This is a genomic window from Halorubrum tropicale, from assembly GCF_001280455.1.
Taxonomy (GTDB): Archaea; Halobacteriota; Halobacteria; order Halobacteriales; family Haloferacaceae; genus Halorubrum; species Halorubrum tropicale.
Window position 1 is genome coordinate 1 of sequence record NZ_LIST01000006.1, and the last position, 109,845, is coordinate 109,845.

At 71.0% G+C, this 109,845-nt stretch carries 114 protein-coding genes, 4 tRNA genes and 2 pseudogenes (1 of these 120 only partly in view); 57 read left to right on the top strand and 63 right to left on the bottom strand.

The window, feature by feature from the left end; translation table 11 throughout:
- Positions 1–653 precede the first annotated feature (653 nt).
- Positions 654–1,214, top strand: coding sequence for a TATA-box-binding protein (locus tag AMR74_RS13410; RefSeq protein WP_049932645.1), 561 nt, complete (start codon positions 654–656; stop codon positions 1,212–1,214).
- 103 nt (positions 1,215–1,317) lie between these two features.
- Here AMR74_RS13410 and AMR74_RS13415 read toward each other — a convergent pair whose 3' ends face one another.
- From AMR74_RS13415 to AMR74_RS13425, 3 genes are all read right to left on the bottom strand, one after another.
- On the bottom strand, positions 1,318–2,523 hold the full coding sequence (locus AMR74_RS13415; protein WP_053772570.1) for a Cdc6/Cdc18 family protein: 1,206 nt from the start codon (positions 2,521–2,523) through the stop codon (positions 1,318–1,320).
- A gap of 721 nt (positions 2,524–3,244) precedes the next feature.
- The gene (locus tag AMR74_RS13420; RefSeq protein ID WP_053772571.1) at positions 3,245–5,497 is read right to left on the bottom strand and encodes an NADP-dependent malic enzyme; all 2,253 of its coding nucleotides are present in this window, start codon (positions 5,495–5,497) and stop codon (positions 3,245–3,247) included.
- A gap of 170 nt (positions 5,498–5,667) precedes the next feature.
- On the bottom strand, positions 5,668–6,801 hold the full coding sequence (locus tag AMR74_RS13425) for a DUF7544 domain-containing protein (protein WP_053772572.1): 1,134 nt from the start codon (positions 6,799–6,801) through the stop codon (positions 5,668–5,670).
- A 143-nt stretch (positions 6,802–6,944) separates the two neighbouring features.
- Here AMR74_RS13425 and AMR74_RS13430 point away from each other — a divergent pair, with 143 nt between their 5' ends.
- Positions 6,945–7,793, top strand: coding sequence for a DUF7117 family protein (locus AMR74_RS13430; RefSeq protein WP_053772573.1), 849 nt, complete (start codon positions 6,945–6,947; stop codon positions 7,791–7,793).
- Positions 7,794–7,833: 40 nt separating this feature from the next.
- On the opposite strand, the gene AMR74_RS13435 is transcribed toward AMR74_RS13430, so the two are convergent.
- From AMR74_RS13435 to AMR74_RS13485, 11 genes are all read right to left on the bottom strand, one after another.
- Positions 7,834–8,559 carry a fumarylacetoacetate hydrolase family protein gene (locus AMR74_RS13435; RefSeq protein ID WP_053772574.1) on the bottom strand — a complete coding sequence of 242 codons (726 nt, stop codon included), beginning with the start codon at positions 8,557–8,559 and terminating at the stop codon, positions 7,834–7,836.
- 54 nt (positions 8,560–8,613) lie between these two features.
- On the bottom strand, positions 8,614–9,162 hold the full coding sequence (locus tag AMR74_RS13440) for a hypothetical protein (protein ID WP_394324740.1): 549 nt from the start codon (positions 9,160–9,162) through the stop codon (positions 8,614–8,616).
- Complete coding sequence (locus tag AMR74_RS13445; RefSeq protein ID WP_053772575.1) at positions 9,162–9,521, bottom strand: hypothetical protein; 360 nt, start codon at positions 9,519–9,521, stop codon at positions 9,162–9,164. Before AMR74_RS13445 ends, AMR74_RS13440 begins: the two co-directional genes overlap by 1 nt.
- A complete protein-coding gene (locus AMR74_RS13450) occupies positions 9,518–9,799 on the bottom strand; it encodes a ubiquitin-like small modifier protein 1 (RefSeq protein ID WP_053772576.1) in 282 nt (93 codons plus the stop codon). Before AMR74_RS13450 ends, AMR74_RS13445 begins: the two co-directional genes overlap by 4 nt.
- A 122-nt stretch (positions 9,800–9,921) precedes the next feature.
- Entirely contained in the window at positions 9,922–10,305 is a 384-nt protein-coding gene (locus tag AMR74_RS13455) for a hypothetical protein (RefSeq protein WP_053772577.1), read from the bottom strand.
- A gap of 36 nt (positions 10,306–10,341) precedes the next feature.
- Positions 10,342–11,211 (bottom strand): alpha/beta hydrolase, encoded by an 870-nt coding sequence (locus AMR74_RS13460; protein WP_053772578.1) that lies wholly within the window; start codon positions 11,209–11,211, stop codon positions 10,342–10,344.
- Entirely contained in the window at positions 11,208–12,206 is a 999-nt protein-coding gene (locus tag AMR74_RS13465; RefSeq protein ID WP_053772579.1) for a phosphate signaling complex PhoU family protein, read from the bottom strand. Before AMR74_RS13465 ends, AMR74_RS13460 begins: the two co-directional genes overlap by 4 nt.
- A 184-nt stretch (positions 12,207–12,390) precedes the next feature.
- On the bottom strand, positions 12,391–13,338 hold the full coding sequence (locus tag AMR74_RS13470; protein WP_053772580.1) for a D-2-hydroxyacid dehydrogenase: 948 nt from the start codon (positions 13,336–13,338) through the stop codon (positions 12,391–12,393).
- A gap of 95 nt (positions 13,339–13,433) precedes the next feature.
- Complete coding sequence (locus AMR74_RS13475; protein WP_053772581.1) at positions 13,434–14,618, bottom strand: cystathionine gamma-synthase; 1,185 nt, start codon at positions 14,616–14,618, stop codon at positions 13,434–13,436.
- Positions 14,619–14,705: 87 nt separating this feature from the next.
- Positions 14,706–14,814, bottom strand: a tRNA-Glu gene (locus AMR74_RS13480).
- 82 nt (positions 14,815–14,896) lie between these two features.
- On the bottom strand, positions 14,897–15,463 hold the full coding sequence (locus tag AMR74_RS13485; protein WP_053772582.1) for a peptidylprolyl isomerase: 567 nt from the start codon (positions 15,461–15,463) through the stop codon (positions 14,897–14,899).
- Positions 15,464–15,636: 173 nt separating this feature from the next.
- Between AMR74_RS13485 and AMR74_RS13490 the strand changes: the two genes are divergently transcribed.
- Complete coding sequence (locus tag AMR74_RS13490) at positions 15,637–16,131, top strand: universal stress protein (RefSeq protein WP_053772583.1); 495 nt, start codon at positions 15,637–15,639, stop codon at positions 16,129–16,131.
- A complete protein-coding gene (truA, locus tag AMR74_RS13495) occupies positions 16,128–17,045 on the top strand; it encodes a tRNA pseudouridine(38-40) synthase TruA (RefSeq protein WP_053772584.1) in 918 nt (305 codons plus the stop codon). The genes AMR74_RS13490 and truA overlap by 4 nt, the downstream gene beginning before the upstream one ends.
- Before the next feature lie 22 nt (positions 17,046–17,067).
- Here truA and AMR74_RS13500 read toward each other — a convergent pair whose 3' ends face one another.
- A complete protein-coding gene (locus tag AMR74_RS13500) occupies positions 17,068–17,601 on the bottom strand; it encodes an HTH domain-containing protein (RefSeq protein ID WP_053772585.1) in 534 nt (177 codons plus the stop codon).
- A gap of 424 nt (positions 17,602–18,025) precedes the next feature.
- Between AMR74_RS13500 and nadE the strand changes: the two genes are divergently transcribed.
- Positions 18,026–18,997 carry an NAD(+) synthase gene (gene nadE, locus AMR74_RS13505; protein WP_053772586.1) on the top strand — a complete coding sequence of 324 codons (972 nt, stop codon included), beginning with the start codon at positions 18,026–18,028 and terminating at the stop codon, positions 18,995–18,997.
- Positions 18,998–19,026: 29 nt separating this feature from the next.
- Here the strand turns inward: nadE and AMR74_RS13510 are convergent, their stop codons facing one another.
- Positions 19,027–20,469: a M28 family metallopeptidase gene (locus AMR74_RS13510; RefSeq protein ID WP_053772587.1), complete on the bottom strand. Its 1,443-nt coding sequence runs from the start codon at positions 20,467–20,469 to the stop codon at positions 19,027–19,029.
- A 117-nt stretch (positions 20,470–20,586) separates the two neighbouring features.
- Between AMR74_RS13510 and AMR74_RS13515 the strand changes: the two genes are divergently transcribed.
- Positions 20,587–20,657, top strand: a tRNA-Gly gene (locus AMR74_RS13515).
- A 318-nt stretch (positions 20,658–20,975) separates the two neighbouring features.
- Here the strand turns inward: AMR74_RS13515 and AMR74_RS13520 are convergent.
- Positions 20,976–22,451 carry a KaiC domain-containing protein gene (locus AMR74_RS13520; RefSeq protein WP_053772588.1) on the bottom strand — a complete coding sequence of 492 codons (1,476 nt, stop codon included), beginning with the start codon at positions 22,449–22,451 and terminating at the stop codon, positions 20,976–20,978.
- A 147-nt stretch (positions 22,452–22,598) separates the two neighbouring features.
- On the opposite strand from AMR74_RS13520, the gene AMR74_RS13525 reads away from it, so the two are divergent.
- Complete coding sequence (locus AMR74_RS13525; protein ID WP_053772589.1) at positions 22,599–23,426, top strand: NAD(+)/NADH kinase; 828 nt, start codon at positions 22,599–22,601, stop codon at positions 23,424–23,426.
- Between the two features lie 76 nt (positions 23,427–23,502).
- Positions 23,503–24,195 (top strand): VTT domain-containing protein, encoded by a 693-nt coding sequence (locus tag AMR74_RS13530; RefSeq protein WP_053772590.1) that lies wholly within the window; start codon positions 23,503–23,505, stop codon positions 24,193–24,195.
- A gap of 295 nt (positions 24,196–24,490) precedes the next feature.
- Here the strand turns inward: AMR74_RS13530 and AMR74_RS13535 are convergent, their stop codons facing one another.
- From AMR74_RS13535 to aspS, 3 genes are all read right to left on the bottom strand, one after another.
- Complete coding sequence (locus tag AMR74_RS13535) at positions 24,491–25,207, bottom strand: DUF4382 domain-containing protein (RefSeq protein WP_053772591.1); 717 nt, start codon at positions 25,205–25,207, stop codon at positions 24,491–24,493.
- 1 nt (position 25,208) lies between these two features.
- Positions 25,209–25,508, bottom strand: a complete 300-nt coding sequence (locus AMR74_RS13540; RefSeq protein WP_053772592.1) for a hypothetical protein — start codon at positions 25,506–25,508, stop codon at positions 25,209–25,211.
- 294 nt (positions 25,509–25,802) lie between these two features.
- Complete coding sequence (aspS, locus tag AMR74_RS13545) at positions 25,803–27,107, bottom strand: aspartate--tRNA(Asn) ligase (protein ID WP_053772593.1); 1,305 nt, start codon at positions 27,105–27,107, stop codon at positions 25,803–25,805.
- Between the two features lie 533 nt (positions 27,108–27,640).
- On the opposite strand from aspS, the gene AMR74_RS13550 reads away from it, so the two are divergent.
- Positions 27,641–27,973 (top strand): hypothetical protein, encoded by a 333-nt coding sequence (locus tag AMR74_RS13550; RefSeq protein ID WP_053772594.1) that lies wholly within the window; start codon positions 27,641–27,643, stop codon positions 27,971–27,973.
- Between the two features lie 29 nt (positions 27,974–28,002).
- On the opposite strand, the gene larC is transcribed toward AMR74_RS13550, so the two are convergent.
- Positions 28,003–29,388: a nickel pincer cofactor biosynthesis protein LarC gene (gene larC, locus AMR74_RS13555; RefSeq protein ID WP_053772595.1), complete on the bottom strand. Its 1,386-nt coding sequence runs from the start codon at positions 29,386–29,388 to the stop codon at positions 28,003–28,005.
- 192 nt (positions 29,389–29,580) lie between these two features.
- Here larC and AMR74_RS13560 point away from each other — a divergent pair, with 192 nt between their 5' ends.
- From AMR74_RS13560 to AMR74_RS13575, 4 genes are all read left to right on the top strand, one after another.
- A complete protein-coding gene (locus AMR74_RS13560) occupies positions 29,581–29,883 on the top strand; it encodes a hypothetical protein (RefSeq protein ID WP_053772596.1) in 303 nt (100 codons plus the stop codon).
- Positions 29,884–30,124: 241 nt separating this feature from the next.
- Positions 30,125–32,347, top strand: coding sequence for a CDC48 family AAA ATPase (locus tag AMR74_RS13565; protein WP_053772597.1), 2,223 nt, complete (start codon positions 30,125–30,127; stop codon positions 32,345–32,347).
- Between the two features lie 177 nt (positions 32,348–32,524).
- Positions 32,525–33,058 carry a DUF5815 family protein gene (locus AMR74_RS13570; protein ID WP_053772598.1) on the top strand — a complete coding sequence of 178 codons (534 nt, stop codon included), beginning with the start codon at positions 32,525–32,527 and terminating at the stop codon, positions 33,056–33,058.
- Between the two features lie 162 nt (positions 33,059–33,220).
- Positions 33,221–33,436 carry a hypothetical protein gene (locus AMR74_RS13575; RefSeq protein WP_053772599.1) on the top strand — a complete coding sequence of 72 codons (216 nt, stop codon included), beginning with the start codon at positions 33,221–33,223 and terminating at the stop codon, positions 33,434–33,436.
- A 30-nt stretch (positions 33,437–33,466) separates the two neighbouring features.
- Here the strand turns inward: AMR74_RS13575 and AMR74_RS13580 are convergent, their stop codons facing one another.
- Positions 33,467–34,504 carry a S66 family peptidase gene (locus AMR74_RS13580; RefSeq protein WP_053772600.1) on the bottom strand — a complete coding sequence of 346 codons (1,038 nt, stop codon included), beginning with the start codon at positions 34,502–34,504 and terminating at the stop codon, positions 33,467–33,469.
- A gap of 158 nt (positions 34,505–34,662) precedes the next feature.
- On the opposite strand from AMR74_RS13580, the gene carB reads away from it, so the two are divergent.
- Complete coding sequence (carB, locus tag AMR74_RS13585; protein WP_053772601.1) at positions 34,663–37,893, top strand: carbamoyl-phosphate synthase large subunit; 3,231 nt, start codon at positions 34,663–34,665, stop codon at positions 37,891–37,893.
- Positions 37,894–38,098: 205 nt separating this feature from the next.
- The gene (locus tag AMR74_RS19205) at positions 38,099–38,266 is read left to right on the top strand and encodes a hypothetical protein (RefSeq protein WP_158295140.1); all 168 of its coding nucleotides are present in this window, start codon (positions 38,099–38,101) and stop codon (positions 38,264–38,266) included.
- 4 nt (positions 38,267–38,270) lie between these two features.
- On the opposite strand, the gene AMR74_RS13590 is transcribed toward AMR74_RS19205, so the two are convergent.
- Positions 38,271–38,864 (bottom strand): nitrous oxide reductase accessory protein NosL, encoded by a 594-nt coding sequence (locus AMR74_RS13590; protein WP_053772602.1) that lies wholly within the window; start codon positions 38,862–38,864, stop codon positions 38,271–38,273.
- Between the two features lie 104 nt (positions 38,865–38,968).
- Here AMR74_RS13590 and AMR74_RS13595 point away from each other — a divergent pair, with 104 nt between their 5' ends.
- The 3 genes from AMR74_RS13595 to AMR74_RS13605 are packed head-to-tail and all read left to right on the top strand — an operon-like array spanning position 38,969 to position 42,641.
- Positions 38,969–40,987 (top strand): NosD domain-containing protein, encoded by a 2,019-nt coding sequence (locus AMR74_RS13595; RefSeq protein ID WP_053772603.1) that lies wholly within the window; start codon positions 38,969–38,971, stop codon positions 40,985–40,987.
- Positions 40,984–41,781: an ABC transporter ATP-binding protein gene (locus AMR74_RS13600; RefSeq protein WP_053772787.1), complete on the top strand. Its 798-nt coding sequence runs from the start codon at positions 40,984–40,986 to the stop codon at positions 41,779–41,781. Before AMR74_RS13595 ends, AMR74_RS13600 begins: the two co-directional genes overlap by 4 nt.
- Positions 41,778–42,641: a hypothetical protein gene (locus AMR74_RS13605; RefSeq protein WP_053772604.1), complete on the top strand. Its 864-nt coding sequence runs from the start codon at positions 41,778–41,780 to the stop codon at positions 42,639–42,641. Before AMR74_RS13600 ends, AMR74_RS13605 begins: the two co-directional genes overlap by 4 nt.
- Positions 42,642–42,655: 14 nt before the next feature.
- On the opposite strand, the gene AMR74_RS13610 is transcribed toward AMR74_RS13605, so the two are convergent.
- Positions 42,656–43,009 carry a DUF7471 family protein gene (locus AMR74_RS13610; RefSeq protein WP_053772605.1) on the bottom strand — a complete coding sequence of 118 codons (354 nt, stop codon included), beginning with the start codon at positions 43,007–43,009 and terminating at the stop codon, positions 42,656–42,658.
- A gap of 111 nt (positions 43,010–43,120) precedes the next feature.
- Between AMR74_RS13610 and AMR74_RS13615 the strand changes: the two genes are divergently transcribed.
- The 4 genes from AMR74_RS13615 (at position 43,121) to AMR74_RS13630 (ending at position 46,102) form a co-directional block, all read left to right on the top strand.
- Entirely contained in the window at positions 43,121–43,633 is a 513-nt protein-coding gene (locus tag AMR74_RS13615; RefSeq protein ID WP_053772606.1) for a winged helix-turn-helix transcriptional regulator, read from the top strand.
- Between the two features lie 98 nt (positions 43,634–43,731).
- Positions 43,732–44,589 carry a sulfite exporter TauE/SafE family protein gene (locus tag AMR74_RS13620; protein ID WP_053772607.1) on the top strand — a complete coding sequence of 286 codons (858 nt, stop codon included), beginning with the start codon at positions 43,732–43,734 and terminating at the stop codon, positions 44,587–44,589.
- Between the two features lie 105 nt (positions 44,590–44,694).
- Positions 44,695–45,384 carry an SCO family protein gene (locus tag AMR74_RS13625; protein WP_053772608.1) on the top strand — a complete coding sequence of 230 codons (690 nt, stop codon included), beginning with the start codon at positions 44,695–44,697 and terminating at the stop codon, positions 45,382–45,384.
- Between the two features lie 91 nt (positions 45,385–45,475).
- The gene (locus AMR74_RS13630; RefSeq protein WP_053772609.1) at positions 45,476–46,102 is read left to right on the top strand and encodes a DJ-1/PfpI family protein; all 627 of its coding nucleotides are present in this window, start codon (positions 45,476–45,478) and stop codon (positions 46,100–46,102) included.
- Between the two features lie 18 nt (positions 46,103–46,120).
- Here the strand turns inward: AMR74_RS13630 and AMR74_RS13635 are convergent, their stop codons facing one another.
- Positions 46,121–46,585, bottom strand: a complete 465-nt coding sequence (locus tag AMR74_RS13635; RefSeq protein ID WP_053772610.1) for a universal stress protein — start codon at positions 46,583–46,585, stop codon at positions 46,121–46,123.
- Between the two features lie 60 nt (positions 46,586–46,645).
- Complete coding sequence (locus AMR74_RS18220; protein WP_082356888.1) at positions 46,646–47,032, bottom strand: aldo/keto reductase; 387 nt, start codon at positions 47,030–47,032, stop codon at positions 46,646–46,648.
- Between the two features lie 36 nt (positions 47,033–47,068).
- Here AMR74_RS18220 and AMR74_RS13640 point away from each other — a divergent pair, with 36 nt between their 5' ends.
- Positions 47,069–47,710, top strand: coding sequence for an RNase H family protein (locus AMR74_RS13640; protein WP_053772611.1), 642 nt, complete (start codon positions 47,069–47,071; stop codon positions 47,708–47,710).
- A 21-nt stretch (positions 47,711–47,731) separates the two neighbouring features.
- Here AMR74_RS13640 and AMR74_RS13645 read toward each other — a convergent pair whose 3' ends face one another.
- From AMR74_RS13645 to AMR74_RS18625, 3 genes and pseudogenes are all read right to left on the bottom strand, one after another.
- Positions 47,732–48,085: a hypothetical protein gene (locus tag AMR74_RS13645; protein ID WP_053772612.1), complete on the bottom strand. Its 354-nt coding sequence runs from the start codon at positions 48,083–48,085 to the stop codon at positions 47,732–47,734.
- A gap of 58 nt (positions 48,086–48,143) precedes the next feature.
- Positions 48,144–49,196 (bottom strand): HTH-type sugar sensing transcriptional regulator TrmB, encoded by a 1,053-nt coding sequence (gene trmB / locus AMR74_RS13650; RefSeq protein ID WP_053772613.1) that lies wholly within the window; start codon positions 49,194–49,196, stop codon positions 48,144–48,146.
- 98 nt (positions 49,197–49,294) lie between these two features.
- A pseudogene (locus tag AMR74_RS18625) lies at positions 49,295–49,468 on the bottom strand (proteasome assembly chaperone family protein); the annotation flags it as partial.
- An 89-nt stretch (positions 49,469–49,557) separates the two neighbouring features.
- On the opposite strand from AMR74_RS18625, the gene AMR74_RS13655 reads away from it, so the two are divergent.
- Together AMR74_RS13655 and AMR74_RS13660 are read left to right on the top strand one after the other, a co-directional pair.
- Positions 49,558–50,628 carry a mechanosensitive ion channel family protein gene (locus AMR74_RS13655; protein ID WP_053772614.1) on the top strand — a complete coding sequence of 357 codons (1,071 nt, stop codon included), beginning with the start codon at positions 49,558–49,560 and terminating at the stop codon, positions 50,626–50,628.
- A 43-nt stretch (positions 50,629–50,671) separates the two neighbouring features.
- Entirely contained in the window at positions 50,672–52,297 is a 1,626-nt protein-coding gene (locus AMR74_RS13660) for an MATE family efflux transporter (RefSeq protein WP_053772615.1), read from the top strand.
- Between the two features lie 28 nt (positions 52,298–52,325).
- Here AMR74_RS13660 and AMR74_RS13665 read toward each other — a convergent pair whose 3' ends face one another.
- The 5 genes from AMR74_RS13665 to AMR74_RS13685 all read right to left on the bottom strand — a co-directional run bounded on the left by AMR74_RS13665 (position 52,326) and on the right by AMR74_RS13685 (position 57,456).
- Positions 52,326–52,553 (bottom strand): DUF7385 family protein, encoded by a 228-nt coding sequence (locus AMR74_RS13665; RefSeq protein WP_053772616.1) that lies wholly within the window; start codon positions 52,551–52,553, stop codon positions 52,326–52,328.
- Between the two features lie 98 nt (positions 52,554–52,651).
- Positions 52,652–53,854, bottom strand: a complete 1,203-nt coding sequence (locus AMR74_RS13670) for a DUF418 domain-containing protein (protein WP_053772617.1) — start codon at positions 53,852–53,854, stop codon at positions 52,652–52,654.
- Positions 53,855–53,944: 90 nt separating this feature from the next.
- On the bottom strand, positions 53,945–55,009 hold the full coding sequence (locus AMR74_RS13675) for a Gfo/Idh/MocA family protein (protein ID WP_053772618.1): 1,065 nt from the start codon (positions 55,007–55,009) through the stop codon (positions 53,945–53,947).
- 110 nt (positions 55,010–55,119) lie between these two features.
- Complete coding sequence (locus AMR74_RS13680; protein WP_053772619.1) at positions 55,120–55,653, bottom strand: hypothetical protein; 534 nt, start codon at positions 55,651–55,653, stop codon at positions 55,120–55,122.
- Between the two features lie 72 nt (positions 55,654–55,725).
- Positions 55,726–57,456, bottom strand: a complete 1,731-nt coding sequence (locus tag AMR74_RS13685; RefSeq protein WP_053772620.1) for a thiamine pyrophosphate-binding protein — start codon at positions 57,454–57,456, stop codon at positions 55,726–55,728.
- Positions 57,457–57,616: 160 nt separating this feature from the next.
- Here AMR74_RS13685 and AMR74_RS13690 point away from each other — a divergent pair, with 160 nt between their 5' ends.
- Both AMR74_RS13690 and AMR74_RS13695 read left to right on the top strand, forming a co-directional pair.
- A complete protein-coding gene (locus tag AMR74_RS13690; protein ID WP_053772621.1) occupies positions 57,617–57,901 on the top strand; it encodes a DUF5789 family protein in 285 nt (94 codons plus the stop codon).
- Positions 57,901–58,455: an adenylate kinase gene (locus AMR74_RS13695; RefSeq protein ID WP_053772622.1), complete on the top strand. Its 555-nt coding sequence runs from the start codon at positions 57,901–57,903 to the stop codon at positions 58,453–58,455. The genes AMR74_RS13690 and AMR74_RS13695 overlap by 1 nt, the downstream gene beginning before the upstream one ends.
- Positions 58,456–58,507: 52 nt before the next feature.
- Here the strand turns inward: AMR74_RS13695 and AMR74_RS13700 are convergent, their stop codons facing one another.
- A complete protein-coding gene (locus tag AMR74_RS13700; protein WP_053772623.1) occupies positions 58,508–60,394 on the bottom strand; it encodes a DEAD/DEAH box helicase in 1,887 nt (628 codons plus the stop codon).
- A gap of 114 nt (positions 60,395–60,508) precedes the next feature.
- Between AMR74_RS13700 and AMR74_RS19210 the strand changes: the two genes are divergently transcribed.
- Positions 60,509–60,652, top strand: a complete 144-nt coding sequence (locus tag AMR74_RS19210; protein ID WP_167551923.1) for a hypothetical protein — start codon at positions 60,509–60,511, stop codon at positions 60,650–60,652.
- A gap of 294 nt (positions 60,653–60,946) precedes the next feature.
- Here AMR74_RS19210 and AMR74_RS13705 read toward each other — a convergent pair whose 3' ends face one another.
- The 5 genes from AMR74_RS13705 to AMR74_RS13725 all read right to left on the bottom strand — a co-directional run bounded on the left by AMR74_RS13705 (position 60,947) and on the right by AMR74_RS13725 (position 64,379).
- Entirely contained in the window at positions 60,947–61,696 is a 750-nt protein-coding gene (locus AMR74_RS13705; protein WP_053772624.1) for a hypothetical protein, read from the bottom strand.
- Positions 61,697–61,729: 33 nt separating this feature from the next.
- Positions 61,730–62,434: a thermonuclease family protein gene (locus tag AMR74_RS13710; protein ID WP_082356883.1), complete on the bottom strand. Its 705-nt coding sequence runs from the start codon at positions 62,432–62,434 to the stop codon at positions 61,730–61,732.
- A gap of 312 nt (positions 62,435–62,746) precedes the next feature.
- Entirely contained in the window at positions 62,747–63,769 is a 1,023-nt protein-coding gene (locus AMR74_RS18630) for a hypothetical protein (protein WP_139043011.1), read from the bottom strand.
- Positions 63,770–63,879: 110 nt separating this feature from the next.
- Positions 63,880–64,071, bottom strand: a complete 192-nt coding sequence (locus AMR74_RS13720) for a hypothetical protein (RefSeq protein ID WP_053772626.1) — start codon at positions 64,069–64,071, stop codon at positions 63,880–63,882.
- A 234-nt stretch (positions 64,072–64,305) separates the two neighbouring features.
- A tRNA-Tyr gene (locus AMR74_RS13725) sits at positions 64,306–64,379 on the bottom strand.
- Between the two features lie 162 nt (positions 64,380–64,541).
- Between AMR74_RS13725 and AMR74_RS13730 the strand changes: the two genes are divergently transcribed.
- Together AMR74_RS13730 and AMR74_RS13735 are read left to right on the top strand one after the other, a co-directional pair.
- Positions 64,542–65,432, top strand: coding sequence for a hypothetical protein (locus AMR74_RS13730; RefSeq protein WP_053772627.1), 891 nt, complete (start codon positions 64,542–64,544; stop codon positions 65,430–65,432).
- Positions 65,433–65,543: 111 nt separating this feature from the next.
- On the top strand, positions 65,544–66,134 hold the full coding sequence (locus AMR74_RS13735; protein ID WP_053772628.1) for an NAD(P)/FAD-dependent oxidoreductase: 591 nt from the start codon (positions 65,544–65,546) through the stop codon (positions 66,132–66,134).
- A 48-nt stretch (positions 66,135–66,182) separates the two neighbouring features.
- On the opposite strand, the gene AMR74_RS13740 is transcribed toward AMR74_RS13735, so the two are convergent.
- The gene (locus AMR74_RS13740; protein ID WP_053772629.1) at positions 66,183–67,808 is read right to left on the bottom strand and encodes a succinic semialdehyde dehydrogenase; all 1,626 of its coding nucleotides are present in this window, start codon (positions 67,806–67,808) and stop codon (positions 66,183–66,185) included.
- Between the two features lie 74 nt (positions 67,809–67,882).
- A complete protein-coding gene (locus tag AMR74_RS13745) occupies positions 67,883–68,941 on the bottom strand; it encodes an AI-2E family transporter (RefSeq protein WP_053772788.1) in 1,059 nt (352 codons plus the stop codon).
- A 114-nt stretch (positions 68,942–69,055) separates the two neighbouring features.
- On the opposite strand from AMR74_RS13745, the gene AMR74_RS13750 reads away from it, so the two are divergent.
- A complete protein-coding gene (locus AMR74_RS13750; protein WP_053772630.1) occupies positions 69,056–70,210 on the top strand; it encodes an aminotransferase class I/II-fold pyridoxal phosphate-dependent enzyme in 1,155 nt (384 codons plus the stop codon).
- Positions 70,210–70,494 carry a hypothetical protein gene (locus AMR74_RS13755; RefSeq protein ID WP_053772631.1) on the top strand — a complete coding sequence of 95 codons (285 nt, stop codon included), beginning with the start codon at positions 70,210–70,212 and terminating at the stop codon, positions 70,492–70,494. The genes AMR74_RS13750 and AMR74_RS13755 overlap by 1 nt, the downstream gene beginning before the upstream one ends.
- Positions 70,495–70,521: 27 nt before the next feature.
- Here the strand turns inward: AMR74_RS13755 and AMR74_RS13760 are convergent, their stop codons facing one another.
- On the bottom strand, positions 70,522–71,247 hold the full coding sequence (locus tag AMR74_RS13760; protein WP_240471176.1) for a hypothetical protein: 726 nt from the start codon (positions 71,245–71,247) through the stop codon (positions 70,522–70,524).
- Positions 71,248–71,405: 158 nt separating this feature from the next.
- Between AMR74_RS13760 and AMR74_RS13765 the strand changes: the two genes are divergently transcribed.
- The gene (locus tag AMR74_RS13765; protein WP_017344606.1) at positions 71,406–71,783 is read left to right on the top strand and encodes a translation initiation factor IF-5A; all 378 of its coding nucleotides are present in this window, start codon (positions 71,406–71,408) and stop codon (positions 71,781–71,783) included.
- Between the two features lie 5 nt (positions 71,784–71,788).
- Positions 71,789–72,631 carry an agmatinase gene (gene speB / locus AMR74_RS13770; RefSeq protein WP_053772632.1) on the top strand — a complete coding sequence of 281 codons (843 nt, stop codon included), beginning with the start codon at positions 71,789–71,791 and terminating at the stop codon, positions 72,629–72,631.
- Between the two features lie 12 nt (positions 72,632–72,643).
- On the opposite strand, the gene AMR74_RS13775 is transcribed toward speB, so the two are convergent.
- The gene (locus AMR74_RS13775) at positions 72,644–72,895 is read right to left on the bottom strand and encodes a hypothetical protein (RefSeq protein WP_053772633.1); all 252 of its coding nucleotides are present in this window, start codon (positions 72,893–72,895) and stop codon (positions 72,644–72,646) included.
- A 97-nt stretch (positions 72,896–72,992) separates the two neighbouring features.
- Complete coding sequence (locus AMR74_RS13780; protein WP_053772634.1) at positions 72,993–74,618, bottom strand: amidohydrolase; 1,626 nt, start codon at positions 74,616–74,618, stop codon at positions 72,993–72,995.
- Positions 74,619–74,749: 131 nt separating this feature from the next.
- Between AMR74_RS13780 and AMR74_RS13785 the strand changes: the two genes are divergently transcribed.
- Positions 74,750–75,199 (top strand): universal stress protein, encoded by a 450-nt coding sequence (locus tag AMR74_RS13785; RefSeq protein WP_053772635.1) that lies wholly within the window; start codon positions 74,750–74,752, stop codon positions 75,197–75,199.
- Positions 75,200–75,250: 51 nt separating this feature from the next.
- On the opposite strand, the gene AMR74_RS13790 is transcribed toward AMR74_RS13785, so the two are convergent.
- Complete coding sequence (locus tag AMR74_RS13790) at positions 75,251–76,204, bottom strand: alpha/beta hydrolase (RefSeq protein WP_053772636.1); 954 nt, start codon at positions 76,202–76,204, stop codon at positions 75,251–75,253.
- Between the two features lie 49 nt (positions 76,205–76,253).
- Here AMR74_RS13790 and AMR74_RS13795 point away from each other — a divergent pair, with 49 nt between their 5' ends.
- Positions 76,254–77,636, top strand: coding sequence for a DEAD/DEAH box helicase family protein (locus AMR74_RS13795; protein WP_053772637.1), 1,383 nt, complete (start codon positions 76,254–76,256; stop codon positions 77,634–77,636).
- A 359-nt stretch (positions 77,637–77,995) separates the two neighbouring features.
- Here the strand turns inward: AMR74_RS13795 and udk are convergent, their stop codons facing one another.
- Positions 77,996–78,694, bottom strand: a complete 699-nt coding sequence (udk, locus tag AMR74_RS13800) for a uridine kinase (protein ID WP_053772638.1) — start codon at positions 78,692–78,694, stop codon at positions 77,996–77,998.
- Between the two features lie 200 nt (positions 78,695–78,894).
- Here udk and AMR74_RS13805 point away from each other — a divergent pair, with 200 nt between their 5' ends.
- From AMR74_RS13805 to AMR74_RS13820, 4 genes are all read left to right on the top strand, one after another.
- Positions 78,895–79,617: a CBS domain-containing protein gene (locus tag AMR74_RS13805; RefSeq protein WP_053772639.1), complete on the top strand. Its 723-nt coding sequence runs from the start codon at positions 78,895–78,897 to the stop codon at positions 79,615–79,617.
- Positions 79,618–79,683: 66 nt separating this feature from the next.
- Positions 79,684–80,271 (top strand): GNAT family N-acetyltransferase, encoded by a 588-nt coding sequence (locus tag AMR74_RS13810; protein WP_053772640.1) that lies wholly within the window; start codon positions 79,684–79,686, stop codon positions 80,269–80,271.
- Positions 80,272–80,332: 61 nt separating this feature from the next.
- A tRNA-Thr gene (locus AMR74_RS13815) sits at positions 80,333–80,406 on the top strand.
- Between the two features lie 60 nt (positions 80,407–80,466).
- A complete protein-coding gene (locus tag AMR74_RS13820) occupies positions 80,467–80,670 on the top strand; it encodes a hypothetical protein (RefSeq protein ID WP_053772641.1) in 204 nt (67 codons plus the stop codon).
- 40 nt (positions 80,671–80,710) lie between these two features.
- Here AMR74_RS13820 and AMR74_RS13825 read toward each other — a convergent pair whose 3' ends face one another.
- Complete coding sequence (locus AMR74_RS13825) at positions 80,711–81,130, bottom strand: universal stress protein (RefSeq protein ID WP_053772642.1); 420 nt, start codon at positions 81,128–81,130, stop codon at positions 80,711–80,713.
- 72 nt (positions 81,131–81,202) lie between these two features.
- Entirely contained in the window at positions 81,203–81,715 is a 513-nt protein-coding gene (locus AMR74_RS13830; RefSeq protein WP_053772643.1) for a CinA family protein, read from the bottom strand.
- A 60-nt stretch (positions 81,716–81,775) separates the two neighbouring features.
- On the opposite strand from AMR74_RS13830, the gene AMR74_RS13835 reads away from it, so the two are divergent.
- The 4 genes from AMR74_RS13835 to AMR74_RS13850 all read left to right on the top strand — a co-directional run bounded on the left by AMR74_RS13835 (position 81,776) and on the right by AMR74_RS13850 (position 84,712).
- A complete protein-coding gene (locus tag AMR74_RS13835; RefSeq protein ID WP_053772644.1) occupies positions 81,776–82,477 on the top strand; it encodes a class I SAM-dependent methyltransferase in 702 nt (233 codons plus the stop codon).
- Positions 82,474–83,109 carry a transcriptional regulator FilR1 domain-containing protein gene (locus tag AMR74_RS13840; protein ID WP_053772645.1) on the top strand — a complete coding sequence of 212 codons (636 nt, stop codon included), beginning with the start codon at positions 82,474–82,476 and terminating at the stop codon, positions 83,107–83,109. The genes AMR74_RS13835 and AMR74_RS13840 overlap by 4 nt, the downstream gene beginning before the upstream one ends.
- Positions 83,110–83,177: 68 nt before the next feature.
- Positions 83,178–83,459: a hypothetical protein gene (locus AMR74_RS13845; RefSeq protein WP_053772646.1), complete on the top strand. Its 282-nt coding sequence runs from the start codon at positions 83,178–83,180 to the stop codon at positions 83,457–83,459.
- Between the two features lie 71 nt (positions 83,460–83,530).
- Positions 83,531–84,712 carry a PAS domain-containing response regulator gene (locus AMR74_RS13850; protein WP_053772647.1) on the top strand — a complete coding sequence of 394 codons (1,182 nt, stop codon included), beginning with the start codon at positions 83,531–83,533 and terminating at the stop codon, positions 84,710–84,712.
- 42 nt (positions 84,713–84,754) lie between these two features.
- Here AMR74_RS13850 and AMR74_RS13855 read toward each other — a convergent pair whose 3' ends face one another.
- From AMR74_RS13855 to AMR74_RS13870, 4 genes are all read right to left on the bottom strand, one after another.
- Positions 84,755–85,396 carry a thymidine kinase gene (locus tag AMR74_RS13855; RefSeq protein ID WP_053772648.1) on the bottom strand — a complete coding sequence of 214 codons (642 nt, stop codon included), beginning with the start codon at positions 85,394–85,396 and terminating at the stop codon, positions 84,755–84,757.
- A 90-nt stretch (positions 85,397–85,486) separates the two neighbouring features.
- Entirely contained in the window at positions 85,487–85,942 is a 456-nt protein-coding gene (locus AMR74_RS13860; protein ID WP_053772649.1) for a hypothetical protein, read from the bottom strand.
- A 116-nt stretch (positions 85,943–86,058) separates the two neighbouring features.
- Entirely contained in the window at positions 86,059–87,123 is a 1,065-nt protein-coding gene (locus tag AMR74_RS13865; protein WP_053772650.1) for an amidohydrolase family protein, read from the bottom strand.
- Between the two features lie 175 nt (positions 87,124–87,298).
- Positions 87,299–88,561, bottom strand: coding sequence for an HD domain-containing protein (locus AMR74_RS13870; RefSeq protein WP_053772651.1), 1,263 nt, complete (start codon positions 88,559–88,561; stop codon positions 87,299–87,301).
- 131 nt (positions 88,562–88,692) lie between these two features.
- On the opposite strand from AMR74_RS13870, the gene AMR74_RS13875 reads away from it, so the two are divergent.
- Entirely contained in the window at positions 88,693–89,097 is a 405-nt protein-coding gene (locus tag AMR74_RS13875; protein WP_053772652.1) for a universal stress protein, read from the top strand.
- A 52-nt stretch (positions 89,098–89,149) separates the two neighbouring features.
- Here AMR74_RS13875 and AMR74_RS13880 read toward each other — a convergent pair whose 3' ends face one another.
- The 3 genes and pseudogenes from AMR74_RS13880 to AMR74_RS19620 form a co-directional block, all read right to left on the bottom strand.
- Positions 89,150–90,352: an HD domain-containing protein gene (locus tag AMR74_RS13880; protein ID WP_053772653.1), complete on the bottom strand. Its 1,203-nt coding sequence runs from the start codon at positions 90,350–90,352 to the stop codon at positions 89,150–89,152.
- 64 nt (positions 90,353–90,416) lie between these two features.
- Positions 90,417–90,971 carry a helix-turn-helix domain-containing protein gene (locus tag AMR74_RS13885; protein WP_053772654.1) on the bottom strand — a complete coding sequence of 185 codons (555 nt, stop codon included), beginning with the start codon at positions 90,969–90,971 and terminating at the stop codon, positions 90,417–90,419.
- Between the two features lie 135 nt (positions 90,972–91,106).
- A pseudogene (locus AMR74_RS19620) lies at positions 91,107–91,220 on the bottom strand (phosphoribosylamine-glycine ligase); the annotation flags it as partial.
- 159 nt (positions 91,221–91,379) lie between these two features.
- Between AMR74_RS19620 and AMR74_RS13890 the strand changes: the two are divergent.
- The 9 genes from AMR74_RS13890 to AMR74_RS13930 all read left to right on the top strand — a co-directional run bounded on the left by AMR74_RS13890 (position 91,380) and on the right by AMR74_RS13930 (position 101,426).
- Positions 91,380–92,186 (top strand): alpha/beta fold hydrolase, encoded by an 807-nt coding sequence (locus AMR74_RS13890; protein WP_053772655.1) that lies wholly within the window; start codon positions 91,380–91,382, stop codon positions 92,184–92,186.
- 1 nt (position 92,187) lies between these two features.
- A complete protein-coding gene (locus tag AMR74_RS13895) occupies positions 92,188–93,786 on the top strand; it encodes an AMP-binding protein (RefSeq protein WP_082356884.1) in 1,599 nt (532 codons plus the stop codon).
- 108 nt (positions 93,787–93,894) lie between these two features.
- Positions 93,895–94,596 (top strand): helix-turn-helix domain-containing protein, encoded by a 702-nt coding sequence (locus tag AMR74_RS13900; RefSeq protein ID WP_053772656.1) that lies wholly within the window; start codon positions 93,895–93,897, stop codon positions 94,594–94,596.
- A gap of 166 nt (positions 94,597–94,762) precedes the next feature.
- The gene (locus AMR74_RS13905) at positions 94,763–96,196 is read left to right on the top strand and encodes an ABC transporter substrate-binding protein (protein ID WP_053772657.1); all 1,434 of its coding nucleotides are present in this window, start codon (positions 94,763–94,765) and stop codon (positions 96,194–96,196) included.
- On the top strand, positions 96,196–97,116 hold the full coding sequence (locus AMR74_RS13910; protein ID WP_053772658.1) for an ABC transporter ATP-binding protein: 921 nt from the start codon (positions 96,196–96,198) through the stop codon (positions 97,114–97,116). Before AMR74_RS13905 ends, AMR74_RS13910 begins: the two co-directional genes overlap by 1 nt.
- Positions 97,113–97,811 carry an ABC transporter ATP-binding protein gene (locus AMR74_RS13915; RefSeq protein ID WP_053772659.1) on the top strand — a complete coding sequence of 233 codons (699 nt, stop codon included), beginning with the start codon at positions 97,113–97,115 and terminating at the stop codon, positions 97,809–97,811. Before AMR74_RS13910 ends, AMR74_RS13915 begins: the two co-directional genes overlap by 4 nt.
- Positions 97,808–98,860 (top strand): branched-chain amino acid ABC transporter permease, encoded by a 1,053-nt coding sequence (locus AMR74_RS13920; protein ID WP_053772660.1) that lies wholly within the window; start codon positions 97,808–97,810, stop codon positions 98,858–98,860. Before AMR74_RS13915 ends, AMR74_RS13920 begins: the two co-directional genes overlap by 4 nt.
- Before the next feature lie 154 nt (positions 98,861–99,014).
- Positions 99,015–100,199, top strand: coding sequence for a branched-chain amino acid ABC transporter permease (locus tag AMR74_RS13925; RefSeq protein WP_082356885.1), 1,185 nt, complete (start codon positions 99,015–99,017; stop codon positions 100,197–100,199).
- A 165-nt stretch (positions 100,200–100,364) separates the two neighbouring features.
- A complete protein-coding gene (locus AMR74_RS13930; protein ID WP_053772662.1) occupies positions 100,365–101,426 on the top strand; it encodes a 3-oxoacyl-ACP synthase in 1,062 nt (353 codons plus the stop codon).
- A 24-nt stretch (positions 101,427–101,450) separates the two neighbouring features.
- Here AMR74_RS13930 and AMR74_RS13935 read toward each other — a convergent pair whose 3' ends face one another.
- The 5 genes from AMR74_RS13935 to AMR74_RS19625 all read right to left on the bottom strand — a co-directional run bounded on the left by AMR74_RS13935 (position 101,451) and on the right by AMR74_RS19625 (position 105,536).
- Positions 101,451–101,858, bottom strand: a complete 408-nt coding sequence (locus AMR74_RS13935; protein WP_053772663.1) for a MaoC family dehydratase — start codon at positions 101,856–101,858, stop codon at positions 101,451–101,453.
- Positions 101,859–101,962: 104 nt separating this feature from the next.
- Positions 101,963–103,195, bottom strand: coding sequence for an FAD-dependent oxidoreductase (locus AMR74_RS13940; protein WP_053772664.1), 1,233 nt, complete (start codon positions 103,193–103,195; stop codon positions 101,963–101,965).
- A 179-nt stretch (positions 103,196–103,374) separates the two neighbouring features.
- Positions 103,375–103,608 (bottom strand): YgaP family membrane protein, encoded by a 234-nt coding sequence (locus AMR74_RS13945; protein WP_053772665.1) that lies wholly within the window; start codon positions 103,606–103,608, stop codon positions 103,375–103,377.
- A gap of 75 nt (positions 103,609–103,683) precedes the next feature.
- Positions 103,684–105,291, bottom strand: coding sequence for an FAD-binding domain-containing protein (locus tag AMR74_RS13950; RefSeq protein ID WP_053772666.1), 1,608 nt, complete (start codon positions 105,289–105,291; stop codon positions 103,684–103,686).
- Between the two features lie 83 nt (positions 105,292–105,374).
- Positions 105,375–105,536, bottom strand: a complete 162-nt coding sequence (locus tag AMR74_RS19625) for a hypothetical protein (protein WP_240471177.1) — start codon at positions 105,534–105,536, stop codon at positions 105,375–105,377.
- Between the two features lie 63 nt (positions 105,537–105,599).
- On the opposite strand from AMR74_RS19625, the gene AMR74_RS19630 reads away from it, so the two are divergent.
- The 3 genes from AMR74_RS19630 (at position 105,600) to AMR74_RS13965 (ending at position 109,029) form a co-directional block, all read left to right on the top strand.
- Positions 105,600–105,746, top strand: a complete 147-nt coding sequence (locus AMR74_RS19630; RefSeq protein WP_233561732.1) for a hypothetical protein — start codon at positions 105,600–105,602, stop codon at positions 105,744–105,746.
- An 83-nt stretch (positions 105,747–105,829) separates the two neighbouring features.
- Entirely contained in the window at positions 105,830–107,728 is a 1,899-nt protein-coding gene (locus AMR74_RS13960) for a S9 family peptidase (RefSeq protein WP_053772791.1), read from the top strand.
- Between the two features lie 95 nt (positions 107,729–107,823).
- Entirely contained in the window at positions 107,824–109,029 is a 1,206-nt protein-coding gene (locus AMR74_RS13965) for an inorganic phosphate transporter (protein WP_053772792.1), read from the top strand.
- Between the two features lie 6 nt (positions 109,030–109,035).
- Here AMR74_RS13965 and AMR74_RS13970 read toward each other — a convergent pair whose 3' ends face one another.
- Together AMR74_RS13970 and AMR74_RS13975 are read right to left on the bottom strand one after the other, a co-directional pair.
- Positions 109,036–109,467: a universal stress protein gene (locus tag AMR74_RS13970; protein WP_053772668.1), complete on the bottom strand. Its 432-nt coding sequence runs from the start codon at positions 109,465–109,467 to the stop codon at positions 109,036–109,038.
- Positions 109,468–109,543: 76 nt separating this feature from the next.
- Positions 109,544–109,845, bottom strand: partial view of a sulfurtransferase gene (locus AMR74_RS13975; protein WP_053772669.1) — the end only. It continues 571 nt past the right edge of the window; only the last 302 of its 873 coding nucleotides appear in the window; its start codon lies beyond the right edge, outside the window — the gene reads right to left on this strand; its stop codon occupies positions 109,544–109,546.

Sequence of the window (109,845 nt, forward strand, 5' to 3'; positions counted from 1 at the left end):
CTTCAGGCCTGATTCCCGGCCCGAAGGGGGTGTTGGCGGGTGTCAACGTAGTGTTGACACACCATTGCATTGGTTTGTGTGGTGTCCGGGCCAGCCAACGGCTTGGATGGCACCGAACGACCACGGCTCACATCAGATCACCGCTTACGCCGGAGCGCAGGGGGTGTGATCCTCATCGGATGAGTCGGATGAACCGACTCTGCGAAACCGGGCCGAGTTGAACGGCCCGAGTCCGCGGTGCGTTCTTCGCGTCTTGACCGAACGGGCTTATACACTTAAGCACGTCGGAACGCTTCGACCGGCCGCGTCGACGGCCGGTCGGTGCCCCCTCGGCGGGGGCGCCTCGCATCTCATCGAATGCCCGGGTTGTACTTAACCTCGTCGAACTATCGGCACCACGTCATGCGGTTTCATGGAGCAACTCACAACCGAGTGACTCGTCGACGCGGCGCGACGGGTAGAGCTCGCCCACGAGAGCGAGCGACTGGAGAGGAGCGCGTGACCGGCAGACATATCAGAACTATATCATAGTGCTGCCGACGACTCGGAGGCACACGCGCGTGCGCAACATCGACAAAAGAAGAACTCGGGGGCAGCCGGTCATTTATACCACGGGCGTTTATAAGGGAGGGGGACACATATAAAAGCGAACGATGACGAACCCTGCAGACTCGATCGAGATTCAGAACGTTGTTGCATCGACGGGTATCGGTCAGGAGCTCGATTTGGAGGCGCTGGCGGAGGACCTCCCGGGTGCGGACTTCAACCCGGACAACTTCCCCGGCCTCGTGTACCGGACCCAGGAGCCGAAGGCGGCCGCACTCATCTTCCGCTCGGGGAAGATCGTGTGTACGGGCGCGAAGAGCATCGACGACGTCCACGACGCGCTCGGGATCATCTTCGAGAAGCTCCGCGGACTCCAGATCCCCGTTGAGGACGACCCGGAGATCACCGTCCAGAACATCGTGTCGAGCGCGGACCTCGGACACAACCTCAACCTCAACGCTCTGGCTATCGGTCTCGGACTCGAGGACGTGGAGTACGAGCCGGAGCAGTTCCCCGGCCTCGTCTACCGGATGGACGAACCCGAGGTCGTCATCCTGCTGTTCGGGAGCGGGAAGATCGTCATCACCGGCGGCAAGCGCACCGACGACGCCGAGGAAGCGGTCGAGGAGATCGTCGAGCGCATCGAAGGGCTCGGCCTGCTCGGCTGAGGGTCGAATCGATCGGTCTGTTCGGTTCCCGCCGTCTCGGAGACGGGCGGCGACCGGTGTCGAGCGGCCGTGGGTCGCTGTCGAGCGGCTGAGTGCGGTCCGGTTACGTTTCGGCGTCGTCTTCGGTGAGCACCTCCTTGACGACGCTCGGGTCCTCGAGGAGTTGGTGTTTCGTGTAACTCCCCTCGGCGCTGCCGCCGCTGTGTTTCGACTGTTCGATGATGTCGAGGAACGCGTGTTCCTTCAGGAGGTCGCGGACGCGGCGCAGCGAGAGGCTGTCGGATCCCTCCTGGCGGCAGATGTTCTCGTATATCTCGTACACGCGGCTCGTGCGGAACCCGTCCTGACGACCGTTCGACAGCGACAGCAGCGCGAGCGCCTGGAGCACGTACCGCGAGTGCGGCGTGGAGCCACGAATGAGCTCGCGGAAGCGGTCGGTCTCGGCTCGCTCGCGCGCCTGCGTGACGAACTCCTCGCGAACCGTAGGCTCGCCGTTCGCCTGCGCGATCTCGCCCGCGTACCGGAGGATGTCGATGGCCTTCCGGGCGTCGCCGTGCTCGCGCGCGGCGAGCGCCGCGGCCCGGGGTATCGTCGAGGGTTCGAGCACGTCGTCGTGAAAGGCGTCCGCGCGCGCCTGCATGATCTCCCGAAGCTGGTTCGCGTCGTACGGCGGGAAGACGAACTCGCGCTCACAGAGGCTCGACTTGACGCGCTCGTCCATCCGGTCTTTGTACTGGATCTTGTTGCTGATCCCGACGACACCCAGCTTACAGTCGGTGATCTTCCCCGCCTCTCCCGCGCGGGACAGCTGCATCAGGATCGCGTCGTCGTCGAGCTTGTCGATCTCGTCGAGCAGGATCAGCACCACGTCGTACCGCTGGTCGAGGATGCGCCAGAGCCGCTTGTAGTAGGTGGAAGTCGAGAGTCCCTTGTCAGGGACGTTGATTCCGGTCTGCTCGGGGTCGTTCACGCCCTCGGCGATGGTCTGGACCGCCTGGGTCTCCGTGGTGTCCTGCGCGCAGTCGACGTAGGCGAACGTGGCGGTGACGCCCTCCTCGCTGGCGGTCGAGACGAGCCGTTTGGAGACGTACTTCGCGCACAGCGACTTCCCGGTGCCCGTCTTTCCGTATATCAGGACGTTGCTCGGGCTCTGTCCGAAGATGGCCGGGTTGACGGCCGTCGCCAAGTCGGATATCTCGTCATCTCGGCCGACGATCCGTCCCTCGCCGGGTAGGTGACTGATCTCGAGGAGCTCCTTGTTCGCGAAGATAGGATCCTCTCTCGTGAAGAGGTCGTCCGCTGCGTCCATGAGAGAGACACCGGGTTTCCGGTGAAATGCGTTCTGTTTCGCGACCGGGCGGGAGGCGAGGTCCGCACGTAATTCGACCGGTCGAGACACACACCGCGTTTCCGGTGAAACGGGGTGAGCGGTCGGTGGTGCGATCTTGGAGTGAGTCCTGTGACCGAGGGAAACAGGACATCGGAGAGCGACACCGGGCGACAACGTCCGTCAGTTCGGAAAATCCGAGCGAGGCACGGCGGTGACACGTCTCAGCATTTCACCGGAAACACGGTGTACGGTGTCGTGTCGAAGCTCCCCTCACGGCGGAGACCGCGTTTCCGGTGAACGACATAGTTCGCTCGGCGAGCATTCGCTTCTATCGCTTGGCGAGCTATACTCACATTTAACTAATAAACCCGTTGTTTCAAAACAGACAGAATAGTGGAGGGTCCGCGATTCTACTTCGGCGGGTCTCGCACGCCTCCCCCAGCCGGCAGTACACCCCCAGGCGACGACACCCGATTTCACCGGAAACACGGTGTGTCACTCACACCGCGACTCACGTTGGTCGGGGAGAACGACGCGGTGCCAGCCGCGAAGAAATTACGAGAAATTACGGGGAGTCGGTCGCGGGAAACGGAGGCCCCGCGAAAGAAGTACGCCACGTCGGCCCCGAGTGCTGCTAGAAAACGGCGAAGAGTGGCGGAAGGCAGTCGACGAGGGCCTTCGCCGCACTCCGCTGGACGAGTTACTCCTGGGCGTCGACGACGGCGACGCTGGCGAGGTTGACGATGTCTTTCACCTCGTCGCCTCGCTGGAGCACGTGGACCGGTTCGTCCATTCCGACGAGCATCGGCCCGATGGCCTCGGCGCCGCCGAGGCGCTGGAGCAGCTTGTACCCGATGTTCCCGGCTTCCAGGTTGGGGAACACGAGGACGTTAGCCGCCTCGTCGAGCTGAGAGAACTCGTAGGTCCCGTTGAGGATGTCGTCGACGACGGCGGTGTCGGCCTGCATCTCCCCGTCGACGGGGAAGTCGACCGTTTCGTCGGACTGGAGGATGTCGACCGCCTCGCGCGGCTTCCGGGTCCCCTCGTTGTCGACGCTCCCGAAGTTGGAGTACGACAGCATCGCCGCGCGCGGCTCGACGTTGAACCGGCGCGCGAGGTCCGCCGTGTGTCGCGTGACCTCCGCGAGCGTCTCCGCGTCGGGGTCCTGATTGACCGTCGTGTCCGCACAGAAGATGACGCGGTTCTTGAACGTGAGCATGTACACGCCGGCGACGGTGTCGGTGTCGACCGCGGACCCGACGACCTGGAGCGGCGGCCGGAGCGCGGACGGGTAGTGGTGGGTGAGCCCGGTGAGCATCGCGTCGACGTCGCCCGTCTCCACCATCACGCTCGCGAGGTAGTTCGTGTCGCGCCGGACGAGGTCGGCCGCCTCGCGCTTCGTGATCCCCTTCCGCTTCCGGAGTTCGTACAACCGGTCGCCGTAGCTCGAGACGTCGCGGTTGTCGGGGTCGACGACCTCGGGTCGGAACGAGAGCCCGAGCTCGGCCGCGGTCTGCGAGATGGTGTCCGCGTCGCCGAGCAGCACCGGGTCGGCGATCCCCTGCTCCGAGAGCTGGTACGCCGCCCGGATCATCTTCTCGTCGGTCCCCTCGGCGAGCGCGATCCGCTTCGGGTCGCTCTTCGCTTTGTTCAAGACGACGCGCATCATCTCGCGGGACTTCCCGAGACGTGCTTCGAGCCGCTCACGATACTTCGCTAGGTCGATCTCGGTTCGGGCCGACCCGGACTCCATCGCCGCCTCCGCGACGCGCGGGGCCACCTCGAACAGCACGCGGGGGTCGAGCGGCTTCGGGATCACGTACTCGGGGCCGAACTGGAGCGGGTCGTCGCCGTACGCCTTTACGACCGCGTCCGGAACGTCCTTGCGGGCGAGGTCGGCCAGCGCCTCCGCGGCGGCCGCCTTCATCTCCTCGTTGATCTCGGTCGCGCGCACGTCGAGCGCCCCACGGAAGAGGAACGGGAACCCGAGCACGTTGTTCACCATGTTCGGGTAGTCCGATCGGCCGGTCGCCATGATCACCGTGTCGTCGCGCGCGCCCTTCGCGTCCTCGTAGGTGATCTCCGGGTCGGGGTTCGCCATCGCGAAGATGATCGGATCGGCGGCCATCGAGCGGACCATCTCCTGTGAAACGATCCCGCCGACGGAGAGTCCGACGAACACGTCGGCGCCCTCCATCGCGTCCGCGAGGTCACCGCCCTCGACCGGGCTGGCGAACTGGCTCTTGTACTCGTTGACCTCGCCGTCCTCGACGCGCGACTCGGTGATGATCCCCGAGGAGTCGCACATCGTGATGTTCTCTTTGCGCGCGCCCAGCGATACGTAGAACCGGGCCGTCGCGATGGCGGACGCGCCCGCGCCAGAGAAGACGATGTCGAGCTCCGAGAGGTCCTTATCCGAGATGTCGACCGCGTTCATCAGCGCCGCGCCCGAGATGATCGCGGTGCCGTGCTGGTCGTCGTGGAACACCGGGACGTCCATCTCCTCGCGGAGCCGCTCCTCGATTTTGAAGCACTCGGGCGCCTTGATGTCCTCGAGGTTGACCCCGCCGAACGTCGGTCCCATCGCCTTCACCGCCTCGCAGAACGGGTCGACGGCGTCGATGTCGAGCTCGATGTCGAACACGTCGATGTCGGCGAACCGCTTGAACAGCACTCCCTTCCCCTCCATGACGGGCTTGGAGGCGGCGGCGCCGATGTCGCCGAGCCCGAGGACGGCCGAGCCGTTCGAGACGACGGCGACGAGGTTCCCCTTCGCCGTGTACTCGAAGACGGACTCGGGGTCGGCCGCGATGTCGCGACACGGCGCCGCGACTCCCGGCGAGTACGCCAGCGAGAGGTCCCGCTGCGTGTTCGTGGGCTTCGTCGTCTCTATCTCGATCTTCCCGGGCGGCTCCTGTCGGTGGTACTCCCGCGCGTCGTCGTCTAGTCCCATGTCTCTCTCCATTCGTGAACGGAGTAAAAAGCTATCCGATGGTGTCGAGTACGCAATTCGACGTTCGACGATCACTCGGCGACTCGTACGCGGTGCCGAGAACCTCGGCCACCGCGATCATCACGACCGAGCCCGCCAACGACACGCGATCGCTATCGACCGCCGCCGACTCACTCGCCGGTCGGTTCCCGGTCGTCGCTCGCGGCGAGCGTCGGCGCCAGCGGCGCGAGGGTCGGATCGATGCCGGCCAGCGTCGAGACTTCGAACGCGGTCAGGTACGTCCGCACGACCAGCGTGGCCGGGAGCGTCAGGACCACGACGGCGACGACCGCGCAGACGAGCACCGCCGCGAGGGCGATCGCCCCAGCGGTCGTCCCGATCAACGCCCCGACGCCGCCGAGCGCCACCGCCGCGAGGAGGAGCGCGACGAGCGCCGAAACCCCGACGACGCCGGCGACGAACGCGGCGGCGACGGCCTGAACGATCCCGACGCCGGCCGCGAGGACGAGGTGAACCGCAAAGTAGAAGACGACGTCGGCCCACGACCCGCGGAACGACGCCCAGACCGCTCGCCACCCGTCGATCACGCCAACGTCTCTGGCGACCATCGCCGGAGCGACGAACTCGAACGTGATCCTGGAGACGACGGTCCCGACGACCGCGACCGTGGCCCCGATCACGGCCAGCACGCCGAACGCCGGACCGATCACCGACGACCGCGCAGCTAATCCCCCAGCCGAAACGCCGAGGAACCGCAACAGGTCGGGATCGATCGCAATCGCGACCGCGACCGCGGGAAGCCCGACGGCGACAGCACTCAGCACCGCGACGCCGAGGAGACCGAGCGCCTGTCGGAAGCGGTCGCGGAACGGCCGCCAGAGCGCGACCTCCGTCGTCGAGAGCGCCTCGTAGAAGACGAGCCGAAACGCGATCGAACACGCGAACAGAGCCATCCCCGCGAGGAGGACCCCGAGAGCGAGTCCGGTCAGCAGCGCGGCGTCGAGCCCGGCCAGTAGCGCGGTGTCGAACCCGGCGAGACGCTCGACCCCCGCGTTCGCGGCGCGTTCGACGCCCGCGGGCACCGACACGGGCTCTGTGACCCCGGCGTCGCTCCAATCGCCGGCACCGCCGCCGGCGGGACCGCCGAGAGACGACGTCGTCGCGCCCGACGCCCCGGCGCCGCCGCTCACCATCACGAGCGCCAGGAACCCGAGCTTCGCCCACCGAACCGCTTCGAAGGGAAAGAGGAACCCGCGCGTGACCCGGACGGCGCGGTCGACGGCCTCGACGGCGTGCCGGCTCATACTGACCGTTCGCCCGAGGGCGTGAAATAGGCTGGCCACTGGTCCCGGACGGTTCAGGGGGAGAGCGGCTGACCCCGGGCACCGTGTCACGGGCCACCAGGCGACCCGCAGCCGTTTAGGGCGGACGCGACGAACCGGTCGCCATGAAGGTCCGCGGCGAACGCGAGTGCCAGTCCTGCGGCGCGCGGTGGTCGTACTACGACACGGGCTCCGTCGCGTGTCCGAGCTGCGGGGACCTGCGCAGCGTCGGCGTCGACGACCGCACGGCCCACACGGACGCCCCCGTTTCGCTCGACCTCGCCCCTCACCGCGAGCGGTTCGGAGAGGCACAGGAGACCCTCCCCCGATCCGGCGTCGACGAGCTCCAGTCCGACCTCCGGGAGTACTGCCGGAAGCGCGGGTTCATCGACGGGGGGAAGCTCGCCCCGCTCGGCGGGACGTACCTCGCTGCCCGCGAGCTGCTTGAGGCCGTCGACTGCTACGAGCGGCTGCGCGACCCGACTGACGCCGACGGCGAGTACCTCCTCGCGCTGCTCGCCGGCGCGGACGACGGCGCCCGACCCGCGGCCGAGGAGGTCCCGACAGCGCTCCGGGAGGCGCGGGGAATGGCCGCCGTGCGCGCCGTCGAGGCTTACCGGAGCGACGTGCTCGACTTCCTCGACGAACTCGAATCAGGCGCTGGGGGGAACCGGGCCGAAACGAACGGCGACGACGGGACCGACGCTGACGACGCGCCGACTGTCACCGTCGACGGCCCCGACCCAGAAGACAGGATCGCCCCCGCCCGCGACGCCTTCGAGCGCCTCCGCGACCGCGTCACGCGTGTCGACGCCCTCGGCGGTGACGTGTCGCCCGCGACCGCGGACGCCCTCGTCGACGCCGCCGCCGCGCTCGGGGCCTACGTCCGAACCGGCGACGAGGGAAGCCTGCGGACCGCAACCGACCTGATCGACGACGCGAGCGTCGACGGCGTCGACCCGACAGATCGCTGAGCCGCCCGCCGCTCGCCCGCCGCCCGCCGCACGCGGCGCGTCAGTCTTCGCCGGGCGCGACCACCGCGTTCGAGAGCGTCCCGACCCCTTCGTACGTGATCTCGACGCGCTCGCCCGGCTCGACGAGGCCGGGGTTCGCGGGGCTGCCGAACGCGATACAGTCGCCGGGCTCGAAGGTGAATCGCTTCGAGAGGTACGAGACGATCTCGCGGGGACCGAACAGCATCAGCTCCGTGTTGGCGTCCTGGCGCGTCTCGCCGCCCACGGTCGTCTCGATATCGAGGGCCGTCGGGTCGACGTCGGTCTCGATCCACGGCCCCAGCGGCGCGGAGCCGTCGAACGCCTTGCGGGCGGTCCGCCCCTGCTGGTCGAGCGCGTCGACGTCGTTCATGACCGTGTAGCCGCGCACGACGTCCGGCACCTCATCGGGCGCGAGGTCGCGGCACCGCTCGTCGATCACCGCGACCAGTTCGCCGGCGTAAGTCAGCTCGTCGGTCCACTCCGGGTACCGGACCGGCTCGCCGTGCGCCAGCAGGCTGGCCGGCGGTTTGACGAAGAAGTCCGGCTCGGCAGGCCGCTCGTAGTCCATCTGGTCGAGCGTTTCGGCGTAGTTCCGGCCGACGCAGTACAGCGCACTGGGGTCACAGGGCGGGAGCAACCGACCGTCGCGGCCGACCTCGTAGCGGCCGTCGTCCGCGACGACCGCGCCGTCGTCGTAGCGGCCGGCCACGGGGCCGTCCGGCGTGAGCAGTCGAGCGAGTCGCATGCCAGAACGTCTGCGCTGGCCTTCGAAAAAGCGTCGGTGACGGCAGCGCCCGGGTCAGTCTCGGTCCGACCTCGACTCGCCGCCGTCCGACCTCGACTCGCCACCGTCCGACCTCGACTCGCCGCCGTCCGACCCCGACTCGCCGCCGTTCGTTCTCGCCGCTGCGTCGTCGGTTTCTTCACTTTCTACCTCGACGCCGATGACGACGCCCGACCGGATCTCAAGCGCGGTGTCGAACTCTTCCCGGCGACCGCTCCCGGACCCGATCCGCTCGACCGCTGCCTCGTGGGCTCGCACGACCGCGTCGCGCTCGCGCTCGGAGAGCCCGACGCGGTCGGCCACCGCCTCCCAGTGGTCCGGTTCGACGAGGAACGTCTCGCGGTCCGGCTCGGTCGCGACCCGCTCGTAGCGCCGGCGGTACTCGTCGATCCTTGTCCCCAAATCGGCCTGGACGCGCGTGAGCAGCGCCGGGACGCGGGCGGCCGGCACGCTCGCGAGCGCCGCCGTCTTCACCAGCGCGGTCCCCTCGATCGGGTACGGACCCGGGTCCTCCTCGGCGCCGTCCCGCCCTCCCGATTCCCCGCCGTCGGCGTCGTCGGACATCACCCGCCGGCGCGCATCGCCTTCTGCCGGTACCTCGGCAGGAGCTCGGCGAGGACCTCGGGGTCGCCCGCGAACTCGGCGGTCACCTCGGTGAGCTTGATGGCGGCCGCGGCGGTCACCGTCTCGGCGCTGAGGGTCACTCGCCAGCCGTCGCCGTCCACCCGGGTCGCGGCCGCGGGGTCGTCCGTCCCCACTAGCTCCCCGCCGAGGTTGCGGAGGTAGTGAGCCGCGAGCCGTCGAGAGATACCGCGGTACGCCACCGTCTTTCGCTCCCACCCCTCCTCGGCGGGCGGGAGGTCGGCCCCCGCCGCCTCGTCGTCGACGCCCCCCTCGGTCGCCGCCGACGCGTCGTCGGTCATGCGCCCCCCGCGACCGGCGGGAAGACGGAGAGCCGGTCGCCGTCCGCCATCGGCGTGTCGAGCCCGTCGAGGTGGAGCACCTCGCGGCCGTTCTTCAGGACGTTGATCTGGGGAGCGAGGTCGCCGTCGACGATCAGCCGGCCCTCCATCCCCTCGTACTCGGCCTCCAGTTCGCGCAACACGTCGCCGACGGAGGAGCCGTCGGCGAACTCCGCGTTCACCGTCTTCCCGCCGGCGGCCTCGCGAAACGTCGCGAAGAACCGCAGTTCCAATTCCATACCCGTACGTCGTGTCGCGGCGGCTTAAAAGCGGTCGGCCGCGGAACCGAACCGACGGCGGACGCGCGGCGACGACGGCGATCCGTGGCCCACAGTTCGCGGCCCGCGCGAGGTCGCACCCGCTACAGGTCCGACAGCCGGATCCCGTCTTCGACCAGCCGGAAGTTCCGCTCGCGGTCAAGGTCGTCGGCGAGCCACTCGTGGTCGTACAGCTGGCCGATCAGTTCGAGGTAGAGGTTCCGCCACGCGATGGCGTATATCGGCGACTGCCCCCACGCGCGGAGTTCGGGGACGAACTCGTGGTACGTGCTCGCCTGCGACTCCATGCGCTCGACCGCGTCGGCGACGACCTCGGCCGCCTCGTCCGGGTCCGCCTCGTCGAGCGCCTCGTTCAGCCGCGACTGGATCCCCGCGATGGCGCGTCGCATGTCGCGTTCGGCGGTCCCCTCGTCCTCCGGAAGCGACTCGACGACGCCCTTCGGCACGCCGAGTTCGATCTCTGGCATGGGAACACCTCGGGGGAGCGCGCTGAAAAAACCCGTTCACCCGGCGACGGGAGCGGCGGTAAGGACGCCCGCGGAGCCACGGTGCGAAACCGATCGCGACCGGCGCTCACGGGTCACCGCTCCCCGTTCGGAGAGCCACGTTCCCGTCACGTTCCCGACCGCTCGCCGGCTGGCCGCCGGCGACAGCGATGCGGGACCGTCGCCGGGCTGCGGGCCGTAAGCTCCGAAGCCGGCGTGGTTGACGCCGTCGAGTTCGACGACCCGAGCGTCCGCCGGGAGGTTCTCCCGAGAGGCGCGCTCGCGCTCGGCGTCGATCACTCCGTCGGCGCCGCCGAGGACCACGAGCGCGTCGAGGCCGCTCTGTGAGAGGTCCCGGTCGCAGTACGCGGCGTGGAGGACGAGCGCGTCGTACGCCCCGGCATTACCGGCGGCGTGTCGGCAGGCCATAGCGCCGCCGAGCGAGTGGCCGCCGACCGCCCACGCGTCCACATCGGGGTAGCGTTCCCGGACGCGGTCGGCGCGGTCCGGCGCGAGAACGGCAAGGTTGAGCGGAGCGTCCACCACGACGACGAGCGCCGCGCGGTCGGAAGCGGCAACGATCTCGGCGGCGGTGGGAACGTAGCTCTCGTGTGACACTCGCCCGCCGGGGTAGTAGACGAACCCGACGGTCGACGCGGTCACCGGCCCGTCGCGGACCGCGGTCCCGACCGGCGTCCGATCGACGGCGACGTCCGGGTCGGCCTCGGCGGCCGCGACCGCGTCGGCGTTCGGCCCGAGTCCGGCGGCGAAGTACGCGGCACCGGCGGCGACGACGATGGCAGAAAGGAGGACTACCGCGCCCGCGGCGAGCGCGAGCGTCCGGCGCGTGGGCAGTCGGCGCGCGATCGAGTCGAGGGAATTCCTCACGGCGTCGGCGCCGCCTTCTGGAGCGCGGTCTCGGCGATGTTCCCGCCGTAGTCGGCGGACCGAAGCACGGAGTCGACGACGAGCCCGAGCAGCTGGGCCCGCGTCGGGTCGAGGTCGCGGAGCAGTTCGTCGATGGAGCGCACGCGCTCGTCGATGGCTCGAACGCCGGTCCGCGCCTCGTTGGCCCGGCGGGTCGCGGCCTCGGTGTCGTCGTCGAACAGCGCGTCCATCGCCGCGTCGATCACGTCGACGGCGTCGCCGTGGAGGTCGCTCACCGCCTCGACCACGTCCGCGGGGAGGGCCTCGTCGATGTTCAGCGTGAGGTGCGCGATCTTCGTCGCGTGGTCGCCGATCCGCTCCAGCTGCCGGGCGCTGGAGTGATAATCGAAACACTCCTCGCGGGGGAGGCCCAGCTCCTCGGCGGCCTTCGGCGTCCGCAGGGTGGCGCGGAAGATCCGCGAGACGACGAGCCACAGGCGGTCGAGGTCGTCGTCGCGGCCGATCACGTCGCGCGCGAGGTCGTGGTCGCGCTCCGAGAGCGCGGTGATCGCGTCTTCGAGCATCGACAGCGAGATCAGTCGCATCCGCGTGACCGCGTTGTGGATCGAAAGCTCCGAGGAGTCGAGCAGGTCATGGACGACGACGCGGTCGCGCGTCTCCTCTAACACCTCCAGCCCGACGAGGCTCTGGACTCCGTCGCGGATCGTCGAGCGCTGCTCGGTGGTGATCTCCGCGGCCTCCAGTTCGATGACGTCGAATCCGCTGACGTACATCGTCGTGACCGCTCGGCGGAGCGCCTGACCGCTCAGACCGGATATGTCCAGCGACCCCCGCGTCCGTTCGGACTCGGACCGCGGGGTGAGGAACAGCGAGTCGCCGTCGGGGTGGAACTCGATCTCCGTCCCGGCCTCGACGTCGTTGTCGGTCGCCCACGTCTTCGGAATCGAAACGGTGTACGTCGAGCCGCCGGTGACCTGGACCTTCCGCGTTTCCATATCAGGCCCTCGGGAGCGGACCGCCTTAATTTTGATCAAAATATATACCTCCGTCAGAGAGTACGGGACAACCCCGCCGACTCAGCTCGCTCTGTCCCGTTCAGCGTTTTCTAAATCGGTATTAAGAAACAATTATGAATATATAGTATTGTATATTTTCAGACAGTCCATCCTCGGTGCCGCTTCAAACCACGCGGTTGCGCGGGTCGTCGCCGGCGTCCAGCCGCGCGACGTTGTCCGCGAGGATGTCGGCGACGCGCTCGTAGTACTCGGGCGTGTGGCCGGCGTTGTGCGGCGTGATCGTCGCGTTCGACAGCCCCCACAGCGGGTGGTCCTCCGGGAGCGGTTCCGGGTCCGTGACGTCCAGCGCCGCGCCGCGGATCCGGTTGTTCCGAAGCTCCGTCACCAGCGCGTCGGTGTCGACGATCGGCCCCCGCGCGATGTTGACGAGGACGGCGTCGGACCGCATCGTCCGGAGCGCGTCCGCGTCGACCAGCCCCCGCGTCGTCTCCGTGAGCGGACACGCCAACACGACGTACTCGGCGTCGGTGACGGCGTCGTGGAACTCGTCGAAGCCGTACACCTCGTCGGTCGGGCCCCCCTTCTCCGGGGTGTAGCGCACCCCGACCGTGTCGACGTCGAACGACTCCAGGCGGTCGACGACGGACCGGCCGATGGCGCCGAGTCCGACGACGGCGACCGTCGAGCCGTACACCTCCGTCGTCTCGTAGGTGCGCCACTCGCGGCGGGACTGCTGGCGGTACGCGCGGTGGAACTGTCGCGCGTGCGCGATGATCGACCCCACGACGTGTTCGGCGATGTTCGGTCCGTGGACGCCCGAGGCGTTCGTCACGGCGACGCCGTGGTCCGCGAGCAGGTCCCGCGGCAGGTGGCCCGTCCCCGCGAACACGCAGGCGAACAGCTCCAGGTCGTCGGCGACCGAGAGCAGGTGTTCGTCGATGCTGAGTCCGACGGCGACCCTGGCGGTCCGGATCAGCTCCCGCTCCTCCGCCGGCGTCCGCGCCCGCGCCACCTCGGCGTCGGGGAGCCGCTCGCGGATCGCCGCCGCCAGTTCGTCGGGGCCGAGCCCGTGGATCGTCTGTCGAAGCACCAAGACGTCTGGATCGCTCATGGAGGCAGTCTCGGCGGCGGCGACAAAAATGGTACCAGTCGTCCGGCCGCGAACCTGGCGTGCCGACGGAGCGGCCCGGAGCCCGGGCGGGCGGGCTACGACAGCGCCGCGTCGAACGCCGCCTGGAGGTCCGCCTTCATGTCGTCGACGTGCTCGATCCCCACGGACACGCGGACGAGGCCGTCGGTCAGCCCGGCGGCGAGCCGCTCCTCGCGCGGGATGGCCGCGTGGGTCATCGCCGCCGGCTGCTCGATCAGGCTCTCGACGCCGCCCAGCGACTCCGCCAGCGTGAACACCTCGGTCTCGCTCACGACCGTCGACGCCTCTTCGAGGGTGCCGTCGAGCTCGAACGAGAGCATGCCGCCGAAGTCGTCCATCTGTTCGGCCGCCAGCTCGTGGTCAGGGTGCGACTCCAGCCCAGGGTAGTAGACGCGGTCGACCGCGTCGTGACCCTCCAGCCACTCCGCGAGCGCCATCGCGTTCTCGCAGTGGCGGTCCATCCGCACCGGGAGCGTCTTCGTCCCGCGGAGCACGAGGAAGGCGTCGAAGGGGCCGGGCGTCGCGCCGACGGAGTTCTGGTAGAAGCCGAGCCGTTCGTCAAGCTCCTCGTCGTCGACGATCAGGGCGCCGCCGATCGTGTCCGAGTGGCCGCCGAGGTACTTGGTCAGCGACTGCGAGACGATGTCGGCGCCGTGTTCGAGCGGCCGCTGGAGGTACGGGGTCGCGAACGTGTTGTCGACCGCGCAGAGCGCGTCGCCCTCGTGGGCGATGTCGGCGAGCGCGCCGATGTCGTTGACGTTCATCAGGGGGTTCGTCGGCGTCTCGACCCACACCAGCTCGGTCTCGTCACGCATCGCGTCCCGGACCGCGTCGTGGTCGGTGGTGTCGACGAACGTCGTGTCGAGATCGTACTCGTCGTACACCTGCGTCAAGATTCGGTGGGTTCCGCCGTACACGTCGTCGCCCGCGACGACGTGGTCGCCCGCCGAGAGCAGGTTGAGCACGGTGTTGATCGCGCCCATCCCCGAGGAGAAACAGCGGGCGTGGCTGCCCGACTCGAGCGAGGCGAGGTTCGCTTCGAGGTCGGTCCGGGTGGGGTTCCCGGTCCGGCTGTACTCGTAGCCGCGGTGGTCGCCGGGCGCGTCCTGCTCGTAGGTGGAGTTCGCGTGGATCGGCGTCATCAGCGCGCCGGTCTCCGGGTCCGGCTCCTGGCCGGCGTGGATCGCGCGGGTCTCGAACCGCCTGTCGTCGCCCTCGGCGTCGTCGGATCGGTCGATCATATCCGCCTCTCCGTCACCGACGGTGGTGATTCTTCCCCTTCGGAGTGCGGGCGGATCCGGACGCGCCGCTCGCGAGGTGAGAATGGATGCTCGGTCAGGGATTTGAACCCTGGTCGTCGGCTGACTTCCGAACCGGCGCCGAGGCGCCGCGTCCGCCGAAAGGCCAACATGATTGGCCGGACTACACCAACCGAGCGCAACCGGTGATTACGCCGGGGGCAATTTAAGTCTTCTCAACTCCACGCGCCGGGGAGGGGTCCGACGCCCGACCGCGAGGGCTACTCGTCGACGTCGACGCGCTCGATCTCGACGGCCTCGCGGGGGTCGTCGTTGCGGCCGGTCGGCACCGCGCCGATCTCTTCGACGACGTCCATCCCGTCGACGACCTGCCCGAAGACGGCGTGCTTGCCGTCGAGGTGCGGGGTCGCGTCCAGCGTGATGAAGAACTGCGAGCCGTTCGTGTTCGGACCGGAGTTCGCCATCGAGAGGACCCCGGGCCCGTCGTGGGTGAGTTCGTCGTGGAACTCGTCGTCGAACTGGTAGCCGGGGCCGCCGCGACCGTTCTCCATCGGGTCGCCGCCCTGGATCATGAAGTCGTCGATGACGCGGTGGAAGACGTTGCCCTCGTACAGCGAGTCGCCGCGGACCTCGCCGGTCTTGGGGTCTTCCCACGTGTTCGTCTCCGGCGCGGGCTCGGCGTCCGCGGCGGGGTCGTGTCGCGCCAGGCCGAGGAAGTTCTCGACCGTCCGGGGCGCGCGGTCAGCGAACAGCTCGACGACGATGTCGCCGTGGTTGGTCTGAAGCGTTACCTGCGGGTTGTCGGGGTCGGACACGTCGCGTCCCATACCCACGGGGAGGGCCGCCCGCCGGAAAACCCTACCCATCCGGCGCCCGACTGCCGCCCGGCGACACCCTCGATCGACCGTCGCTGACCGCCTTCCCGACCGGTCAGCCGACAGGTCCGCCGACCGGTTCCCCGGCCGACAGGACTTTGCGGGTGGGCGTTCCGTACCCACGCATGTACGACGACATCCTCCTGCCCGTCGCCCCCGGCGGCGAGGCGAACGACGCCATCCCGCACGCGGCCAGCCTCGCCGAGCGGTACGACGCGACGGTCCACGTCCTCTCGGCCGCCGATACCGCCGCCGACACGCTCGCCGGCCCTCGGGCGGGCGTGTTCTCCGACCGACTGGCGGACGCGGCCGAGGAACGGGTCGAGGCGGTGACCGCCGAGTTGGAGGCGAGGGGCGTCGAGACGGTCGGCAGCGTCGTCCGCGGCGACCCCTTGGAAGTCATCGAGAACGCCATCGACGACGGCGCCGACATCGTCGTCATGCCGAGCCACACCCGTCGGGGGATCCGCCGGTTCCTCCTCGGCAGCGTCACTGAGAAGGTCGTCCGCGTCGCGTCGGTGCCGGTGGTGACCGTCCCGATGGCCGACCCCGACGAGGCCGAGGCGGACCCGCCGGACACCGGCGAGGCGGGCGACCCCGAGCCGTCCGGCGCCCAGTGACGGGCGCGTCGAACGGACGCGACACGGTCACGCGCGCCTTCCGCGTCGCGTACGACGGGCGGGCGTACGCCGGCTTCCAGCGCCAGCCCCACGCCCGCACCGTCGCGGACGCGCTCCTCGAAGCGCTCGCGGACCACGGCCTCGTCGAGCGCGGCGACGGGTCGACGCACGCCACGCCCACGGGCTACGCCGCGGCCGGGCGGACCGACGCCGGCGTCTCGGCTGTGGCCCAGACCGTCGCCTTCGAGGCGCCGACCTGGCTCACGCCCCGCGCGTTCAACGGCCACTTGCCGGGGTCGGTCCGCACGTGGGCGGCTGCCGACGTCGGCGACGGCTTTCACGCGACCCACGACGCGGCCCGGCGGACGTACCGGTACCACCTCTACGCCCCCGAGTCCGGGGCCGAATCCGCCTCGGACCGCGCGCGGCAGGACCCCGAGCACGCGGTCGACGACGACCGATTCCGGGAGGCGCTCGCGCGGTTCGACGGCGAACGCGACTTCCACAACCTGACGACCGACGAGACGGGGACGGTCCGCGACCTCGACGCGGGCGCGACCCGCGGGGGCGACACGCTCGTCGTCGAACTCTCGGCGGACGGCTTTCCGCGGGCGCTCGTGCGGCGGGTCGTCGCCGCGGCCCGCGCGGTCGGCCGCGGGACCGCCGACCTCGCGTGGATCGACCGACTGCTCGCCGCCGAGCCGATACCGGGCGACCGCGGGATCGGTCCCGCGCCGCCGGAGCCGCTCGTGCTGTGGGACGTGACCTACCCCGACGCCTCGTTCGCCGTCGACCGCGAGGCCGCGGAGAGCGCGCGCGTCGCCTTCGGCGAGCGACACAGGGACGCGCGACACGCCGCGTCCGCCACCGGCGCGGTCCGCGACAGGCTGTTCTCGGCGGTCGAGGGAGACTGACCGCGGGCGCCGACCGAGCCGCTCAGGCGGCCGAGCCGCCCGTCGGGGTCTCCATGCCGTCGACGCGGACCAAGAGGCTGTTGCCGTCGACGTTCGTCGCGTCGACGACGCCGGAGAGCCGCAGCCCGGTGGCCGGCGTCGGCCCGACCGTCACGTGGTCGCCCGCGTCGAAGGGGCCGACCGGACCGCGGATCACGAGCTCCGCGCGGCACAGTTCCGGGTTCGCGACGCTCGACAGGTCTATCTCCGCGACGGTGACGTCCTCGACCAAGGTGCCCTCGCGCTCGACCGGCGTCGTCGCGGCGTCCTCCAAGCGCTCGATGCCGAGCGCGTCGTAGGCCCCGTCGGTCGGGATGTAGCCGCCGTCCGGCCCGGCGACGCCCTCGACGAGGCCGAGGGTGCTGAGGCTCCCCATCCGGTTCCGCACCGTCCCCGCGTTGCGGTCGATTGCGTCCGCGATCTCGCGGCCCTGTACCGGCGCCTCTCGACCCTCCGAGAGGTTCACGAGCGCTGTGAGCACGCGTTCCTGACTCGAACTTAACTGGATCTTCGACATGGTAAGATAGAACTAGATGCGGATAATAAATGTTTGCGTATAACGACATTATATGATTAGATATGTGGTTATCTGCGCTGTTCCTACAAAAACAAGCAATGATTTTGGATACAAGACTTCATATACAAGTCACGGCACCGATCGAGATTCCCCATATACAATTATTTGAAAATATTTGTCTATAATTGCATGTGTATGTGGTTTTTCTTCTCTATTCCCACGAGACACTAGTAAATATACTATATCCTTATATTATCTACACCGCAAGTATTTATCACCGCGACCGGAAGCGGCGGACGACGAATGACGATCCAACGCGACGCCCGCGATCGCTCGCAGAGACGCGCCCGCGCTCCGCGCCGAACCGTCGGACGCTCCCGCGGGCGCACGAAGCGGACGGGGCGGACGGCCCGCGGAGGCGAGGATGGCTGACCGCGAGTCGGCGTTCGACCCGGACGATGCGGCCACCGAGCGCTCGGGGAGAGCGACGGGCTCAGGCGACGGCGGAGCGGCCGCCGGCCGGGTCCTCCCCGCCTCGCTGCTCCCGGACCGGGACCCCGCGCTCGAACGCGATCGAATCAGGTCGTTCGTGGCCGACCGGGTCGACGCCGCGGGCGCCGACGGCGTGGTCGTGAACATGAGCGGCGGGCTCGACTCGACGGCGACGGCCGCGCTCGCGGTCGAGGCGCTCGGGACAGACCGCGTGTACGGGCTGATCCTGCCGTGTAACAAGATCGGCGCGCCGCACGCCCGCGACGCCGAGGCGCTCGCGGAAGCGCTGGGTATCGACCACGACACGGTCCACCTCCAGCCGCTGTTCGCGCAGTTCGGCGCCGCGGTCCCGGACCGCTTCGACCTCCACGACGAGCCGGTGCGGTCCGGCAACGCCGTCGCGCGGCTCCGGATGGCGGTCGCCTACCTCGCCGCGAGCGCGACGGACCGCCTCGTCTGCGGCACCGCGAACCGGAGCGAGCTCCTGCTCGGCTACCTGACGAAACACGGCGACGGCGCGGCCGACCTGTTCCCGCTGGGCCACCTCTACAAGTCCGACGTGCGGGCGCTCGCGAGCGAGCTCGACGTGCCGGAGTTCGTCGTCGAGAAGGCGCCGACGGCGGGCTTCCTCCCGGGACAGCGCGACGCGGAGGACCTGGGCGCGCCGTACGAGGTCATCGACCCGGTCCTCCACCTCGGCGTCGACCGCGGGCTCAATCCCGAGTCCGTCGTCGAGCGGATCGCGGCGGCGCTCACGGAGGGCAAATCCCCCGCGGCCGACGCCGGGGCCGGCACCGACCTCGGCGCGGTCGACCGCGAGCTCGTCGCGGACCTGCTCGGGCGTCACCGCGCGTCGGCGCATAAGCGGCTTCCCGCGCCGACGCCGGACGCTGACCTGGAGTGAACGACCGGCGGGCCCGTCCCCCCGCTCGATCAGTCCCAGTCGGCCGGCCAGAGATCGGCGGCGCGCATCCCGGTCTCGAAGTCGGCCTCGCGGAACGCGGCCGCGAGCTCGTCGCGGTCGAGCCGCGGGAGGTCGCGTTCGGGCGCCGCGAACTCGGCGACGAGCAGCGCGACCAGCATCGCGTGTTCGCGGACGTTCCTGTCGTCCACCTTGTCCCGCGTGTCCGCGTGCGTGTGCCCCCAGCCGCGCCCGCGGTCGCCCGAGTCGCTGTGGAGCTGGAGCGCCGGCACGCCGCGGCGCACGAACGGCCACTGGTCGGAGAACGGGTGCGGCTGCGCGTCGACCTCGATCGGCTGCCGGGTCGCGGTCGACACCGCCTCCACGACCGACGCGGCCGCCGTGGAGGCGTGCGCGAGCGCGACGAGGTCCCGGAACCGCCCGGCTCCGTCGACGTTGACCACGCCCTTCACCCGGTCGAGGTCCAGCCGGTCGGCGAGGTGCTCCGCCCCGAGCAGCCCCACCTCCTCGGCGCCCACCGCGACGACGTCGACGCCGATCGGGAGGTCGGCGTCCGCCAGGATGTCGGCCGCGGTCGCGACCGTCGCGATCCCGCAGCCGTTGTCGAGCGCGCCCTCCGCGATGTCGTGGGCGTCGTAGTGTGCGAGCAGCAGGACCCGCTCGTCGGTGCCCGGCCCGGTGCTCCCGAGGACGTTGCGGCTCTCGCCGGGCGTCGTCGACGCCTCGACCGACAGCTCCGCCCGTGCGACGTCGTCTTTCGCGGCCCCGACGGCGCCGGCCTCGACGCCCACAGCGTACTCGCGCAGCCACGCGCCGGTCTCCTTCGAGACGCCGACCGCCACGGCCTCGGCCTCCTCGCCGAACGTGAGCGACCCGGTGGGGGGCAGCTGGCCGTCGAGGTGGTTGACGAACACGAACCCGACGGCGCCCGCGTCGATCGCGTAGCCGAACTTCTCCATGCGGTGGACGAACCGGCCGCCGGAGGGCGTGGTCGTCGACGCGACCGCGATCCGGCCCTCGACGTCGCGCTCATCGATCTCCGCGGGGGTGCCGTAGCCCACGTCGACGAGTTCGCCCGAGACGCTCCCCGACGGCGAGTACGGCAGCGCCAGGGCCCCGAACGAGCGCGTCGACGGCTGGCCGTCACGGCCCGAGACGGTCGCGTCGAGCGACGCCGACCCGCGCTCCCAGACCGGGAGGTCGAACGGCTCCGTGCGCACGTCCGCGAGCCCGACGCGCTCGAATACATCGGCGACGAGGCCCGCCGCCCGGCGCTCGCCCTCGCTCCCGGCCATCCGGCTCCCGATCGCGGTGAGGTCGGTGAGGAAGCGCCACGGATCGTCGTCGGTCCAGGTCGCGCCGAGGGCGGGGGCGAGTTCGTCCGCGCGCTCGCGGACGCGGTCGACCGCCGCGGCCGCCTCGGGTCGCGCCGCGTCTGCTGCGTCGTCGGTCATGGGCGTGCGTCCGTCGGTGAGGGCTTAAGCGTGTGGCTCGCGGCACCGCGGCTCGGAGCCGGCCGGCGTCCGCCGAAACGCTACGTTCAAGTGGGACGGTCAGGTATCTCGACTTGAGCACCGTTGGTCCAGTGGTAGGACATTAGCTTCCCAAGCTAATAGCCCGGGTTCAATTCCCGGACGGTGCATTCCTGCGGCGAACAATCCGTGAGCCGCAGGAATCAGCAGGGGAATTGAACCCTATCGGACGCGCGCAGCGAGTGAAACGAGCGAGCACGTCTGATTCCGGTTCAATTCCCGGACGGTGCACTTCTGACGGACTTTGTCAGTCAGCGTTTGCCTCGCTTCGCTCGGTAAACACTCTTCGGTCGTGCTCCGTCCGTTGTCCCGTTCACTCCGCTCACGGGACTCCCGGACGGTGCATTCCTGCGGCGAACAATCCGTGAGCCGCAGGAACCGTAGCCGAATCCGCTCCGGAAACTCGGTGCCGACACGGCCGCTCGCGGTCAGAAGATGTTCGCCTGATCGTACACGGAGATTCCGGTGTCCGTGATGTCGTACGGCTTCGTCTCGCGGGAGTGGTTCGCGTCGCGGATCTTCTGGATCTCGACGGCCAGCCGGGTCTCGCGGAAGTCGGAGCCGCGGACGTACTGGAGGACGAAGACGGCGTCCGTGAGGTACTCCACGATCCCGTGCCGCGAGGCGTACGGCGTGTCCTCGCTCGCCTCGGAGGTGAGCAGCGTGGTGACGCCCGATTCCTTCAGCGAGCGCGTGAACCCGAACACCTCCGACCGGCGCTTCGCCGGGTGGTCGTACATCATCTCCAGGAGGGAGACGGAGTCGAGCACCAGCCGGTCGGCGCCGAACTCGGAGATGAGCCGGACGAGGTCGTTGCGGATCGACGACAGTGAGTTGGCCATCTCGATCGGGTCGATGGCGACGACCGCGAGGCGGTCCTCGTCGGCGTGTTCGCGGAACGACCACCCCTTCTCGGTCGCGGTGTCGAGGATCGACTCGCGCGTCTGTTCCAGCGTGATGTAGATCCCTCTGTTCCCGGACTTGAGCGCGCGGTTGAGGAACTGGAGCGCGAACGTCGTCTTCCCCGTCCCGGCGCCGCCGATGACAGACAGCAGCGACCGCTTGGGGACCCCGCCGAGGATCATGTCGTCGAGCCCCTCGATCCCGATGTCGGTCCGCGTGATCTCCGACTCGAACTCGTCCGGGTCGGCGTCGAAGTCGGGCGGGCCGCCGGCGTCCGCGTCGCCCCCGAGGTCGCCGAACCCGAAGTCGTCGTCGCCGGCGGTCGCGGCGCCGCGGTAGCCGCCGAAGGGGTCGCCACCGCCCTCGGTCCCGCCGCCGCCCGCGCCGCTCGGTCCGCCGCCTCCTCCCCGACTCCCGCCGAAGGGGTCGTCCGCGCCGAACGGGCCCCCACCGCCCGAACCGGTGTCCGTCCCCGCGCCGGAGCCGCTCTCGGGGACGCCGTCAGCGTCTGTCCCGCCACCCCCGCCGAAGGGGTCGTCCCCGCCGAGGGAGTCGAACCCCTCGTCCGCGTCGAGGTCGCCGAACGCGTCGGCCGGCACGCCGTCGTCCGCCGATGGGGGGGTCTGCCCTTCGCCTCCGGACTCGTCGTCGCCTCCGACATTGCCGTCGAACGAGCCGCCGTCGTCGGCCGCGGCCCCCGCCTCGTCCGTTTCCGTGCCTACCTCCTCGCCCGCATCTTCGGACTTAGATTCGGAGTCGGCACCGCCGCCCAAGTCGCCGAGCTCGGCCGCCGGATCGTCGTAGTCGGTCGACACGGGATCAGGCTCGCCGTCCTCCGAATCGCCGTTCGCGGGATCGATTTCTGCCGCTCCGTCGGCCGGGCCGTCCGCCGCTCCCTCGTCGTCGCCGGATCCGCCCGCCGCGTCGCCCACCGGCCGCTCGTCGGACTCCTCGTCGGTCTCGCGCAGCGCGCGCTCGAACCAGTCGTCCTCCTCGCTCATCGTTTTCGCCGCCCGTGGGGGGTCGACATGGCCCGAGCAACGCGGCCGAGCGGCTTGAAACTTTCCGGCGGGGCGCCGAGACCCGGGAACCCGGCGGAGCCGCCCGATGTCCGCACGCTTTTATCCGGGGATCGGGATGGGTCTGCCATGGAAGTGGGCATCGTGGCGCGAAAGGGCAGCGAGCGGGCGGCGTCGCTCGCGGCGACGCTCAGAGACGTCGTCGTCGACGCGGACGAGAGCGTCTGGCTCGACGAGGAGACCGCCGCAGCCCTCGACGCCGGCGACGAGGCCCGGCCGGTCGGCGCGTTCGACGACTGCGACCTGGTCGTCGCGGTCGGCGGCGACGGGACGTTCCTGTTCGTCGCGCGCAACGCCGGCGACACCCCGATCGTGGGCGTGAACCTCGGCGAGGTCGGCTTTCTTAACGCCGTCCAGCCGGCGGACGCGGCGACGGCGCTCCGCGCCGAGATCCGGGCGTTTCGCGACGGCGGCTTGGACGTCCGCGAGGCTCCGCGGCTCGCGGCCAGCGCCGGCGACTGGACCTCGACGCCGGCGGCGAACGAGGTGGTCGTCCAAGGCGGGCGCCGCGGGCCGGGCGGCGGCATCGACTACGAGGTGCGCGTCGACGGCTCGCGGTACGCCGGCGGCCACGCCGACGGGGTCCTCGTGGCGACGCCGACCGGGTCGACGGCGTACAATCTCTCCGAGCGCGGCCCGCTGGTCCACCCCGATGTCGGTGGACTGGTCGTCAACGAGATGGTCGCGGACGAGGGGATGCCGCCGCTCGTAGTGGACGCCGACGCGACCGTCACCGTCGCCGTCGAGAGCGACGCGGGAGCGACGGTCGTCAGCGACGGCCGCGACACCGAGACCCTCGACGGGCCGGTCGAGGTGACAGTCGAGCGCGCCGCGCCGCCGATACGGATCGCGGGGCCGCCCTCCGACTTCTTCGAGGCGCTCGGGAAGCTGTCGTGACCGTGGCGGTCGCGCCGGCGACCCCCGCTCGAACGCACCCACAAAGCGTTTACCGGACGCCCGCGGACGCGGGAGCGTGAATCGCCGGACCACGGTCGGTCGGTACGCGCTCGGCGGGACCGCCGTCGCCGCGATCGCGGCGGTCGCGCTCGCGGTCTCCCCGGAGGCGGCGCTCTCGCGGCTCCGCTGGCTCGCGACCGATCCGCTCCGCTTCGGCGCCGCCGTGGTCGTGCTGGCGGCCGTCAGACCGCTCCTCGCGTGGCCGACGACGCTGCTCGCCGTCGTCGTCGGGTTCGGATACGGCTGGGTCGGGACGCCGTTCGCGCTCGCGCTCGTGGTCGGCACCGCCGTGCCCCCGTACGCGCTCGCTCGGGCGGGGCGGCTCAGGCTCGGGGGCGACCTCGACACGGCCGAGGACTCGGGCGTTGCAGCGCGGTTCTGTCGCGCCGGCGAGCGCTTCGCGGCGGAGTCCGGCGGCGTGCGCGCCGTGGCCGGGACGCGACTCCTGCCGCTCCCCTCCGACGCGGTGACGGTCGGCGCCGCGGCCGCGGGGGTCGGGGCCCGACCGTTCGTCTTCGGGACCGCGCTCGGCGAGCTGCCGTGGGTCCTCTGCGGGGTCGCCGTCGGCGTCTCGCTCGACCGCCTCGCGGCGGGCGGCGGGTCGCTCGTGGACCCCGCGGTGATCCTCGGGATGGCCGGCGTCGGCGCGCTGGTGCTGGCCGGCCCCCTGTACCGGACGTTCGTGCGGTCGGACGCGGCGGCCGCCTGACTAGATAGAGAGCGACGCCGCTCCGCGAGCGGTCGGGTGAACGGATCGGAGAAAGCGAAGACCGTCGGTGCGTCGTCGTCGCGCGGACGATCCGTGCGGGTCGTGTGCCTCTGACGGCGACGGGATGCCTCGAGTCGGGGACCGACCGCAGCGGCGCGCGCATTCCCCCGGTCCCCGAATCCCGGGAACCGACCCAGCCCTGACCCCGAAGCCGCGGTCGCGTCCGAGGGCTCGCGCGTGCGTGCGACCGGACGCGACCGCGGCTCCAACGGGGGACCGGGGGACTGCGGCGGCGCTACGCGTCGGCGGTCTCGTTGTCGCCGCTCGAACCGCTCCCGTCGGACTCGCTCGACTTCTCGTACTCGACCTCGATGCCGCTCGGCACCGGCCGGAGGAGGTAGCGGCCGTTTCCCCGCAGCACAGGCGCGAAGTCCGCAGTGAACGTCGTCCGCGTGTTCTCGCGGATCTCGAACGACTCGTTGAACTTCAGGGGCGCGTTGCCCGGCAGGTCGACGGTCGCGTCGCTCCCGTCGGTGAGCGTCCCGTCTGCCGACGACACGTCCAGCTGGAGGTACGGGTACTCGCCGGTCTGAAGCTCGCGCTCGTCGATCAGCTTCGTCTCGCCGTTCTGAAGCTCGACGAGGTCGGCCTCCTGCGGCTCGTCGAACTCGAAGTACTCGCGACCCTCCTCGGCGTCCTCCTCCCCATCGGTCTCGTTGCCGCCGGCGTCCGCGTCGTCGCCCTCGCCCGAGTCGTCACCGGTGTCGGTCTCGTTGCCGTCCTCGTCGTCCGACTCGGCGCCCTCCGGCCCGAGCCAGAACCCCTCGACGGTGACGACGAGCGACTCGAAGTCGCCGATGTCCGCCGGCTGGTCCGTGACCTGCGTCGCGAGCGTCCCGGTCGCGCGGCCGACGCAGCCGGCGAGGCCGGCCGCACCGAGCGCCGCGGCGCCGGTCGCCCGAAGGTAGGTCCGGCGGTCGAGCGCGTCGAAGTCGGGCTTGCGGTCCGTCACGTTACGCACCCCCGTCGGCGTCCGTTCCGTCGCTCGCGTCGCTCTCGCCGGCGCCGTTCCCGGCGACCTCGCTCACGGTCTCGCCGAGGTCGTCGACGCCGCCGTCGAGGAACTCGTTCACGCTGTCGAGGATGCCGCCGACGAAGTCGGGCACCTGGTCCGGGAGGTCGCCCGGCGGCCCGGCGTCGCCGGGGGCGTCGTCCGGGCCGGGCGTCGCCGCGACGGCACCGGCGGCCGCGCCGGTCCCGATCAGTACGACCGTGGCCAGCGCCACGAGCAGCGTCGTTCGGAGTGCGTTCATTGCGACTCGACCTCGGGCCCCGATGCCCTTTAATGGCGCAAGCCGTTCAGCCGAGTTGCGCCCGATTTAATTCGGTTAAACGGAGAATAGAGCCCCTGAAAACGGGATGTACCCGTACTCAGCGAGCACTTATAAATGACCGCTCACGTCGACCGAGGGAGAAGCCGCTCGCGCGGCGAGTGGAACTTCGCCCGCGCGGCCGGGGAGGGGAACGGAGATCCGCTTGGTCAATGGTCGGGCCGCCACACCCGCGACGCGAACCGGACGCGGACCAGACCCGAAGAGTCGCGCCGCCTACGGCTCCAGCCGGTTCGGGTCGCGCGGGAACATGATCGCCTCTTTGATGTTGTCGAGGTCGGCGACCTTCTGGACGAGGCGATCGATGCCGAGCCCGTAGCCGCCGTGCGGGGGCGTGCCGTAGCTCAGCGCCTCGATGTAGAACTCGAAGTTGCTCGTCTCGACGCCCTCTTCCTCCATCACTTCGACCATACGCTCCACGTTGTGCTCCCGCTGCCCGCCCGAGGAGAGCTCCTGGCCTTTATAAATCAGGTCGAACTTCCGGGAGGCGATGTCGTCGTCGGGGACGTCCTGCATATAGTAGAACTTCTCGTCGGGGTAGCCGACGACAAAGAACGCGGGGTGGCCCTGCTCCTCGAAGTGCTCGCCGAGCAGCTTCTCCCCCTTCGTGTCGAGGTCGGTCGGGTCGTCCGGGAAATGCCCGTACTCGGTCTCTAAGATGTCGAGCGCCTCGTCGAAGGTGATCCGCGGGAAGTCGTCCTCGGGGACCTCTAAGTCCACGTCCAGGAGGTCGAGCTCGCGCTCAGCGTTCTCGGCGACCTCGCTGAGCGCGTACCGGAGCGACTCCTCTTGGACGTCCATCACGTCGTCCTCGTCGTCGATGTACGCCAGCTCGACGTCGAACATCGCGATCTCGGAGACGTGTCGCGAGGTCGCGAAGTCCTCCGCGCGGAACGCGGTGCCGGTCTCGTAGACGGCCTCGTAGCCGGAAGCCATCAGCATCTGCTTGTACAGCTGCGGGCTCTGCGAGAGGAACGCGTCCTGGTTGTAGTAGAGGATCGGGAACAGCTCCGCGCCGCCCTCGGCGCCCCCCTTCGAGATCAGCGGCGTCTTGATGTCGACGTACCCCTCCGACTCGAACCACTCCTCCATCGCGGTGATCAGCTCCGAGCGCAGGGTGAACACCGCCAGCGTCTCCGGCTTCCGGAGGTCGAGCGCGCGGTTGTCGAGCCGAGTCGAGAGGTCGACCTCGATGTCCTTCGAGATCTCTAAGGGCAGCGGCGAGTCGGCCTCGTCGATGACCTCGTACTCGGTGGGCGCGATCTCGACGCCGCCGGGCGCCTGGTCGCTCTCCAACGGTTCGCCGACGACGCGGACCACGTCCTCGGCGCCGACGTCCTGAACGGCCTCGAACAGCTCGGGCTCGCGCTCCTCCTTGAAGACGATCTGGATGAGCCCCTCGCGGTCGCGTACGATGAGGAAGACGAGGCCCCCAAGGTCGCGGATCTCGTGGACGTGGCCGGCGATGGCGACCTCGTCCGCGTCCGGTTCGACGTCCGACGTGTGAATGCGCTCGATCATGGCGGTGACTGCTTACGCGCAACTGGTCGGGCGGCCGGCATAGGCCTGTCGTCTCGTCGTCGACGGAACGGGACGCCCGCGGCCGCTCCGGCGGATTCTCGGCGCCTCTCGGATCGAACACGCCGTGTTATGTGGTCGCATAACTAACATAATTTTAATATGGAACCGACATATGCGGTGATCAACGGCGCATTCCGCGCCGCGGAACCCGACTATGACCCGCTCCACCACCTCGACGCTCGTGCGGTCCGCGAGCGTCGCGTTCCTCGGGTGGAGCGGGATCGGCTCCGGGATTCCGAACCTACGGTCCGTCCACCCGACCGCGTGACGCGCGTCGGCTGGGGAGGTTTCCCCGCGGGACGGACCGCACCCCGTTCTCTCCAGCCGCGGCTGTCCGTCGCGCGCGTCGAGTCGGACGACCGTCACCCTCGCGAGCGCCGCCGACGGCGTTCGAGGACGCGGGCCGATCGGTCCCGGGGTCGCGACCCGGGACGCCGACCGGCCGCGCCGCGTTCGACTCGCGGCGAGGGCGTATGGCGGCAGCCATCCACACGCCGTCGGTCGAGGCCACGGTGACCGTCCGCGTCTCGCAGGCGGCCACCGGCGACCTCGTCGCCGGCGCCAGAGCACAGATCGAGCGAATCGACGGCCTCCGCGTCGAGGAGCTGGATATCGCCGGCCTCCGCCCCGGCCTCAACGACACCACGGTCGAGGCGGTCGCCACCCTCGCGGTCGACGAGGAGGCGGCCTCGGCGGCCGAGTTCGGCACGGGCGAGTCGGTCGTCGCTGACCGCGTCCGGGAGCGCCTCGCCGACGGCTTCGGTGTCGACCCCGAGCGCGTCGAGCGCGTCGACCCGCCCGACTGACGGGGCGAGTCCGGCGGTCGACAGTCCGGCTATTCCTCGGCGAACCGCTCCCGAACCTCGGCTTCGGCCCGTCGGAGCACCGCCCGGATCGGGAGCCCTGTCGCCTCGGCGACCGCGGCCGCGTCGTCGTACTCCCCGCTGACGTCGTACACCTCTCCGTCCGTCGTCGAGGCGACCTTCACGGCCACCTCGCGGTCCGCGCCGTCGACACGGAGCGTCGCCGTCTCGAACTCGCGCTCCGCGATCCAGCGGTGACTCGCCCCGGACTGGCGCACCCCGAGCGTCCCCGTCTCGCGGGCGAGTCGCTCCGCGACAGCCTCGGCGTCCGCCGGCTTACAGATCACCTTCACGAGGTGGCCCGGACGGGACTTCTTCATCGTCGTCGGGACGATCGTCACGTCCCGCGCCCCGGCGTGTTTGAGGGTCTCTTGGAGCCCGCCGAGGACCTCCGGCGCGGCGTCGTCGAGGTTGGTCTCCAAGACGGCGATGTCGTCGCGGACGAGGGCGCCGCCTGCGGTTCGTTCCCGGGCGGTCTCGCTCTCTGTCGGTCCCCCGTCGCCGACGAGCGCCCTGAGGACGTTCGGATGGCGCTCGAAGTCGGCGTCACCGGCGCCGTAGCCCGCGCGCTCGACCGTCAAGGCCGGGACCGCGTCGACGCCCTCCGCGACGGCCCCGAGGATCGCGGCGCCCGTAGGCGTGAGCAGTTCGCGGTCGATCGGCCCGCCGCCGACCCGGAAGCCGGCCCGGCTCGCGATCTCTGTCGTCGCCGGGGCCGGCACCGGGTACGTGCCGTGGCTCATCTCAACCGTCCCACCGCCGGCGGCGACCGGCGTCGTGACCACGCGCTCCGGGTCGAGGTCCGCTAACAGCAGCGCCGCGCCGACCACGTCGGCGATCGCGTCGTCCGCCCCCACCTCGTGGAAGTGCGTCTCGTCGAGGTCGGTGCCGTGGACCGACGCCTCCGCGCGCCCGAGTAGTTCGAAGGCGTCGAGCGCGGTCGACTCGACCGCGGCGGGGAGGCCCATCGACTCGACGAGGTCGACCACCTCGCGGTAGGAGCGGTGGACGCCGGCGCCCTCGGCGTGCGTCTCGTCTCGGGAGGCGTCCGTCTCGTGGTCATGACCGTGGTCGTGACTATGGTCGTTGTCGGGGCTATGGTCGTGACCGTGACTATGATCGTTGTCGTGGGCGTGGCCGCGATCCGAATCGGCGTCTCCCGCGTCGTCGCCGTCGACGAGGACGTCGACGGTCGTCGCGCGGATCCCGTTCTTCTCCGTCTCGCCGACCGCGTACCGGACCGGGAGCGCGTCGCGCACCGGGCCGAGGACCGCGGGGTCGGCGCCGGCCGCGATCAGCGCGGCGCAGATCATGTCGCCGGCGGCGCCGGTCCGACCGTCGAAGACGAGCGTTCGCATAGCTCCTCCGAGGCGACTGTCCGACAAATACCCCCGGATCGGCGGCTCCGTCGAGCCTATCGGCCGGTGACACGTCCGAGCCGACGGTAGTCGCCGGAGGGTCCGCACACAGGCTGGGACCGCGAGCAACGCCGGCGGGACACTCTCCGTTTCACCAATCATATCCGCGTCGCCGAGCGATCGGCTCGTACCGTGCCCTCCGGAATCAGCGAGGTCGTCTTCAGCGAACCGTCCGGCGGACTCAACGCGTACGCGATGTTCGCCTCCTCACTCCTCATGGCGAGCATCTACGTCTACTTCGGCGTCCTCCGCGGCGTCGCCTCGGTCAACGCGCTCGTCATGGCGGTCGGGTTCGCGCTGTCCGGGGTCGCCGAGTCCCTGCCGGCGGAGCGTCGCCGGTTGGCGGGCTGGGTTCGTGTCGCTGCGGTCCTCCTGTTGACAGGGCTGCTCTTGGTCACGGTTTTCGCCCCCGAAGTCGTTCTCGGCCCGCGGTAGCGGCGTCGCTTCGACGCACACGCCGCGGCGAACGGCGAACGAACGTCCGGTAGAGCGGCCGCGAGTCCACGGCGAAAACGCACGCTTACGACGGGGTTTTATGACCGGACTCCGTATCGTGCTATATGATCACACAGCCTATCGCGGCCGCCGATCGGACCGGCGGAATCGGCGGGCCGGGCACGGGCAACAGGCTTATTCCCGGACCGGATCCAGATACGACCATCCCCCGCGAGGAATCATGAACGAAGTCCAACTCGAAGTGGCGAAGGCGTACCCGAACGACTCGGGGCGCGGCATCGCCCGACTCGACCCCGACACCCTGCTCCACCTGAAGCTCTCGCCCGGCGACATCATCGAGATCGAGGGCGCGGAGACGACCGCCGCGAAGGTCTGGCGCGCCGACCGCCAGGACTGGAACACCGACACCGTGCGCGTGGACGGGTTCACGCGGCAGAACGCGGACGTCGGCATCGGCGAGCGCGTCACTATCCGGAAGGCGGAGGCAGAAAAGGCCGACAAGCTGGTGTTGGCCCCGCCGGAGGAGGCGTCGGTCCAGTTCGGATCCGACGCCGCCGGCATGGTCAAACGGCAGATCCTCAAGCGCCCGGTCGTCGAGCGCGACATCGTTCCCGTGATGTCGTCGACGAACCACCCGTTCATGCGGTCGCCCGGGCAGGCGATCCCGCTGATCGCGGTCGAGACGGAGCCCGACGGCGTCTGTCTCATCACCGAGGACACGGAGGTCGAGCTTCGCGAGGAACCGATCTCCGGGTTCGAGAAGACCGGGGGCGGAATCACCTACGAGGACATCGGCGGCCTCCAGTCCGAGATCCAGCGCGTCCGCGAGATGGTCGAGCTGCCGATGAAGCACCCGCAGATCTTCTCGAAGCTCGGCATCGAGCCGCCGCAGGGCGTCCTGCTCCACGGGCCGCCGGGGACCGGGAAGACCCTGCTCGCGAAGGCCGTCGCCAACGAGACCTCGGCGTCGTTCTTCTCGATCGCCGGGCCGGAGATCATCTCGAAGTACTACGGCGAGTCCGAACAGCAGCTCCGCGAAATCTTCGAGGACGCGAAGGAGGAGTCGCCCTCGATCATCTTCATCGACGAGCTGGACTCCATCGCGCCGAAGCGCGAGGACGTGACGGGCGAGGTCGAGCGCCGCGTCGTCGCCCAGCTGCTGACGATGATGGACGGGTTAGAGACCCGCGGACAGGTGATCGTCATCGGCGCGACGAACCGCGTCGACAGCGTCGACCCCGCGCTCCGCCGGCCGGGCCGGTTCGACCGCGAGATCGAGATCGGCGTCCCCGACGAGGTGGGCCGCAAGGAGATCCTCCAGATCCACACCCGCGGCATGCCGCTGTCGGACGACGTGAGCTTAGACCACCTCGCCGACGAGACGCACGGCTTCGTCGGCGCCGACATCGAGAGCCTCACCAAGGAGGCCGCGATGAAGGCGCTGCGCCGATACCTCCCCGAGATCGACTTAGACGAGGAGGAGGTGCCCCCGAGCCTCATCGACCGGATGATCGTCAAGCGCGACGACTTCTCCGGCGCGCTCAACGAGGTGGAGCCGTCGGCGATGCGGGAGGTGCTCGTCGAGCTCCCGAAGATCTCGTGGGACAACGTCGGTGGGCTCGAAGACGCCAAACAGCAGGTCCAAGAGTCCGTCGAGTGGCCGCTCACCTCGCCGGAGAAGTTCGACCGGATGGGCGTCGACGCCCCGAAGGGCGTGCTGCTGTACGGCCCGCCCGGCACCGGGAAGACGCTGATGGCGAAGGCCGTCGCCAACGAGACGAACGCGAACTTCATCTCGGTGCGGGGGCCGCAGCTGCTCTCGAAGTGGGTCGGCGAGTCGGAGAAGGCGATCAGACAGACCTTCCGGAAGGCCCGGCAGGTGAGCCCGACGATAATCTTCTTCGACGAGCTGGACAGCCTCGCGCCCTCGCGCGGTCAGGAGATGGGGAACAACGTCTCCGAGCGCGTCGTCAACCAGCTCCTGACGGAGCTTGACGGCCTCGAAGACATGGGCGACGTGATGGTCATCGGCGCGACGAACCGGCCGGACATGATCGACCCCGCGCTGCTGCGCTCTGGCCGGTTCGACCGGCTCGTGATGATCGGCCAGCCCGACCGGGAGGGCCGCGAGCAGATCCTCGACATCCACACCCGGAACACGCCGCTCGCGCCCGACGTGAGCCTCCGTGAAATCGCCGAGATCACCGACGGCTACGTCGGCTCCGACCTAGAGGGGATCGCCCGCGAGGCCGCGATCGAGGCGCTGCGCGACGACGACGACGCCGAGGAGGTCGAGATGAAGCACTTCCGGCGCGCGATGGAGTCGGTGCGCCCGACCATCAACGACGACATCCTCGCGTACTACGAGGACGTCAGAGAGCAGTTCAAGGGCGGCGGCGGCGAGTCGCTCCGCGACACCGGCGGCCGGATCGGCTTCCAGTGAGCGCCTGAGTCGCGGGGCCGCAAATCGCCCCGCTCGGACCCGTCGCGATCGACCGTTTTTGCGTTCCCGCATCGAAGCGGAGACCGATATGTCCGACGGCGTGCTCGTCGGCGTGGATGTCGAGCAGCGATCGCCCCGTTCCGCTCCTTTTAACCTCGACAGCGACCAAGCGGAGGCATGTCCCAGCCCCGCGTCCCCGGCGGCGACGAGAACGCGCTGGAGCTACCCTGCGGGGAGACGGTCGGCGTCGGCGAACTGGACCTCGGGATGCGCGAGTACGAGTGCGCCTGCGGCGAGACGCACGCGGTCGTGATGGACGTTCACCCGCCCGAGCGGTTCCTCCCGGAGTTCCTCGTCGAGGTCCTCCGCGAGGCGATCGACACCACCAGCGAGGAGATGCCCGAGTTCGACACGCCGCACCTGCTCGGCGTCGTCTTGGAGGAGTTCCCCGAGGCGGTCGTCGCGCACGACGCCAGCGAGAACGCCGACGTCGGGTACGCGATGGTCTGGGTCACCGAGTTCGACTCCCGCCGGCTCCACGAGATCGTCGTCGAGCTCGTCGTCGAACTGATGGAACACGCCGTGAGCCACGCCGACGACGACGAGGCGCTCTCGGCGTTCGAGCGGGAGATGGTCGAGTTCGACGTGAGCGAGTTCGTCGACCAGTACCGCGCCGAGCGCGACCTCGAGGCCGAGGACCCGTACGCCTGATCGCGGGCGACGACGGGCTCCGCCGCCCACCCCGGCGTGTCCGGTCTCGCCGCGATCGGCGACTCAAACTCCCGATAACGGGGCTCTCAGCCCTCCTGTCTGACGGTTGTCCGACTCCTGTCTCACTGAACCCTATATATTCGGGGACCGTACGTAAGACGTATGAGCGCCGGTGAATACGACCGGTACGACCGGATCCGGAGCGTGCTCGCCGAGGCCGACGAGCCGCTGACGGCGCGGGAGATCCTCGCGCTCGCGGGGGAGTGCGAGGAGATCGACAGTCCCCACCGCGTCGCCACCGTGCTGGGACGGTGGGCCGAGCGCGGCGAGGTCGAGGTCATCGCGGACCGGCCCTATCGGTACCGGCTCGAAACCTGAGCGCAGGCCCCCGCGGCAAGGGACACGCGCTCACTCCGGCCCGAACCGGAGCGTGCCGCCGGTCGGGTCGAGCGTCGCGACCGCACCGAGCGGGAGCGGGAACGAGGGGTCCGTGTGGCCGAAGTCGTAGCCGAAGCCGACGACGACGCCGGGCGCGTACCGTTCGAGCTCTCGGGTCGCGACGCGCCGTATGTCGGCGGGGTACTCCTCGGGGTCCGGGTCCCACTCCAGCGGCGGCGCGTTGGTCCGCGGGCGCCCGAAAACGACGCCGCCGAACCGCTCCAACAATCCGCGTTCGCCCATCGCGCGGAGCGTGTACCCGACCTCGCGCGGCGGCGGGGCGTCCTCTGAGGTCTCCAGCGCGAGGACGGCCCCGTCGAGCCGCTCGGGGTCCGGGAGGAACCGCTCCGTCTGCAGGTGCCACTTCACGATCGCGAAGGAGCCGCCCCAGGTTCGGCCACGGACCGCCTCCTCGGGGTCAGCGTCCGGCCCGACCCACGTCGTCGGACCAGGGTTCTCGCGCCACTCGCGCGGCTCGCCCGTCTCGAAGTCGAACCACTCGTCCGTCCACTCGTCGGCGGGGTCGACGGCGCCGAGCGAGTCTTCGAACAGCGCGCGTCGGAGGTACCGCTCGGTGTACGGGCGGAGTTCGGCGTCGCAGACGAGGTCCGGGTGAACCCCGAGCCCGTAGCTGACGATCCCGCGGTTCCAGAGGAACAGCCGGAGGTTGTCGTTGTCGCTGTAGCCGAAAAAGCGGGTCGGGTTCGCCGCGAGGGCGTCGCCGTCGAGGTGTCGTAAGACTCGGATCTGATCGTCGCCGCCGGTGTACGCCATCACGGCGCCGACCTCCGGGTCCGCGAAGGCGTCCTCGATGTCGGCCGCGCGCGCTCCGGGCGACGCCGGTTCGTCGCGGTCGGGGTCCGCCGTCGGATAGACCCGCGTCTCGACGCCAAGCGCGGCGAGTCGATCGCGACCGATCCGGAGCGTCGCCGCGTCAGCCGGCCGCGAGGGCGCCACGATCGCGAGCGCCTGGTCGTCGCCGAGCGACGGCGGCGTCGTAAACACCATGTTGGCGGGCTGCGTCCGGTGCCTTGATAAATCGTCGGGAGGCGTGTTACGCTGTTTCGTGCGCCATGGTCTGACGTACCTTGCGAAAATCGCAAACTCGCTGCGAGATTCGTATTCTATCGTCGGCCTTATTACGATGAGCGTATTCGGTCCGCGTAATGAGCGAGGACCGGACGATTCTCCTTATCGGCAGCGGACCGATTCAGATCGGACAGGCGGCCGAGTTCGACTACTCGGGCGCCCAGGCGTGTCGCGCGCTCCAAGAGGAGGGCGCCCGCGTCGTCTTGGTGAACTCGAACCCCGCCACCATCATGACCGACCCCGAGACGGCCGACCGGGTGTACATCGAGCCGATCACGCCCGAGGCCATCGCGGAGGTCATCCGCATCGAGGAGCCGGACGGCGTCATCGCGGGGCTCGGCGGGCAGACCGGGCTCAACGTCACCGCCGAACTCGCGGAGGAGGGGATCTTGGAGGAACACGGCGTCGAGGTGATGGGGACGCCGCTGGACACCATCTACGCGACGGAGGACCGCGACCTGTTCCGCCAGCGGATGGAGGGCCTCGGACAGCCGGTCCCGAAGTCGACCACCATCTCCTTGGACGACGACGAGTCGGTCACCGACTTCGACGAGGCGGCCTTCCGCGAGCGCGTCCGGGAGGCGGTCGACGCGGTGGGCGGCCTCCCAGTCATCGCGCGGACGACCTACACCCTCGGCGGCTCCGGCTCCGGCGTCGTCGACGAGTTCGAGGAGCTGGTCGAGCGCGTCCGGAAGGGGCTGCGGCTCTCGCGCAACAGCGAGGTGCTGATCACGGAGTCCATCGCGGGCTGGGTCGAGTTAGAGTACGAGGTGATGCGGGACGCCGACGACTCCTGTATCATCATCTGTAACATGGAGAACATCGACCCGATGGGGATCCACACCGGCGAGTCGACGGTCGTCACGCCGTCGCAGGTGATCCCCGACGACGGTCACCAGGAGATGCGGGACGCGGCGCTCGAAGTGATCCGCGACTTAGGGATCCAGGGCGGCTGTAACATCCAGTTCGCGTGGCACGACGACGGCACCCCCGGCGGCGAGTACCGCGTCGTCGAGGTGAACCCCCGCGTCTCGCGCTCCTCCGCGCTCGCGTCGAAGGCGACCGGGTACCCGATCGCCCGCGTCACGGCGAAGGTCGCACTGGGCAAGCGGCTCCACGAGATCGACAACGAGATCACCGGCGAGACGACGGCGGCCTTCGAGCCCGCCATCGACTACGTGGTGACGAAGGTGCCGCGGTGGCCCATCGACAAGTTCGACGACGTGGACTTCGAGCTCGGCACCGCGATGAAGTCCACCGGCGAGGCGATGTCGATCGGCCGCACCTTCGAGGAGAGCATGGTGAAGGCGCTCCGCTCCTCGGAGTACGACCCCGCCGTCGACTTCGACGCGGTCGACGACGGCGAGCTGGAGTCGGAGTATCTCGAACGGCCGAGCCCGGACCGCCCGTACGCGATGTTCGAGGCGTTCGACCGCGGGTACTCGGTCGACGAGGTCATCGACCTGACTGGCATCCACCGCTGGTACGTCGAGCGCTTCGAGAACATCGCCGAGGGCACCGCCGCGGCCGCCGAGGGCGACTTCACCGAGGCCGCGATGGTCGGCCGCACCGACGCCGAGATCGCGGCGACCGCGACCGCCGGCGGCGTCGACGCCGACGTGGGGCAAGTCGAGAGCGCCGTCCCCGACCGCACCTACAAGCAGGTCGACACCTGCGCGGGCGAGTTCGAGGCCTCCACCCCGTACTACTACTCCGCGCGCCTACCGGAGTTCCTCCGGGGCGCCGACACCGCGGGCGCGGCGAACGAGGTCCGCGTCGACCCCGACGTCGAGAGCGTCGTGGTCGTCGGCGGCGGGCCGATCCGCATCGGGCAGGGCGTCGAGTTCGACTACTGCGCGGTCCACGCGGTGCGCGCGCTCCGCGAGCTGGGCATCGACGCGCACGTGATCAACAACAACCCCGAGACGGTCTCGACCGACTACGACACCTCCGACGGGCTGTTCTTCGAGCCCATCTCCGCCGAGGAGGTCGCCGACGTGATCGAGACGACCGGCGCCGACGGCGTGATGGTCCAGTTCGGCGGGCAGACCTCCGTCAACGTGGGCGAACCCCTCGAGGCGGAGATCGACCGCCGCGGGCTCGACTGCGAAATCATGGGCACGAGCGTCGAGGCCATGGACCTCGCCGAGGACCGCGACCGGTTCAACGTCCTGATGGACGAGCTGGGGATCGCCCAGCCAGAGGGCGGCACCGCGACGAGCGAGGCGGAGGCGCTCGAACTCGCCCACGAGATCGGCTACCCGGTCCTCGTGCGCCCCTCCTACGTGCTGGGCGGCCGCGCGATGCGGGTCGTCGAGGACGACGCCGAGCTGGAGGAATACATCGAGGAGGCGGTCCGCGTCTCGCCGGACAAGCCGATCTTAGTCGACCAGTTCCTCGACGACGCGGTCGAGCTGGACGTCGACGCCGTCGCGGACGGCGAGGACGTGCTGCTCGGCGGCGTGATGGAGCACGTCGAGAGCGCGGGCGTCCACTCGGGCGACTCCGCGTGCATGATCCCGCCGCGCTCGCTCGGCGACGAGACGCTCGGTCGGGTCCGCGAGGTCACCGAGGACATCGCCCTCGCGCTCGACACGGTCGGCCTGCTCAACGTCCAGCTCGCCGTGACCGGCGTCGACGACCCCGAGGCGGACAGCGAGGTGTACGTGTTGGAGGCGAACCCCCGCTCTTCGCGCACCGTCCCGTTCGTCTCGAAGGCGACGGGCGTCCCCATCGCGAAGCTGGCGGCGAAGGTGATGACCGACGACCTGACGCTCGCCGACCTCGACGCGGACGAGCAGATCCCCGCACACCGCTCGGTGAAGGAGGTCGTCCTGCCCTTCGACCGCCTGCCGGGCTCGGACCCGCGGCTCGGCCCGGAGATGAAGTCCACCGGCGAGGTGATGGGCACCGCGACCTCCTTCGGCAAGGCGTACGACAAGGCGCAGGACGCCACCGGGAAGCCGATCCCGGAGTCCGGCACCGCCGTCGTCGACCTCTCGGCCGAGGAGTTCCCGGACCCGGGGACCGAGGCGGGCGAGGCGCTCGTCGACGGCTACGCCGAGCACTTCGAGCTGAGCGAGGCGACGGACCTGATCGAGGCCGCCAAGCGCGGCGACCTCGACCTCATCGTCTCGCGCCAGCGCGACCTGCTGGAGGTCGCCGTCGAGGAGGAGATCACCTACTTCTCGACGCACGCCTCCGCGAAGGCGGCGCTGGAGGCGCTCGACCACGCGGGCGACGACCTCGACGTGATGGCGGTCTCGGACCGCCCGAAGCGCGTCGAGCAGTGGGGCGCCGCGGAGTAGCCCCGGGCGCGACTCGGTCGGCCGGACGCTCTTTTTCGGCTCGTTAGGCCACACACCCGATTTATCGACCGTACCTAACTCCAACGGCGACGATCGGAGACGGTGTGACTACGCAACTACTTCAGGCGGGCCTGCTCGCCGACCCGGAGCCGGCCGCACCGCTGACCGCGCTCGGCGACTCCGCCGTCGTGTTCAACCACCGGGTGTGGACGACCCCGCGGAGACCGGGGCCGGCGGCGTCAAACACGCGCTCGCGGAGACCGTCATGCGACGCTCCGACGAGGCCGGCATCGGGTTCCCGTACCCCCGCACCGAACTCGTCGGCTCGCTCGGCGTCAACCAGATCGGTCGCGACGCGACGGCGGACGACTGACGGCTCACAGTGCTTCGAGCGTCGCGCGGTCCACCTCGGTCGCGGGCATCGCCTCGCCGCCGTACTCGGCGACGAACGACTCGACGTCGCCCTCCTCGCTGAACGGGATCAGGTCGGGTCCCATCGCGCCGATCACCTCGCTGCGCGCGACGACGGTGAGGGAGGGCTCGCGGGCGAACGCCTCGCTGTCGACGTGCGAGGAGAACATCGTGTCGCTGCCCTCCTCGAACACCTCCTGATCGACCGCGGAGTAGTCGGTGAGAAACGTCGCGAGCGGCGTGCGCCCGGAGTCTTCGGCGTCGAAGCGGTAGGTGTACGTACAGGTGGCGCTACAGAACTGCGCCGGGCGACCACCCTCCGGTTCGTCGTCCTCGAAGTGGACCTGCCCGACCGTTCCCGGGTGGTCCGCGACGATCATGCCGCACTGGTCGCATGCCTGGTCGTCGTCGATGGAGACCGGGGCGATCGAGTTCGACCCACCGCCGGCGCAACCGGCGACGGAACCGATCCCTGCGGCGGCGATTCCGGCGAGCACTCGGCGCCGCGGGACGCTCTTCGAGCTGGCGGGCGTGGGAGTCGATGGGTCGCGTTTCGTCATGGTCGTAGTTGGGGTACTGGCCTCTTAGCCCCTCTGGACGCGTTCAGCGGCGCGTTCGAGGAACGAACCAAACGCCATAAGCCACTGGCGATCGAACCGAACGCGTGGCAGTATTCGACACCGACTCGGGCCGGTCGCGTCGCCTCCGTCTCGCGGCCGTCGCGCTCGTCGCCCTCGCGGCCGTGGGCACCGCGGGCGCGTTCGCCGCGGACCCGAGCGAGTCGGTCCCCGAGCCGGTGCGGTTCGAGGACGCGGTCGAGTTGGGGCTCTCCTCGGAGACGGACGCCCTGATGGCGGGCGATGCGACGCTCCCGCGCGTCCAGGTGTTCTACTCGCAGCTCCAGTACGTCGTCGGCTACAACGGGATCGCCTCGTTCGTCGACTCGCGCGGAGACGGGCGGACCGAGCGACAGTTCGGCTACCCGCTCGTCGCGTACGTGGAGACGTTCGATCACCGAGACCCGGGCACGACCGAGTCCGGACTCTTCGCGGCGGGCGGGGCAGGTGGGTGGACGCCGGTCGACGAGGCGTTCTACGTCGTCGGCAGCGACGCCGAGACGCCGTCGGGCGAAGTCGTCGTCCCGTTCCGCGGCCGCGAGGCGGCGGCGGCGTTCGCCGACGACCACGGCGGGTCGGTCGTCGGGTGGGAGGCGGTCCGGACCCGGTCGTACGACGTCGACTCCGCGGCGACCGTGCGGTCGCTCGCCGCGGACCGCTGGCGGACGGCGAACCAGCGGCTCGCGGCCGCGGAACGGCGCGCGGACCGACCGGTCTCCGTCGTCGTCGGCGAGGACGCCCCCACCGTCTCCGCGGCGGTCGCGGCGGCGCCGCCGAACACGACAGTCCGCGTCCCGCCCGGGACCTACGAGGAGACGGTGACCGTGAACCGGTCCGTGACGATCGCCGGCGCGGGCGCCGGGCGGGGCGACGCGGCCGCGACCCGGATCGTCGGCAACGGCACCGGCTCGGTGGTCACCGTCCGCGCGGCCGACGTGGCGCTCACGGGGCTGCGAATCGCGGGAACGGGGAACCGGACCCGGGACCCGGAAGCCGCCCGTCAGTCCCGCGACCCGGAGGGCGGTACGTGGGACACGAACATCCAGCTCGGCTACGGCCACGGCGACGCCGGAGTGAAGGCCGTCGGCGCGCCGGGCCTCGTCGTCGACGAGGTGGTCGTGGACACGAACGCGAGCGGGCTCCTGCTGCGATCGGGTTCTCACGCGACCGTGAGCGGGCTCGTCGTCCACGGGACCGACGAGTGGCAGGCGGGGTTCATGGGCATCACAGGGATGGAGTCGCGCGTCACCGTCACGGACAGCCGGTTCGATGGCGGGCGAGACGGGATCTACCTCCACCGCGCCGACGGCTCCGTCGTTCGGAACTCGACGTTCGTCGACAACCGGTACGGGACGCACCTCATGTACACCGGGGACGCGCTGGTCGCGGACAACGTCTTCCGAAACGAGCTGTTCGCCGGGGTGACCGTGATGACGCGGCCGGCCGGGAACGCGATCGTCGGCAACGACGTCCGCGACTCCAGCGCGGGGATCCAGGCGTCGGGAACGCGGACGTACGTCGGCTACAACACGCTCGTCGACAACGAGCTCGGCTTCTCCACGAGCGCCCGCGGGTCGCTGTACGAGCACAACGTCGTCGTCGGCAACGAGCTCGGGGCGCGGGCGACGACGGTCGTCCCCTCCAGTCGGGTCGTCGCCAACGACTTCGTCGGCAACGCGGACCACGCGGCGGCCGGGGCCGGCGCGCTGCGCGTGTGGGCCGACGGCGGCCGGGGGAACTTCTGGGAGGGCGCGAACGTCGGACCGCGCGGTCCTGGCGAACGGGCGTACCGCCCGACGTCGCCGGTCGACGGGGCGCTCCACCGGACGGTGAGCGCGGTAACGGTACGCGAGTCCCCCGCCGCGCGGCTGCTCGACGCGCTCCGCGGGACCGTGCCCGGGGCGCGCTCGGGGAGCATCATCGATCCGGCGCCCGCGGCCGAACCGTATCACCCCGACCGGCTCGCCGCCGTCGCGGAGTCGGACGGCGACCCGGTCGAGTCGTCGTGGCGCTCCGCCGCCGGAGCGGACGGGAACGCCACGGCGACCGCGGAGGGGGCCGAATGAGCGACCGCACGCTCGCGGCGCTTGACGGCGTCACGCGCACCTACAGCGGCGTCGCGGTGCTCGACGAGGTCTCACTGTCGGTCGGGACGGGCGTCACCGCCGTCATCGGTCCCAACGGCTCCGGCAAGTCGACGCTGCTCGGGGTCCTGAGCGGCGCGGTCGAACCCACCGCGGGGACGGTCCGGTACCCCGAGGGCGGTCCGCGCTCGGGGTCGGAGAAGCGCGTCGGCTATCTCCCGCAGCGGGTACCGTTCCGAGACGGGTTCACCGCCCGAGAGACCCTCGGGTTCTACGCGGCGCTCGCTGGCGGCGACCCCGACGCGGCGCTGGCGGCGGTCGGGCTCTCGGACGCGGCCGGGAAGCGGGTCGCGGACCTCTCCGGCGGGATGCGGCGGTTGCTCGGGATCGCACAGGCGAGGCTCGGCGACCCGGACGTCGTCGTCCTCGACGAGCCGACGAGCGGGCTCGACCCGGAGATGCGAGAGCGGGCGTTCCGCGCGGCGGCGCGGGCGGGCGACGACGCCGCCGTCGTCGTCAGCTCGCACGACCTCGACCTCGTCGACGCCCACGCCGACGCGGTCGTCGTCCTCCGCCGCGGCCGGGTCGCCGCGGCCGGGCGCCGCGAGCGCCTCCTCGACGAGCGGGGGGTCGACGACGTCGCGGCGCTGTACCGCGCGGTCGCTGCCGGCACCGACGGGGCGTCGTCGCCCGCGGGCGGCGGGGCGGAGGAGGGCGGAGAGAGCGGCGGAGCCGACGCCGAGTCGGTCCACGTCACGGGGGTGTCCGACCGGTGAATTCTCCGTTCGGCGGCGTGTGGGTCGTCTTCCGGCGCGAGCTGGTCACGGTGCGCCGGACGCCCGGGTACGCCGTTCTCGCTGCCGGGCTGCTTGTCGTCCTCGCCGGCCTCGTCGCGGTCGGGGGCGGCGGCGCGACCGGGTTCGTGCCCGCGGTCGTCGACCTGCTGTTGCCCGCCGAGGTGCTTGTGCCGCTGCTGGCGGTCGTGCTCGGGTACCGCTCGCTGTTCGCCGACGCCGCGAGCGGGGAGCTCAGCGTGATCCGGACGTATCCGGTGAGCGCGACCGGGTACGTCCTCGGGGTGCTGCTCGCCCGGACGGTCGCGCTCGTCGCGCTCGTGGGCGGCCCGTTCGCGCTCGTCGGCACCTACGTGTGGCTCACCGCCGCGCCGGACACGGGCATCTTCGCGACGCACGCCGGTGTCGACTCGCCGGTGCTTTTCGTCCGCTTCATCGCGCTCGTCGTGCCGTTCGGCGCGGCGTACCTCGCGCTCTCGGCGGCGGTGTCGACGGTCGCGACGAGCCGGCGGAGCGCGGTCGCGCTCGCCCTCCTCGCGCTGCTCGGCGGCGTTCTCGCCGGCGACCTCGCGGTGCTTCGATCGCTGTCGGCCGGGGCGTCGCCGGGCGGGATCGCCGGGTCGGTCGCGCTCTCCCCGAACGGTGCGTTCCGAGGACTCGTCTTCGAGCACGTGATCGGCGTCGCCTTCGCGCCGGAGGGCGGGTTCGTCGAGACCGGGCGGGCGGTGGCATCGCTCGTCGGATGGACAGTCGGCGGGACCGTCGTCTCCGTCGCCGCCGTCGCGTTCGGGCCCCGCGTCGGCGTCGCGGTCGAACGCCTCCGCGGGAGCGTCGGCCGGTAGGCGCGTCGCTCGGCTCAGTCCGAGGCGGCGTCGTCGCCGACCGCGCCGGGCGCGTGGGCGTACACCGCATAGAGGACGGTCGCGGCGATGAGGAAGTCCAGGCTGTGCGCGAGGAGGTGGTGGACCGGCATCGGCACGGCTCCCAGAACGGTCCCGACGCCGACCACCGATCGAGCCAGAAGCGCGCCGACGGCGAGGGAGATCAGTCGGTACTGCGCCTGCCGGCGGCGTCGGTAGGCGGCGAGGCTGACGGCGAAGAGGAGACTCGTCCCGAGTCCGGCGGCGACCACGACCGCCAGGATCGGCAGCGACCCCTCCACGGACCATCCGGCGAGCGCCGACACCGACCCCGAGAGCGACTGCGTCACACCGGCCCTTGGGAGCCGACCGACAAGAAGACGTGCCCCGCCGCCGTTCCCAGAGCGAGAGACCGCACGGGCGCCTTTTATCCCGAGCGGGGGTAGGTCGATCCCCCGAAAATGGCGGACACCAGAGACAGGATCCGACGCCACGTCCGCGACGCCCCCGGCGTCCACTTCAACCGGATCGGCCGCGAGCTCGACATCGCGACCGGACAGGCGCAGTACCACCTCCGCCGGCTCGTCCGGGACGGCGAGCTCGCGGTCGAACGCATCGGCGGGCGCGCGCACTACTTCGATCCGGCGGTCGACCCGTGGGACCGGCGGACGCTCGCGTTTCTCAGGCGGGAGACGGCCCGCGAGATCGTCGTCAGGCTCCACGCCGACGGCCCAACCCGGCCGGCGGCGCTCGCCGGCGACCTCGACCTCGCGAAGAGCACGGTGTCGTGGCACGTCTCGACGCTCGCGGACCACGGGATCGTCGAGAAGTCCCCCGACCGGCCGATGACCGTCGCGCTGGCGCGTCCGGACCGGACGGCCGCGCTCCTCGACGAGGTGTCGCCGTCGCTGCCCGACCGGCTCGTCGACCGCTTCGTCCGCACGGTCGACTCGCTCCTCGACGCCGAGGGGTGACGGGTGAGCGCCGCGCGAGGGGATCGGTGTGAGCCGGGCTCGCGCCCGTTCGCCGATCACACCAGATCGGTTAGCGACCCGGCGGTCGTTGATCCGGTATGGACGTCCTCATCGATACCGGGGCGCTTCGACTCGTCGACGCCGTCGGAACGGCGACCTGTGAGCCGAGCGGCTCCCTGTACGCGACCGAGTCGCTCGGCCTCGGCGTCTTCCTGCTCGTCGGACTGCTCGGCGGCGCGCACTGTCTCGGCATGTGTGGCCCGCTCGTCACCACCTACGCCGATCGGATGCGGTCCGGGCAGGCCGGCGGCGGTCGCGGGCGAGACGACGACCTCACCCTCCGCCAGGTGCGCCAGCACGCGCTCTTCAACCTCGGACGCACGGCGAGCTACGCGACCCTCGGCGGGGCCTTCGGTCTCGCCGGCAGCCTCGCGTTCGTCACGGGGCGGACGGTCACCGGCGTCGCCGACGACGTCCACGCGCTCACCGGCATCTTCGTCGGCGGAGTGATCATCGCCGTCGGCGCGCGCTACGCGCTCCGCCTCCGGCTGGAGTCCGTCCCGATACCGGGGTTCGACCGGGCGGCGAGCGCGGTGAGCGACCGGATCGTCGCCCGCGTCGACGCGTGGGTCGGAGACTGGCGGATCGTCGGTCTGGGGGCGGCGCACGGCTTTCTCCCGTGCCCGCTCCTGTACCCGGCCTTCCTCTACGCGTTCGTTCAGGGGAGCGCGCTCGGGGGAACGGTCGCGCTCGGCGCCCTCGGCCTCGGCACCGTGCCGTCGCTGCTGCTTTTCGGTACGGTGTTCGGGTCGATGCGTCTCGAAACGCGGCTGCGGATCCACCGGGTGCTCGGCGTCGCCTTCGTAGCCCTCGGATACGTCCCGCTCCAGCACGGGCTCGCGACGCTCGGCGTGCCGCTGCCGCACCCGCCGATCCCGTACTACACCCCGTTTTGACTCGGGCGACCGACTCGCCGCGCGCTCGCTCCCGCGTGACCCGGGTCGCTCGCGTTCGTCGATCGCACCAGACGCGTTATGCGCCGCTCGCCCCTTCGCTCGGGTATGAAGCGACGAACGCTGCTCGCCGGCGTCGGAACGGCCGCCGCCGGCTCCGTCGCGGGCTGTACGTCGCGCCTGTTCGGTGGAAGCCCGGACGACGTCGTGCTCGATCCGCAGTCGGACCAGCTCGCGGACAGCGAGGACCTCGCGTATCCCGCGTACGGCCAGCCGCTCCCGTCGTTCGAGCTGCCGGCTCCCCTCGCGGACGAGACGTTCGACAGCGACGAGCTCGACCGGACCGCCCTCGTGACCGGCGTGTTCACGTTCTGTCCCGCGGAGTGTTCGATCCTCCTCCGCCAGTGGGCGACGGTACAGCGCCGCGTCGCGGCGGCGGGGCTGACCGACGACACGTACTTTATCCCGATCACGTTCGATCCGGAGCGCGACGACGCGGCGGCGCTCCGCGACAACGCCGAGTCGATCGGCGCCGACCTCGAGGCGGGCAACTGGATCTACCTGCGGCCGGAGACGCCGGCTCGCGCGAAGGCGGTGGTCGAGGACCGACTGGGGATCGGCTTCGAGCGGACGACGGAGAGCGACCGCCTCCCGGGCTACGACTTCACCCACATCGTCGTGACCCTGCTCGTCAACCCCGACGGCGTGGTCGAACGGGCCTACCGCGGCGAGCGAATCGACCCGGAGCGCGTCGCGGGAGACATGGAGCGCGTCGTCGCCGCGTTCGACGACGAGTGACGCCCCGTCGAACGCTCAGACCGACGCGCGGCCGGGACCTCGCTCTCCCGGAGGGGGAACGCACAAACCGTCCGCCGCCCTCCGGAGCGGTATGAACGTCGACGTGCTGCTGTACGACGGGTTCGACGAACTCGACGGCATCGGGCCGTACGAGGTGTTCGACTACGCGCTCGGCTACGCCGCCGCGGACGGCGAGCGCGCCGGCCGGGTCAGGTACGTCACGCTCGCCGAGCGCGAGACGGTGACCGCGAGCCACGGGACCCGCGTGGGCGTGGACGGAGTCCTTCCCGACCCCGAGTCGGCCGACGCGCCCGACCTGCTCGTCGTCCCCGGGGGCGGCTGGAGCGCGCGCGACGAGGACGCGAGCGCCTGGGCGGAGGCGCAGAAGGGCGACGTGCCGCGCGCGCTCGCCGGCCACCACGCGGCCGGCACCCGGATCGCCTCGGTGTGTACGGGCTCGATGCTGCTCGCGGAGGCGGGCGTCACCGACGGCCGCCGGGCCGTGACGCACGCGTCGGCGGTCGAGGAGCTCCGCGAGTCGGGCGCCGAGGTCGTCGACGCCCGCGTCGTCGACGACGGCGACCTGCTCTCCGCGGGCGGCGTCACCTCCGGCATCGACCTGGCGCTGTACGTCGTCGAGCGCGAGTTCGGCGCCGCGGTCGCCGATCGAGTGGCGACCGTCATCGAGTACGAGCGGCGGTACGAGGTCGCCGAGTAGGTCGGACCGCGCGAGGGCTCAGTCGTCGTCCTCCGGCAGGGGCGGGCCCTCGTCGTCGACCTCGTTGGTCGTGATCCCGCCGTCCGCGTCGACGGTGATCACGGTACAGTCGAGCTCGCCCCGGAGGAAGGAGTCGATGTCGGGGTCGGAGAGCAGCTTCTGGACCATCCGCCGCCACCGGCCGGCCTGCTTCGACCCGATGACGACCACGTCGGCGCCCTCGGCCACGACCTCTTCGAGGATCGTCTCCTCGACGAGGAAGCCGCGGCGGACGACGTAGCGCGCGCGGTCGACCCGACCGATTCGCTCCTCGACGGCGCGCTTGAGGTCGCTGCGCGAGACCCCGCCGGAGCGCTGGTAGAGGTCGACGTGGAGGACCGTGAGGTCCGCGTCGCGCTCCTCGGCGACGCGGGTCGCCTCTCGCAGCGTCGCCGCCGAGTGCGACGAGGGAGGGAACCGGACGGGGACCACGACGAGCGTCATGTCAGACCGGTCGCGCTCGGGACGTAAATACGCTGTCGATGTGGCGGCCGCGCGAGCGCGTCAGCTCGGGCCGTCGACCGGCACCGGCTCGTACGGCTCGGCCGGCCAGTCGAGGTCCGGGTCGGCGGGGTCGACGTCGAGCGCCTCGCCGGGCACGCGCTCGCGCTCGCCGGCGTCGTAGGCGTTTGCGGTGTCGATGAAGGCGATCCCGTGGTCGATCGCGGTGTCGACGACCACCTGCGCCTCCTCGTCCGAGAGGTGCCGGTCCGCGTCGCCGCCGAAGGTGTTCGTCCCGATGCCGATCCGACTCGCCTTCGTTCCGGACCCGCCGAGCGTCGCGTACTCCCTACGGCGGCCACGCGCGGCATGGACGAAGCCGTCCCGCTCGCGGCCGCGCTGCCGGGGCGCCCGCGCCTTTTTGTCTCGTCGGTCGAACCCGTTGGTGATGGACCGACAGGGAGCGCGCCGGACGACGGAGGAGTGATGGACCGACTCCCCACGGAGGGGCTCTCGCCGCTCGCGAGTCGCGTCGACGAGGTCCTGGCGCGGTACGGGTACGAGATCGGCCCCGCCATCGACGCGATCGACGCGGCCGTGTCCGGCTACGGCGGCCTGTTCGACCCGGGGACCGGCGACGGCGAGATCCGGACCGCCGTCGAGGCGGTACTCGCCGCGGACCCGCCGGGCGAGCGGGAGGGCTCGTGGGGCGACGACGACGGCAGCGTGGTCCTCTACGTCGACGGGAGCGCCCGCGGGAACCGGGGGCCGGCGGGGGCGGGCGCCGTGTTGCGGGCCGACCGCGAACCGGCGGTCCGGCTGGGGCGACCGGTCGGCCGGGTCGGAAACAACGCCGCGGAGTACGCCGCGCTCCACATGGGACTGGAGGCGCTGGCCGCGCGCTGCGACCCGGCGGCCGTCGAGGTCCGGATCGACTCGCGGACCGTCATCGACGACGTCTGGGGGACAGGTGACGGCGTCCCGTCGGCCGCGCCGTACAGGACGGCGATCCAAGAGCGGATCGCGGCGCTGTCCGCCTGCGAGTGGACGCACCTGGCCGACAGCGACCCCAACCCGGCGGACGCGCGGGCCGCGGTCGGCGCCGACATCGCGGCGCTCGGCCCGTGACCAGAGCCGGCGGTCAGCCCCTCACGCCCCGTCTCGGTCGCCGTCAGGGGCGACGAGGTCGTCGTCGCCCCTCGGCGCTTCGAGCCGGACCGGGTGGTTCGCGTGTCGCGCGTGGGTCCGCGCCCAGCGCCGGGCGGGCCGCTCCGCCAGGAAGCGCTCGCCGTCCGGACAGCGCTCGCACCGAGCGATCCACGGGGTCACGTCGTCCGGGTAGTGGCCGGTGTGGCGCTCGTGGTCGATCGCGAACTGCTCGACCGCGTGGCCGCCGGGGTCGAGGCCGTCGATCTCGCGGTCGAGGTCCCACTCGCGGCCGCACCGCTCGCAGGACACGGTCGGTACCGCCCGGTCGTCGTCGAGGGACGCGTCGTCGGTCACGGGGACGCTTCGGACCGCACGCACTTGAACGGCGACCGCGCGGCGACCGAAGTCCGCCTCACAGCGCCGGCGGCTCGCCGCGCCCGATCACGATCTCCTGGCCCTCGACGTCCTCCAGGGCGGCGACGCGGCCGCCGATCTCGACGCGCCCCTCGTCGGTCTCGACGACGAGCGAGGCGACCTCCTCGGTGTCGACGAACGCGACGTCGACCACCTTCCCGCGCACCGTCACCTCCTCGCCGGTCTCGATGTCGCGCCCCTCGACCGTGGCGTAGAACTCCTCGCCGTCGAACTCCCGCACGTCCTTCACGGCGCGGCGGATCGAGGCGTAGCGGCGCGGGAAGGGCCGCTCCGCGCCGTCGGTGGCCAGCGTCTCGGCGGTCGTCCACAGGACGGTGCCGAAGAAGCCCGAGACGAGGAAGCCGAGCGCGGAGCGGTTGAAGATGACGCCGTAGCGCTCGCGGTCGTCGCGCAGCGCGTCTTGCGTGGCGTACACGGAGTACTCGCCGTCGCCGACCGCGAGGACCGGCGTGGTGATCCCGCGGCGGGCGCGCGCGATGGTCGCGACCTCGAGGTAGTCGAACTCCGCCGGGTCCGGCGCGTTCGACGCGGGCGTGACGAGCAGTTCGACGCTGACGCCCGCCGCGACCTTCGCGGCGAGCTCGTCGCGGAACCGCCGGAGGAGGCCGGGCGTGAGCGACACCGCGAGCTCGTACTCCGCGTTCTCGATCACCTCCTCGATGTACCGGAGGATCGTCGAGCGCGACTTCACGAGCGACACCGCCTCGGTCTCCCTGGTCGGCGCGGTGTAGCGGGCCTCGAGTTCGTCGACCATCTCCGTGAACGACGAGCGGAGCTCGCCGAACGCGTCGTCGGGGTCGACGGCCACGATCTTCATCGGTCGGGACTCGCGGAGCTCGACGAGCCCGCGGTCCGAGAGGCTCCGGACCGTGTCGTACACCCGCGGCTGCGGGATGTCGGTCCGGTCGGCGATGTCGCTCGCCGTCAGTTCCCCGTGTTCCAACACCGCGAGGTACGCGTCGATCTCGTACTCGCCGAGGTTGAACCGGTCCCCGACGCGGTCGAGGGTGTCCCGGAGATCGTCTGTCATAGTCCGACGAAGGGGGGCGGGGATTATAGCTTTTTACTATGAGTCGAGTTGTACGCGTTTTCAGAGTTCGCTCCTCCACCCCCGTGACGACCGACCGGTCACAGATACGTCCGGTCGTCGCTCCCCTCCGGCTCCCGCTCTTCGATCCGCTCGGCGAGGTCCTCGTAGCGCCGCCGGATCTCCTCCGCGAACGCCTCTAAGTGGGTCGCGTCCACGCCGAGGTCGTAGGTCGCGTTCGCCGTGTCGACGAGCGGCACCGCGGCGCCGACGTTCAGCCCGCTCGGGGTCGCCGCGCTCGCGCTGTCCGCCCGGGGCGTCCGCAGGGAGAAACGCTTTTTCGGATGGCCGTCCGCGAGTCATCATGGTCTTCCCGGAGGTGACGCCGATCGTCGGGGTCGTCTCCCGGCTCGCCAGTCTCGGCTCTCGGCTCGCCGAGCTGCCGGGAGCGGGGCTGTTCACCGTGATCGCCTCCGTCGCGGTGGGCGTCGTCCTCGCAAACTTCCTGGTCCGGCTGATCGGTCGCCCCGTGGCGCAGCGGGTGTCCCGCCAGAGCGTCGCACAGACGATCGTCCGCGGCGTCCGGGCGGGAACGATCGGGGCCGCACTGCTCGTGGGACTGGGCGCCGCCGGGTTCCAGTTCGCCGACCTCCTCCTCGGGACGGCGGTGTTCTCGGCCGTCATCGGTATCATCCTCGCGCCGCTTGTCGGGAACTTCATCAACGGCGTGTTCGTCCTCGCCGACCAGCCGTTCGAGATCGGCGACATGATCGAGTTGGAGGACGGGACCGCCGGGTTCGTCGAGGACATCACCATCCGGTACACGAAGATCTTCACCGTCGACAACACCTTCCTCGTCGTGCCGAACGGGACGATGCGCGAACGCGACGTGACGAACCTCTCGGCCGAAGACGAGCGGACGCGCCGGTCTATCGACGTGCTGGTCACCTACGAGAGCGACATCCCGGAGGCGCGGCGGCTGATCGAGATGGCGGCGCGCGACTGCGACGCCGTCATCGACGGCGGCCCCGACATCCGGATCGGCGTGGCCCGGTACATGGCGGGCCCGGACTGTCGGCTCCACGAGTTCGCGGACGACGGGATCCTCCTCCGGCTGCGGTACTGGGTGAAGAAGCCGTACAAGCTCGCGAAGGTCCAATCGGACGTGAACACCCTGATCCGCGAGCGCCTCGCCGACGCGGACGTGGAGATGGCGTACCCGCACCGGCACCTCGTCTTCGACGACACGTCGGGCGTCGCCCGCGTCGACGCCGGGAGCGAGGCGCCGAGGGCCGTCGACCCCGACGCGCCGGCGGCAGATGCGTCGGAGGTCGGCGACGGCCCGGGCTCGGACGCCGCCGGCGACGGCGCCGCCCGGGGCGGCGTCGACTCCGAGCCCGACCGCGGCGACGTGAGCGGCGGCGGGGCCGGGTAACCGAATCGGAAGCCTGATAGAGCGCCCCCGGCGTGTTACGGCAGTGAGCGACGAGCCCGCTGCCGACTCCGACGGCTCCTCCGCCGACGGTTCGCCCGACGATCCCTCCGGCGACCGGCCGGACGACGTGGTCGCCGGCCCGTCGAGCGGTCCCGACGACGACGGTCCCCTCGACGACGAGTCGATCACCGAGGGGAGCCTCCTCCGCCCGCTGTTCCGACTGGCGTGGCCGATCGTCGTCATCCAGCTGCTACAGGTCACGTACAACATCGTCGACACCCTCTACCTCGGCCGGCTCTCCGCGGAGGCCGTCGGCGCGATCAGCCTCGCGTTCCCGCTCATCTTCCTGCTGATCGCGGTCGCCGGCGGCTTCACGACCGCGGGCGCGATCCTCGTCGCGCAGTACACTGGCGCCGACGGCGACGGGTCCGCCGGCCTCGTGGCCGGACAGACCATCTTCACCGTCTCGGTGCTGTCCGTGCTCATCGGCATCGGCGGGTACTTCTACACCCGACCGGCCCTGGAGACCCTCCCGAGCGACGCCGACACGGCCGCCACCGTGATCCCGCTCGCGGCCGACTACATGGAGGTGATATTCGCCGGGATTCCCCTGATGTTCGGGTTCTTCGTCTTCTCGGCGCTGATGCGCGGCTACGGCGACACGCGGACGCCGATGGCGGTCATGTTCGTCTCCGTCCTGTTGAACGTCCTGCTGGACCCGTTCTTCATCTTCGGGTTCGACGGGAATCCGCTGTTCCAGTGGCTGGCCGCGGTGCCGGGCGTCGCCGCGCTCGACCCGGTCGCGCTCGAGGCGACCCTGCTCTCGGCGACCGGGATCACCGGGTTCGGGATCCAGGGCGCCGCGCTCGCGACCATCCTCTCGCGGGGCGTCGCGACCGCCATCGGGATGTGGATCCTGTTCGGGACCGGCTACGGCCCGAACGTGACCGTCGGCCACCTCGCGCCCGACCTCGACTTCATCCGGGACATCTTCCGGCTCGGCCTCCCGTCCAGCGTCGAGCAGACGACGAGCGCCCTCGCGATGATCACGCTCACCGCGATGATCGTCACGTTCTCGCCGCCGGTGGTCGCCGCCTACGGCCTCGGCAACCGCCTCATCTCGCTCGTCTTCCTGCCCGCGATGGGGCTCGGGCGCGCCATCGACACGATGGTCGGGCAGAACCTCGGCGCGGACCGCGCCGACCGCGCCGGCAGGGCGGTGAAGTTCGCCGCCACGACGGGCGCGGGCGTGATGTTCCTCGTCGCCGTCGTTGCCGTGGCGTTCACGGAACCGATCGTCGGGGCGTTCCTCGGCGACGTGCCGGACGCGCCGGCGACCATCGGCCACGCGGTCGACTACGTTCGGATCCGGTCGGTCGAGTTCGCCTTCATCGGCGTCTCGCAGGTAATCTTAGGCGCGTTCCGCGGCGCGGGCAACACGAAGACCGCGATGGTCATCTCCATCGTCACCCTCTGGGTCGGCCGGGTCGCGAGCGTGGCGTACCTCGTGTTCGTGGCCGACTGGGGCGAGACCGGCGTGTGGGTCGGGATGGCGCTCGGGAACGTCCTCGGCGCGGCGGTCGGCGTCGCGTGGTTCTCTCGGGGGACGTGGACCGAACGCTACATCGACGACCCGGACCCCGGCGTCGACCCCGTCGGCGACGACTGACCGCGCCGGGACCCGATCCCCCGTGCGCTCAGTGCCTGAACAGGTAGACGGCGTCGTCGTCACGGAGCAGACAGAACCGCGCGCCGTCGTTCTCGGGGAACGTCGTCCCCGCCTGCCGCGTGACGAAGAGCCGCGAGAAGACGTCGTCGCACACGGGACACGCCATCGCTTCCCTGTTCTCCCAGAGGCTCGTCCGGCCCGAGTCGCGGAGCTGTTTCAGTTCGTGGCGGTGGTCGTGGACGTCGAAGCCGGTCATGTAGGGGGGTTCGGCGGCGGGGTGTTCAACGTGTCCTCGCGAGTCTCAGTTCGGAGAACGCGCGCTTGGCTGGGGGCGCCGAGGGGGCGCGGCGCCGGTCAGCCTTCGAGGCGCATCGGCTGCGCTTCTCCGTAAGTGAGCGTCCGCCACACCCACTCGACCGGGCCGAACCGGAAATGGCGCAGCCAGAGCACCGAGAGCGGCACCTGAACCGCCCAGATGGCGACGACGATCCCCATCGCCTCGACGCGGCTGACGGAGCCGAACAGCCCGAGGCCGTGGCCGTAGAATATCGTCGTCGCGATCACCGTCTGGAGCAGGTAGTTCGTGAACGCGGTCCGGCCGACCGCGGCGAGCGCGCGGGTCACGAGCCCCTCGCCGCGCCGCCGGACGAACAGCGTGACGAGGCCGACATAGCCGCCGGCGACGAGGAGGCTCCCGACGTAGTTGAACTGCCGCCAGTACAGCGCGGCGCCCGCGCTCCAGTCGTTCGCCTCGACGTAGGCGACGCCCGCGACGACGATCGCGACGCCGACGACGCCGCCCGCGACGAGCCGCCGGTAGAACGCGGTCGAGCGCTCGGCGGTCAGCACGCCCCGCTTGTACAGCGCCATCCCGAGCAGCATCACGCCGCCGACCCGCCAGAAGCTCGACCCGATGAACCCGCTCGTCTGTCGCTGGAGCGAGGAGTCGACGCGGTGGCTCATCTGGTCGATCCACCCGCCGCGGTAGGCGGCCACCTGCTGCCGTATCGCGGCCTCCGAGGGCATCCACTGGCCGGCGATCGCCTCCCCGCCGATCGACACCGCCGCGAACAGTTCGATCGCGGGGACGAAGAGGAGGAAGATCCCCGCGAGGCCGGCGAGCCGGCGCGCGTCGAGGTCGCGGACGAACAGCAGGAAGATCCCGGTCAGCCCGTACGTGACGAGGATGTCGCCGTACCAGAGCAGGTACGCGTGGAGGAGTCCGATCGCGATCAGCACCGCGGTCCGGCGGAGGTGGAGGCGGACGGCGTCTTGGCCCTTCTCCGCTTTGCTCTCGATGAACAGGAGGACGCCGGCGCCGAACAGCGCCGAGAAGACCGTGATGAACTTCGACTGCGCGAACACGTGGCCAACGAACCACGCCCAGTAGTCGATCCCGGTGAAGTCGCCGTACACGTTGGGGTTCAGCAGGGTCTGCTCCGGCATCGAGAACACGCGGATGTTGATGACGAGGATGCCGAGCAGCGCGAACCCCCTGAGGGCGTCGAGGCTGGTGATCCGTTCGGAGGGCGGCGTCGGGCCGGGGTCGCTGGTCACGAGTTGTCGCCGGGAACGGTCCCCAACACCGAATAGGTTCCCATCGCGGAGGCCGTCGCCCGCCGGCCGACCGGTTCGGGCGGGGCGCGGTCAGTCCAGTCGGACCGCCGCGCCGGCCTCCGAGGACCGGTAGATGGCGTCGATGACGCGCTGGACGCGGAGCCCCTCCTCGACGGTGTTGATCGCGGGCGCCTCGCCCGCCGCGACCGCTTCGAGGAACGTCGCCTGCTCGGCCGCGTGAGCGTCCCCCTCGCGCGTCTCCACGCTCGCGTCCGTGAGGTGGTGGCCGCCGCCGACGCCCGCCTCGTGGACGGTGAGGTCGTCGCTGCCGCGGTCGAACGTCGCTCCCGCCTCGGTGCCCCGGACGACGAACTCGTCGGTCGCCGGGCGGTTCGTCGCCCACGCGACCTCCAGCGACACCGTGGAGCCGTCGGCCGCGCGGATGAACGCCGAGGCCGAGTCGTCGACGTCGAACCCCTCCGGCCCGGCGTCGTCGCCCCACATGTGGACGTACGCGTAGTCGTCGCGGCCGCCGAACTCCGAGCGCGTCTCGCCCGACACCTCGACGACCTCGGGGTGATCGAGGAAGTAGAGCGCGAGGTCGACCGCGTGGACGCCGATGTCGATGAGCGCGCCGCCGCCGGCGACGTCGGCGGAGGTGAACCACGACCCGCGCCCGGGGACGCCGCGCCGCCGCACGTAGTTCGCCTCGACGTGCGTGGTCTCCCCGAATCGCCCCTCGTCCTGGTAGTGTTTGATCACCCGGACCGGCTCCGCGAACCGGTTGTTGAACCCGACCATACAGAACCCCTCGGCGTCGCGGGCGGCGTCGGCGATGCGCTCGGCGCTCGCTACCGTGTGCGCCAGCGGCTTCTCCAAGAGCACGTCGAGGCCGGCTCCCAGCGCCGAGGTGGCGTACTCCTCGTGGAAGCGGTTCGGCGTGGTGACCAACACGGCGTCGCACTCCTCGTAGAGGGCCGCCTCGTCCTCGTACGCGGGGAGGCCGAACTCCTCGTGGAACCGCGCGCGGGCGTCGCCGTCGATGTCCATGCCGCCGACCAGATTCGCGCCGCGCTCGACCAGCTTCGTCGCGTGGTGGGACCCGATGCCGCCGAGGCCGACGATGCCGACGGCGACGTCGTTCGGATGCGTCATGGGCGGGATTCACGACGGGTGTTGTTAAGACTCACGTCCGGGTGAACGCGGTGGGACTCGGGGACTCGATCGATCGAGTCCAGGTCACAGGGGGTCCGCGAGAGCCGCGGTTACGCCGCCGGGACCGCGACGAGAGCGGTCACCGCGGCGTCGACGAGCGCCGTCGCGGCGTCGGTCACCGATGGCGTGATTCCGAGTGCGGTCGTCACGGCGTCCACCGCCGCGGGCGACATCGAGTCGACGACGTCGAAGAGGCCGCCGATCGAGTCGGCGCTCTCGGCCAGACCGTCGCGCGCGTCGAGCAGGGCCCGGAACTGCTCCGGTTCGCGGGCGATCACGAACCGGCCGACGACCGCGGTGGTCCCGAGGAACCCGAGGAGCGCGAGCGCCCGCGAGATCGCGAGCAGCTTCAACAGGACCGGGAGCGCCAGCCCGAGCGCGAGCGCGGCGACGACACCCGTGACGACTTCGCCCAGCGAGCCGCCGTCCGCGAGGTCGACGACGCCGGCCCCGGAGAGGAGGACGAACCCGCCGACGAGGAGGGCCAACGACCCCCACATAAACGCCGCCAGCAGGCGGACGGGACCGTCGTATCCGCCGCCGGCGTCGTCCGGCACGTCGTCGTGGACCCACGGGTTACGCATACGCGCAGTCGGGAGCAGACCCAGATATAGTTCGCTTCAGATCTCGGAAACGCCGGGCGTGAAACGGAGCGGCTACTCGCCGGGGCGAGGGCCGGTCATCCACTCGCTCGCCTGCGGTTCGCCCGGGTCGGTGACGACCTCCACGAGCGCCGGTCCCTCCCGGATCCGGGCGCGCTCGACGGCGTCGCCGACCGCGTCGCGCTCGCGGACGCGCTCCGCGGGCAGCCCCATCCCGGACGCGACCGCGACGAGGTCGAGGCCGGTCTCCGCCCAGCCGTAGCTCCCGGCCGAGAAGTCGTACGAGCGCTCCGCCTCCTCGCTGATGATCGCGTAGTCGTCGTTGTTGAGCGCGACGACGGTGACGTCGATCCCCTCGCTCGCCAGCGTGTGGAGCTCGTGGACGCACATCATGAGCCCGCCGTCGCCGGTGAGCGCGACGACGTCGCGCTCCGGGTTCGCCAGCTTGGCCCCCATCGCCGAGGGGAGCCCGGTCCCCATCGTCGCCCACGAGCCGGGGTTGACGTACGACCGCGGCCCCGCGGCGGGGAACGAGACGAGCGTCCACAGCCGGAACCCGCCCGCGTCGGCCGTGACGACGGCGTCCTCGGGGACCGCGTCGCGCACCGCGGAGAGCACCTCGACGGAGCGGAGCGGATCGTCGGAACCGCGGTCCTCCGAGAGCGCGGCGAACCGATCGCGGTCGGCCGCGCGGACGGCCTCGGCGCGCGCGGCGCCGGCGCGCTCGCGACTCGCCGGGGGCTCTCCGTCGAGCGCGCCGTCGAGGTCGCGCAGGAAGCGGTCGGCGTCGGCGACGACGCCGAGGTCGACGTCGTAGCCGAACCCCACGTCGTCGCCGTCGAGCGTGACGTGGATCAGCGTCTCCGGCATCGAGACGGACCACGAGGCGGTCGCGACCGCGTCGAGGTCGGAGCCGACGACGAGGCCGACGTCCGCGCCCGCGAGCAGGTCGCGGAGGTCCGCGCTCGCGCCGCCACAGAGGACGCCGGCCGACAGCGGGTGGGTCTCGGGCAGCGTCCCCTTCCCTTTGTACGTCGTCACCACGGGAGCGTCCAGGGTCTCGGCGACCGACCGGAGCGCCTCGCTCGCGCCCGATCGCCTGACGCCGCCGCCCACGAGGACGACCGGCGTCGCCGCGTCGGCCAAGGGGTCCGCAGCGTCTCGCACCGCGTCCGGGGGCGCGGTCGGCGGCGGCGAGGGGTCGCGGTCGCCGACGGCCGGCTGCGGCGTGCGGCTCGCGAGCACGTCCTTCGGGATCCCGACGCGGACCGGCCCCTGCGGGTGTTCGCGCGCGGTGCGGATCGCCTCGACGACCGCGGGGACCGCGCCCGCCGGCGAGTCGACGAGGACGTTCTCCTTGACGACTGTGTCGTACGTCTCCGGCGGCGTCTCGTGGATGCCGTCGCCGCCGCGGACCGACCGCTCGGTCTCCACGGCGAGGTGGAGCAGCGGGACGCAGTCGTTGAGGGCGTTCTTCAGCCCGTTCATCGCGTTGGTGTCTCCCGGACCGGGGACGACGCAGGTGGCCGCCATCGCGCCCGGCTCGCTCGTCTCGGCGTACCCCCACGCCTGATGCGGGACGGCCGTCTCGTGGCGGGCGACGACGAACCGCGCGTCGCGGTCGGCGAGCGCCCGGTTCAGCGGGAGCGTCTGCTTGCCGGGGATACCGAAGACGGTGTCGACGCCGCGGTCGAGCATGGCGTCGACGACCGCCTCGGCGACGGTCGGGGGCGGGTCGTCGGGCGCGGTCGGATCCGCCGCGGGCGAGGGCTCGTCAGCGTCCATGTCGCGAAGTCGCCGGAGTGCGTGTTGAAATCTTCGCCCGGCGACGGTATGTGGTCGGGTCCGGGGCGTCGGCGATGACGCGAAGGGAACCCCCGAGGGACGCGACGACGCCCCGCGGTACATACACACTTATCCTCACGTGCGTTGTCATATGGTATGAATGCGCTTACCAGAGACGCGGGACCTGTTCGCGAGGAAGTTAGAGTTTCCGGCGCCCCGGAGTGAGGTACTGGAGACGGTCGGTGACACGACGCTGTCGCCGCCGGACGGCGAGTCAACGACGATCCGGGCGGTCGTCGACCGATCGGACGTCGAGACGTTCGACTCGGCGGACGACCTCTACGACACGCTGATGATGCTCGTCGGCGCCCAGTTCATCGGCCGTCGGTACTACGACGACCGCGGCGGGATGCCGGGCGACGAGGAGAACGAGGTGAGCTTCTGATGTCCGTCACGCTCGTGTCGGGAGTCAACGGCGTCGGCCTCTCCAGCGTCTGTCAGGCGGTTCGACGCGGACTCGGCGACGGGTACAAGCTGATCAACTTCGGCGACGTGATGCTCGAACAGGCGGCGGCGATGGGCATCACGACCGAGCGGGCCCAGCTCGGCACGCTCTCGCAGACGGAGACGCGTCGCCTCCAGCGTCGCGCCGGCGAGTTCGTCGCCGAGGAGGCGGCGACGACGAACGTGATCCTCTCGACGCACCTCGCGGTCGAAACGCAGACCGGCTACGTCCAGGGGCTCCCGGTCGAAGTGCTCGAAGACGTCTCGCCGGACGCGTTCGTCCTCGTGGAGGCGGAGCCGTCGACGATCCTCAAACGGCGGCGGGAGAGCGACCGCGACCTCGACGGGGTCACCGAACGGCAGATCGACTTCGAGCAGGACCTCAACCGCTCCGCGGCGCTCCAGTACGCGAGGGACCAGAACGCGCCCGTGCGGTTCGTCGAGAACGAGGGAGCGATCGGAGCGGCGGCCGAGAGCCTGGCGGACTCGCTCTGACGGGCCGACTCGGGTCTCCCCGGACCCCCGGCGAAAGGGACCGCGCCTCCGGTCACTCCGCGACGTTCGTCTCGCGGACGCGGACGCCCTTCCGGCCGAGGTGGCGCATCTGCCGCTGGGCGAACTCCTCCTCGCTCGACCCGCGCGTCGCGAGGACGTAGACGAGCGCGGAGCCGGTGGGGCGCATCGTCCGGCCGGCGCGCTGCGACCCCTGTCGCCGGGAGCCGCCGAGCCCGCTCGCGACGACCGCGAGTTCCGCGTTCGGGAGGTCGATCCCCTCGTCACCGACGCGGGAGACGACGAGCACGTCGAGGTCGCCGTCGGCGTCCTCGTCGGTGTCGTCCGTCGCGCGGAACCGGCGGAACAGCTCCGCGCGCTCGCGGTGCGGCGTCTCGCCGCTGACGAACGGGACGCCGAGCGCGTCGGCGATCGCCTCCCCGTGGTCGAGGTACTCGACGAAGACGAGCGCCTTCTTGTCGCGGTGCGCGGCGAGCAGGTAGCGGATCTCCTCGACCTTGGCGGGGTTCTCGGCCGCGAGCCGTCTGCGCTCCCGCCCGTCCGCGGCCGCGTACTCGTTGCGGGCCATCTCCTCGCGCCACGGGACGTACCGGATCTCGACCTCGGGCTCCTGGACGAAGCCGGCCTCGAACAGCGCGTCCCAGTCCGCGCCGATGGGCTGACCGATCAGGGTGTATATCTCCTCCTCGCTGCCGGTCTCGCTGACGGGCGTCGCCGAGAGCCCGAGCCGGTGCTTGCTCTGGAGCTCGGCGGTCCGGGAGTAGACGGGGGCGCTGACGTGGTGTGCCTCGTCGAAGCAGATCAGCCCCCACTCGCGGGAGTCGAAGAGGCTCCGGTGGCGGTCCATCCCCGCGATCTGGTAGGTCGCGATCGTGACGGGGCTGATGTCCTTCGTCCCGCCGTGATACAGCCCGATGTCCGCCGGGTCGACCGTCGAGTGGTCGAGCAGCTCCTCGCGCCACTGCTCGGCGAGTTCGCGGGAGGGGACCAAGATGAGCGTCTCGCCCCCGACCGCGGCGATCGTCGCGATCGCGGCGACGGTCTTGCCGGAGCCCGGCGGGCCGACGTACACCCCGGACTTGCGGTCGAGGAACGTCTCCACCCACGTGGCCTGGTAGTCGCGGAGGTCGGTCGTGAGTTCGATCTCGACGGGGTCGCCCGTCTCTAAGTCGCGGTCGTCCTCGACGGGGTAGCCGGCGTCGTAGAGCGCGCGCTTGACCGCCGCGACCGCCGCCTCGTTGACCCACGCCTCCGTGTCCGAGATGGGCGCGCGGAGGTGGTCGTCGTCGAGGTGCTGGTCGGCGACGTTCCCCATCAGGTTCTCCGAGGCGGCTTCGAGGACGACGTAATCGTCCTCGTGGGTGTACAGCCGGAACCGGTGCGCGCGCCGCCACTGGTCGCGCACCCAGTCTTCGAGGTGGTCGTACCGGCGGGGCAGCACCGAGCGGAGCGCGCCGACGAGCCCGTCGTCGTCGTCGAACGGCGCGGCCCACACGTCCTCCTGCCGGATCCGATAGAGGTAGCCGCGGGTCCCCGGCTCGGTGCCGGTGGTGTCGACGAGGTTCGCGAACTGCGAGAGCCGCGCGCGGGTGTACTGGGTAGGTCGGTCGACGACGATCTCGCGGCGCTTCGGGAAGACCACGACGCGCTCGCGGCTCGCCAACGCCCCCCAGTCGCGGGGGTAGAACACCACGGGGTCGGCCTCGACGTCGAGCCGGTCCACGTCGCCGCGGTCGACGAGCGCGGCGAGCGCGTCTCGGGCCGCGGCCTGCGAGGTTCCGAGTCTGCGCGCGACCTCGCTCGCGGTCGTGACCGGCCGCTCCTCGGCTTCGAGCGCCTCGTGAAAGCGGTCGAGTGAGATGTCGTCGTCGGATTCGGCGGCATCGTCGCCGGCGGGGCCGTCGCCGGTGTCGTCGGTCATCACCGTCGCTTCGACCGCGAGGCGGAAAGGGGTAGCGTCACCGGGCAGGCGGTCCGAGCGGCGACGGCGCTCGACACAAGGCATATCCGAGAGCTTCGAAAAACGCTCGACCGCATGTTAGACGCCGAATTCCAGGTGTGTACCGAGTGCGGCAACCTCCACATGGAAGGCGGTGCGGCCCCGGACTACGTGGAGGAGTGCGCGGCGTGCGGCGGCCACGTCACCGACGTCGAACTCGACGACTTCATCGGATTATAACCGACGCCAGAGAGTCGTCCGAGCCGATTCCGCGTCCGAGACGGCGATCCGGTCGGCTAGTTATCAATAGCTGCTACCGTCGACACGCACACCGCCGAAGCCCCGGTCGCGAGGCGGGGGCACGCTCGTTGCGGTCCTCAGTCGCTCGCTTCGCTCGCCCCTTGCGGTCCTTGTCTCGCCTGCCCCCGCCTCGCGACTGCCCCTTCGAGTCTCGCCACCGCACCGCAGACTCACGGCCGAGCGGTATTCGTCGCTCGACAGTTGTGTATAAATGGATACGTCGGAGCTCGGCCGCTACCGTCCGGGCGACCGCTGTCGACACCGCCGCGACGTGATCCCCTCCTTCGAGCGGAACCGGCAGCCGCACTCCGTACAGCGCACGAACGGCTCGCCGGGCTCGGTTTCGAGTCGATGCTCGCCCACCTCGAACGGGCGGGTAACCGTTCGGGGGCGGATCCGGTCGGGAATCGGCGTCGCGGCCGACTCGCTCAGCGCGGCCCGCACGGCGATGGTGTCGACGTCGACGCCGTCCCACCGCGGGGCCTCTAACGCCGCCTCGCGGTCCGCGACCTCGGTCCAGCCGGTGACGACGACCGGAGAGTCCGTCTCGGTGTCGCTCACGACCACGACGAAGCGGACGCCCCCCTCGACGAGGGCGAACCGCCAGCCGTCGGTGCTGTTCCACCGCAACTGACCCTCCCGGATCGCGTCGCTCACGGTGCGCGTCGACACGTACCGACCGGGCTGTTCGAGCCGCTCGCGGAAGTGGTCGGTCAGCGCGTACAGAGAGGGGTCCCGGACCGGCGGATCCTCCGGCGTCCGGGCGGCGGCCTCCCCGCCGTGCGGCGGGTCGACCGACCGATAGTCCGCGGACCGATCGGTTCGTCCGGCCCGAGCGCGGCGGCACGCCGGCGACTCCGGCGGGGACCGGTGTCGCGCGTCTGCCTGCCGGCTCGCTGCGGCGGTCGTGGAGGCGGTCCGACGCTCCGTCGATCCGGGCCCGAGGGGCTCCGCGTCCCCCGACCCGCCCTGTCGGGATGCCACTACACCACCGTACCGAGCGCGCTCTTAAGTGTGTTACGCCGACACAGAGGCCGCGGTCCCCGCGGCTTCGAGCCGGGAGGGCGGCCGGAGGTCCGCGCCGTCGACCTCGCTCGTCTCGGCGGAGGACTCGGCCTCGTCGAACGCCCAGAGGCCGGCGCCGCGTTCCCTCGCGTCCGCCTCGGCGGCCGCGTACGCGTCGCGTTTCGCGAACTCGGTGTCGTAGAGCCGCGCGTATCCCTCCCTCAGCAGGCGCTCGTTGAAGTCCTCGCCGTCGACGTACAGCACCGCGAGCAGGCGCCCGTAGCCGCCTCGGCGGTCGCCCCCGGTCACGACCGTGACCTCCTCGCCGGCGAGTTCCGGCTCCGCGAACGCCGACGCCTCGCCGCCCCACGTCGCGAGGTGCGTGCGTCCGGCCTCCGTCTCCGGGATGCCCTCGAACTCGGCGGGGGAGGTCGACTCCGCGCTCGTCTCGGGCGTGTCGACGCCGAGGAGCCTGACGGTGTCGACCTCGCCGTTCGGGAACTCGACCTCCATCGTGTCGCCGTCGACGACGCGGACGACGGTGCCCGTCCACGCCGTGTCGGCCGTGTCGTCGGGGTCGACGCCGTCCGGATCGGCGGGCGGCGAGTCGAGGGCGGTGGGCTGCGAGTCGGAGCCCGTGTCCGGGACCGGCGCGCCGGCGCAGCCGGCCAGTAGGACGAGGGCGACGAGGGCGATCAGCCGCCAGCGAACGCTCATAGCCACTTGTAGCCGGGAGCCGTAAAAAGTCGGGTGGTGGCGGCCCTGCCGTCACGCTCGGCCGCGATCGAGCGGTTTCGCTGACCGATACACGTAGGATCTTTCGTCCGGGTGAACGTGAAGCGTGGGAGGAAGGGATCGAGGAAGCCGACGACATGAGCGAGCTGATGACGACCGGCGAGGCGCTATATGCGGCTATGGTCGATCGGGAGGGCGTCGACGAGGTCGTTAGTGAGCATACCGAGGAGCGGACTCAGGCGTTTGTGTAGCTTTTTGGAGGACGTTCGCCCCCCTAACCGCATTCAGAGATCGCTATTTTACTGGTTCTGTCTGATCAGTTAACTGATCGTTAAATAGCTCATCAATGAGTTCGAGTAAACGCTCACGGAGCGTGTTAACATCTGTTTTGAGCGTGCTACCTTCCTTATGATGAGCCATCCACCGACGTTCGGCACCATTGACCCTATCTAGGTAGCTAATCGTGCGCTGACTCGCTGGTGTGTTATGTCGGATTCCGTCTACAAGATTTGAATACTTGTAGAGTACACCGGCATCGGATTTTTCGTGTTCAATGACATCTTTATCTCCGGTCCGTTTCAGATAATCTATTATAACCCATTCAATGCCGTGAATGTAGCAACTTAGTGCGGCGTTAAGATGATCGCGTTGGAAACTGGAATCACCCTCGTCAATGTACTGTATCGCGGTTCTACCATATTCTGTCTCTCTGAGAATGTCCCGATATTTCTGTCCAAGAGAGTTGTCAAGTAATTCTGCTTCTGTGTGTGGTTCTTGGAATGTTTCTGCTTCGATTCTCCGAGCATACTTTGTGATTCTTTGCTTCGTCGTGCTGATAGCACTCTTCACGTCATATTCTTCATTAGGATCAAGCATTCCCTGATGCTGTTGTTGTAGCAACACAGGTCGCGCAATTACTTCAATTTCGTACCCTTCAGTTCCATTCTGGATAGAGATGGTTCGAAAGTGAAAATCGATTTCAAACGGAATATCAGCGCGTTTTCTTTTAAGCCGGTTATGGTACTTGTCAGTAAGAATATCTTGTTTTTCTCTCTCCGAAGCAAGGCCCAGTTTTTCTTTGAATTTGAATGAGAGTGGCAGTTCTGGCTTTGTGATTTCTAAGCGGAAAGTCATAGTACGGGACTCAGGCAGAAATGGAAGGTCTCCTTGATTGACCCGCTTGTACCCATCTTGTAATACGGTTCTGCTAAGATACTTTTTAATATTGGAAAGAGCGGCTTCCTCGTGCTCGCCAGGTATGAAGTAATTTGCTTTAACGATGATCTCATCAGGATCAAGAGGAGGCTTCATACTCACACTAGCTAGTCAACGAGTTGTTTAGGTAAAAAATGTGTGCTATAATTGATATACTAACTATATTCAATAGACAGTGTATATCACGCGTTCTTTCATTCAGAAAAGAATTATCAAAAGCCCTCTATTCGCTTTAGCATAGGGTAAACAGCTCTTTTGCACACCTGATCGAGCGGTGTCGGATACGGCGTCATATGCTCGATCACATCGTCAAGCGTGACGAGCAGGCCGATGAGCGCGAAGCCCGCACCCGTTGCCGGGTAGTACGGCCAGATCGACGCGAAACCGAACAGCGACAGCGCCACGCCGACGTAGCAGTGGTGCGACCCAACATGTCCGAGTTAATCTCGCACCGAGAGTATAGGCGTCAACCGCTCGCTGTCGCTCACGAGTGGTGAGGTTCAGTCTGCCCTCCCAGAATTGAACTCGCCGAGACAGTCCGGGCGTGCGGCTCGCTTCGCTCGCCGTTCCGGGCTGTGACTCGTCTGCTCAATTCGGTCCGTGAGACTTCTCACTGCTCACGTTGTTCGCAACAGAAGTCCGCCCTCCCCGAATTGAACGGGGGACAAGTCGATCTACAGTCGACTGCTCTACCAGGCTGAGCTAAGGGCGGTTAACGAAACATAGCCGCCGGATTCGACTTAAGGGTTCCCTTTCAGAACAGGTGTGATCCGCCGTACCGCAGCGCGGATCGACCGACTCGACGGCCGCCTCGCGCCGCGTTCCCGTCGCGCCGCCGCGCGGCAGTTAAGTCGCTCGCGGCGGGAGCGAGGGCATGGCCGACGGCGACGACAGACAGGCGACGTTCGGGTCGGACGGGAGCCTCGAAACCGAGACGACGCCGGACGCGACGGGCGAGAACGACTTCGGCGAGGAGAAGGAGCCGAACGAGACGGACGGCGGGTACAGCCGGTACGTCGTCTCCAGCCTCCTCCAGAAGGCGGTCCGGCGCTCCGACGAGGAGGTCGCGGCGTGGGCGGCCTGGGAGCTGGCCCGCTCCGGGTACGCCTGGAACCTCTGGGACCGCCTCAACCTCTACGTCGTCGAGGACCTCCGCGCGGGCGACGAGGTCGCGCTCCTGATCGACCGCTACGAGGAGCTCGCCACCGAGCGCTGGGAGCCGGACGCGTGGAAGGGGCGCCTCTGTGCGATTCACGCCGCGCTCGCGGCCGCCCGCGCCCGCTCAACCCGAGAGGCGTCGAACGCGGACGCCTACTTCTCCGCCGTCGCAGAGGTCCGCGCCGAGGCCCGCGAGCGCGGCGAGGAGCCGGCGCACGACTTCCCGGTCGGTGATCTCGAACCGGAGGGCGAGTTCGACGCGGTCTTCGACGGCCACACCGGCGAGGGCTCGAAGCGCGGGCGCGGCACCCGCTTCTTCAACACCCACGGCGCCCGGGTCGGGCCGGAGGGCGAGGACGACCAGAGCGCGCGCTGGCAGCGCCTCGCGATGATCCTCGACGAGGACACCGAGTACGAGGCCGACGAGCTCGACCGCGCCGTCGAACCGGTCGACCCGAACGACCCGTGGGGTGAGCCCGGCGATGAGAGCGGGGGAGGAGACGGCGACGGGGAAGGCGACAGGAACGACGGCCAGGAGGGTGATCGGAACGTCGGTCAGGAGGGCGACGACGCTCCCGACGGCTCGCTCGACGATTTCGGGGCGTAAATCGCCGGGTCCGTCGTCGGCGCGTCGTCGTCGCAGCCGACTCGTCTCGGCCCGTCCCGTCGATCCCTGCTTCCGTCAACGCTTATGTCCGGGCGCGGTGATATGGCGGCCATGTCAGACGTCGCAATCGTCGGCGGTGGACCGGCCGGACTGAGCGCGGGACTGTTCGCGAGCAAGAACGGCCTCGACACCGTCCTCTTCGACACGGACGGGACGTGGATGCACAAGGCGCACCTGTTCAACTACCTCGGCGTCGGCTCCGTCGGCGGCAGCGAGTTCATGGCGACCGCGCGCCAGCAGGTCGACGACTTCGGCGTCGACCGCCATCAGGGCGAGGAGGTCACCGGCGTCGAGTCGACCGACGACGGCTTCGCCGTGACGACCGAGGAGGACGAGTACGAGGCCGACTACGTCGTCCTCGCGACGGGCGCGAACCGCGACCTCGCGGAGGAGCTGGGCTGCGCGTTCGACGACGACGACACCGTCAGCGTCGGCGTCTCGATGGAGACCAGCGTTGAGGGCGCCTACGCGACGGGTGCGATGGCCCGCGCCGAGGAGTGGCAGGCTGTCATCTCCGCGGGCGACGGCGCGGCCGCCGCGCTCAACATCCTCTCGAACGAGAAGGGCGAGCACTACCACGACTTCGACGTGCCGGACACCGCGGCCTCCGTGTTCGGCGGCCTGATCGACGACGGGGAGTGAGGCGGCGTCCGGCGCCTCGGTCGCGGGTCGTCGGCTCGATGCGCTCCCTCAGGGGCGCGAGAAGCGCCGTCTGACCGCGTCGACCGCGCGGCTCGCTCGCCGCCCGACCCCCATCGCCGCGAACGCGCCGCGGACGAACCAGTCGGTCGGGATCCGGTCCGGGAACGTCAGCGGGCCGACCCGCGAGACGCCCACCGTCCGCGTCTCCGTGTAGCGCCGGATCCCCTCCGGCCCGTGTCGCCGACCGAGCCCGGAGTCGCCGAACCCCCCCATCGGCGCGTCGTTCGCGCCCCACGTGGCGAGGAACGCGTCGTTGACGTTCACCGTGCCGCAGTCGATCTCGCGGGCGATCTCGGCGCCGCGCTCGCGGTCCGCGGTCCAGACGCTCGCGTTGAGCCCGTAGGGAGAGTCGTTCGCGGCCGCTATCGCCGCGTCGGCGTCCGGAACCGGCGTCACCGCGGCGACGGGTCCGAAGGTCTCCTCGCAGGCGACGGTCGCGTCGGGCTCGACGCCGGTCAGTATGGTGGGCTCGTAGCAGGAGGGTCCCACGTCAGGCCGCGCGCGGCCGCCGGTCTCGACGGTCGCGCCGCGCTCGCGGGCGTCCTCGACGTGCGACTCGACCCGGGCCAGCTGGTCGGCGTCGACGAGCGACCCGAGGTCGGCGTCGTAGTCGTACCCCGTGCCGAGCGTCACCGCCTCCGTCTCGCGAACGAACGCGTCGAGGAAGGCGTCGTACGCGGACTCGACGACGTAGATCCGCTCGGCGGAGAGGCAGAGCTGGCCCGCGTTCGAGAAGCAGGCCTGGACCGCGCCGCGGGCGGCCTCCTCGACGTCGGCGTCGCCGAGGACGACGAGCGGGTTGTTGCCGCCGAGCTCCAGCGAACAGCCGATCAGGTTCCGCCCCGCGCGCTCCGCGATCGTCCGCCCGGTCGCCGTGCTGCCGGTGAACGCGACGTAGTCGACCGCGTCGATCAGCGGCGGCCCGACCCGCGGCCCCTCGCCGGTGACCACCTGGAACAGGTCCGCCGGGAGGCCGGCGACCTCCAGCAGTTCGGAGAGCAGGAGGGCCCCGAACGGCGTCTTCTCGTCGGGCTTGAGCACGACCGCGTTGCCGGCGGCCAAGGCGGGGATCGCGTCCGCCATCGAGAGGGTGAGCGGGTAGTTCCACGGCGAGATGACTCCGACGACGCCGACCGGCTCGCGGGTGACCGTCGCGGTCGTGATCCCGGGCGCGACCCCCCGGCGGCGCTCCTCGGCCAGCGCGTCCGGCGCCTCGCTCGCGACGTACGCGCAGCCGGTCGGCACGTCGAACAGCTCCTCGACGGCGGTGCGCCGGGACTTGCCCGTCTCCAACTGCAGGAGGTCGAGCAGCGTCTCGCGACGGTCCGCGACGAGGTCGCCGAACCGGTCGACGACCCGGGCGCGCTCCGCCGCGGGCGTCTCGGCCCACTCGGCCTGCGCGTCTCGCGCGCGCTCGACGGCGGCCGCCACGTCGTCCGCGTCGCAGGCCGGCACGCGTCCGATCCGCTCGCCGGTCGCCGGGGCGAACACGTCGATGGCGTCGTCGCCGTCCGCCGGCCGCGAGCGGGCCACGCGCTCGGGGAGGTCGTCGAGGCGTCGCGAAGCGAGCGTCGGGGCGTCGCCGACCGCGGTGGGGAGATCCGTCGGGGGCATCGGATACCGTGACGACGGTCGGCGGAGGGAAAGCGGTACCGGCGGCGGAGAGGGGGAGGTGGATCGGGCGCCGGTCAGTCCGACGAGTCCTCGCGCCCCTCGACGGGGCCGGCCTCCTGCGCGACGGAGCGGGGTTCGTGCGCGACGGACCCCGTGGCGCCGTGTTCGGTGAGCATGTCGATCACCTCGAGCAGCAGCGAGACGACGAGGGGGCCGACGATGACCCCGACCGCGCCGAGCGTGAGGATGCCGCCGACGAAGCCGACGAAGTACAGCCCCGGGGATATCTTCCCGGTCCAGCCGGCGAGCCGGGTCCGGATCACCGCGTCGGGGACGAAGGCGACGACGACGAGGCCGATCACCAGCACGGCGATCGCTCGCCCGGGCTGACCGACGAGTACGTCGCCGGCGCCGAGAGCGACGATGAGGATGCTCGGGCCGACCACGGGGATGAACTGGAGGACGCCGGCGATCACGGCCAGCAGGACCGGCGAGCCGTAGCCGAGGACGCGGAACACCACGAGCGCGAGGAGGAACGTCGCCGCCGCCGTCGCCGCCTGAAGCACGTAGATCGAGTACAGCGTCCGTCGCGTCCGCTCGTGGAGCCGAGCGGGGACGTCGTGGTATTCCGGCGGCAGGACGCCGAAGACGGCGGCGCCGACCGCTCCCGGCCGGTAGAGGATGCCGTACACGAGGAAGGTGAACACGACGAGCTCCAAGACGAGGACGGGCGCCGCGCCCGCCAGCGCGAGCGCGACGTCGCGGACGAAGGCCTCGGCGGCCGCGACGTACGGCGCGACCTCGATCGCCGTCTCGAAGTCGCCGACGCTGATCGGGACGACGTCTGGAATCCCTTCGAGGATGGCGATCAGCTCCGCCCGGCGCTGGTACAGCGCGTACAGGAGCGGCGCCACGAGGAGCGTGGCGCCGAGGAAGGCGACCGCGGTGGCGACGCCGCAGGCGATCCGGCGTGGGAGTCCCCGGCCGACGAGCCGCTGCCGGAGGGGGTACAGGACGTACGCGACGGTGACCGCGAAGACGACCGTCCGCAGCACCTCCGCCAGCACGGCCGCCGCGAGCGTCGCCAGGGCGACGAACAGGGCGGCCAACAGCCGCTGCCGGTTGAGAACCATGTCACCCCGTCGCGATCGGCGAGGAAAGTCGTTGTGGTGGTCGCGGCCCGCCTCGAACCCGTACCGGGCGCCCGAGACCACAGCACCTAACCTCGCGCCTCCCCGATGACGCCCATGCGCATCGACCCGTTCGGCCTCGAACGCTGGTTCGCGGAGCACGAACACGAGGCCGACATCATGCTGGCCGAGAGCGGCGTCCGGTCGCTCGACGCGAGTCGGTTCGACCTCGACCCGGGGAAGCTCGGCTACGTCATCCCGACGAACGGCGACCCCGAGTTCCGGGCGTCCGTCGGCGACCGCTACGACCGGTCCGCCGACGAGGTCCTCTTCACGTGCGGCACCCAGGAGGCGAACTTCCTGACGTTCCTCTCGCTGCTCGGCGACGAGACCGCCGTCGACGGGGAGGGCGGGGAGACCGGCGTCGGCTCCGGCACCCACGCCGTCGTCGTCACGCCCACGTACCAGGCGCTCCACGCCGTGCCGGACGCCTTCGGGGACGTGACCCGCGTCGAGTTGGAGCCGCCCGAGTGGGAGCTGGACCCCGGCGCGGTCGCCGACGCGGCCCGCGACGACACCGCCGTGATCGTCGTCAACAACCCGAACAACCCCACCGGACAGTACCACGACGAGGCGGCGATGCGAGCGGTGTACGACGTCGCGGTCGAGCGCGACGCCTACCTGCTCTGCGACGAGGTGTACCGCCTGCTCGCCGACGAGCCGCAGCCGCCGGTCGCGAGCTACGGCGCGCACGGGATCTCGACCACGAGCCTGACGAAAGCGTACGGGCTCGCCGGGCTGCGGTTCGGCTGGATCGCCGGCCCGGAGCCCGTCGTCGAGCGCGCGTGGCAGTGGAAGGACTACACGACCATCTCGCCGAGCCTGTTCGGCCAACACGTCGCGAAGCAGGCGCTCGGCGCGCGCGAGGACCGCATCTTGACCGAGAACCGCGAGCTGGCGGCGGACCACCGCGATCGGGTCGCGGACTGGGTCGACGAGCACGGCCTCGACTGGCTCGACCCGGTCGGCGTCAACGCGTTCGTTACGGTCCCCGACGGGTTCGAGGACGCGGAGGCGTTCTGCCGGACGGTCGTCGACGAGGCGAGCGTCGTCCTCGCGCCCGGGAACCTGTTCGGCTTCCCGAGCCGGTTCCGGATCGGGTTCGGGCTCCCCACTGAGGAGTTAGCAGACGGGCTCGACCGCGTGAGCCGCGTGATCGAGGAGCGTGCGGCGGCGTCCGACGCGGCCGCGACGAGCGGAGGTGACGCCTGATGGGCCTGCTCGGCGACCTCAAGGACGACGTGGTCGGGCTCGTCCGCGACCCGACCGACGAGCAGAAGATCCTGGTGACCGCGGCCGTCGCCATCGCGATCGCCGACCGCGCGCTCTACTTCGTCGAATTCCCGTTCGTCGTGCGGACGACGGCCGCGGTCGGCGTCGGCTTCATCGTCATGTTCCTCGTCAGCTACCTGTACACGGGACAGCTCGTCCCGCCGGACGGGAACGTCGACGACGACGAGGAGCCGGAGGAGTACGTCGACGAGCTCGACCCGTAGACCGCTTTTTTCCGCGATCGGGGCGCCCTACGTCGCCGCGGCCGACGCCGCCGCCGCGCCGCCGGCCCCGGCCGACCCGCTTCCGCTCGCGTAGTTCACCGCGTCGCCCCAGTCGACCGGAGGGACGCCGGGGTCGCCGTCGTCGCCGGCCTCGACGTCGCTCCGGAGGTCGCGGTGATCGTAGTCCGGGTCGCGGAGCCGCTCCGCGAGGCCGGGCGTCACGGCGACGCGTTTCACCGTCCGGCCGACGTCGCCGATCGACCCGTCGTCGAGGCCGAACTCCACGTCGTAGCCGCGCACGTGGGCGTCGCCGAACTCGTCGTGCAGCGCCGCGGCGGCGCGGGCGGCGTGGCGGTAGACGCCGTCCGTCCCGGGGTCGGCCGTCGCGAGCGGGACCCGGACCACGGGGACGTACACCGGGTCGCCGTCGTCGTGTTCGGCGACCTCGTGAAGGCCGGTGGACGACGGCGCGTCGGCCCCCTCGCGGAGCGGCGCGTCGGTGGGCGCGGGCAGGTCGCCGCCGAGCGCGTCGGCGACGCGGTCGACCCGGTCGTCGGACGAGCGGAGGACGTACGCGACGACGCCGGCGAGGAGCGCGACTCCGGCCGAGATCACCGCGCCGGCGAGCACGAGCCCGTCGCCGCTCAGGGGGATCGCGGCCGGGTCGGCGGAGGCGACGCTCGGGGTCGCGGCGTCGCCGATAGCGGCGGTCGAGGTCGGTGCGTCCGACGAGAGGGGAGCGAACGGGGACACGCCCGGCGATCTAACTCGGCTCCTGTTGAGTGTTTCCCCTCCGCGGGAGCAGCCGGATCGTCCGGTCCGGGCCCTCGGAACGGCCTCGGCCGCCGGACCGATTCCGGCAGCGCCGCGGTTCCAAACCGTTTATACCCGCCCCGCGGGAAATGGCGTTCATGCCGCGAGAGCAGAAGCAGGTTCGCGAACTCCAGGAGGGCAGCTACGTGATGATGGACGACGCGCCCTGTAAGATCAACCACTACAGCACCGCTAAACCCGGAAAACACGGCAGCGCGAAGGCACGCGTCGAGGGGAAGGGCGTCTTCGACGACAAGAAGCGCTCGCTCTCGCAGCCGGTCGACGCGAAGGTGTGGGTCCCGATCATCGAGCGCAAGCAGGGACAGGTCGTCAACGTCAGCGGTGACGAGGTCCAGGTGATGGACTTAGACACCTACGACACGTTCACGATGCGTATCCCCGAGGGCGAGGACTTCACCTCGGACGACAACATCGAGTACCTCGACTACGAGGGCCAACGGAAGATCATCGGGTAGTCGGCATGTTCCCCGGGGCGACGACCGACCGCGAAGCTGCTTCCCACGTGGTCGTCGGCGCTCCGCTCGACGCCACGACCACTTTTCAGCCGGGCGCCCGGTTCGGACCGGACCGGGTCCGGCGATTCGCCGAGACGTACGACGACTACGACCGCCGCACGGACAGCCGCTTCTCCGCGCTGGGCGTCCACGACGCCGGCGACGTGCGTCCCTGGGACGACGTGCCGGCGTACCTCGACCACCTCGCCGCCGAACTGCGGAGCGTCGTCTACGACGGCGCCGTCCCCCTCCTCCTCGGCGGCGAGCACACGGTCACATACGCCGGCGTCGACGCGGTGGAACCCGACGCCCTCGTCGTCGTCGACGCGCACCTCGACCTCCGCGAGGCGTACGACGGGACCCCGTGGAACCACGCCTGCGTCACGCGCCGCTGTCTCGACGACCTCGGCGTGGACCGCGCGGTGATCGTCGGCGCCCGGACCGGCTCCGAGGCGGAGTGGGACCGCGCGGCCGACGCCGACGTGGAGGTCGTCGCGCCCGAGGATGCCCGCAAATGGCTCGACGCCCTCGACGGCGACGCCTTCGCGGACGAGTCGGTCTACTGCTCCGTCGACGTCGACGGGCTCGACCCGGGGTACGCCCCCGGAACCGGAACGATGGAGCCGTTCGGACTCGAACCGCGCGAGGTCCGGGACATCGTGCGCGCCGTCGCGCCCCGGGCCGACGGGTTCGACGTCGTCGAGGTGAACGACCGCGACGACGGGCAGGCGGCGGCGGTCGCGGGCAAACTGCTGCGGGATTTCGTGTTCGCGCGCGCGGCGGCCCGCGAGGACGAGTCGGGCGAGTGACGGACGGGAGCGTTACGAGACCTCCGAGAGGCGTTTCCGCGCGGCCGTCACCGCCTCCATCGCATCGATCCACTCGCGGGGGTCGGTACACCAGATACGGTCGCCTTCGACGCTGACACAGAAGACGGACTCTCCGGAGGGAGCGAGCGTGACGCGGTCGACGTCGGGGCGGTCGCCGAGGTACGCGTCGATGAGCCGTCGGGCGGTCTCCGCCTCCGACCGGAGGCGGTTCCCCTCGGCGTACTCGATGGCTATCTCTGCCATAGTGGCGCGTTAGAACTACACGATTAATAACTACTGTTTTCTGGCAGCGATTGCGGGTTTCCCGGTTCGACGGCCGCCGACCTCCCCTGCCGCCGGCTCACCGGTCGTCGAACACGACCTCGCCGTCGACGACCGTCAGGGCGACGTCGATGTCGTCGATGGCGTCGGACGCCTCCCACGGCGAGTCGTCGAGCGCGACGAGGTCGGCCCGCTTCCCGGGTTCGATCGTCCCGAGTCGGTCCTCTTCGAAGCCGGCGTAGGCGGCGCCGCTCGTGTACGCGCGCAGCGCCTCGGTGACCGTGAGCCGCTGGGGCTCTGCCGGGGCGGTGACCGCGTGGTGGACGCCGACGAGCGGGTCCATCGGCATCCCGTCGGAGCCGAAGGCGAGCTCGACCCCCGCGTCGAGCATGTCGCGGTAGCGGTTCGTCTCGGCGGTGCGCTCGGGTCCCAGTCGCTCCTCGTAGAGGCCACCCTCGCCCGCCCACTTCAGGAAGTTCGGCTGGACGCTCGCGACGACGCCGGTCTCCGCGAGCCGCGCTATCGCGTCGTCGTCGGCCAGTTCGACGTGTTCGATCCGGTGGCGCGCCTCGCCCGCGTCAGTCTCCGAGGCGTCCTCGTAGGCGTCCAGCACGGCGTCGACCGCCTCGTCGCCGATGGCGTGGGCGGTGAACTGGAAGCCCGCCTCGGTCGCGGCCGCGACCGCCTCGTCCAGCTCCTCGGGGTCGACGACCCACTGCCCGGTCTCGTCGGGGGCGTCCGCGTACGGCGCCGAGAGGCGGGCCGTCCGACCGCCGAGGCTCCCGTCCGTGTAGGACTTGATCGCGCCGGTCTCGACGAACTCGCTCCCCGCGTTCGTGGCGAGGCCGACCTCCCGCACCGCGTCGAGGTGGTCGCTCCAGTAGTTGATCCGGACGCGGGCGGTGAGTTCGCCGGCCGCGTCGAGGTCGCGGTAGACCCGCGGGGCGTGCGAGTCGCGGACCATGTCGTGGAAGCCGGTGATCCCGCGCTCGGCGCACTGGTCGAGCGCGGCCTCGACGACGGCGCGCGTCTCCTCGCGGTCCGGCTCGACCGCACGGTAGATCGGATCGATGGCGGCCTCGAGGAGGACTCCGGTCGGCTCGCCGTCCTCGGTCGGCACCGTCCCGTCGGGCGCGTCGGCGAGCACCTCCGCGAAGCGGTCGAGCGCGACGCCGTTGACCGCCGCGACGTGCATGTCCTCGCGGAACGCCGCGACCGGACGCTCGGCCGAGACGCGGTCGAGGTCCGCGCGGGTCAGGTAGCGCGACTCGTCCCAGGTCGACTCGTCGTAGCCGTAGCCCAACACCCACTCGCCGGTCCCGCGGCCGTCGCTCGCCTCGTCGCCCCCGCCGGCCGCCTCGCCGCCGCTCTCCTCCCGTTCCACTTCCGCCGCGCGCTCCGCGAGCAGGTCGACGGCCGCTCCGGGGGAGTCGGCCGCGGAGAGGTCCGCGTGGACGAGGTACCGCCCCACGGTCGTCAGGTGGGTGTGCGCGTCGACGAACCCGGGGAGGAGCACGCGCCCGCCGAGGTCGACCACGTCGGTGTCGACGCCCGCGAGCAGCTCCACGTCGTGGGTCCGCCCGGTCCTGACGACCGCACCGTCGCGCACGGCGACGGCCTCCGCGACCTCGTCGCCGCCGTCGTCCGGGTCCGCGAGCGTGTGTACCTCTCCGTTCACGAAGATCCGGTCCGCGGCCTCTGTCATGGGACTTCGGCGGGCGCACAGCGTGTTAACCGTTCGGGAACCGGTCGGACGGCGGCGCCGGCGGCCGCCGACTGAACCGGCCGCCGGGAACGGGCGACCGATTTATTCGCTCGCCCGTCGAACCGTCGCGTATGTACGACAACGTGCTCCTCCCGACCGACGGCAGCGTCGGCGTCGACCGCGCGACCGACCACGCGATAGACGCCGCCGACCGCTACGACGCGACGCTTCACGTCCTCTACGTGGTCGACAGCGACGTGGTGAACGCCTACTCCGGCGACGAGTTCGTCGACGGCGCCGAGGGCGCCGAGGAGACACTCGAAGAGAGCGGCCGCGAGGCGCTCGACGCGGTCGCGTCCCGCGCGAACGAGGCCGACGTCGAGACCGTCACCGCGCTGCGGTACGGCGTCCCCCACGAGGAGATCCTCCGGTACGTCGACGAGGCGGACGTGGACCTCACGGTGATGGGGTCGAAGACGCGCTCCGGCGGCTACCGACGGATGCTCGGCTCCGTCACCGAGCGCGTCTCCCGGCAGTCGACCGCGCCCGTGAGCATCGTGAAGACGACCGTGGACGCCTGACCGGAGTCGGCGCCCGGGGCTCGGGAGCGGAACCCAGGCCCCGCGGCCGCCTCACAACCGTTCTCGCACGTCCTCGGCGACCGCGGACAGCGCCGCCTCCGCGGTCGGCACGCGGTCGGCGAGGCTACAGAACCCGTGCGCCATCGCCGGGTAGTGACGGTGCTCGACCGCGGTCCCCTCGCGCCCGAACCGCTCCGCGAGCGCGGCGCCGTCGTCGCGCAGGGGGTCGAACCCGGCGGTGACGACCGTCGCGGGGGGCAGGTCGCCGAGGTGGGCCGCCCGGAGCGGCACCGCGTAGGGGTTCGCGGCGTCGACCGGGCTCCGGAGGTACTGCTCGTAGAACCACCGCATGTCCGCGCGGGTGAGGAGGGGGCCGTCGGCGTTCTCCCGGTAGGAGTCCGTCTCGAAGTCGTGGCCGGCGATCGGATAGAGCAGGAACTGGCCGGTGGGGGTCGGCGGCTCGTCGAACTCCCGAGCGCGAAGCGACGCGGCGACCGCGAGCGCGCCGCCCGCGCTGGTGCCAGAGACGCCGAGCCGAGCGGGGTCGACGCCGAGCGCGTCGGCGGCCTCCGCGACCCACCCGACCGCCGCGGCCGCCTCGTCGACCGCGACCGGGAAGGGATGTTCCGGGGCGAGGCGGTAGTCGACGGAGACGACGACGGCGCCGGCGCGGACGGCGAGCTCGCGGCAGATCCCGTCGACCGAGTCGAGCGTCCCGAGCGTCCACCCGCCCCCGTGGAAGTGGACGAGGGCGCGGCCCGGCTCGCCGTCGGCCGCGTCGAGCGCGGTCCCCGGCCGGTACGCCCGCACCGGCACCTCGCCGTGCGGGCCGTCGAACGCCAGGTCGCGGACCTCGGCCACCGGCGGCTCGGGCGGTCCGGAGAACAGGTCGTCCTCGAGGTCGCGGGCGGCCGCGACGGAGAGGTCGCTCCACGCGGGCAGGCCCAGCGACTCGATCTCGTCGATCGCCGCGGCGAGGTCCGGGTCGAGTTCGTCCGCGCGCATACCGGGGCGAGGCGGTGGGCCTTTGTAAGTCGGTCGGCAACTCCGGGCGATGGACGTCCGGCTGACCTACGAGGACGGCACGGTCCGGATCGACGCGGACGCCGACCTCGCGCCCGACGCGCTCCCGCCGCTCCCGGGGGTCGAGACCGACCCCCGGACCGGGACGGGGCGGGCGCCCGCGCACCGCTACGCCGAACTCCGGCGGGCGCTCCGGGTGGCCGGCGTCTCGGTCGACGACCGCGTCCTCGACGCGAGCGACCGCGCGGCGAGCGAGGCGGAGCTGCCGGACGCGCTCGCGACGGACTACGACCTCCGCGAGTACCAGCGCGAGGCGTTGGACGCGTGGCGCGAGGCGGACGACCGCGGCGTGATCGAACTCCCGACCGGGGCGGGAAAGACCGTGATCGCGGTCCGCGCGATGGTCGACCTGGGCGTCCCGACGCTCGTGGTCGTCCCCACCGTCGACCTCCTCGACCAGTGGCAGCGCGAACTCGAACGGGAGTTCGACGCCCCGATCGGTCGGTTCGGCGGCGGCGAGCAGCGCCGGGAGGCGATCACGGTGTCGACGTACGACTCGGCGTACCTGAAGGCCGACGGCGTCGGCGACGCCTTCGAGTTCGTCGTCTTCGACGAGGTCCACCACTTGGGCGGCGAGGGGTACCGCGACGCCGCCCGCCTCCTCGCCGCGCCCGCGCGGCTCGGCCTCACCGCCACCTTCGAGCGCCCGGACGGGGCTCACGAGGTCGTCGCCGACCTGGTCGGCGAGCGCGTCTACGCGCTTGACGTGGACAACCTGGCGGGCGACCACCTCGCGCCCTACGACATCCGGCGGATCGAGGTTGAGCTGACGGCGGAAGAGCGCGAGCGATACGACGAGAGGCAGGGCACCTTCGTCGAGTACGTGCGCGACGCCGGCATCACGTTCTCGAGCGGCAGCGACTACCAGGAGCTCGTCAAGCGCTCGGGCAACGACCCCGCGGCCCGCGAGGCCCTGCTCGCGAAGCAGGACGCCCGCGAGATCATGATGAACGCCGACCGCAAGGTCGAGCGGCTCGCCGAGATATTGGAGCGCCACCGCGACGACCGCGTCATCGTGTTCACGGCCCACACCGACCTCGTTTACCGCCTCTCCGAGCGCTTCCTCCTGCCCGCGATCACCGCCGAGACGGGCGCCAAGGAGCGCCGCGAGATCTTAGAGCGCTTCCGCGACGGCACCTACAGCCGGGTCGTCGCCGCCAACGTCCTCGACGAGGGAGTCGACGTGCCCGACGCGAACGTGGCGGTCCTGCTCTCCGGCTCGGGCAGCGAGCGCGAGTTCACCCAGCGGCTCGGCCGCGTGCTTCGCCCGAAGGAGGACGGCGGGCGGGCGACGCTGTACGAGCTCGTCAGCGCCGAGACCGCCGAGGAGCGGGTGGCGAGCCGGCGGCGATAAGCCGGAACGGTCGGGAGGGGATATTTAAATTCCTGTGAACGGCTGGTACAATTTTTATGAAAGACGATGCGGCGGCGCGTGCCGACGAGCGCCCGATAGGGCGCGAGGAGCACGCGCGAGGGACGCGGCGACCGGAGCGAAGCGAAGGGAGCCGCGAGGCTGGGGAGGCGTGAGGTGCGGTTCGGGGGGACTCAAAGGGCAGTCGCGAGGGCGGCGCAGGCGACGTAAGGACCGCAAGGAGGGAGCGGAGCGACCGACTGAGGACCGCAGCGAGCGTGCGCCGCCCTCGCGACTGGGGCTTTGGAGGTGGTCACCACGACTGCGCCGTCGGGTCCGTAACCTGAGAGAACCGCCCGCGATTAATCGTCGCCGTCGACGTCCAGCGAGCGCTTCTCGCCGAGCTCCTGTTCGAGGCTGCCGCGCTCCCAGCTCCGGACAGCGTCGCCCTCGACCTCGGCGCGGAGCTTCTCCTCTAAGAGATTCACGGCGACGCTGTTGGCGCCCTCCGGAATGATCACGTCGGCGTGCTTCTTCGAGGGCTCGATGAACTGCTCGTGCATCGGCTTCACCGTCGAGAGGTACTGGTCGATGACGCCCTCCAGGTCGCGGCCGCGCTCGATCACGTCTCGCCGAATCCGACGGAGAATCCGCACGTCGGCGTCGGTCTCGACGAACAGCCGGAGGTCCATCATGTCGTTTATCTCCTCGTCGTACAGCGCTAAGATTCCCTCCAAGACGATTACGTCGGTCGGCTCGACGGTGACGCGCTCGTCTTTGCGGTTGTGGACCTCGAAGTCGTACTGGGGCATCTCGACGGACTGGCCCTCCAAGAGCGCCTCCAAGTGCTCTCTGAGCAGCTCCCACTCGAACGCCGAGGGGTGGTCGTAGTTGACCTCCTGACGCTCCTCGAACTCGAGGTGCGAGAGGTCCTCGTAGTAGTTGTCCAGCGGGATCCGGGTGACGCTGTCGCCGAGGTCGCGGGTGACGAGCCGGGAGACCGTCGTCTTCCCGGCGCCCGTCCCGCCCGCGATCCCGATCACGAACGAGGGAATGGCCATATCGCCGTTCGAACGCCGGAGGGTTTGAACGCTCCCTTTCCTCGCCGCGTGCGGTCCCCGTCACCGCTGCGCACGCACCGGGGACCGCCGCGCGTCGCACGTCCGGCGCCCGGTGTGGGAACCGATCGCAATTATACGATCGGCGCGGATAAAACGCTACCGGGGGCACCTTTTAGCCGGTCGGAGCGGATCCGAGTCGTATGCGAACAGACACCACGGTTCGTGACGTGATGCACCGCGAGTTCCTCGGCGTCAGCGAGTCGGACTCGCTCTCGGACGCGGCCGCGCTGCTGGTCGACGAGGAGACGAACTGTCTGGTCGTCGTGCGCGGCGGCGAGCCGGTCGGACGCCTGGAGTCCCGCGACGCGCTCGACGCGCTGCTGGACGCGACGACCGCCGGATCGGACGACGGTCCGGCCCCTGCCGACCTCACCGTCGCCGACGTGATGGGCCCGCCGCTGCCGGCGGTGGCGCCCGACGACTCGCTGGCGGCGGTCGAGGAGCGCCTCGTCGCGGAGGGGGCGGACCGCGTCGTCGCGGTGGCGGACGGGGAGGCCGTCGGCGTCGTCACGGACGGCGACGCGCTCGCCGCGGGCGCGCCGCGGACGGGCACCGGCACCGAGGCCTTCGGCGAGGAGCCCGCGGCGGGCGAGCCCGGGCCCGACGGAGCGGTGCTGTCGACCGCGGCCGCCGCGGACACCGACGCGGAGCGGCGCGCCGAGGCGACGATGGACTCCGAGGCGGCGGAGCGTGCGGCGGTCGCGACGCGAGACGAGACCGCCGACACCGACGGCGGCGCCGACGCGACCGGCGGCGCGGACGGGGGATCGACCCAGGGCGTCTGCGAGAACTGCGGCGCGCTCGTCCCCGACCTCGTCACCGCGAACGGGCAGGCCGTCTGCCCGAACTGCCGCGAGATCTGAGCCCGCACCGAGGCGAGCGATCCGCCGGCCGGCAGCCTCAACACGCCGCGAGCCGAAGGCGTGCGCATGGGCGAGTCGGACGCGCGGGTCGAGCCGGCGACCGCCGACGACGTCGACGCCGTCACCGACATGTGGGTCTCGCTCGCGGCCGGCCAGCGGGAGCACGGCGCCACGCTCCGCGCCGAGGCGAACCGCGCGACCGTCCGCGAGTGGGTCGCACAGTCGGTCGTCACGGGCGAGCTGTTCGTCGCTCGCGCTCCGCCTCCCGGGGCGGAGACGGAGGGGGGAGGAGACGGAACATCCGATCCGGTCGGCTTCGTCGGCTTCTCGCTCGAACGCGGCGACTACGAGCGCGACGCCGTCCGCGGGACCGTCAGCAACCTCTACGTGGTCCCGGAGCGCCGCGGGGAGGGGATCGGCGCGGCGCTGCTCGACGCGGCGGAGCGCGAACTCGCCGAGGCGGGCGCCGAACACGTGGCACTGGAGGCGCTCGCCGACAACGACCGCGCCCGGGCGTTCTACGCGGCGCGGGGCTACGACCTCCACCGGGTCGAACTGACGAAGTCGCTGGGCGACGCCGAGGCCGAGTTGCCCGACTCCGAGGCCGAGTCGCATGACGGTGAGGGCGCGGATCCGACCGACGAAAGCGGCTGACCCCGGGCGGGTTCGCGGAAAGCGACACGCACTCATAGGAGGACCGAGTACGACCGCACGCGCCAGGGGAGCATGGGTGGTTCATGCACTCGACTTGTAATCGAGACTTCCGGGGTTCAAATCCCTGCCCTGGCTTCGACCCCGTCACGACCATCCGCGGGCATTTCTTAAGTAGCCCCGACGCACACGTCGGGTATGGACTCGTCGGATCGCGCGCTGCTCGGCGTGGCCGGGATCGTCGGCGCGCTCGTGGTCGCGATCGCGTTCGCGGGCGGCGTCCTCTTCGGCTTCGGGGAGTCGGCCGCGCGCCCGATCCGACTTCTCGCGGTCGAGCCCCTCACGTGGATCGTGATCGCCGCGCTGGTCGTCGCGGTCGTCGGGAACGCGTACATCGACTGACCGCGGGCGGGCGCACGGATCGCGACCGAAGTCCGCTGACTCACCGCACGACCGTGACCGGCACCGGCGACCGCTGGAACACCGTCTTCGCCACGTTGCCGACGAACAGGCGGTCGGCCAGCGACCCGCTGTGGGTGCCCAAGACGACCACGTCGAACTCCTCGGCCCGGTCGATTATCTGACGCGCGGGGCGGCCCGTCTCCACGGCCGTCTCGACGGTCGCGTCGTACTCGGCCGCGATCTCCCGCGCCCGTTCGAACACCGGCGCGGCGGCCTCGCGGACCCCGTCTTCGCCGTCGTCCGACAGCGCGATCCCCGCGGCCTGTCCCATCATCGGCGACGCGCCGCCGACCACTGTCAGCACGGTTATCTCGGCGTCGGGGTGTCCGTCGAGCGCGTACCGGAGCGCGCGCTCGGAGAGGTCTGAGCCGTCCATCGCCACGAGTACGCGCTCGATCATGCCGGCGGTACGCGCCGTCTCCTGATAAACCCAAGTGGTGATACGGGTCGGGCGGGCCGACCGGTCGCATCCTCACCCGTCGACGTCCTCGATGACCCGGACGAGGGCGTCGAGCGCCCGCTCTGCGGCGCCCCGCTTCACCACGTCGCGGTCGCCGTCGAGGACGGCCCGCTCGGTTCGCACGAACGACTCCCCGGTGCCCCACGGCGCGGCGTGCGCGACGCCGAAGTAAACGAGCCCGACCGGTTTCTCGTCGGTCCCGCCCGTCGGTCCGGCGATGCCGGTCGTCGCGACCGCCCAGTCCGCGTCCGCCCGGTCGCGGGCGCCCGCCGCCATCTCGCGGACCACCGGCTCGCTCACGGCGCCGTGCGCGTCGAGCGACTCGCGTGAGACGCCGAGCAGCTCGCGCTTGGCGTCGTAGGTGTACGTCACGAAGCCGCGGTCGAAGTAGGCGCTCGCGCCCGGGGCGTCCGTCACTCGCGAGCCGACGAGGCCGCCCGTGAGCGACTCCGCGGTCGCGAGCGTCTCGTCGCGGTCGGCGAGGAGCGCGTTCAGGCGCTCGGCGGGGTCCGTCGCGTCGTCCATACGGGCCACTCCGAGCGAGGCGCCCCTGAGGTTTACGCCCCGGCGCGTCGAACGGCGACCGTGACCGACACCGACTGGGACGAGCGCTTCGCGTCGGGGGAGTACCCCCGGGCGCCGGAGCCGTCTCCCGTGCTTCGCGCATACGAGCCGTCGCTGCCCGGCGGTCGCGCGCTCGACGTCGCCGCCGGCACCGGCCGGAACGCGGTGTTCCTCGCGGACCGCGGCTACGACGTCGACGCGCTCGACGCCTCGGCGGCGGGGCTCCGGATCGTCCGCGAGCGCGCCGCCGAACGCGGCGTCGCCGACCGGATCGAGACGATAGCGGCGGACGCGACGACGCACGAACTCCCGGCGGAGGCGTACGACCTCGTCACGATGAGCTACTTCCACACCCTCGACCGCTTCGCCGACCTCGTCGCGTCGCTCTCGCCCGGCGGGTACCTCTTCGTCGAGGGCCACCTCCGCTCGGCGGAGCCGTCGCCGTCGGGGCCGAGCGACGACCGCTACCGCTTCGCGGCGAACGAACTGCTCCGCGCCGGACTCGGGCTGAGCGTGCGCTACTACGACGAGACGACGACGGAGCGCCCCGGCGACCGCCGCCGCGCGACGGCGCGGCTCTTGGCGCGGAAGTCGACCGGCGGCCGGCAGTCGTATCCGCCGCGACCCGACGCGCCAGCCCGATGGCCGGGGGACGAGCGCGACTCGGCGGGCGCAGACGACGCCGCGGGCGACTCCGCGGCCGCGGGCGAGAAGGGCCCGTGAGCGACGGCGACCCCGCGTCGCCCGCGGCCGCCCTCCGGTCGCTCGTGGCGCGCGCCGTCGACGTCGACCCCGAGCGCCTCGACGAGCGAGTCGACACCCTCGAACGCGGACGCGCATCTGCGGACGACGAGGCGACCGAGAGCGGACCGGCCGGCGAGGGCGCGGTCAGCGGCGACATCGGGACCCCCGCCGGGCGACTGGCCGCCCTCGTCGGCGAGTCCGAGAGCGTCGTCGCCGTCGTCCCGCGGTTCGAGGCCGACCTCGCCCGTCGGCTGAACGCGGCGCTGGCGGCGGGAGACGACGGGGGCGACGGCGCGACCGACACCGAACCCGACGCGGTCGCGCCGCGAGAGGCCCGCGTCGTGTTCACCGGCGCCGCGGCCGACCGACTCGCCGGAGCGACGGGGCCGGTAGTCCGGCGCGCGCTCGCCGACCGCGGCGTCGACGCGTACCGACACGACGGCGACTCGCCGGTCGCGGTGGCGCTCGGCGACGACCGCGCCGTCGTCGGACTGGTCGACGACGCGGGGGTCGCCGCGCTACTGTGGACGGACGACCCCGCGGTCCGCGAGTGGGCGGCCGCGACCTGCCGTCGCTACCTCGACGCGGCCGAACGGGTGACCGACGACTGAGCGGTCGGATCACACCGGACGGGTCGGTCCCCCGGTCCGCTTTTCAGGACCGGCGTCGAAGCACCGGCATGAAAGCGCTACTGCTGTTGGTGGCCGGAATCGGCGGACTGCTCGAAGCCGTCGCCCCGCGGCGCGCCGTCGCGCTGTGGACGCGCGCGCTCTACCGGAACGCCGGCGAGGCGGAGCCGCGCGAGTGGGTGTACGCGGCCGCGAAGGTCGAGGGAACGCTGGTGGCGGCCGGCGCGCTCGTGGGGCTGTTCCGCCTCGCGACCGCGGAGGACGACGGTGCGGACGGTGGCGACGACGTGACGGGCGGTGACGCGAACGGCAGCGACGCGGACGAAGCGTGAGCCGGTAGCCCGCCGGCGGCGCGGGTCGGGCTACCCGAACGTATATTTGACCGGTCGCGGTATGAGTTGTCATGTCGAGGCCAGCTTCGGACGCCCGGTCGGCGGACGCGTCGAGCCTCCGCGTGCTCCACGTCGACGACGACCCGGCCTACCTCGACCTGACCGCGACCTACCTCGAACGGATCGACGAGGCGTTCGCGGTGACCTCCGAGACCGACGTGGACGACGCCTTAGCGACGCTCGACCACGAGGCGATCGACTGCGTCGTCTCCGACTACGACATGCCGCAGGCCGACGGCCTGGAGCTCCTCCAGCGGGTCCGAGACCGCGGGATCGAGATCCCCTTCGTGCTGTTCACCGGGAAGGGGAGCGAGGAGATAGCGAGCGAGGCCATCTCGGCCGGCGCGACGGACTACATCCAGAAGCGCGGCGGGAACGACCAGTACGAGGTGCTGGCCAACCGGGTCCGCAACGCGGTCGACCAGCACCGGTCGCGGGTCGCGCTCGCCGAGAGCGAAGAGCGGCTCTCGCGGTTCATCGACCAGTCGCCGCTGGGGACGATCGAGTACGACGCCGACTTCCGGATCGTCCGGGCGAACCCCGCCGCGGAGGAGATCCTCGGCTACGACGAGTCGGAGCTCCTCGGCGGGACGTGGCTCCCGTTCGTCCCCGCGTCCGAGCGCCGACACGTCGCCGCGCTCGAACGCGACCTCCTCTCGGACAAGGGCGGGTACCAGAGCGTCAACGAGAACGTTCGCGGCGACGGCCAGCGGATCCGCTGCGCGTGGCACAACCAGGTGGTGACCGACGCCGACGGGGCGGTGATAGGCGTGTTCTCCCAGTTCGAGGACGTGACCGAGGAGACGGCGCGCAAACGCGAGATCGAACGGACGAACGCCGTGCTGTCGACCGCCCTCGACGCGCTCCCCGTGGGGATGCTCGTCGAGGACGCCGACAGGCGGGTGATACGCGTGAATCAGCGGCTCTTCGACCTGTTCGGCCTCGACGGCGACCCGGAGGACGCCACCGGGCTCGACTGCCGGGAGCTCGCCGCCGACCTGAGCGGGGAGTTCGCCGACCCGGGGGAGTTCGTCGCGCGGATCGAGCGCGTCGTCGACGCCGGGGTCCCGGTGAACGACGAGCGGCTGGCGCTCGCCGACGGGACGGCGCTGATCCGGACGTACCGACCGATCGACCTGCCGGGCGGCGACGGCCACCTCTGGGCCTACCGGCGGGCGAAACGGCCGGAGTGAGACGGCGGGCGGCGTCGGTCGACGCCAGCGTCCGGGCCGGGCTCAGTCGTTCGTGGAGTCGGCCTCGGCGCTCTCGAACGGCCGCTCCTCCTCGGGCCGGTCGCCGGTCAGCAGCACGTGGCAGTCGCGACACCGCGCCTCGTAGGACTCCTCCGCGCCGACGAGGATCGTCGGGTCGTCGGCGTGGGCGGGCTCGCCCTCGATGAGCCGCTGGTTCCGGGAGGCGGGCTCGCCGCAGACCGAGCAGATGGCCTGGAGCTTGTCGACGTACTCGGCGGTCGCCATGAGCTGCGGAACCGGGTCGAACGGCTCGCCGCGGAACGTCTGGTCGGTGCCGGAGACGATCACGCGGCTGCCGCGGTCCGCGAGCGCGTTACAGACCTCGACGAGCGCGTCCGAGAAGAAGTTCGCCTCGTCGATCGCGACGACCTCGGCCGGGTCGTCGTCGAGGATGTCGAGGGGGCCGTCGCCCTCGTTGTCGACGACCGTCGCCTCCCACTGGCGGCCCGTGTGGCTGCCGATCGTCGCCTCGCCGTAGCGGTCGTCGACCGCGGGCGTGTAGACGGCGACCGACTGCCCGGCGATCTCGGAGCGCCGGAGCCGGCGGAGCAGCTCCTCGGTCTTGCCCGAGAACATCGACCCGGAGATGACCTCGATCCAGCCGGATCGAGTGATGGCGTGCATACCGGATCGGGCCGGAGCCAGCGACAAAACCGTTTCTCTCCGGGCGCGCTTTACTCGCGGAGCCGGAGCTGGCCCGCCGTCGACGCGGCGTCAGACCGCGGTCGCGACGCCGACGGCGACGGCGGCGACGAGGACGTACGCCGCCGCGGAAGCGGCCCAGTCGCGCCGGATCGGGCCGAGCCGCTGGCGCGGGAGCCCCGGGGCGCGGGGGAGCGGGACGAGCGCGAAGAAGCCGACCATGAGGGCGAACTGCGCGACGCCGGCGACCGCGAGCGCGACGCCGACTCCGAGGCCGAGCGCCGCCTGAATCGCCGAGACGAGGCCGACGAACAGCAGCCCCGAACCGGCCCCGGCGACGTAGTGGACCCACGTCGCCAAGCGCTCGGGCGCGTCGTCGACGGGCGTGTCGGTGAGCACGCCCGCGGCGACCTTCGGCGCCGTCGTCCCCTCGGGCAGCCGCGCCATCACCGGGTCCATCGCGAGCGTCGCGGCGAGTCCGACTACCGGCCCGAGCGCGAGGCCGGCGAGCAGCGAGAGCGTCGTCATAGGATGGATCACGGGCGGGAACGGTTTCACTCCGTCGGCGAGGGAAGGCGGCGGGGGAAAGCGGCGGTGGAAGGAGGCGGGGAAAGCGGCGGGCGGACGGCGTTCGGGCGGGCGACTCAGTCCCCGCGCGGGACGACCGTCTCGCCGCCGATCACGACCCGCGAGACGTCGGCCTGTCCCGCGCGCCTGACGACGGCGCGGGCGAGGTCGCGCGCGCCGGCGAGGTTGTCCGAGTCGCCGTCGAGAACGAGGAGGTCGGCGTCGGCGCCGGGCTCGACCACGCCGCGGTTCAGCCCGGCTATCTCGGCGCCGTTGACCGTCGCCATCCGCAGCACTTCGCGGGCGGGGAGGTCGGCGAGCTTCGCCGCGAACTCCATCTCGCGGAACATCGACGGCGAGTCGGTCATCACGTTGTCGGTGCCGAGCGCGACGGTGGTGCGCTCCGCCAGCTCGCGGATCGGCGGCACGCCGACGTTCGTCACGAGGTTCGAGCGCGGGCAGACGACGACCGGGGTCCCGCGGTCGGCGAGGCGTTCGAGGTGGATCGGCTCGGCGTGGACCATGTGGACGAGGAAGTCGGGGTCGAGGTCCATCGCGGGGTTGACGTCTGCGGCGTCGCGCTCGCCGGCGTGGATCCCGAAGGGCTTGCCGGCGTCGCGCGCCGCCGCCCGGACCGCGTCGAAGTCGGCGTCGCGGGCGCCCGAGGCGCCGTACCCGTCGGCGACCGAGAGCACGTCGGGGTCGTCGCGGCCGAAGACGACGGCGTCGATCGCGCGGCCGCCGAACGAGACCCCCTCGCCGGCGAGCGCGTCCCGCAGGGCGCGCACGCCCTCGACGCCCCCTTCACGGAACTCCAGGAACGTGCCGGTGCCGGTCGACTCCATGTACCGGAGGGTGCGCGCCATCGCGGCGACCTTCTCCCCGCGGTCGGCCGCGCGGAGGAGCCGGTGTTTCAGCCCGTCCGGCGGCGCGACCAGTTCGTCGAGCGAGAGCCCCTCGCCCGCCTCCTTGGCGATCGAGTCGCCGATGTGGGTGTGGGCGTTGACGAACGCCGGGAGGATCACCGCGTCGCTCTCGACCGACGCCTCCTCGACCCGGACGATCTCGCCGTCGGCGACGACCACTCGGCCCTCTACCGGCTCGAAGTGGGGCCCGACCAGCGCCGTTCCCTCCAAGTGCATACCGGGGGTCGCCAGCCCGGGCATAAAACGTCACGGGTGCGGGTTCAGGGGCGGGTCGGTGTCGGTCTCGGCGTTCAGCAGCGCCTGAAACGGGTCGATCCACTCGTTCCGGGGCCGGCGGTTTTCCCGGTGCGCGTCGGTCACGGCGACACGTCGCCCGGCGGGCGGATACCCCTCACTCGAACTCGTCGAGCGTCGTCGGCATCGCGCCGCGCACCTCGGTCACGAGCCCGTCGGGGTCGAGGGCGAGGACATCAGCGGCCGCGCGACCGACGCGGTCGGTCGCCGGCTCGGGGGCGTACACGCCGAGGCGCCACTGGTTGCGCTGCGCGGTCCGGAGCGCGGAGACGAGCGGCGACTGGCGTTCGAGGCGTCGGATCTCCCCGTTGACGGTGACGCGCGCGGTGGACTCGCGCATCGTCGGCTCCGGGGGCACGTCGAGGATCACGTGGTCGCGGGCGACGCCCGCCTCCGCGGCGATCTCGCGTTCGAGGGCGGTCTCCGCGGCGTGGTCCGCCTCGTGGACGCGGTCGGGGACGTCGTCGTACTCGGCCCACACCGCCAGCTTGTAGAGGTCGCGCTCGTCGTACCGACGCGACAGCTCGGCGGTCGCGCGGCAGTCGCGGATCGCCGCGAGGAAGTCGTGGTCGTCCATCCGACGGAGCTCGGCGGCCGTCGTCGCGGTCGCGTCGAGGAGCTCGCTCGCGGCGCGGCGCAGCATCGCCTTCGAGATGCGCGCGACGTGGTGGGTGTAGACGACCGGGTTCATCAGCGCCCGGGCCAAAAGCAGGCTCTCGGCGGTCTGGACGTTCCCCTCGTCTAAGACGAGCTCCGGCCCGTCGCGGTCGGCCCCGCCCTCGTCGGCGATCTCGTCGCGCTCGACGAACGTCAGCTCGCGGACGAACCGCTCGGTGTCGATGGTGCCGTAGGGGACGCCGGTGTGGTAGGCGTCGCGCACGAGGTAGTCCATCCGGTCCACGTCGAGCTCCCCGGAGACGAGCCCGGCGTACGGCCCCTCGCCGGCGACGATCCCGGCGATCCGGTCCGGGTCGAGATCGTGGTCGCGCAGCACGTCGCCGACCGCGCCGGTCGCGAGCAGCTCGTCGACGTCGTCGTGGTACTTCCCGGTCCGGCGGTGCGTGAGCGATTCGAGGTTGTGGCTGAACGGCCCGTGCCCCACGTCGTGGAGCATCGCCGCCGCCTCGATGCGGTCGGCGCGGGTCCCCTCGATCCCGAGGTGGTCGAGCGCGCGGCTCGCGAGGTGGTAGACGCCGAGGCTGTGCTCGAACCGCGTGTGGTTCGCGGAGGGGTAGACGAGCTGGACCGTCCCGAGCTGTTTGACGTGCCGGAGCCGCTGGACTGCGGGCGTGTCGACGAGGTCCGCGGCGACACCGTCGATCTCGATGTGGTCGTGGACGGTGTCCTTGACCGTGATCATGCGTTCGCCTTCGACGGCCTCCGATAAAAGGCTGTGAGTCTCCGCGACGCCGTCGCGCCCTCGCCGGACCCGGTTTCGGTGGCCGCGAATCCGTGGCGCGATTTATTACCCGACCGCGTGAACCGTCGCGTATGTACGACGTGTTAGTCGCGGTCGGACTCGACGACGAGCAGCGGACGCGCGCACAGGCCGAGGCCATCGTCGGGCTTCCGGGCGCCCCCGACGATGTGACCGCACACCTCTGTCACGTCTTCCAGGACAACCCGGAGGGCGCCTCGGTCCACCAGCTCGGGACCGTGCGACGCGCCCGAGAGACCCTCGAAGCCGCCGGCGTCAACTGCGTCCACTACGAGGCCAGCGGCGACCCGAGCGAGGAGCTCCTCGCGGCCGCGGACGACGTCGACGCCGACCTCGTCTGCGTGTCGGGCCGGAAGCGGAGCCCGGCCGGGAAGGCCGTCTTCGGCAGCACGACGCAGGCGCTGGTGTTGAACGCGGACCGGCCGGTGTTGGCGGTCCCGGGCCCGGACGGGGAGTGAGGCCGCGGCGGGCGCCGTCGGGAGGGCGTTCCGGCCGTGGCACGCCCGGCGGTCAGGCGGAGGGCCGTCCAGCGGCCCGGAGCCCGAGCACGTCCCGCGCCGCGTCGGCGACCGGCTCAACGCGCTCGGCCGGGCAGTAGACGCCGAGCGTCCAGCGGCGGCGCTCGGCGGCGCGGAGCCCGGCGACGAGTTCGGAGGCGTCCTCCAGCCGCTGCGGGACGCCGTCGACGACGACGGCGGAGCCGGACTCCTTGAGGGCCGGCCGGGAGGGGATGTCGACTATCACCGCGTCGCGGTCGATCCCGACGGCGTCGGCGATCTCGCGCTCGGCCGCCCGCTCCTCGGCGCGGCCGGCGTCGACCGTCCCCGCGGGCACCTCGTCGATCCCCGCCCAGACAGCGCGCTTGTAGAGGTCGCGGCGCTCGATGCGCTCGCCGAGCGCCGGCACCCGGTCGCGGAGCTCGACGAGGAGGTCGTGGTCCGCCATCCGGCGGAACGCCCCCAACTCGGTACCCGTGCGGTCGAGGTACCGCTCGCAGGCGCGCTCCAGCATCGCGCCGGCGACCCGGGAGACGTGGTGGCGGTAGACGACGGCGTTCATCAGCGACCGCGCGACGAGCAGGCTCTCGGCGGTGGCAACGTTCCCCTCGGCCAAGACGAGGTCGGCGGACTCGCCGGGGCCGTCGCCGCCGATCAGCCGGAGCTCGGTGACGAGCCGCCCGGTGTCGACGGTGCCGTACGGGACCCCTGTGTGGTGGGCGTCGCGCACGAGGTAGTCCATCCGGTCCACGTCGAGCTCCCCGGAAACGAGGGGGCCGAGCGCGCCCTCGCCGTCGATCAGCGCGGCGACGCGCTCGGGGTCGAGCCCGTTCCGTTCGAGGACCCGGCAGACCTCGCGGTCCGCGTCGGTGAGCAGCCACGCGACGTCGTCGTGGTCGCGGCCGGTCGCGCGCCGAATGATGCCCTCGGTCTGGTGGCCGTACGGCCCGTGCCCCACGTCGTGGAGCAGCGCCGCCGCGCGGACGTGCGCCGCGGTGTCGGCGTCGAGGTCGAACCCCTCGACCGCGCGGCGCGCGAGGTGGTAGACGCCGAGGCTGTGCTCGAACCGCGTGTGGTTCGCGGAGGGGTAGACGAGCCGGACCGTGGACAGCTGTTTGATGTGTCGCAGCCGCTGGAACGCCGGCGTGTCCACGAGGTCGGTCGCGAGGTCGCCGAGCCTGACGTGGCCGTGAACGCTGTCCTTGATGGCCTTCATGCCCGTCGCCTCGCGTCCCGCGCGGTCCGCGAGCTCGACCCGGCGCCGGGGGAGACGGCGCGGGTCACTCGTCGACGACGTCGATCCCGAACCGCTCTTCGAGCGCCCGCACGACCGACCCGCCCACGTTGGCGGTCGCGGCGCGCCCGTCCTCGACCGCGAGCAGGTCGTCCTCGTCGACCTCCAGCTCGGCGGCGACCTCCTCGACGGTCAGCCCGGCGTCCTGCCGCGCCTCGGTGACCACGTCGCCGTAGCCGGAGACGAGGTACGGGAGGCGGTCGGACTCGTAGCTCGTCCCCTCCTCCTCCCAGCGCTTCGAGTCGCCGGCGGCGGAGTCGTACATCTTCGCCTGCTTGCGGGCGAGCTCCTTCTTCCGGCTCTCGGTCGCGCCCGAGCCGGAGCCGCCGCCGGCGCCCCCGGGGCTGCCGCCGGCGCTCCCGCCGCGCGACCCGCCGCTGGGCGCGTTCCCGGCGTCGTCGTGGGGGCGGCAGTTCGAACACACGAGCAGCTTCGCGCCGGCGACAGTCGCCTTCCGGAGGTCCGCGGTCTCGCGGCCGCAGAGCTCGCACGCGTCGCCGTCGTCGCCGCCGCCGCCGCCGCCCGTCGAATACTTCGGCATACCCGGTGTAGTGGTCCGGACCGTTAAAAAGTCGTGGAGGGCGAGGGCCGCCGCCGGGCCGTCGGACCGGCGATCGGCGCCAGCGAGTCCGGCGCCGTTCGAGGCTCACGACCCGAGGTACCCCCACGCCTGGAGGCGGTCGCTCTCGGTTTCGACGTAGTACTTCACGCCGTGGCCCTCGGGGTGAACCTGCCGGGGCAGGTCGGTTATGAGCGCCGCGTCGGCCGAGACGAAGAGGAAGTTGGCGGTACCCGTGCGGGGCGGTCGTCCCCGACCGAATTGAGTGTGTGCCCGCGAGCGTTCGGGAGTCCCGAGGCGGCGGCGAGCCGGCGGGAACCGCCCGCTTCGGCGGGGGTGGTTGAAACGTTAACGCCCGGATTGATGAGGGACCGCGTGGTGGTTCCTGCTATGCCAAGCGTGACACGGGACGGCGTGGCGATCGACTACGCCGTCGACGGGGACCCAGACGGACCGACCGTGCTGCTGTTGGAAGGCCTCGGGTACGGCCGGTGGATGTGGCGGTGGCTCGCCGAGGCGTTGGCGGACGACTACGAGGTGCTCCGTCCGGACAACCGCGGCACCGGGGACTCCGACGTGCCCGAGGGACCGTACACGGTCGCCGAGATGGCGGCCGACGCGGCCGCGGTCCTCGACGACCGCGGCGTCGACGCGGCCCACGTCTGCGGCGCGTCGATGGGCGGGATGATCGCGCAGGAGCTGGCGCTCGCCGACGACCGGGTCGCGTCGCTGACGCTGCTGTGCACGTCGCCCGGCGGCGACGAGGCGACGCCGACGCCGCCGGCGGTCCAAGAGCACATCTTCTCGGTGGCCGAGGACGCCGACCCCCGCGAGCGGATTCGCTACCTGATGGAGCCGGCCGTCTCGGACGGATTCTACGATCGCGAGCCCGAGCTCGTCGACCGGATCGTCGACTGGCGGCTCGCGGGCGACGCGACGCCGACGGGCCGGGAGGCGCAGGCGGCCGCGGTGGCGGCGTTCGACGCGAGCGACCGGCTCGGCGACCTGTCCGTGCCGACGCTCGTCCTCCACGGGACCGCGGACCGGGTCCTCCCGGTCGAGAACGCCGACCTCCTGGCGGAGCTGCTCCCGCACGCCGAGGTCGAGCGGTTCGAGGGCGGGCCGCACCTCTTCTTCGTCGAGGAGCGCGAGCGCGTCAACGAGCGAGTCCGGTCGTTCCTCGGTGAGGTCGCCTGAGATGGCGACCGGAGACGACCCGCGGGGCGAGGACCGCGCGGAGGGGACCGGCGCCGACCCGCGACCGCACCCGCACGGCGACCGGGCGTACGAGTGGGTCGGCTCGCTGTCGGCGCGGCGCGCGCGGCTCTCGCCGGACCGCGTCGCCGTCACCGACACGGCCGCGAACGCCGAGTACACGTACGCCGAGCTGGACGAGCGCGCCAACCGCACCGCGCGGTTCCTCCGCGGGGTCGGCGTCGAGGCGGGCGACCGCGTCGCCGTCGTCTCGCGGAACCGCGTCGAGCTGGTCGACCTGTTCTTCGCGACCGGCAAGACCGGCGCCGTCCTCGCGCCGCTCTCGCACCGGCTCGCGGAGCGCGACCTCTCGGCGGTGTTGGGGACGGTCGACCCGGAACTGCTCCTCGTGGAGACGCCGTTCGAGGGCGACGTCATCGACGCCTTGGAGCGCGCCGACGTCGAGCCGGCCGTCAGGTCGATTCCGACCGACGGCGACGACGCGTGGCGGTCGTACACGCGGGACCTGCCCGTCGACGGCTCTCCCGTCGAGACAGCCGACGTCTCACTCGCGGATCCCCACCTCTTCTTACACACCGGCGGATCGACCGGGACGCCGAAGGAGACGGTGATCAGCCACGGCGCGATGCGCTGGAACGCGTTCAACACGATCACGGCGTGGGGGCTCCGCGAGGACGACGTTACGCCGATGGTGTTCCCGATGTTCCACACCGGCGGCTGGAACGTGCTCACGGTCCCCTTCTTCCAGATGGGCGGGCGGATCCTGCTGAGTCCGGAGGTCGACCCCGGGCGCGTGCTGCGGGACGTGGAGCGCGAGTCGGCGACGACGCTGGTCGCGGTGCCGGCCGTGTTGCGGATGATGGCCCGCCACGACGAGTTCGGGGACACCGACCTCTCCTCGCTCCGCTTCGTGAAGAGCGGCGGCGGCCCCTGTCGGGAGAGCGTCATCGCGGCGTGGCGCGACCGCGGCGTCGAGATATCGCAGGGGTACGGGCTCACCGAGTGCGGGCCGAACAACTTCGCGATGCCAGACGGGTTCCCGCAGGAGAAGACCGCCAGCGTGGGCGTGCCGGCGCTCGCGGTCGACGCGCGCGTCGTCGACGAGGACGGACCCGTCCCCGACGGGACGGTCGGGGAACTCGAACTGGCCGGTCCGGCCGCGGCCGACCGCTACTGGAACGAGCCCGCGGAGACGGCCGAGACGTTCGGCGACTGGGTGTCGACCGGCGACCTCGCGCGCGTCGACGAGGACGGCTACTACCACATCGAGGGGCGCAAGAAGAACATGTTCGTCTCCGGCGGCGAGAACGTCTATCCGCCCCGCGTTGAGGACGCGCTCACCGACCACCCGGGGATCGAGGAGGCGGTCGTGATCGGCGTCCCGAGCGAGCGGTGGGGGACGGTCGGGAAGGCGATTCTCGTCGGCGACGAGTCGCTCACGCTCGGCGACGTGGAGTCGCACCTCGCCTCGCGCGTCGCCCGGTACGCGGTGCCGAAGGAGCTGGCCTTCGTCGACGAGATGCCGACATCGGGGCCGTCGAAGATCGACCGCGCGGCGCTGAAAGAGCGGTTCGGCGAGTAGGCGAGGCAGAGAGATCGGGTCGGCGCGCAGCTATCGGACGGAGACACCTCCGATCGCCGCGCAACTCACAGGAACAACCATTATATACGCGGGGAATAAGGACGGGGCATGCTGGACGTCACGATGGATATGGAGCAGTTCGACTGCCCGTTCATCGACACCTCCGCCGACCACGACGTCTCCTTCTCGGCCATGCACTGGCAGTTGGACACGGCGGCGGAGCAGTTGGAGACGCGGCTGCTCGTCGAGTCGCCGGACCGCTACGAGCTCGGCGAGGGGCTCTCGGCGCTCCGCGACCACGAGAACATGGCCGAGTACCGCCTGTTCTCGAAGGAGGACGGAACCGCGATCATCCGGACCGTCATCGAGGAGACGAACGCGATGTCGACGATAACGGACCACGGCGGCTACATCACCGGCCCGTTCCTCATCGAGGACGGCTCCGAGCAGTGGCAGGTCGGCTTCGACGACGAGGCGACGACCGAGGCGGCGCTCCACGACTTGGAGAAGGGCAACGAGTTCGTCGTGGAGGACCGCACGGATCTCTCGATGGAGGCGCTGTTCGACACGATGCGGAACGCGAACGCGGCCTCGACGATGCTGGAGGCGTGTCGGGACCTGACCGACGTCGAGCGCGAGACCATCGAGTCGGCCGCCGACGCCGGCTACTTCGAGTCGCCCCGCGAGGCGACGCTGTCGACGCTCGCCGACGAGTTCGACGTCTCGACCGCGGCCGTCTCGAAGAACATGCGCCGCGGCGAGAAGAAGCTGCTCCGCAGCGTCGTCGCCGCGCTCGACCGACTGGAGTAGCGACCGTAGCGACCCGTCGAGGCGAGCGGTCGGCGGGGGCGACCGTCCGGTCTCCGTTCAAAAACCTCTGTTTCAGTCCGGTTTCCCGGCGTTGCCCGTCGAATCCGAGAGGACTGTTAACATCTTAACTCGGCCCTTGATAATGGTGGTCGTCCTCGGGTAGTGTATGCGAGACGAACACACACGGCGATCGTACCTGCGAGGAACCGGCGCCGCGGTCGGCGCGGCGGGACTGACCGGCCTGGCCGGCTGTTCCGGGGGCGGAGACGGCGGGGACGGGTCGGACGGCGAGGACGGGTCGGACGGCGGGGACGGCTCCGGCGGCAGCGGCGGGGACGGCGCCGGCGGCGGGGACCTCTCCGGCGAGACGGTCCGGATCGGCGCGCTCCAGCCGACCTCCGGCGACCTCCAGTACTACGGGCAGATCAGCCTCCGCGGGTTCTACTCCGGGCTGGCGTACAAGCACGACCTCGACCCGATCCAGGAGGCGACGCCGGGGACGTACACCGTCGATCCCGACGGTGGCCCCACCTACGAGATAATCGTCGAGGACACCGGGTTCAGCCCGGACACGGCCCAGAGCGTCGCGACCGACCTCGTCTTGGACGAAGAGGTCGACATCCTGTTCGGGGGCACCTCCTCCGACAGCGCGCGTCGGCTCATCGACACCGTCGTCGACGAGACGGACGTGCCCTACCTGATCGGGCCCGCGGCCGACGCCGGCATCACCGTGAGCGACGAGTTCTGTCACCCGCTCGCGTTCCGCGCGAGCGAGCACACCGCGATGGACGCGCGGGCCGGGGGGACGTACGTGGCGGAGAACTTCGACATCGACACGGTCGCCGTGTTCGCGTCCGACAACGCGTTCGGGCAGAGCGTCGCGAGCAACTACACGCAGGTCTTGGAGAGCCAAGGGGTCGACGTGCTGGAGCCGCGGTTCGTCGAGGTCGGCTACTCCGAGTTCGACGGCCTCTTCGAGCAGGCGGTCTCGGACGGCGCGTCGGGCGTCGTCGGCGGCTTCACGGCGTCGACGCTGCCGCAGTTCCTCACCTCGGCCATCTCCTACGACGTCCAGGTGTTCGGCGGGTTCGCGGCCCTGCTGACGACGCAACTCATCGGCGGTACCATCGAGTCGGCGCTGGGCGAGGACTTCACCGCGCAGGACGTCAAAGACGCCGGGCTCGGACCGTTCACCAGCCGGTACCACTGGAACCAGTACGACAACTCGATCAACGAGCAGTTCCGGCAGATGCACGTCGACGCGTACGGCATCGTTCCCGACCTGTTCAGCTCCGGCACTTTCACCGCGGCCTCGGCGCTCTCGCAGGCCGTCTCGGAGGCCGGCTCCACCGACGGCGCCGACATCGCCGACGCGCTGCGCGGGATGACCGTCACGGACACGCCGAAGGGCGAGAACGGGTACACGTTCCAGGAGCACAACAACCAGGCGGCCTCGCAGATGACGGTCGCGTGGCCGGTCCCGACCAGCGACGAGTACGCCGACACCTGGGACGCGCCCATCATGCCGGGCGAGCCGCTCGAACGCCTCGACGCCGAGGACGTGATGGTCCCCGAATCGGACGCCAGCTGCTCGCTGTAATGCTGCTGGAGACCGAGGGGCTCACGAAGCGCTTCGGCGGCATCACCGCCGTCGACGGCGTCGACTTCGCGCTGGAGGCCGGCGAGCTCTGCTCGATCATCGGCCCGAACGGCGCGGGGAAGACGACGTTCTTCAACCTGCTCACGGGCGTGTTGGAGCCCTCCGACGGACGCATCCGCTTCGACCCGCCGGGCGGCGCCGCGGGGACGGACAGAAGCGGTTCGGCGCTCGACATCACCGCGGCCTCGCCGGACGAGACGGCGCTCGCGGGGATCCACCGGTCGTACCAGATCACGAACCTGTTCCCGACGCTGACGGTGTTGGAGAACGTCCGCGTCGCCGCGCAGGCGAGCCGCGGAAACGACTCCTGGAAGCTGTGGCGCAACGTGGCCGACTTCGAGGAACACTACGCCGAGGCGACCGCGATCCTCGAACGGATCGGGCTGGCGGCCGAGGCGGAGACCGTCACGGAGAACCTGAGCCACGGCGAGAAGCGCAGCCTGGAAATCGGCGTCGCGCTCGCCGGCGACCCCGACCTCCTGCTGCTCGACGAGCCGACCGCCGGCGTGTCGAGCGAGGGCGTCGACGAGGTCGTCGGGCTGATCGAGGACGTGGCGGAGGACCACTCGGTGATGCTCATCGAACACAACATGGAGGTGGTGATGGACATCTCCGACCGGATCGCCGTCCTCCACCGCGGCGAGCTCATCGCCGACGGTCCACCCGAAGACGTGCGCGGTGACCCGGCCGTTCAGGAGGCGTACCTCGGCGGGTACGGCCGCGAGGGGGCCGGAGACGACTCGGCGGCCGGCGAGGGGACCGGCGACGACACCGAGGAGAGCGACGGCACCGCCGACCGCGACGGCGACGCCGCGGCCGACGGCGGTCGCCGCGCGAGCGCCGGGGGTGAGCCGCGGTGACGACCCTCGAACTCGACGGCGTCCACACGTACTACGGCGAGAGCCACATCCTCCAGGGGCTCTCGCTGTCGGTCGAGGAGGGCGAGATCGTCGCGCTGGTCGGGCGCAACGGCGTCGGGAAGACGACGACGCTCCGCACCGCGCTCGGGCTGACGCCGCCCCGCGAGGGGACGGTCCGGTTCGACGGAACGGACGTGACGGGGATGGAGCCCCACGAGATCGCCGCCCGGGGAATGGGCTGGGTCCCGGAGGAGCGGCGCGTGTTCTCGCATCTCACTGTCGAGGAGAACCTCCGCGTCGCCGCGCACTCGGCGGCCGACCCGGGCGCTCGGATCGCGGAGGCCTACGAGCTGTTCCCGGCGCTCGACCGCTTCGCCGACAAGGAGGCGGGCGACCTCAGCGGCGGGCAACAGCAGATGCTCGCCATCGCCCGCGGCATGGTCGGCGACAACGATCTGCTGCTCGTCGACGAGCCGAGCGAGGGGCTCGCGCCCCAGATCGTCGAGGACGTCGTCGAGGCGCTCCGCGCGGCTTCCGCCGACACGACGATGGTACTCGTCGAACAGAACTTCCGGCTGGCGATGGACCTGGCCGACCGGTTCTACCTCGTCGACCACGGCGTCGTCGTCGAGGAGGGCGAGACCGCCGGCGTCACGAGCGACGACGAGCGAATCCGGAGGTACCTCACCGCATGACCCCCGGAACGCTCGCGGCGGCGCTCTCGCAGTTCGCGCCGCTGCTCGACCCGGGCGCGCTGCTCGCGACGGGCGGCGCGGTCGACGGCCTCCAGACGGCCGCCCGCGTGCTCGCCGAGGGGATCGGCAAGGGCGCGGTGTACTTCACCATCGCGGTCGGGCTGACCCTGGTCTTCGGGCTGATGGGCGTCCTCAACTTCGCGCACGGCGCGGTCGCGATGGTCGGCGCGTACCTCGGCGGCCTCGTGCTCGTGCTCGTCGTCGGCGCGAACACCGGGACGCTCGCGACGATACTCGTCTTCTTCGTCGCGCTGGCGCTGGTGTTCGCGGTCACGACCGCCGCCGGCAGCGCGATGGAGGTCGCGCTGATCCGACCGATCTACGACCGCACGCCCACCTACCAGATCCTGTTGACCTTCGGCGTCTCGCTCATCATCGAGGAGCTGGCCCGGATCGTCTTAACGCTCCGCGGGATCCAGCCGGACCCGCAGTGGCAGGCGCCGATGGCCACCGCCCCGGACGTGCTCTTGGGCCGGACCCAGCTGTTCGGCGTCGGCGTCAGGCGGCTGTACCTCTTCGAGATCGCGATCGGCGCGGTCGTCGCGGTCGCGGTGTGGGCGTTCCTGACGAAGACGCTGTACGGGCTCTACATCCGCGCCGGCAGCGAGGACACCGAGATGGTCCAGGCGCTCGGCATCGACGTGCGGCAGGCGTTCACCGTCGTGTTCGGCGTCGGCACCGGGCTCGCCGCGGTCGGCGGCGTGCTGCTGATGTGGGACCCGATCTGGGGCCCCAGCGTCCTCCTGAGCATCGACGTGCTGCTGTACGCGTTCGTCGTCGTCATCATCGGCGGGCTGGGGAGCTTCACGGGGACGCTCGTCGCCGCGGGCATCGTCGGCGTCGCCGACTCGGTGACGACGTGGCTGTTCACCACCGGGATCGTGACCTTCCCCGGCCTCTCCGAGGTGACCATCTTCCTCCTGCTCGTGGTGATGCTCATTATCCGCCCGCAGGGGCTCTACGGCGTCGAGGAGGTGGGGGGCCATTAGCGACCCCGACCCCTCCGCCGACGCGGACGCGCCCGTCGACGCGGACGCACCGACAGAATCGGACGCGCCCGTCGACGAGACGGACCCGATTCCGCCGTCGACCGCGACCGGCGGCCTTCGCGCGTACCTGCGCGACCACGTCGTCCACGCGGCCGTGATCGTCGGGTTCCTGCTGTACCCGCTGGCCTACGAGGCGCTGCTCGCGACGCCGGCGGCCCCGTTCGCCGAGGCGTTCCTCCCCGCGATCACGTTCATGGTCGTGGTGCTGTACATGGGCCTGTTCGCGATGAGCTTCGACTTCGTCAGCGGCTACACCGGTTACCTCTCGTTCGGCCACGCGGCCTTCTACGGCACGGGCGCGTACTTCGTCGTCCTCGCCGCGAACGGACAGGTCCCGGGCGTTCCCGAGGGTACCCCGTTCATGATCACGCTCCTCTTGGGCGCCGCGCTGGCCGGCCTGCTCGCGCTCGTCATCGGGTCGGTGTCGTTCCGGCTCACGGGCGTCTACTTCGCGATGATCACGCTCGGGTTCGCGCAGGTGATCTACGAGCTGATCCGCTCGTGGGGATACGTCTCGACGAACCCGACCGAGGGCGCGACGGTGAGCGGCGACGCGCTCGCGATCGGCGTCCCGTTCGTCGACGCGCTGAGCCTCGACGTGGGGCGGCTCACGGGCGAGAGCTTCGAGAACTTGCTCGGGCTCGGGCTCGACCTCTCGGCGACGGTGGTCTCGTACTACGCGCTCGGGATCGTCGTCGTCGTCTGCTACTTCGCGATGCAGCGGATCCTCCACTCGCCGTTCGGGCGCGTAATGATCGCGATCCGCGAGAACGAGGAGCGGGCCCGCGCCGTCGGCTACGCGACCTATCGGTTCAAGCTGGCCGCGTTCGCCGTCAGCGGCTTCTTCGGGGCCGTCGCGGGCGGGATCTTCGCCGCCTACTCGCGGTCGGTCGCGCCCGACGGGACGTTCTACTTCCTCGTCACCGCCGACGCGCTGATCACGACGATCGTCGGCGGGTTCGGCACCCTCGCCGGCCCGGTGTACGGGACCCTGTTCAACCAGGGGTTAGAGGACGTCCTCTCGACCGAGAGCGGCGGGATCGCGACGCTGCTCCGCGAGGGGCTCCCGGAGAGCGTCCTCCAGGCCGACCTCTTCGGGATCAGCCTGGAGCTGTTCGTCAACACCGCGGTCGACGGGCGCGCCCCGCTGTACCTCGGGATCGTCTTCGTGCTGTTCGTGCTGTTCGTCCCGAACGGCATCCTCGGCACCCTGCGCGACCGGCTCGGCGGCACCGTCGGGAAGCGGCTCCCGGACCACCTGCGGCGCTACCTCCGGTAGCGTCGCGGGCCCGCGGCTCCGCGGACGCCGCGGCACGCGCCGACGCGCGCGCTCGCCGCGACCGGCCGCGACTCTCACACGACACATGATCGAACCCACGCGACACGACGGAGCGGACCGGACGGAGCGCGACGAGACGGACCGAACGCGGCACGGAGGAGACGCATGACGGTCGGGATCACCGGACTCGGGACCTACGTCCCCGACGAGACCGTTACCGGCGAAGCGATCGCCGCCGAGAGCGGCATCCCGGAGGAGGTCGTCGTCGAGAAGATGGGCGTCCGCGAGAAGCGCGTCTGTCCGCCCGACGGCGACCACGCGACCGACATGTCGGTGAAGGCGGCCGAGGCCGCGCTGGCGGACGCGGGCGTGGACCCGACCGACCTCGACGTCGTCGTCTACCACGGCTCGGAGTACAAGGACCACGTCGTCTGGTCGGCGGCGGCGTCGATCACCGACCGGATCGGGGCGACGAACGCGTACGCGACCGAGAGCTACACGCTGTGTGCGGGCGCACCGATCGCGCTCCGACAGGTGACCGCGCAGCTGGAGGCGGAACCGATCGACGCGGCGCTGCTCGTCGCCGCCAGCCGCGAGGAGGACCTCGTCGACTACGGCAACGAGGACAGCTCCTTCATGTTCAACTTCGGCAGCGGCGCGAGCGCGCTCGTCGTCGAGGCGGGCGACGACGGCGACGGATCCGACGCGGCGACCGACGACGACCCGTTCGGCGGTCGCGCCCGGGCGACCGTCCGCGCCAGCGCGGCCGAGACCGACGGCTCGTTCGCCGACGACGTGGTGATGCCGGCGGGCGGGTCGAAGCGCCCGCCGAGCGAGGAGACCGTCCGCGAGGGGCTCCACGCTCTCGACGTGCCCGACCCCGAGGGCATGAAAGAGCGGCTCGGTCCGGTGTCGCTGCCGGCGTACCTCTCCGTCGCCGACACGGCCCTGGAGCGGTCGGGGTTCGAGCGCGGCGACCTCGATTACGTCGCGCTGACGCACATGAAGCGGTCGTTCCACGAGCGCGTCCTCGACGAGCTCGGGCTCGACCCCGCGAGCGACGGCTACTACCTCGACGAGTACGGCCACGTCCAGAGCGTCGATCAGGCGCTCGCGCTGGAGGCCGGCGTCGAGACGGGCCGGCTCGAACCGGGCGACCTCGTCTGCCTGCTCGCGGCCGGCACCGGCTACACCTGGTCGGCGACCGTGCTCCGGTGGCAGGGGTAACCGACCGGCCGCCGCGGCGGCTCGCTACTCGTCGCTGTGCGGCACCGACAGCACTACCGCCTCCCCGGAGAGGACGCGCTCGTCGCGCTCGGGGACGGTCGCGGTCGTCTCGACCGCGAGGCGGTCGCCGCCGAGGTCGTCGATGACGCTGACGCTCGCCGCGACCGTGTCGCCGGGGAACACCGGCTTCTCGAACGACAGCTCCTGCGAGAGGTAGACGATGTCGCCGGAGAGCCCCGCGAGCGCGCCGGAGACGACTGCGGCCGAGATAATTCCGTGCGCGACGCGGCCGCCGAACATCGTCTCGGCGGCGTACTCGTCGTCGAGGTGGATCGGATTCTCGTCGCCCGAGAGCTCCGCGAACGCCTCGATCGTCTCCTCGGTCACCGTTACCTCGTTGGTCGCCGTCTCGCCGACCGTCGCGACTGGCATACCGATCGGTCTCGCCGGCGGGGCCTCAATCCCGTGGTTCAGCCTCGAACCCCGCGTCGGGCCGGGGACGCGTGGACGTGTCCGCGGTGGATCCCTAGTCCGGCTCAGTCGTCCGTCGGCGCGCCGACCACGTCGGCGTCGGTCGGGTTCGCGCCGCCGTACTCGGCGACCAGCTCGTCCAGCCGCTCGGGGTCGTCGGCGTGCGCGAGCGGCTCGCTGGCGGTCTCGCAGGTTGCGTCGACCCCGAGGCGCTCGCAGACGCGGTCGGCGGTCGTCTCGGCCATCTGCCGGTAGGTGGTCAGCTTGCCTCCGACGACGCTGTAGAGGCCGGCGGCGCCGTCGCGCTCGTGGTCGAGCAGCGTGAACCCGCGGGAGATCCCGCGGCGGTCAGAGCCCGTCTCGTCGGGCGCGTAGAGGGGGCGGACGCCCCACCAGGTCCGAACGGTCGGCGCGTCGGCGACCGCGGGGAGCATCGCGGCGCACTCCTCGACGGAGCGCTCGATTTCCCACTCGGCGGTCTCGTAGTCGTCCGGGTCGGAGACGGGGACGCTCGTCGTCCCCAGCACGACCTCGCCGTCGTGGGGCACGACGATGTCGCCGTCGTCGGGGTCCCGACACCGGTTCAATACGGGATCGAGCCCGTCGTAATCCACGGAAACCATCACGCCGCGGCTCGGCGCCATCCCGACCTCGACGCCGGCCATCTCCGCGATCGAGTCCGCCCACGCGCCGGTGGCGTTGACGACGACCTCGGGCGAGAGCGTCGCGTCGACCGCGCCGCCGACGCGGACCGACTCGACCGCGCCGTCGCTGACCGTCACGTCCTCGACGGGCGCGTTCGGGCGGACGGTCGCCCCGTGCCGCTCGGCGTCGGCGGCGTTGGCGGCAACCAGTCGCGACGGGTAGATGACGCCGTCGGGGACGCGGAACGCCTCCTCGACCGCCCCCGCGAGGCCCGGAACCGCCTCGCGGGCGGCGTCGCCGTCCAGCCGCTCGGTCTCGATACCGATCTCCTCGCAGGCGGCGATTTTCTCTTCCAGATAGTCCGAGTCGTCGCCGGCGAGGCGGACGAACAGGCCGCCGGTGTCGCGGACGCAGGCCCCGGCGATCGACCGGAGCGTCCGGTTCTCCTCGATGCACTCGCGGGCGCCCTCGGCGTCGGCCTCGGCGTACCGGGCCCCGCTGTGGAGGAGGCCGTGCGAGCGCCCGGAGGTGCCGCCGCCGAGCCCGCCGCGGTCGACGAGCGCGGCGTCGACGCCGCGCCCCGCGAGGTCGCGGGCGATCCCCGTCCCCGTCGCGCCGCCGCCGATCACGAGGACCGTCGGATCGTCGCTCACGCGGCGCTCACCCCGTTCGGATCCGCGCCACGGTCCGCCGCGAGACGCCCTCGGCTCGGATGGCTGTCGATCACGATATCGATACGGCTCGCGGCCACTTGAGGCCTCCGCCGAAACGGCGTGATACCGTGCCTACGGGGGCCATGCCGCCGAAAAACAGAACGTCGGTCCGCCGCCGCTCAGCGGGAGGCCCGCCCGTCCGCGGGACAGGTGCTGACGCCGAGCAGGGCGTAGAGCCCGCAGGTGCCGGTCGCCGCCGTCGCGAGCATCGCGAGCGCGACGACGCCGAGCACCGGCGCGGCGAGGGCCGGAAGCGGCCCGACGCCCGCGAGCGTCGCTATCGAGGCGGCACCGACGACCGCGCCGACGGCCGTCCTGACGAGCTTGTCCGTCGAACCGACGTTTTGTTCCATACAGCACAATACGACACACGACCGTATCAACCTTTCCACCGTGTCGCGAGCGCGGCCGAGCAGGGGCGCGACCGCTCACTCGAACTCGTCGAGGGCCGCCTGGGCGGAGCCGGTCCCGGGGTCCGCGTCCGGTTCCCCGTGGTCGGCCGCGATGGACTCCGCGGCGTCGATCCCGCCGGAGAGCGACGCTCGCCGGGCTATCGCCTCCTCGCCGAGCCGCTCCGCCGCGGCGGGGTACGCGGCCCCGTAGCGCTCGCGGAACTCGCTGCGGGCCGCCTCGTAGTCGACCACCGGGTACGGGTACGTCTCGCCGATCCTGACGCCGACCTCGCGCTGGACCGCGAGCGGCGTCTTCTCGGGGGCGTCGAGGTGGGCGACCGGGAGCGGTGCGAGCTCCGGGACCCACCGCGAGACGAACTCCCCGTCGGGGTCTTGGTCTCGGATCTGCTTGCGCGGATCGTACAATCGCAGTCCGGGACGGCCGACCAGTCCGCACTGCGACTGCCACTGGGTGTAGTTGATCGCGGGGTCGCCGTCGATCAGGTGCTCGTAGAAGTGGTCGGCGCCGATCCGCCACGGCTGCTGGAGGATGTGGAAGTAGACGGAGGCGCAGAGCGCCCGCATCCGGAAGTTGAGCCACCCGGTCTCGCGCAGGCAGCGCATGCTCGCGTCGACCATCGGGAACCCCGTCTCGCCGTCCTTCCACGCCGCGACGAGGTCGGGGTCGTGTCGGTCGCGGTTGAACTCCTCGTACACGGGGTTGACGGCGCGGTCGAGCCACCCCGGCCAGTCGAGCAGCTTCTGCGTGTAGTGGCGGTTCCAGTACAGCCGAGAGACGAACATCGACTTGCCGCGGCCGTCCGGCGCGCGCTCGTCGACGTGGCGGTGGACCTCGCGGACGGAGAGGCAGCCGAACCGCAGGTAGGGGGAGAGGCCGCTCGTCCCGTCGCGGGCGTCGACCGGCGAGGAGATGGAGCCGGGGTACTCCGCGATCTCCTCCGTGAACGCGTGGAGACGCTCGCGGCCGGCCTCGCGTCCCCCGGTCGGCACGCGCGTCTTCGTCAGCTCGACCCCGTAGGCGTCGGCGACTCGCTCGGGGGTGATCCCCGTCTCGACGCGCTCGACCGCGACGGACCGGGGGTCCCAGTCGAACGGCTCCGCCGCGAGCCACGCCTCGACGCGGTCGCTCCAGTCCGCTCGCGGGCGGTCGGCGTCCCGGACGAGTCCGTCGCCGTCGACGAACTCGACGCCGAGGCGCTCGCGGGCGCGCTCGTCGCGTCTGCGTCCGTACCGGCCGGTCGCCGTCGCGCTCGCGACGGCATCCCAGCCGGCGTCGGCGAACCGCGAGAGGACCTCGATCGGGTCGCCGTGCGCGTACGTCAGCCCGGCGCCGTCGACGTCGCGGTACTGGCGGTCGAGGTCGCGCAGGCAGTCGTGGAGGAACGCGATCCGCGCGTCGCAGGCCGCGCCGCGCGCGTCGTGGAACCCGGGGTCGAAGACGAACAGCGGGAGGATTCGGTCGGACTCGTCGGCGGCCGCCGCGACCGCTGGATGGTCCGCGATCCGCAGGTCGCTGCGGTGCCAGACGACGGTTCCGGGGTCGGCGTCGTCCGGCCGCGAGAGGGAGCGGACCGCCTCGGCGTCCGGAGCCACGGGAAGCGGAGCGTCCGCGAACGAGCCCATTTCACACGGAGTTCGGCGCGTCCGGACAAGGGTCTGTCGGCGGGTCGTCACCGGTAACCCAACAGAATACATTTAGGAAACACCTACAATAAACGACCGTGAACCGAGCCCTCCGCTACGGTGTCGCCCTGGTCGTCGGACTGGCCGTCGCCGGTCTCGTCGCGCGTTTCTTCCCCGGAGACCCGTTTGTAACCGCGGCGATATTTCCCCTCTACGCGGCGACGACGTCGCTCGTCGTCGCCCATCGGAAGACATGGCGACGAACATCGCGGGGTGACCCGGGTCGATTGGCGCGGTTTCGGGGAGCCATGGGCGGCGGGATCGGAGCGTTCACCGCGAGCGTGATTGCGGAGATCTCCCTTCCGGCCGGCGTCGCGGCGGTCGGCCTCATGGTGTTCGGGATGGCGCTCGGCATCGCCGAGTTAGAGCGCGTCACCGAGTCGGCGCCCGCCTGACGATCCACCGATACCGCCGCGCTGCGCGCGCCCACCGATACCCGGGAAACGTTCAAGACGTTTCCGCCGCCGGTATGATCCGGATGTCAGACTCAGACGAGACCGACGTACTGCGCGAACTCGCCTCGCTGCCAACGATCGCGAGTCCGCGCGTGTCCCCGGACGGAGAGACCGTCGCCCTCTACTACGACGTGACCGGCCGCAACGAGCTTCACCTCTGTGACCCGACAGACGGGTCCTTAGAGCAGCTCAGCGACGGCGACGTGCCCCGGTCCGTCCGCGCCGGCTTCGAGTGGGACCCCAGCGGCGACCGCCTCTTCTACCACCGCGACGAGGCGGGCGACGAGCAGCACGACGTCTGGGCGATGTCGCTCGACGGCGACAGCGAGCCAGTCGTCGAGATGGACGGCCAGATCCGCCTCCACGACGTGGGCGAGGACGGCGAGACCCTCCTGCTCGGCTCCAGCCGCGACGGGCAGATGAACCTCTACCGCCACGACGTGCCGAGCGGCGAGACGGAGAAGGTCACCGACTACGAGCGCGCCGTCGGAGGCGGCGAGCTCTCTCCCGAGGGCGACCGGATCGCTTTCACGACGAACGAGACGGACACCTACGAGAACCTCGACACGTACGTGGCGGCCGCCGACGGGTCGGACGCGCGCAAGCTCGACGTCGGCGAGGTGGGCGCCGAGGCCGCGCCCACCGACTGGGGACCGGACGGCGATCGCCTCCTCATTAGCGACAACAGCGAAGACCTCGGCCGGGCCGGGATCGTCGACCTCTCGGACGGCGTCGACGACGCGGACGTGACCTGGTTCGGCGACGGCGAGTTCGAGGAGTCGCCGAGCCGCTTCCTCGAGGGCGGCGACCGGTTCGTCGCGGGCCGGACGCGCGGCGCCGTGACGGTCCCGGTCGTCTACGACGTCGAGAGCGGCGAGGGCCGCGAGCTAGACTTCCCGGCGGGCGTCGCGAGCGTGGCCGAGGGCCGGCTCGCGGACGACCGCCTGCTCGCGTACCGGACCACGTCGAGCAAGCGGCCGGAACTGGTCGCCTACGACCTCGACGCGGACGCGACGGAGACGCTGTTCGACGCGGAGTACGGCCCGTTCGACCCGGACGACTTCGTCGAGCCGGAGACGGTGACGTTCGCCTCCGACGGCGTCCCCGAGACGCCGGCGCGCGCGGTCGACCACGACCCCTACGAGGAGTTCGAGATCGAGGGGCTGCTGTTCGACTCCGGCCGACGCCCCTCGCCGCTGATCGTCAACCCCCACGGCGGGCCGCGACACCACGACATGCGGCGGTTCAGCTACCGCGTCCAGTTCCTGCTGTCGCGCGGCTACTCGGTCCTCCAGGTGAACTACCGCGGCTCCACGGGACGCGGCCGCGAGTTCGTCCAGGAGCTGTACGGCGACTGGGGCGGCGCCGAGCAGGGCGACGTGGCGACCGGCGCCGAGTACGTCCTCGACGAGTACGACTGGCTCGACGAGGACCGCGTCGCCGTCTACGGCGGCTCCTACGGCGGCTACTCCGCCAACTGGCAGATGGTCCAGTACCCGGACCTGTACGCGGCCGGGATCACGTGGGTCGGCGTCAGCGACCTGTTCGACATGTACGAGAACACCATGCCCCACTTCCGGACGGAGCTCATGGTGAAGAACCTCGGCGAGCCGGACGAGAACAAGGCGATATACCGCGAGCGCAGCCCGGTGAACTACGTCGAGAACGTCGACGCGCCGCTGCTGATCGTCCACGGCGTCAACGACCCGCGGGTGCCGGTCTCGCAGGCGCGCATCCTCCGGGACGCGCTCGACGAGGCCGGCTTCGCGGAGGGCGACGACTACGAGTACGAGGAGCTCGGCGAGGAGGGCCACGGCTCGGGCGACATCGACCAGAAGATCCGCTCGCTGGAGCTGCTCGACGACTTCCTCGACCGCCGGATCGGTGCGGAGCGGACCGCGGTCGCGTCGCTCGACGACTGACGCGGCCGACGCCCGTCCGACGGGGATTATTTAGCCGACGCCGCCGTCGGACCGAGTGACATGGATCGATCCCGCGCGGAGGGAGGCGCGTGAGCGTGGTCGGCGTCGGCTTCTGGGTCCTCGTCGCCCTCGCGACGCTAACCAGCCTCGCTACCGCGTGGGCCCTCGGCGCGAACAGCAACTCGCCGCCGTTCGCCCCGGCGATCGGCGCCAACGCCATCTCGACGATGCGGGCGGCCTTCCTCATCGGGATCCTCGCCGCCCTCGGGGCGCTCACGCAGGGCGGGGCCATCTCCGAGACCGTCGGCGCGGGACTGATCGACGGCGTCCAGATCACCTCGCTGGCGGCGACGGCGGGACTGCTCACCGCCACCGGGTTCATGGCCTTCGGCGTCTACACCGGCTACCCGGTCCCGGCGGCGTTCGCGACGACGGGCGCGATGGTCGGCGTCGGGCTCTCGCTCGGGGGCGACCCCGCCCTCGAAACCTACCGACGCATCGGGCTCTTCTGGGCGCTCGTGCCGCCCGTCTCCGGCGGGCTCGCCTACCTCACCGCAACCCTCCTCCGGCGCGATGACATCCCGGAGACGGTCGGGGTCCCGCTGCTCGCGGCCGTCGTCGGCGGGATCGTCGCCAACGTCCGGCTGGGCGTCATCCCCTCGCCCCCGGAGGCGGCCCAGAGCTCCGTCGCGGGGTTCGTCGCGCGCCAAGTCGGCGCGCCGACGCTCCTCGGCGTCGACCCCGTGGCGGCGCTCGTGACGCTGCTCGCGGCCGCGGGGTGGTTCGTCGCCGTCCGCCGGCGAACGCAGGCGTCGGTCGGGGACGGCATCCGGACGTTCCTCCTCGTCCTCGGGAGCGTCGTCGCCTTCTCCAGCGGCGGCAGTCAGGTCGGCCTGGCGACCGGTCCGCTCGAGAACCTCTACGGCGTCGAGCTCGGACTGCCGGGTATCGTGCTGCTCTCGCTCGGGGCCGCCGGTATCCTCGCGGGGGCGTGGATGGGCGCGCCGAAGCTGCTCCAGGCGACCTCGCGCGAGTACGCGCAGCTCGGCGCTCGGCGGTCGATCGCCGCGCTGGTCCCCGGGTTCATCATCGCGCAGCTGGCCATCGGGCTCGGGATCCCCATCTCGTTCAACAACATCATCATCTCCGGGGTCATCGGCGGCGGGCTCGCCGGGGGGTCAGCGGGCGTCTCACGGCGGAAGATCGGCGTCACGCTCCTCTTCTGGGGAATCACGCTCGTGGCGTCGATCGCGATCGGGTACGGCCTGTACGCGGCCTTCGCCGCGGTGCTGGGCGGGTAAGCGGCTTCAGCGCACGACCGTCACGGTCACGGGGGCCTCGCCGACCACGCTCGTCGCGACGGTGCCGAGCAGCCGCCTCGCGACGCGGCCGCGCTCGCCGCCGTGGCCGCCCATGACGATCCGGTCGACGTCGTGGGCGTCGACGTACTCCAGGATCGCCGCCGCCGGGTCGCCCGTCCGGACCGCCGTCTCGACGCGGCGGTCGCTCTCGGCGGCGCGGTCCGTCGCTCGGTCGACGATGCGGTCGGCCCGGTCGCGCGCGCTCTCGCGGCGGTCCTCGTCGGCGCCGAGGATCCCGCCCTCGCTCATCGGCGCGTCGAGCGGGGTCACCACGTTCAGGACGGTCACTCGACAGTCGAAGAGTTCGAGCGCGTCGTCGAGCGCGTCGGCGGCGAGCGGCGACCCGTCGAGCGGGACGAGGACGTGAGACGGTGCCATGCGACGCCTTACGCCCCCGGACACATATCGCCGGTGATCGGTCGCGCGGGACGGCGCGGGGGACCGACGGCGTCGGTTACTCGCCGGTCTCGATCGGCGCGCCGACGAGGTTGCCCCACTCGGTCCACGAGCCGTCGTAGTTGCGGACGTCGTCGTAGCCGAGCAGCTCGTGGAGGAGGAACCACTCGATCGACGAGCGCTCGCCGACGCGGCAGTAGGTGATCGTCGACTCGTCGCCGTCGACGCCGGCGCCGCTGTACAGCTCGCGGAGCTCGTCCGCGCTCTTGAACGTGCCGTCCTCGTTCAGCGTGGTGCCGATCGGGACGTTGCTCGCGCCGGGGATGTGGCCGCCGCGCTGGGCGGTCTCGTCGAGGCCCT

Coding starts and splice junctions, on each gene's coding strand:
- AMR74_RS13900 (WP_053772656.1), top strand. CDS start 93,895: ATGCTGGACGTCACGATGGATATGGAGCAGTTCGACTGCCCGTTCATC.
- AMR74_RS13435 (WP_053772574.1), bottom strand. CDS start 8,559: ATGCGACTCGCTCGACTGCTCACGCCGGACGGCCCCGTGGCCGGCCGC.
- AMR74_RS13485 (WP_053772582.1), bottom strand. CDS start 15,463: ATGGGACGCGACGTGTCCGACCCCGACAACCCGCAGGTAACGCTTCAG.
- udk (WP_053772638.1), bottom strand. CDS start 78,694: ATGGCCATTCCCTCGTTCGTGATCGGGATCGCGGGCGGGACGGGCGCC.
- AMR74_RS13775 (WP_053772633.1), bottom strand. CDS start 72,895: ATGGCAGAGATAGCCATCGAGTACGCCGAGGGGAACCGCCTCCGGTCG.
- AMR74_RS13665 (WP_053772616.1), bottom strand. CDS start 52,553: ATGACCGGCTTCGACGTCCACGACCACCGCCACGAACTGAAACAGCTC.
- AMR74_RS13640 (WP_053772611.1), top strand. CDS start 47,069: ATGGACCGACTCCCCACGGAGGGGCTCTCGCCGCTCGCGAGTCGCGTC.
- AMR74_RS13415 (WP_053772570.1), bottom strand. CDS start 2,523: ATGGACGCAGCGGACGACCTCTTCACGAGAGAGGATCCTATCTTCGCG.
- trmB (WP_053772613.1), bottom strand. CDS start 49,196: ATGACAGACGATCTCCGGGACACCCTCGACCGCGTCGGGGACCGGTTC.
- AMR74_RS13930 (WP_053772662.1), top strand. CDS start 100,365: ATGACGGTCGGGATCACCGGACTCGGGACCTACGTCCCCGACGAGACC.
- AMR74_RS13910 (WP_053772658.1), top strand. CDS start 96,196: ATGCTGCTGGAGACCGAGGGGCTCACGAAGCGCTTCGGCGGCATCACC.
- AMR74_RS13450 (WP_053772576.1), bottom strand. CDS start 9,799: ATGGAATTGGAACTGCGGTTCTTCGCGACGTTTCGCGAGGCCGCCGGC.
- AMR74_RS13855 (WP_053772648.1), bottom strand. CDS start 85,396: ATGCACGCCATCACTCGATCCGGCTGGATCGAGGTCATCTCCGGGTCG.
- AMR74_RS13785 (WP_053772635.1), top strand. CDS start 74,750: ATGTACGACAACGTGCTCCTCCCGACCGACGGCAGCGTCGGCGTCGAC.
- AMR74_RS13525 (WP_053772589.1), top strand. CDS start 22,599: ATGGAAGTGGGCATCGTGGCGCGAAAGGGCAGCGAGCGGGCGGCGTCG.
- AMR74_RS13710 (WP_082356883.1), bottom strand. CDS start 62,434: ATGAGCGTTCGCTGGCGGCTGATCGCCCTCGTCGCCCTCGTCCTACTG.
- AMR74_RS13680 (WP_053772619.1), bottom strand. CDS start 55,653: ATGCGTAACCCGTGGGTCCACGACGACGTGCCGGACGACGCCGGCGGC.
- AMR74_RS13685 (WP_053772620.1), bottom strand. CDS start 57,456: ATGGACGCTGACGAGCCCTCGCCCGCGGCGGATCCGACCGCGCCCGAC.
- AMR74_RS13790 (WP_053772636.1), bottom strand. CDS start 76,204: ATGCGCGCGGACGAACTCGACCCGGACCTCGCCGCGGCGATCGACGAG.
- AMR74_RS13885 (WP_053772654.1), bottom strand. CDS start 90,971: ATGCCGAAGTATTCGACGGGCGGCGGCGGCGGCGGCGACGACGGCGAC.
- AMR74_RS13825 (WP_053772642.1), bottom strand. CDS start 81,130: ATGATCGAGCGCGTACTCGTGGCGATGGACGGCTCAGACCTCTCCGAG.
- AMR74_RS13580 (WP_053772600.1), bottom strand. CDS start 34,504: ATGGTGTTTACGACGCCGCCGTCGCTCGGCGACGACCAGGCGCTCGCG.
- AMR74_RS13430 (WP_053772573.1), top strand. CDS start 6,945: ATGAAGGTCCGCGGCGAACGCGAGTGCCAGTCCTGCGGCGCGCGGTGG.
- AMR74_RS13830 (WP_053772643.1), bottom strand. CDS start 81,715: ATGGACGACGCGACGGACCCCGCCGAGCGCCTGAACGCGCTCCTCGCC.
- AMR74_RS13410 (WP_049932645.1), top strand. CDS start 654: ATGACGAACCCTGCAGACTCGATCGAGATTCAGAACGTTGTTGCATCG.
- AMR74_RS13735 (WP_053772628.1), top strand. CDS start 65,544: ATGTCAGACGTCGCAATCGTCGGCGGTGGACCGGCCGGACTGAGCGCG.
- AMR74_RS13845 (WP_053772646.1), top strand. CDS start 83,178: ATGAAAGCGCTACTGCTGTTGGTGGCCGGAATCGGCGGACTGCTCGAA.
- AMR74_RS13960 (WP_053772791.1), top strand. CDS start 105,830: ATGTCAGACTCAGACGAGACCGACGTACTGCGCGAACTCGCCTCGCTG.
- AMR74_RS13740 (WP_053772629.1), bottom strand. CDS start 67,808: ATGCCCCCGACGGATCTCCCCACCGCGGTCGGCGACGCCCCGACGCTC.
- nadE (WP_053772586.1), top strand. CDS start 18,026: ATGGCTGACCGCGAGTCGGCGTTCGACCCGGACGATGCGGCCACCGAG.
- AMR74_RS13795 (WP_053772637.1), top strand. CDS start 76,254: ATGGACGTCCGGCTGACCTACGAGGACGGCACGGTCCGGATCGACGCG.
- carB (WP_053772601.1), top strand. CDS start 34,663: ATGAGCGAGGACCGGACGATTCTCCTTATCGGCAGCGGACCGATTCAG.
- AMR74_RS13510 (WP_053772587.1), bottom strand. CDS start 20,469: ATGACCGACGACGCAGCAGACGCGGCGCGACCCGAGGCGGCCGCGGCG.
- AMR74_RS13590 (WP_053772602.1), bottom strand. CDS start 38,864: ATGACGAAACGCGACCCATCGACTCCCACGCCCGCCAGCTCGAAGAGC.
- AMR74_RS19210 (WP_167551923.1), top strand. CDS start 60,509: ATGTTAGACGCCGAATTCCAGGTGTGTACCGAGTGCGGCAACCTCCAC.
- AMR74_RS13865 (WP_053772650.1), bottom strand. CDS start 87,123: ATGCACTTGGAGGGAACGGCGCTGGTCGGGCCCCACTTCGAGCCGGTA.
- AMR74_RS13870 (WP_053772651.1), bottom strand. CDS start 88,561: ATGATCACGGTCAAGGACACCGTCCACGACCACATCGAGATCGACGGT.
- AMR74_RS13880 (WP_053772653.1), bottom strand. CDS start 90,352: ATGAAGGCCATCAAGGACAGCGTTCACGGCCACGTCAGGCTCGGCGAC.
- AMR74_RS13750 (WP_053772630.1), top strand. CDS start 69,056: ATGCGCATCGACCCGTTCGGCCTCGAACGCTGGTTCGCGGAGCACGAA.
- AMR74_RS13755 (WP_053772631.1), top strand. CDS start 70,210: ATGGGCCTGCTCGGCGACCTCAAGGACGACGTGGTCGGGCTCGTCCGC.
- AMR74_RS13445 (WP_053772575.1), bottom strand. CDS start 9,521: ATGACCGACGACGCGTCGGCGGCGACCGAGGGGGGCGTCGACGACGAG.
- AMR74_RS13850 (WP_053772647.1), top strand. CDS start 83,531: ATGTCGAGGCCAGCTTCGGACGCCCGGTCGGCGGACGCGTCGAGCCTC.
- AMR74_RS13600 (WP_053772787.1), top strand. CDS start 40,984: ATGAGCGACCGCACGCTCGCGGCGCTTGACGGCGTCACGCGCACCTAC.
- AMR74_RS13425 (WP_053772572.1), bottom strand. CDS start 6,801: ATGAGCCGGCACGCCGTCGAGGCCGTCGACCGCGCCGTCCGGGTCACG.
- AMR74_RS13765 (WP_017344606.1), top strand. CDS start 71,406: ATGCCGCGAGAGCAGAAGCAGGTTCGCGAACTCCAGGAGGGCAGCTAC.
- AMR74_RS13875 (WP_053772652.1), top strand. CDS start 88,693: ATGTACGACGTGTTAGTCGCGGTCGGACTCGACGACGAGCAGCGGACG.
- AMR74_RS13565 (WP_053772597.1), top strand. CDS start 30,125: ATGAACGAAGTCCAACTCGAAGTGGCGAAGGCGTACCCGAACGACTCG.
- AMR74_RS13675 (WP_053772618.1), bottom strand. CDS start 55,009: ATGACGCATCCGAACGACGTCGCCGTCGGCATCGTCGGCCTCGGCGGC.
- AMR74_RS13970 (WP_053772668.1), bottom strand. CDS start 109,467: ATGGCACCGTCTCACGTCCTCGTCCCGCTCGACGGGTCGCCGCTCGCC.
- AMR74_RS13690 (WP_053772621.1), top strand. CDS start 57,617: ATGCGCTTACCAGAGACGCGGGACCTGTTCGCGAGGAAGTTAGAGTTT.
- AMR74_RS13810 (WP_053772640.1), top strand. CDS start 79,684: ATGGGCGAGTCGGACGCGCGGGTCGAGCCGGCGACCGCCGACGACGTC.
- AMR74_RS13745 (WP_053772788.1), bottom strand. CDS start 68,941: ATGGTTCTCAACCGGCAGCGGCTGTTGGCCGCCCTGTTCGTCGCCCTG.
- AMR74_RS13440 (WP_394324740.1), bottom strand. CDS start 9,162: ATGTCCGACGACGCCGACGGCGGGGAATCGGGAGGGCGGGACGGCGCC.
- AMR74_RS13780 (WP_053772634.1), bottom strand. CDS start 74,618: ATGACAGAGGCCGCGGACCGGATCTTCGTGAACGGAGAGGTACACACG.
- AMR74_RS13905 (WP_053772657.1), top strand. CDS start 94,763: ATGCGAGACGAACACACACGGCGATCGTACCTGCGAGGAACCGGCGCC.
- AMR74_RS13490 (WP_053772583.1), top strand. CDS start 15,637: ATGTACGACGACATCCTCCTGCCCGTCGCCCCCGGCGGCGAGGCGAAC.
- AMR74_RS13730 (WP_053772627.1), top strand. CDS start 64,542: ATGGCCGACGGCGACGACAGACAGGCGACGTTCGGGTCGGACGGGAGC.
- AMR74_RS13540 (WP_053772592.1), bottom strand. CDS start 25,508: ATGAACGCACTCCGAACGACGCTGCTCGTGGCGCTGGCCACGGTCGTA.
- AMR74_RS13655 (WP_053772614.1), top strand. CDS start 49,558: ATGGTCTTCCCGGAGGTGACGCCGATCGTCGGGGTCGTCTCCCGGCTC.
- aspS (WP_053772593.1), bottom strand. CDS start 27,107: ATGATCGAGCGCATTCACACGTCGGACGTCGAACCGGACGCGGACGAG.
- AMR74_RS13860 (WP_053772649.1), bottom strand. CDS start 85,942: ATGACGACGCTCTCGCTGCTCGCCGGCCTCGCGCTCGGGCCGGTAGTC.
- AMR74_RS13700 (WP_053772623.1), bottom strand. CDS start 60,394: ATGACCGACGACACCGGCGACGGCCCCGCCGGCGACGATGCCGCCGAA.
- AMR74_RS19630 (WP_233561732.1), top strand. CDS start 105,600: ATGGGCGGCGGGATCGGAGCGTTCACCGCGAGCGTGATTGCGGAGATC.
- AMR74_RS13950 (WP_053772666.1), bottom strand. CDS start 105,291: ATGGGCTCGTTCGCGGACGCTCCGCTTCCCGTGGCTCCGGACGCCGAG.
- AMR74_RS13420 (WP_053772571.1), bottom strand. CDS start 5,497: ATGGGACTAGACGACGACGCGCGGGAGTACCACCGACAGGAGCCGCCC.
- AMR74_RS13620 (WP_053772607.1), top strand. CDS start 43,732: ATGGACGTCCTCATCGATACCGGGGCGCTTCGACTCGTCGACGCCGTC.
- AMR74_RS13520 (WP_053772588.1), bottom strand. CDS start 22,451: ATGAGCGAGGAGGACGACTGGTTCGAGCGCGCGCTGCGCGAGACCGAC.
- AMR74_RS13475 (WP_053772581.1), bottom strand. CDS start 14,618: ATGATCGACCGATCCGACGACGCCGAGGGCGACGACAGGCGGTTCGAG.
- AMR74_RS13625 (WP_053772608.1), top strand. CDS start 44,695: ATGAAGCGACGAACGCTGCTCGCCGGCGTCGGAACGGCCGCCGCCGGC.
- AMR74_RS13895 (WP_082356884.1), top strand. CDS start 92,188: ATGGCGACCGGAGACGACCCGCGGGGCGAGGACCGCGCGGAGGGGACC.
- larC (WP_053772595.1), bottom strand. CDS start 29,388: ATGCGAACGCTCGTCTTCGACGGTCGGACCGGCGCCGCCGGCGACATG.
- AMR74_RS13455 (WP_053772577.1), bottom strand. CDS start 10,305: ATGCCAGAGATCGAACTCGGCGTGCCGAAGGGCGTCGTCGAGTCGCTT.
- AMR74_RS13500 (WP_053772585.1), bottom strand. CDS start 17,601: ATGTCGAAGATCCAGTTAAGTTCGAGTCAGGAACGCGTGCTCACAGCG.
- AMR74_RS13470 (WP_053772580.1), bottom strand. CDS start 13,338: ATGAGCGATCCAGACGTCTTGGTGCTTCGACAGACGATCCACGGGCTC.
- AMR74_RS13550 (WP_053772594.1), top strand. CDS start 27,641: ATGGCGGCAGCCATCCACACGCCGTCGGTCGAGGCCACGGTGACCGTC.
- AMR74_RS13695 (WP_053772622.1), top strand. CDS start 57,901: ATGTCCGTCACGCTCGTGTCGGGAGTCAACGGCGTCGGCCTCTCCAGC.
- AMR74_RS13465 (WP_053772579.1), bottom strand. CDS start 12,206: ATGGAAACGCGGAAGGTCCAGGTCACCGGCGGCTCGACGTACACCGTT.
- AMR74_RS13570 (WP_053772598.1), top strand. CDS start 32,525: ATGTCCCAGCCCCGCGTCCCCGGCGGCGACGAGAACGCGCTGGAGCTA.
- AMR74_RS13805 (WP_053772639.1), top strand. CDS start 78,895: ATGCGAACAGACACCACGGTTCGTGACGTGATGCACCGCGAGTTCCTC.
- AMR74_RS13575 (WP_053772599.1), top strand. CDS start 33,221: ATGAGCGCCGGTGAATACGACCGGTACGACCGGATCCGGAGCGTGCTC.
- AMR74_RS13920 (WP_053772660.1), top strand. CDS start 97,808: ATGACCCCCGGAACGCTCGCGGCGGCGCTCTCGCAGTTCGCGCCGCTG.
- AMR74_RS13935 (WP_053772663.1), bottom strand. CDS start 101,858: ATGCCAGTCGCGACGGTCGGCGAGACGGCGACCAACGAGGTAACGGTG.
- AMR74_RS19625 (WP_240471177.1), bottom strand. CDS start 105,536: ATGGGCGACGACGAGCGACGTCGTCGCCGCGTAGAGGGGAAATATCGC.
- AMR74_RS13890 (WP_053772655.1), top strand. CDS start 91,380: ATGCCAAGCGTGACACGGGACGGCGTGGCGATCGACTACGCCGTCGAC.
- AMR74_RS13820 (WP_053772641.1), top strand. CDS start 80,467: ATGGACTCGTCGGATCGCGCGCTGCTCGGCGTGGCCGGGATCGTCGGC.
- AMR74_RS13945 (WP_053772665.1), bottom strand. CDS start 103,608: ATGGAACAAAACGTCGGTTCGACGGACAAGCTCGTCAGGACGGCCGTC.
- AMR74_RS13630 (WP_053772609.1), top strand. CDS start 45,476: ATGAACGTCGACGTGCTGCTGTACGACGGGTTCGACGAACTCGACGGC.
- AMR74_RS13635 (WP_053772610.1), bottom strand. CDS start 46,585: ATGACGCTCGTCGTGGTCCCCGTCCGGTTCCCTCCCTCGTCGCACTCG.
- AMR74_RS13615 (WP_053772606.1), top strand. CDS start 43,121: ATGGCGGACACCAGAGACAGGATCCGACGCCACGTCCGCGACGCCCCC.
- speB (WP_053772632.1), top strand. CDS start 71,789: ATGTTCCCCGGGGCGACGACCGACCGCGAAGCTGCTTCCCACGTGGTC.